This window comes from Serratia sp. NPDC087055, from assembly GCF_044900985.1.
In the GTDB taxonomy this organism is placed as follows: domain Bacteria; phylum Pseudomonadota; class Gammaproteobacteria; order Enterobacterales; family Enterobacteriaceae; genus Serratia.
Window position 1 is genome coordinate 57,672 of the sequence record NZ_JBJDOG010000007.1, and the last position, 115,343, is coordinate 173,014.

At 52.8% G+C, this 115,343-nt stretch carries 98 protein-coding genes, 4 tRNA genes and 2 pseudogenes; 39 read left to right on the forward strand and 65 right to left on the reverse strand.

From position 1 onward, the window contains the following. Positions 1-299: 299 nt before the first annotated feature. A complete protein-coding gene (locus tag ACI2J2_RS22230; RefSeq protein ID WP_209639831.1) occupies positions 300-524 on the reverse strand; it encodes a YgdI/YgdR family lipoprotein in 225 nt (74 codons plus the stop codon). A 196-nt stretch (positions 525-720) separates the two neighbouring features. Between ACI2J2_RS22230 and csdA the strand changes: the two genes are divergently transcribed. Then, positions 721-1,926 carry a cysteine desulfurase CsdA gene (gene csdA, locus ACI2J2_RS22235; RefSeq protein WP_404760915.1) on the forward strand — a complete coding sequence of 402 codons (1,206 nt, stop codon included), beginning with the start codon at positions 721-723 and terminating at the stop codon, positions 1,924-1,926. Between the two features lie 18 nt (positions 1,927-1,944). Then, positions 1,945-2,379, forward strand: coding sequence for a cysteine desulfurase sulfur acceptor subunit CsdE (gene csdE, locus ACI2J2_RS22240; protein ID WP_404760866.1), 435 nt, complete (start codon positions 1,945-1,947; stop codon positions 2,377-2,379). Here csdE and tcdA read toward each other — a convergent pair. After that, complete coding sequence (gene tcdA, locus ACI2J2_RS22245) at positions 2,370-3,176, reverse strand: tRNA cyclic N6-threonylcarbamoyladenosine(37) synthase TcdA (RefSeq protein ID WP_012146512.1); 807 nt, start codon at positions 3,174-3,176, stop codon at positions 2,370-2,372. The genes csdE and tcdA overlap by 10 nt on opposite strands. 88 nt (positions 3,177-3,264) lie before the next feature. After that, positions 3,265-4,407 carry a murein transglycosylase A gene (mltA, locus tag ACI2J2_RS22250; RefSeq protein ID WP_404760916.1) on the reverse strand — a complete coding sequence of 381 codons (1,143 nt, stop codon included), beginning with the start codon at positions 4,405-4,407 and terminating at the stop codon, positions 3,265-3,267. A 213-nt stretch (positions 4,408-4,620) separates the two neighbouring features. Here mltA and ACI2J2_RS22255 point away from each other — a divergent pair. The 3 genes from ACI2J2_RS22255 to ACI2J2_RS22265 all read left to right on the forward strand — a co-directional run bounded on the left by ACI2J2_RS22255 (position 4,621) and on the right by ACI2J2_RS22265 (position 4,976). Beyond that, a tRNA-Met gene (locus tag ACI2J2_RS22255) sits at positions 4,621-4,697 on the forward strand. A gap of 61 nt (positions 4,698-4,758) precedes the next feature. Beyond that, positions 4,759-4,835, forward strand: a tRNA-Met gene (locus tag ACI2J2_RS22260). A gap of 64 nt (positions 4,836-4,899) precedes the next feature. Next, positions 4,900-4,976: transfer RNA gene (locus tag ACI2J2_RS22265), tRNA-Met, on the forward strand. Positions 4,977-5,076: 100 nt separating this feature from the next. Here ACI2J2_RS22265 and amiC read toward each other — a convergent pair. Further along, the gene (amiC, locus tag ACI2J2_RS22270; RefSeq protein WP_209639822.1) at positions 5,077-6,330 is read right to left on the reverse strand and encodes an N-acetylmuramoyl-L-alanine amidase AmiC; all 1,254 of its coding nucleotides are present in this window, start codon (positions 6,328-6,330) and stop codon (positions 5,077-5,079) included. Positions 6,331-6,570: 240 nt separating this feature from the next. Here amiC and argA point away from each other — a divergent pair, with 240 nt between their 5' ends. Beyond that, the gene (gene argA, locus ACI2J2_RS22275; protein ID WP_209639819.1) at positions 6,571-7,896 is read left to right on the forward strand and encodes an amino-acid N-acetyltransferase; all 1,326 of its coding nucleotides are present in this window, start codon (positions 6,571-6,573) and stop codon (positions 7,894-7,896) included. Between the two features lie 31 nt (positions 7,897-7,927). Here the strand turns inward: argA and recD are convergent, their stop codons facing one another. From recD to rppH, 12 genes are all read right to left on the reverse strand, one after another. Beyond that, entirely contained in the window at positions 7,928-9,778 is a 1,851-nt protein-coding gene (recD, locus tag ACI2J2_RS22280; RefSeq protein ID WP_404760867.1) for an exodeoxyribonuclease V subunit alpha, read from the reverse strand. Continuing rightward, a complete protein-coding gene (gene recB, locus ACI2J2_RS22285; RefSeq protein ID WP_404760868.1) occupies positions 9,775-13,335 on the reverse strand; it encodes an exodeoxyribonuclease V subunit beta in 3,561 nt (1,186 codons plus the stop codon). The genes recD and recB overlap by 4 nt, the downstream gene beginning before the upstream one ends. Continuing rightward, positions 13,332-16,220, reverse strand: a complete 2,889-nt coding sequence (gene ptrA / locus ACI2J2_RS22290) for a pitrilysin (RefSeq protein ID WP_404760917.1) — start codon at positions 16,218-16,220, stop codon at positions 13,332-13,334. Before ptrA ends, recB begins: the two co-directional genes overlap by 4 nt. Positions 16,221-16,465: 245 nt before the next feature. After that, entirely contained in the window at positions 16,466-19,837 is a 3,372-nt protein-coding gene (recC, locus tag ACI2J2_RS22295) for an exodeoxyribonuclease V subunit gamma (protein ID WP_404760869.1), read from the reverse strand. A gap of 33 nt (positions 19,838-19,870) precedes the next feature. Then, entirely contained in the window at positions 19,871-20,212 is a 342-nt protein-coding gene (locus tag ACI2J2_RS22300; RefSeq protein ID WP_209639807.1) for a prepilin-type N-terminal cleavage/methylation domain-containing protein, read from the reverse strand. Beyond that, positions 20,202-20,648 carry a YgdB family protein gene (locus ACI2J2_RS22305; protein ID WP_404760870.1) on the reverse strand — a complete coding sequence of 149 codons (447 nt, stop codon included), beginning with the start codon at positions 20,646-20,648 and terminating at the stop codon, positions 20,202-20,204. Before ACI2J2_RS22305 ends, ACI2J2_RS22300 begins: the two co-directional genes overlap by 11 nt. After that, complete coding sequence (locus ACI2J2_RS22310; RefSeq protein ID WP_404760871.1) at positions 20,645-21,223, reverse strand: prepilin peptidase-dependent protein; 579 nt, start codon at positions 21,221-21,223, stop codon at positions 20,645-20,647. Before ACI2J2_RS22310 ends, ACI2J2_RS22305 begins: the two co-directional genes overlap by 4 nt. Then, positions 21,211-21,717, reverse strand: coding sequence for a prepilin peptidase-dependent protein (locus ACI2J2_RS22315; protein WP_404760872.1), 507 nt, complete (start codon positions 21,715-21,717; stop codon positions 21,211-21,213). Before ACI2J2_RS22315 ends, ACI2J2_RS22310 begins: the two co-directional genes overlap by 13 nt. A gap of 238 nt (positions 21,718-21,955) precedes the next feature. Then, positions 21,956-22,750, reverse strand: coding sequence for a thymidylate synthase (thyA, locus tag ACI2J2_RS22320; protein WP_209639795.1), 795 nt, complete (start codon positions 22,748-22,750; stop codon positions 21,956-21,958). A gap of 7 nt (positions 22,751-22,757) precedes the next feature. Further along, positions 22,758-23,630: a prolipoprotein diacylglyceryl transferase gene (lgt, locus tag ACI2J2_RS22325; protein WP_209639792.1), complete on the reverse strand. Its 873-nt coding sequence runs from the start codon at positions 23,628-23,630 to the stop codon at positions 22,758-22,760. 193 nt (positions 23,631-23,823) lie between these two features. Next, positions 23,824-26,070, reverse strand: coding sequence for a phosphoenolpyruvate--protein phosphotransferase (ptsP, locus tag ACI2J2_RS22330; protein WP_209639789.1), 2,247 nt, complete (start codon positions 26,068-26,070; stop codon positions 23,824-23,826). Between the two features lie 12 nt (positions 26,071-26,082). Continuing rightward, on the reverse strand, positions 26,083-26,610 hold the full coding sequence (rppH, locus tag ACI2J2_RS22335) for an RNA pyrophosphohydrolase (RefSeq protein WP_209639786.1): 528 nt from the start codon (positions 26,608-26,610) through the stop codon (positions 26,083-26,085). Between the two features lie 696 nt (positions 26,611-27,306). Between rppH and mutH the strand changes: the two genes are divergently transcribed. The 4 genes from mutH (at position 27,307) to ACI2J2_RS22355 (ending at position 30,574) form a co-directional block, all read left to right on the forward strand. After that, a complete protein-coding gene (mutH, locus tag ACI2J2_RS22340; protein WP_404760873.1) occupies positions 27,307-27,993 on the forward strand; it encodes a DNA mismatch repair endonuclease MutH in 687 nt (228 codons plus the stop codon). A gap of 94 nt (positions 27,994-28,087) precedes the next feature. Next, entirely contained in the window at positions 28,088-28,804 is a 717-nt protein-coding gene (locus tag ACI2J2_RS22345) for a TerC family protein (RefSeq protein ID WP_209639780.1), read from the forward strand. Positions 28,805-28,978: 174 nt separating this feature from the next. Then, positions 28,979-29,197, forward strand: a complete 219-nt coding sequence (locus ACI2J2_RS22350) for a YgdI/YgdR family lipoprotein (RefSeq protein ID WP_135317776.1) — start codon at positions 28,979-28,981, stop codon at positions 29,195-29,197. Between the two features lie 336 nt (positions 29,198-29,533). Continuing rightward, positions 29,534-30,574 carry an NADP(H)-dependent aldo-keto reductase gene (locus tag ACI2J2_RS22355; protein WP_130381893.1) on the forward strand — a complete coding sequence of 347 codons (1,041 nt, stop codon included), beginning with the start codon at positions 29,534-29,536 and terminating at the stop codon, positions 30,572-30,574. 37 nt (positions 30,575-30,611) lie between these two features. Here ACI2J2_RS22355 and lplT read toward each other — a convergent pair whose 3' ends face one another. The 3 genes from lplT to ACI2J2_RS22370 all read right to left on the reverse strand — a co-directional run bounded on the left by lplT (position 30,612) and on the right by ACI2J2_RS22370 (position 36,852). After that, positions 30,612-31,808, reverse strand: a complete 1,197-nt coding sequence (gene lplT / locus ACI2J2_RS22360) for a lysophospholipid transporter LplT (protein WP_209639774.1) — start codon at positions 31,806-31,808, stop codon at positions 30,612-30,614. After that, positions 31,808-33,961, reverse strand: a complete 2,154-nt coding sequence (gene aas, locus ACI2J2_RS22365; RefSeq protein WP_209639771.1) for a bifunctional acyl-ACP--phospholipid O-acyltransferase/long-chain-fatty-acid--ACP ligase — start codon at positions 33,959-33,961, stop codon at positions 31,808-31,810. The genes lplT and aas overlap by 1 nt, the downstream gene beginning before the upstream one ends. Positions 33,962-34,593: 632 nt before the next feature. Continuing rightward, complete coding sequence (locus ACI2J2_RS22370) at positions 34,594-36,852, reverse strand: molybdopterin guanine dinucleotide-containing S/N-oxide reductase (protein WP_404760874.1); 2,259 nt, start codon at positions 36,850-36,852, stop codon at positions 34,594-34,596. A 219-nt stretch (positions 36,853-37,071) separates the two neighbouring features. Here ACI2J2_RS22370 and galR point away from each other — a divergent pair, with 219 nt between their 5' ends. After that, on the forward strand, positions 37,072-38,091 hold the full coding sequence (gene galR / locus ACI2J2_RS22375) for an HTH-type transcriptional regulator GalR (RefSeq protein WP_265556487.1): 1,020 nt from the start codon (positions 37,072-37,074) through the stop codon (positions 38,089-38,091). Here the strand turns inward: galR and ACI2J2_RS22380 are convergent. After that, positions 38,088-38,543 (reverse strand): GNAT family N-acetyltransferase, encoded by a 456-nt coding sequence (locus tag ACI2J2_RS22380; protein ID WP_209639763.1) that lies wholly within the window; start codon positions 38,541-38,543, stop codon positions 38,088-38,090. The genes galR and ACI2J2_RS22380 overlap by 4 nt on opposite strands. 152 nt (positions 38,544-38,695) lie before the next feature. Here ACI2J2_RS22380 and ACI2J2_RS22385 point away from each other — a divergent pair, with 152 nt between their 5' ends. The 3 genes from ACI2J2_RS22385 (at position 38,696) to ACI2J2_RS22395 (ending at position 40,498) form a co-directional block, all read left to right on the forward strand. Then, the gene (locus ACI2J2_RS22385) at positions 38,696-39,706 is read left to right on the forward strand and encodes a LacI family DNA-binding transcriptional regulator (protein ID WP_404760875.1); all 1,011 of its coding nucleotides are present in this window, start codon (positions 38,696-38,698) and stop codon (positions 39,704-39,706) included. A 139-nt stretch (positions 39,707-39,845) separates the two neighbouring features. Continuing rightward, the gene (locus ACI2J2_RS22390) at positions 39,846-40,190 is read left to right on the forward strand and encodes a type II toxin-antitoxin system RelE/ParE family toxin (RefSeq protein WP_209639757.1); all 345 of its coding nucleotides are present in this window, start codon (positions 39,846-39,848) and stop codon (positions 40,188-40,190) included. 5 nt (positions 40,191-40,195) lie between these two features. Then, complete coding sequence (locus ACI2J2_RS22395) at positions 40,196-40,498, forward strand: helix-turn-helix domain-containing protein (RefSeq protein WP_404760876.1); 303 nt, start codon at positions 40,196-40,198, stop codon at positions 40,496-40,498. Between the two features lie 30 nt (positions 40,499-40,528). On the opposite strand, the gene lysA is transcribed toward ACI2J2_RS22395, so the two are convergent. Next, positions 40,529-41,791, reverse strand: a complete 1,263-nt coding sequence (gene lysA / locus ACI2J2_RS22400) for a diaminopimelate decarboxylase (protein WP_209639751.1) — start codon at positions 41,789-41,791, stop codon at positions 40,529-40,531. A 189-nt stretch (positions 41,792-41,980) separates the two neighbouring features. Here lysA and ACI2J2_RS22405 point away from each other — a divergent pair, with 189 nt between their 5' ends. Further along, positions 41,981-42,904: a LysR family transcriptional regulator gene (locus ACI2J2_RS22405; protein ID WP_209639748.1), complete on the forward strand. Its 924-nt coding sequence runs from the start codon at positions 41,981-41,983 to the stop codon at positions 42,902-42,904. On the opposite strand, the gene ACI2J2_RS22410 is transcribed toward ACI2J2_RS22405, so the two are convergent. Continuing rightward, the gene (locus ACI2J2_RS22410) at positions 42,894-44,048 is read right to left on the reverse strand and encodes an MFS transporter (protein WP_209639745.1); all 1,155 of its coding nucleotides are present in this window, start codon (positions 44,046-44,048) and stop codon (positions 42,894-42,896) included. The two genes, ACI2J2_RS22405 and ACI2J2_RS22410, sit on opposite strands and share 11 nt — an antisense overlap. A gap of 314 nt (positions 44,049-44,362) precedes the next feature. Further along, positions 44,363-45,271 carry a LysR family transcriptional regulator gene (locus ACI2J2_RS22415; protein WP_209639743.1) on the reverse strand — a complete coding sequence of 303 codons (909 nt, stop codon included), beginning with the start codon at positions 45,269-45,271 and terminating at the stop codon, positions 44,363-44,365. A 108-nt stretch (positions 45,272-45,379) separates the two neighbouring features. On the opposite strand from ACI2J2_RS22415, the gene ACI2J2_RS22420 reads away from it, so the two are divergent. Then, positions 45,380-46,264, forward strand: coding sequence for an MBL fold metallo-hydrolase (locus ACI2J2_RS22420; RefSeq protein ID WP_404760877.1), 885 nt, complete (start codon positions 45,380-45,382; stop codon positions 46,262-46,264). A gap of 112 nt (positions 46,265-46,376) precedes the next feature. After that, complete coding sequence (locus tag ACI2J2_RS22425; protein ID WP_265556499.1) at positions 46,377-47,027, forward strand: DsbA family protein; 651 nt, start codon at positions 46,377-46,379, stop codon at positions 47,025-47,027. A gap of 47 nt (positions 47,028-47,074) precedes the next feature. Here the strand turns inward: ACI2J2_RS22425 and ACI2J2_RS22430 are convergent, their stop codons facing one another. After that, positions 47,075-47,782, reverse strand: a complete 708-nt coding sequence (locus ACI2J2_RS22430; RefSeq protein ID WP_209639734.1) for a tetratricopeptide repeat protein — start codon at positions 47,780-47,782, stop codon at positions 47,075-47,077. Positions 47,783-47,973: 191 nt separating this feature from the next. Here ACI2J2_RS22430 and ACI2J2_RS22435 point away from each other — a divergent pair, with 191 nt between their 5' ends. After that, entirely contained in the window at positions 47,974-49,710 is a 1,737-nt protein-coding gene (locus ACI2J2_RS22435; protein ID WP_404760878.1) for an ABC transporter ATP-binding protein/permease, read from the forward strand. Between the two features lie 44 nt (positions 49,711-49,754). Here ACI2J2_RS22435 and agaF read toward each other — a convergent pair whose 3' ends face one another. Genes agaF through agaR form a run of 6 tightly spaced genes read right to left on the reverse strand, consistent with a single transcriptional unit; the run spans position 49,755 to position 54,435 of the window. Beyond that, a complete protein-coding gene (agaF, locus tag ACI2J2_RS22440) occupies positions 49,755-50,189 on the reverse strand; it encodes a PTS galactosamine/N-acetylgalactosamine transporter subunit IIA (protein WP_209639728.1) in 435 nt (144 codons plus the stop codon). Between the two features lie 10 nt (positions 50,190-50,199). Continuing rightward, the gene (locus ACI2J2_RS22445; RefSeq protein ID WP_265556504.1) at positions 50,200-51,093 is read right to left on the reverse strand and encodes a PTS system mannose/fructose/sorbose family transporter subunit IID; all 894 of its coding nucleotides are present in this window, start codon (positions 51,091-51,093) and stop codon (positions 50,200-50,202) included. Next, positions 51,083-51,862, reverse strand: coding sequence for a PTS N-acetylgalactosamine transporter subunit IIC (gene agaW / locus ACI2J2_RS22450; RefSeq protein WP_209639722.1), 780 nt, complete (start codon positions 51,860-51,862; stop codon positions 51,083-51,085). The genes ACI2J2_RS22445 and agaW overlap by 11 nt, the downstream gene beginning before the upstream one ends. 14 nt (positions 51,863-51,876) lie before the next feature. Beyond that, a complete protein-coding gene (agaV, locus tag ACI2J2_RS22455) occupies positions 51,877-52,353 on the reverse strand; it encodes a PTS N-acetylgalactosamine transporter subunit IIB (protein WP_037418370.1) in 477 nt (158 codons plus the stop codon). A 1-nt stretch (position 52,354) separates the two neighbouring features. Continuing rightward, on the reverse strand, positions 52,355-53,638 hold the full coding sequence (locus ACI2J2_RS22460) for a D-tagatose-bisphosphate aldolase, class II, non-catalytic subunit (RefSeq protein ID WP_209639719.1): 1,284 nt from the start codon (positions 53,636-53,638) through the stop codon (positions 52,355-52,357). A gap of 23 nt (positions 53,639-53,661) precedes the next feature. After that, positions 53,662-54,435 (reverse strand): transcriptional repressor AgaR, encoded by a 774-nt coding sequence (agaR, locus tag ACI2J2_RS22465; protein ID WP_037418365.1) that lies wholly within the window; start codon positions 54,433-54,435, stop codon positions 53,662-53,664. A 515-nt stretch (positions 54,436-54,950) separates the two neighbouring features. On the opposite strand from agaR, the gene ACI2J2_RS22470 reads away from it, so the two are divergent. Beyond that, positions 54,951-56,171 (forward strand): MFS transporter, encoded by a 1,221-nt coding sequence (locus ACI2J2_RS22470; RefSeq protein ID WP_265556510.1) that lies wholly within the window; start codon positions 54,951-54,953, stop codon positions 56,169-56,171. Here the strand turns inward: ACI2J2_RS22470 and ACI2J2_RS22475 are convergent. The 3 genes from ACI2J2_RS22475 to ACI2J2_RS22485 all read right to left on the reverse strand — a co-directional run bounded on the left by ACI2J2_RS22475 (position 56,161) and on the right by ACI2J2_RS22485 (position 58,510). Next, on the reverse strand, positions 56,161-56,334 hold the full coding sequence (locus ACI2J2_RS22475; protein WP_209639713.1) for a hypothetical protein: 174 nt from the start codon (positions 56,332-56,334) through the stop codon (positions 56,161-56,163). The two genes, ACI2J2_RS22470 and ACI2J2_RS22475, sit on opposite strands and share 11 nt — an antisense overlap. An 11-nt stretch (positions 56,335-56,345) precedes the next feature. After that, positions 56,346-56,459 carry a YmiA family putative membrane protein gene (locus tag ACI2J2_RS22480; protein WP_209639711.1) on the reverse strand — a complete coding sequence of 38 codons (114 nt, stop codon included), beginning with the start codon at positions 56,457-56,459 and terminating at the stop codon, positions 56,346-56,348. A gap of 398 nt (positions 56,460-56,857) precedes the next feature. Continuing rightward, positions 56,858-58,510: a multidrug ABC transporter permease/ATP-binding protein gene (locus ACI2J2_RS22485; RefSeq protein WP_404760879.1), complete on the reverse strand. Its 1,653-nt coding sequence runs from the start codon at positions 58,508-58,510 to the stop codon at positions 56,858-56,860. A gap of 250 nt (positions 58,511-58,760) precedes the next feature. Between ACI2J2_RS22485 and ACI2J2_RS22490 the strand changes: the two genes are divergently transcribed. The 3 genes from ACI2J2_RS22490 (at position 58,761) to lldD (ending at position 62,770) form a co-directional block, all read left to right on the forward strand. Further along, positions 58,761-59,681, forward strand: coding sequence for a LysR family transcriptional regulator (locus ACI2J2_RS22490; RefSeq protein WP_130381915.1), 921 nt, complete (start codon positions 58,761-58,763; stop codon positions 59,679-59,681). A gap of 334 nt (positions 59,682-60,015) precedes the next feature. Next, positions 60,016-61,596: an L-lactate permease gene (locus ACI2J2_RS22495; RefSeq protein WP_209639703.1), complete on the forward strand. Its 1,581-nt coding sequence runs from the start codon at positions 60,016-60,018 to the stop codon at positions 61,594-61,596. A 34-nt stretch (positions 61,597-61,630) separates the two neighbouring features. Then, positions 61,631-62,770 (forward strand): FMN-dependent L-lactate dehydrogenase LldD, encoded by a 1,140-nt coding sequence (gene lldD / locus ACI2J2_RS22500; protein ID WP_209639701.1) that lies wholly within the window; start codon positions 61,631-61,633, stop codon positions 62,768-62,770. Here the strand turns inward: lldD and ACI2J2_RS22505 are convergent, their stop codons facing one another. The 3 genes from ACI2J2_RS22505 to ACI2J2_RS22515 form a co-directional block, all read right to left on the reverse strand. Next, a complete protein-coding gene (locus ACI2J2_RS22505; RefSeq protein ID WP_404760880.1) occupies positions 62,771-63,580 on the reverse strand; it encodes a MoaF C-terminal domain-containing protein in 810 nt (269 codons plus the stop codon). A gap of 37 nt (positions 63,581-63,617) precedes the next feature. Beyond that, on the reverse strand, positions 63,618-64,883 hold the full coding sequence (locus tag ACI2J2_RS22510; protein WP_404760881.1) for an MFS transporter: 1,266 nt from the start codon (positions 64,881-64,883) through the stop codon (positions 63,618-63,620). A 569-nt stretch (positions 64,884-65,452) separates the two neighbouring features. After that, positions 65,453-66,397, reverse strand: a complete 945-nt coding sequence (locus ACI2J2_RS22515) for a LysR family transcriptional regulator (RefSeq protein WP_404760882.1) — start codon at positions 66,395-66,397, stop codon at positions 65,453-65,455. Positions 66,398-66,544: 147 nt separating this feature from the next. On the opposite strand from ACI2J2_RS22515, the gene ACI2J2_RS22520 reads away from it, so the two are divergent. After that, on the forward strand, positions 66,545-66,934 hold the full coding sequence (locus tag ACI2J2_RS22520) for a tautomerase family protein (protein WP_209639689.1): 390 nt from the start codon (positions 66,545-66,547) through the stop codon (positions 66,932-66,934). A gap of 43 nt (positions 66,935-66,977) precedes the next feature. Here the strand turns inward: ACI2J2_RS22520 and ACI2J2_RS22525 are convergent, their stop codons facing one another. Next, on the reverse strand, positions 66,978-68,744 hold the full coding sequence (locus ACI2J2_RS22525; protein WP_314592620.1) for an ABC transporter ATP-binding protein/permease: 1,767 nt from the start codon (positions 68,742-68,744) through the stop codon (positions 66,978-66,980). Between the two features lie 213 nt (positions 68,745-68,957). Between ACI2J2_RS22525 and ACI2J2_RS22530 the strand changes: the two genes are divergently transcribed. From ACI2J2_RS22530 to cbpM, 3 genes are all read left to right on the forward strand, one after another. After that, complete coding sequence (locus ACI2J2_RS22530) at positions 68,958-69,527, forward strand: HdeD family acid-resistance protein (RefSeq protein ID WP_404760883.1); 570 nt, start codon at positions 68,958-68,960, stop codon at positions 69,525-69,527. 165 nt (positions 69,528-69,692) lie between these two features. Then, positions 69,693-70,628 carry a curved DNA-binding protein gene (gene cbpA, locus ACI2J2_RS22535; protein ID WP_209639680.1) on the forward strand — a complete coding sequence of 312 codons (936 nt, stop codon included), beginning with the start codon at positions 69,693-69,695 and terminating at the stop codon, positions 70,626-70,628. Continuing rightward, positions 70,621-70,926, forward strand: a complete 306-nt coding sequence (cbpM, locus tag ACI2J2_RS22540; protein ID WP_404760884.1) for a chaperone modulator CbpM — start codon at positions 70,621-70,623, stop codon at positions 70,924-70,926. Before cbpA ends, cbpM begins: the two co-directional genes overlap by 8 nt. Positions 70,927-71,900: 974 nt before the next feature. On the opposite strand, the gene ACI2J2_RS22545 is transcribed toward cbpM, so the two are convergent. After that, positions 71,901-73,241 carry an anaerobic C4-dicarboxylate transporter gene (locus tag ACI2J2_RS22545; RefSeq protein WP_265556519.1) on the reverse strand — a complete coding sequence of 447 codons (1,341 nt, stop codon included), beginning with the start codon at positions 73,239-73,241 and terminating at the stop codon, positions 71,901-71,903. Between the two features lie 791 nt (positions 73,242-74,032). Continuing rightward, positions 74,033-74,974 (reverse strand): AraC family transcriptional regulator, encoded by a 942-nt coding sequence (locus ACI2J2_RS22550; RefSeq protein WP_245210081.1) that lies wholly within the window; start codon positions 74,972-74,974, stop codon positions 74,033-74,035. Between the two features lie 161 nt (positions 74,975-75,135). Here ACI2J2_RS22550 and ACI2J2_RS22555 point away from each other — a divergent pair, with 161 nt between their 5' ends. Next, positions 75,136-75,969 (forward strand): oxidoreductase, encoded by an 834-nt coding sequence (locus ACI2J2_RS22555; RefSeq protein WP_265556520.1) that lies wholly within the window; start codon positions 75,136-75,138, stop codon positions 75,967-75,969. A 142-nt stretch (positions 75,970-76,111) separates the two neighbouring features. On the opposite strand, the gene ACI2J2_RS22560 is transcribed toward ACI2J2_RS22555, so the two are convergent. Continuing rightward, positions 76,112-76,561, reverse strand: coding sequence for a GNAT family N-acetyltransferase (locus tag ACI2J2_RS22560; RefSeq protein WP_404760885.1), 450 nt, complete (start codon positions 76,559-76,561; stop codon positions 76,112-76,114). Positions 76,562-76,843: 282 nt separating this feature from the next. Between ACI2J2_RS22560 and ACI2J2_RS22565 the strand changes: the two genes are divergently transcribed. Both ACI2J2_RS22565 and ACI2J2_RS22570 read left to right on the forward strand, forming a co-directional pair. Continuing rightward, complete coding sequence (locus tag ACI2J2_RS22565; protein ID WP_209639944.1) at positions 76,844-77,422, forward strand: 2OG-Fe dioxygenase family protein; 579 nt, start codon at positions 76,844-76,846, stop codon at positions 77,420-77,422. After that, positions 77,419-78,648, forward strand: coding sequence for a cysteine desulfurase-like protein (locus tag ACI2J2_RS22570; RefSeq protein WP_404760886.1), 1,230 nt, complete (start codon positions 77,419-77,421; stop codon positions 78,646-78,648). The genes ACI2J2_RS22565 and ACI2J2_RS22570 overlap by 4 nt, the downstream gene beginning before the upstream one ends. Positions 78,649-78,848: 200 nt before the next feature. Here the strand turns inward: ACI2J2_RS22570 and ACI2J2_RS22575 are convergent, their stop codons facing one another. From ACI2J2_RS22575 to ACI2J2_RS22590, 4 genes are all read right to left on the reverse strand, one after another. After that, complete coding sequence (locus tag ACI2J2_RS22575) at positions 78,849-79,670, reverse strand: inositol monophosphatase family protein (RefSeq protein WP_404760887.1); 822 nt, start codon at positions 79,668-79,670, stop codon at positions 78,849-78,851. Positions 79,671-79,934: 264 nt separating this feature from the next. Further along, positions 79,935-80,477: an NUDIX hydrolase gene (locus ACI2J2_RS22580; RefSeq protein WP_209639658.1), complete on the reverse strand. Its 543-nt coding sequence runs from the start codon at positions 80,475-80,477 to the stop codon at positions 79,935-79,937. Positions 80,478-80,626: 149 nt separating this feature from the next. After that, positions 80,627-81,850 (reverse strand): aminotransferase class III-fold pyridoxal phosphate-dependent enzyme, encoded by a 1,224-nt coding sequence (locus ACI2J2_RS22585; protein ID WP_209639655.1) that lies wholly within the window; start codon positions 81,848-81,850, stop codon positions 80,627-80,629. A gap of 17 nt (positions 81,851-81,867) precedes the next feature. Further along, complete coding sequence (locus ACI2J2_RS22590) at positions 81,868-82,881, reverse strand: TauD/TfdA family dioxygenase (protein ID WP_265556527.1); 1,014 nt, start codon at positions 82,879-82,881, stop codon at positions 81,868-81,870. 732 nt (positions 82,882-83,613) lie between these two features. Between ACI2J2_RS22590 and ACI2J2_RS22595 the strand changes: the two genes are divergently transcribed. The 4 genes and pseudogenes from ACI2J2_RS22595 (at position 83,614) to ACI2J2_RS22610 (ending at position 87,759) form a co-directional block, all read left to right on the forward strand. Then, complete coding sequence (locus tag ACI2J2_RS22595; protein ID WP_209639649.1) at positions 83,614-84,783, forward strand: MFS transporter; 1,170 nt, start codon at positions 83,614-83,616, stop codon at positions 84,781-84,783. 722 nt (positions 84,784-85,505) lie between these two features. Further along, positions 85,506-86,637 (forward strand): annotated as a pseudogene (locus tag ACI2J2_RS22600) (IS3 family transposase). Positions 86,638-86,800: 163 nt separating this feature from the next. Then, positions 86,801-87,322 (forward strand): hypothetical protein, encoded by a 522-nt coding sequence (locus ACI2J2_RS22605; protein ID WP_404760888.1) that lies wholly within the window; start codon positions 86,801-86,803, stop codon positions 87,320-87,322. 125 nt (positions 87,323-87,447) lie between these two features. Continuing rightward, complete coding sequence (locus ACI2J2_RS22610) at positions 87,448-87,759, forward strand: hypothetical protein (RefSeq protein WP_404760889.1); 312 nt, start codon at positions 87,448-87,450, stop codon at positions 87,757-87,759. Between the two features lie 46 nt (positions 87,760-87,805). Here ACI2J2_RS22610 and ACI2J2_RS22615 read toward each other — a convergent pair whose 3' ends face one another. The 9 genes and pseudogenes from ACI2J2_RS22615 to xerD form a co-directional block, all read right to left on the reverse strand. After that, positions 87,806-88,906: a GTP pyrophosphokinase gene (locus ACI2J2_RS22615; RefSeq protein WP_404760890.1), complete on the reverse strand. Its 1,101-nt coding sequence runs from the start codon at positions 88,904-88,906 to the stop codon at positions 87,806-87,808. 302 nt (positions 88,907-89,208) lie between these two features. Further along, positions 89,209-90,321 (reverse strand): annotated as a pseudogene (locus tag ACI2J2_RS22620) (IS3 family transposase). A 660-nt stretch (positions 90,322-90,981) separates the two neighbouring features. Further along, the gene (locus tag ACI2J2_RS22625) at positions 90,982-91,308 is read right to left on the reverse strand and encodes a hypothetical protein (RefSeq protein ID WP_404760891.1); all 327 of its coding nucleotides are present in this window, start codon (positions 91,306-91,308) and stop codon (positions 90,982-90,984) included. 478 nt (positions 91,309-91,786) lie between these two features. Then, positions 91,787-91,860, reverse strand: a tRNA-Gly gene (locus ACI2J2_RS22630). Between the two features lie 231 nt (positions 91,861-92,091). Continuing rightward, entirely contained in the window at positions 92,092-93,609 is a 1,518-nt protein-coding gene (gene lysS / locus ACI2J2_RS22635; RefSeq protein WP_209639646.1) for a lysine--tRNA ligase, read from the reverse strand. A gap of 9 nt (positions 93,610-93,618) precedes the next feature. Continuing rightward, a protein-coding gene (gene prfB, locus ACI2J2_RS22640; RefSeq protein ID WP_115185178.1) for a peptide chain release factor 2 occupies positions 93,619-94,717 on the reverse strand; the annotation gives its coding sequence in 2 pieces (ribosomal slippage) (positions 93,619-94,641 and positions 94,643-94,717; 1,098 coding nt in all). Between the two features lie 167 nt (positions 94,718-94,884). Then, complete coding sequence (gene recJ / locus ACI2J2_RS22645) at positions 94,885-96,618, reverse strand: single-stranded-DNA-specific exonuclease RecJ (RefSeq protein WP_265557020.1); 1,734 nt, start codon at positions 96,616-96,618, stop codon at positions 94,885-94,887. A gap of 6 nt (positions 96,619-96,624) precedes the next feature. After that, a complete protein-coding gene (dsbC, locus tag ACI2J2_RS22650) occupies positions 96,625-97,341 on the reverse strand; it encodes a bifunctional protein-disulfide isomerase/oxidoreductase DsbC (protein WP_209639641.1) in 717 nt (238 codons plus the stop codon). A 27-nt stretch (positions 97,342-97,368) separates the two neighbouring features. Then, the gene (gene xerD, locus ACI2J2_RS22655; RefSeq protein ID WP_209639639.1) at positions 97,369-98,268 is read right to left on the reverse strand and encodes a site-specific tyrosine recombinase XerD; all 900 of its coding nucleotides are present in this window, start codon (positions 98,266-98,268) and stop codon (positions 97,369-97,371) included. Between the two features lie 106 nt (positions 98,269-98,374). Between xerD and fldB the strand changes: the two genes are divergently transcribed. After that, a complete protein-coding gene (fldB, locus tag ACI2J2_RS22660; protein WP_265557021.1) occupies positions 98,375-98,893 on the forward strand; it encodes a flavodoxin FldB in 519 nt (172 codons plus the stop codon). 35 nt (positions 98,894-98,928) lie between these two features. On the opposite strand, the gene creD is transcribed toward fldB, so the two are convergent. From creD to sdhE, 5 genes are all read right to left on the reverse strand, one after another. After that, a complete protein-coding gene (creD, locus tag ACI2J2_RS22665) occupies positions 98,929-100,293 on the reverse strand; it encodes a cell envelope integrity protein CreD (protein ID WP_209639634.1) in 1,365 nt (454 codons plus the stop codon). Between the two features lie 84 nt (positions 100,294-100,377). Then, positions 100,378-101,796: a two-component system sensor histidine kinase CreC gene (gene creC, locus ACI2J2_RS22670; RefSeq protein ID WP_404760892.1), complete on the reverse strand. Its 1,419-nt coding sequence runs from the start codon at positions 101,794-101,796 to the stop codon at positions 100,378-100,380. Next, positions 101,793-102,488: a two-component system response regulator CreB gene (creB, locus tag ACI2J2_RS22675; RefSeq protein WP_265557023.1), complete on the reverse strand. Its 696-nt coding sequence runs from the start codon at positions 102,486-102,488 to the stop codon at positions 101,793-101,795. Before creB ends, creC begins: the two co-directional genes overlap by 4 nt. Then, positions 102,488-102,910 (reverse strand): protein YgfX, encoded by a 423-nt coding sequence (locus ACI2J2_RS22680; RefSeq protein WP_209639625.1) that lies wholly within the window; start codon positions 102,908-102,910, stop codon positions 102,488-102,490. Before ACI2J2_RS22680 ends, creB begins: the two co-directional genes overlap by 1 nt. After that, positions 102,891-103,157, reverse strand: coding sequence for an FAD assembly factor SdhE (gene sdhE / locus ACI2J2_RS22685; RefSeq protein ID WP_209639622.1), 267 nt, complete (start codon positions 103,155-103,157; stop codon positions 102,891-102,893). The genes ACI2J2_RS22680 and sdhE overlap by 20 nt, the downstream gene beginning before the upstream one ends. 322 nt (positions 103,158-103,479) lie before the next feature. Between sdhE and ygfZ the strand changes: the two genes are divergently transcribed. Continuing rightward, the gene (gene ygfZ, locus ACI2J2_RS22690; protein WP_404760893.1) at positions 103,480-104,472 is read left to right on the forward strand and encodes a tRNA-modifying protein YgfZ; all 993 of its coding nucleotides are present in this window, start codon (positions 103,480-103,482) and stop codon (positions 104,470-104,472) included. A 37-nt stretch (positions 104,473-104,509) separates the two neighbouring features. Here ygfZ and ACI2J2_RS22695 read toward each other — a convergent pair whose 3' ends face one another. Together ACI2J2_RS22695 and ACI2J2_RS22700 are read right to left on the reverse strand one after the other, a co-directional pair. Then, complete coding sequence (locus tag ACI2J2_RS22695; protein ID WP_209639616.1) at positions 104,510-105,007, reverse strand: DUF2165 family protein; 498 nt, start codon at positions 105,005-105,007, stop codon at positions 104,510-104,512. Positions 105,008-105,170: 163 nt separating this feature from the next. Beyond that, the gene (locus ACI2J2_RS22700; protein ID WP_265557026.1) at positions 105,171-105,845 is read right to left on the reverse strand and encodes a hemolysin III family protein; all 675 of its coding nucleotides are present in this window, start codon (positions 105,843-105,845) and stop codon (positions 105,171-105,173) included. A 183-nt stretch (positions 105,846-106,028) separates the two neighbouring features. Between ACI2J2_RS22700 and ACI2J2_RS22705 the strand changes: the two genes are divergently transcribed. Further along, positions 106,029-106,637: an HD family hydrolase gene (locus tag ACI2J2_RS22705; RefSeq protein ID WP_404760894.1), complete on the forward strand. Its 609-nt coding sequence runs from the start codon at positions 106,029-106,031 to the stop codon at positions 106,635-106,637. A 93-nt stretch (positions 106,638-106,730) separates the two neighbouring features. On the opposite strand, the gene ACI2J2_RS22710 is transcribed toward ACI2J2_RS22705, so the two are convergent. From ACI2J2_RS22710 to ACI2J2_RS22720, 3 genes are read right to left on the reverse strand one after another with little or no spacing between them, the layout of a single operon-like run. After that, on the reverse strand, positions 106,731-107,477 hold the full coding sequence (locus ACI2J2_RS22710) for an SDR family oxidoreductase (RefSeq protein ID WP_404760895.1): 747 nt from the start codon (positions 107,475-107,477) through the stop codon (positions 106,731-106,733). Between the two features lie 24 nt (positions 107,478-107,501). Beyond that, positions 107,502-108,311, reverse strand: a complete 810-nt coding sequence (locus tag ACI2J2_RS22715) for a MipA/OmpV family protein (RefSeq protein ID WP_265557028.1) — start codon at positions 108,309-108,311, stop codon at positions 107,502-107,504. Between the two features lie 26 nt (positions 108,312-108,337). Beyond that, positions 108,338-108,571 (reverse strand): hypothetical protein, encoded by a 234-nt coding sequence (locus ACI2J2_RS22720; RefSeq protein ID WP_265557029.1) that lies wholly within the window; start codon positions 108,569-108,571, stop codon positions 108,338-108,340. 189 nt (positions 108,572-108,760) lie between these two features. Here ACI2J2_RS22720 and ACI2J2_RS22725 point away from each other — a divergent pair, with 189 nt between their 5' ends. Genes ACI2J2_RS22725 through ACI2J2_RS22735 form a run of 3 tightly spaced genes read left to right on the forward strand, consistent with a single transcriptional unit; the run spans position 108,761 to position 111,372 of the window. Continuing rightward, entirely contained in the window at positions 108,761-109,429 is a 669-nt protein-coding gene (locus ACI2J2_RS22725; RefSeq protein ID WP_209639601.1) for a response regulator, read from the forward strand. Continuing rightward, entirely contained in the window at positions 109,426-110,832 is a 1,407-nt protein-coding gene (locus tag ACI2J2_RS22730; protein ID WP_404760896.1) for an ATP-binding protein, read from the forward strand. Before ACI2J2_RS22725 ends, ACI2J2_RS22730 begins: the two co-directional genes overlap by 4 nt. 6 nt (positions 110,833-110,838) lie before the next feature. Next, positions 110,839-111,372, forward strand: coding sequence for a GNAT family N-acetyltransferase (locus ACI2J2_RS22735; RefSeq protein WP_404760897.1), 534 nt, complete (start codon positions 110,839-110,841; stop codon positions 111,370-111,372). 8 nt (positions 111,373-111,380) lie between these two features. Here ACI2J2_RS22735 and ACI2J2_RS22740 read toward each other — a convergent pair whose 3' ends face one another. After that, complete coding sequence (locus ACI2J2_RS22740) at positions 111,381-112,346, reverse strand: zinc-binding alcohol dehydrogenase family protein (RefSeq protein WP_404760898.1); 966 nt, start codon at positions 112,344-112,346, stop codon at positions 111,381-111,383. A gap of 97 nt (positions 112,347-112,443) precedes the next feature. Next, positions 112,444-115,323, reverse strand: a complete 2,880-nt coding sequence (gcvP, locus tag ACI2J2_RS22745) for an aminomethyl-transferring glycine dehydrogenase (RefSeq protein ID WP_404760899.1) — start codon at positions 115,321-115,323, stop codon at positions 112,444-112,446. Positions 115,324-115,343: the final 20 nt, after the last annotated feature.

Genomic DNA, 115,343 nt, shown 5'->3' on the forward strand with positions numbered 1-115,343 from the left:
GCGCTACCATTAGTTTTTTTAATCCGAGCCATTATAAATTGTCCGTTGAGCATGCGCCAGCAAATACCTATAGTGGCGGCACTTCCCGGGCCGGAACGAAAAGGAATTGGGTGTCGAGGACATCGATGAACTTTTGGCTTGTGGTTGTGATGTTGTGTTTGCAAATTGTCTGGCAATCCAGACGTGGTAGCTAAGCTACTGTTTTTTCACTTCCTGTACATTTACCCTGTCTGTCCATAGTGATTTTATGCAGCACCGCAATCTTTGCGGTGCTTTTTTTTACCCGCTTTTGACCGACGTTACTGGTCGCTTTCAACCATTTCCTTCACGTCTGAACGGTTGATCTGCTGCTCAACGCCATTGGCGTCTTTATAGCGGATCATGCCTGTATCATTATCCAACGCGGGCTTTCCTTTAGCGACAATGGTACGTCCATCATTGGTCTGCATCACGTAGTTGCTGGAACAGGCTGCCAGGGTAAACGTTAGCATCAGGGCAGAGATAACTGCGGCTGTTTTCTTCATTGTGGACTCCTTTGTAGTTTTAAATGCTGTAAAAAACCTTTTATATTATTTAACGTCATGACTTAGTGCGCACCTAACAGCATAACAAACTTACCCATAATTTCCAGCCGATGAATCCTAATATGCGGGATAGCTTGTCTCTGGCGATAAAATAAGACAGGATCAACCATTGACTCAAGCCAGTGACAATCAGGGTATGACACCTTTTAACCCCATCGCTTTTCGTAATCAGTTTCCTGCTTTGCAACAAGCGGGGATTTATCTTGATAGCGCCGCCACCGCGTTGAAACCCTTGGCGGTCATCAACGCTACGCAGCAGTTCTACCGTGACGACGCTGCCACCGTGCACCGCAGCCAACATCGCGCGGCGCAAGATCTGACCCTGCGTTTCGAACAGGCTCGTCAGCAAGTCGCTAAGCTTGTGAATGCTCCGTCAGCCGATGACATTATTTGGACCCGGGGTACGACTGAAGCCATCAATTTGGTGGCGCAAAGTTATGCGCGCCCGCGCTTGCAGCCGGGTGACGAAATCCTGGTAAGCGAGGCCGAACACCACGCCAACCTGATTCCCTGGCTCATGGTGGCTGAACAAACCGGCGCACGCGTGGTGAAATTGCCGCTTGGCGCAGACTCGTTACCCGATCTTGCACAATTACCGAGCCTGCTCAGCGATAAAACCCGCCTGCTGGCTCTGGGACAGATGTCCAACGTCACTGGCGGTTGCCCGGATTTGGCACACGCCATAGATTTGGCCCACAGCGTCGGCGCACGCGTGATGATCGACGGTGCACAAGGTATCGTGCACTGCCCGGCCGACGTTCAGCAACTTAACATAGATTTTTACGCCTTCTCTGGGCATAAGCTCTATGGCCCGACCGGCATTGGCGCACTGTACGGTAAAAGTGAATTATTGGCGCAGATGGCCCCCTGGCAAGGGGGCGGCAAGATGTTAACGCTGGCGTCATTCGACGGTTTCACGCCGCAAAAACCCCCACACTGTTTTGAAGCCGGTACGCCAAATATCGCGGGTGTGTTAGGGCTGGCCGCAGCGCTGGAATGGCTGGGCAATCAGGATATGGCGGCAGCTGAGCACTACAGCCGCGAACTGGCCGATCTGGCAGAGAAACAGTTGGCGCAACTGCCGGGGTTCCGCAGCTTCCGTTGTTCTGGCTCCAGCCTGTTGGCGTTTGATATTGCCGGTATCCATCACAGCGATATCGTCACCTTACTGGCAGAACAAGGCATCGCGGTGCGTGCAGGTCAGCACTGCGCTCAGCCGCTCATGGCGGCATTGGGGGTCAGCGGGACGCTACGTGCCTCTTTTGCGCCTTACAACACCCAGGAAGACGTCGATGCCCTGGTGGCCGCACTGCAGAGCGCCATCGACCTGCTGGCCGACTAAATGACTCCCGGAGAGACTATGCTTGCCCCCCATCCCTTTGGTCATGAAATAACCGCCGAGGCATTAACCGAGAAGTTTACCGCGCTGAAACAGTGGGAAGATCGCTATCGCCAACTGATCATGCTGGCGAAGCAATTACCGCCGCTGCCAGAAGCATTACGTGCAGCGGAAATGGAATTGAGTGGCTGTGAGAACCGGGTCTGGCTGGGGCATCAGCTATTGGCGGACGGCACCATGCACTTTTATGGTGACAGCGAAGGCCGCATCGTACGCGGCCTGCTGGCGGTGCTGTTGACGGCGGTCGAAGGAAAAACGCCACAGCAAATCGTGGCAATGGATCCCTTGGCGCTGTTTGAGCAGCTTGCACTGCGTTCCCAGCTCAGCGCCACCCGCGCCAGCGGGTTGGAGGCTCTGGCTGGCGCCGTGAAGACGATGGCCGCTCGCTACGCCTGACGCGCGGCTTTTGCTACCATCTTCTTCAGGGCATGGGAAACAGCGACAAAGCCAAAGGTGGCGGTCACCATCGTTGCCGCACCAAACCCTGCACTGCAATCCATTCTTTTTGGCCCTTCCGCGGTACTCCGCGACGCGCAAACGCTGCCATCCGGCTGCGGGTAAACCAGTGGCTCACTCGAAAACACGCAGTCAATACCCAGCTTACCCTTGCTGTTCTTCACCACGTTGAAGTCATTTTTCAGCCGTTCACGCAATTTGGCGGCTAACGGATCCTGAATGGTTTTCGCCAAGTCGACTACCGCAATCTGGGTAGGATCTATCTGGCCACCAGCACCACCGGTAGTGACCACGGGGATCTTGTAACGGCGACAATAGGCCAGCAGTGCCGCCTTCGGCCGCACGCTGTCAATCGCATCGATGACATAGCTAAAATTGTTATTCAGCAACTCTGCGACATTGTCGGCAGTAATAAAGTCGTCAATGCACGTCACCCGACACTCTGGGTTGATCGCCAAAATACGTTCCGCCATCACTTCCGTTTTTGACTGACCGACATGCTGGCGTAGCGCATGAATCTGGCGGTTAGTGTTGGTGACGCAGACATCATCCATATCAATCAGTGTAATGGCACCGATTCCGGTGCGCGCCAGTGCTTCTGCCGCCCAAGAGCCCACGCCGCCGATGCCAATCACGCAAATGTGTGCCTGGGCAAACAGTGCCAATGCCTGCTGACCGTACAAACGTGCCGTGCCGCCAAAACGCTGCAGGTAGGCTTCAGAATAGGCTGTGCTCATAACGCTTCAATACCTTAACATTGCAAATGATAAGGGCCGGAATGTCCGGCCCTTGCGGGTCAATCTATTTCTGTATCACCCAGAGCCGTTAGCGGGTGACTAACAGCGAGCCACCGGACGTGGAACCGCTCTGGCTGGTAAACAACGGCGCGTTAACATTGGCGCCTTTCAACACCCAAACGCGGCCATAGTGGTTGTAAAAACCTGCCGAGTGACCGGCATCTGGCCCGATGCCCTGGTACATGTCAAAGTGCTGGCCTTTAATCGCCCCACCCACATCCAGAGCCACCATCAGGCGCATCTCATATTTTCCCGTGAATTTACCCTTGTTGTCCAGCAGCGGCACTTCTGCCAGCAGCGTGGTGCCCGCAGGGATCAACGAACGGTCGGACGCCACCGAGGCTTTGGCAATCAGTGGCACAGCACTGGCGCCCCTAACCGGCGCAAAGGCCTCCGGACGGAAGAAGACAAAGGAAGGGTTTTGCTCCAGCAACTCACGCACTTCTGCTGCGCTGTGGGTATCCGCCCACTGACGAATCGCCTGCATCGACATATCCGCCTTCGCCACTTCGCCGCGGTCAATCAGCACTTTACCAATGCTGCGGTAAGCATGGCCGTTCTTGCCACCATAGCCGAAGAACACCAACGGCTGACCATTGCCATAATCCACATAGCCACTGCCCTGGACTTCCATCATAAAGTTGTCCATCAGTGAGTTGGTGTACGCCACAATATAGCGGTCATCCAGCGCACCTGAATAAATGCCTGCGCGATCGGGCAAGCGGCCTTTTCCTTTTGGCGGCATGCGGTACAGCGGGTAGCGGAACTCGCCCTGTTGGGTATAGCGCGCCTGCAATACCGGGGTGTAGTAACCGGTAAACTGCACATTACCGTAGTTGTCCACGCCCTCCATTTGGTAGGCGCTGAGGCCGTATTGGTTCAGGCTGCGCGTGTCAGCGCCAGAGGCCATCCAACGTTGTACGGCCTGAAACGTCGTGTTGTTGCGATTGAAAAGTGAAGGAGAGGCGTTTTTAATCTCCATCAGTTGATCTGCGTAATCCCTGGCATTCACCGGTACGCCCTTGGCGTTAGGTTGGTTCACCAGCTCCAGAGACTGATCCAGACGGCCATCTTTATATTGCTGTCCCCGGTCAGTCGGCTTAGACGAACAGCCTGCCAGTACCGCTACCACTAACCCGCCCAGCAGGTATTTGCCCCAACGTCCTTTCATCACGCACACTCTCAACTGATATGATCTACCGGCGAACGATAACAAACGCCCATAGATAAAGGAATCGCTGCAAATAAAAAAAGCCACACGGCGGATAACGATGAAAAAGACCGCAAATTGCGGACTAATCCACCAGAAAGGCCGTTTTAGTTCAATTAAATGCAAAAAGGGTTGCAACAAAATGCACGGAGAGTATAGTGCGCTTCCATCGGACGCGGGGTGGAGCAGCCTGGTAGCTCGTCGGGCTCATAACCCGAAGGTCGTCGGTTCAAATCCGGCCTCCGCAACCAACCGATACTGCAAGAGCAGTATCAATTAAGTGTTGGATTCGATGAAAAAGTATTATACGGACGCGGGGTGGAGCAGCCTGGTAGCTCGTCGGGCTCATAACCCGAAGGTCGTCGGTTCAAATCCGGCCCCCGCAACCAACAGATACTGTACCAGCGGTATCTTATGAAATGTTGGTTTCGATAATACAAGCATTAAGACGGACGCGGGGTGGAGCAGCCTGGTAGCTCGTCGGGCTCATAACCCGAAGGTCGTCGGTTCAAATCCGGCCTCCGCAACCAATCTTAATGACTACAGATAAGCACCTTAACGGGTGTTTTTTTGTATCTAAAATCCGCTAAAAACCGACCGGGCATCAGCCCAGCCGTTTCTGCTTTTAGGTTATCCTCTGCGCGCTACCGCCCCACCGTTGGCAAAATAGGCCTTGATGCCCGCAAGAATAGATTCCGCCACCTGCTGCTGGAAATGGGTGGTACGCAGCTTACGCTCTTCTTCTATGTTACTGATAAACGCGGTCTCAACCAGGATCGATGGGATATCCGGTGCCTTTAATACGGCAAAACCGGCCTGATCGACACGATTCTTATGCAAACGGTTAATTTTCCCCATCCGGTTCAGCACTTCCTTGCCGAATTTCAAACTGTCATTGATGGTCGCGGTTTGGATTAGATCAAACATGGTGTGATCCAGGTAGCGGTCACCACTTTTACTTACCCCACCGATTTGGTCCGATTCATTCTGGGTTTGTGCCAGGAACTTCGCCGCCGAGCTGGTTGCCCCCTTGGTCGACAGAGCAAAGACCGACGAGCCGCGTGCGGCGCGGCTGGTAAAAGCATCTGCGTGGATTGACACAAACAGGTCAGCACGCTGCTTACGCGCCTTAGCCACCCTCACCTTCAGCGGAATAAAGACATCTTCATTGCGCGTCATAAAGACTTTCATATTCGGCTCGCGTTTGATTAACGTGCTCAGTCGCCGCGCAATCTGCAACACGATGTCTTTTTCACGCGTCTTGAATTTGCCAATGGCACCGGGATCTTCCCCCCCGTGTCCAGGATCCAGCATAATGACAATAGGCCGGTCACGCCCTGCCTTACCGGCCTGTGGTGCCTCCGCCGGCAAAGTACGCTCAAGATCGCCCTTGTTGTAATCTTCCAGTAACGCCAGCAGTGGATCATAGTCTTCACCGCTACCGCCCTTACTCGGATACAAATCCATTACCAGACGATTGCGATATTCCGGTACCGGTGCCAGCGTAAACATATGAGGGCTAACGCTCTGTTTTAGCTCCAGCACCAAGCGGACGGTATTTTGATCGAACTGCCCAACACGCGCCTGCTTCAGGTAGGGATCGTCGTCACGCACTTGACCGACAATACCCTTCAACACGCTGTTGAGTTGCACGCCTTCAATATCCACCACCACGCGATCGGGATTGGTCAGCGCAAACTGTTTGTATTTCAATTCAACGTTAGATTCGAGCGTCACCCGGGTATAGGTGGAGGAAGGCCAGACGCGTACGGCAATGACGTGCGATGAAGCAGCGATACCTACGCGACTCACACTCAGCAACCAGCTTGCGGCAACCCCCTGTAATAAACGACGGCGGCCCAGATTGTGATTTGAGTTTGGCATGCGACTCCAGCAGTGATAACAGATTAAAACAGATGAAAAAAACACCAGTAAAACGGGAATGCCGAAAACTTTAACCAATCATTCCGGCGCTGTCATCAGAAAATCTTTTTATGGTTTTTCAATTTATTAACGATTCAGCGCCCTTAGCAAAGAAAGAGAGACAATTTCGTACTTGCCATCAGGACCAGAAAAGAATAAAAATACAAAAATATCGTATAAATATGCAAATGAGGTTTGGCCGTGAAGGAACGTAGTACAGAGCTGGTCCAAGGATTCCGTCACTCAGTTCCCTATATCAACGCCCACCGCGGCAAGACGTTTGTCGTCATGCTTGGCGGGGAAGCCATAGAACATGAGAACTTTTCCAATATCGTCAACGATATCGGGCTGCTGCATAGCCTTGGTATTCGTTTGGTGGTGGTTTATGGTGCACGACCGCAGATCGATGCCAACCTCGCGCAGCATAATCTAGAACCGATTTATCACAAGCATACCCGCGTCACCGACGCTCACACGCTTGAATTGGTGAAACAGGCTGCAGGCCTGTTGCAGCTGGACATCACCGCCCGGTTGTCGATGAGCCTTAACAACACGCCGCTCCAGGGTGCGCATATTAACGTGGTTAGCGGTAATTTTATCATTGCCCAACCACTGGGGATTGATGACGGCGTAGACTACTGCCACAGCGGTCGTATCCGCCGTATTGATGAAGAGGCCATTCACCGTCAGCTCGACAGCAACGCTATCGTGCTGATTGGCCCGGTCGCCGTTTCCGTCACCGGCGAAAGCTTTAATCTGACGTCAGAAGAAGTGGCAACCCAGTTAGCCATCAAACTGAAGGCCGAGAAAATGATCGGCTTCTGCTCTTCTCAAGGGGTCACCGATCAACAAGGCAATATCTTGTCCGAACTGTTCCCCAATGATGCGCAGAAACGCATCGAAGAACTTGAAGAGACTGGTGACTACCATTCCGGCACCGTGCGCTTCCTGCGTGGCGCAGTAAAAGCCTGCCGCAGCGGCGTGCGTCGCAGCCACCTGATCAGTTATCAGGAAGACGGTGCACTGGTGCAAGAGCTGTTCTCGCGCGACGGTATCGGTACCCAGATCGTCATGGAGAGTGCTGAACAGGTACGCCGGGCGACAATTAACGATATCGGCGGCATCCTCGAGCTCATCCGCCCGCTTGAACAGCAAGGTATTTTGGTTCGTCGCTCACGTGAGCAATTAGAGATGGAGATCGACAAGTTCACTATTATCGAACGCGATAACCTGACCATCGCCTGCGCTGCGCTATACCCATTCCCAGAAGAGAAGATTGGTGAAATGGCCTGCGTTGCGGTTCACCCCGATTATCGCAGCTCATCGCGCGGTGAAATGTTACTACAGCGAGTGGAAAGCCAGGCACGACAGATGGGCTTACATAAACTGTTTGTGCTAACCACGCGCAGCATTCACTGGTTCCAGGAGAGAGGCTTCACGCCGGCAGACGTCGACGTGCTGCCCGTCGAGAAACAGGCACTATACAACTACCAGCGCCGCTCCAAGATCCTACTGGCGGATCTGTAATCCTTTGTGGGCGCAGCATGCTGCGCCCCATTTACACCCTGATCTGCAACCGTTCAGCCAACCCACTGCGGCGCTGTGTTGGCGTGCGGATCGCCCGTGTCAGAACCGCATCGGTGGCATATAACGAAAGTTGCCTGCGTGCGCGGGTTATCGCGGTATAGACCAATTCACGCGTCAATACCGGCATAAAGTGATTAGGCAGCACCAGCACTGTGTGGTCAAATTCCGAGCCCTGGGACTTATGTACCGTCATCGCATAGGCGGTTTCATGTGCCGGTAAACGGCTCGGTTGTACCGACTTAATGCTGCCATCTGGCAGTTGGAAGTGAACGCGAAGTTCGCCGTTAACATCCCGTAAGGCAATACCAATATCACCGTTAAACAGCCCTAACGCACTGTCATTGCGGCCAATCATCACCGGACGCCCCGGATACCAGCGCCCCGCAGCACCGGGTTTACGGCGAATCAGACCGGCGCGTTGCAATCCTGTCTCAATACGTTCGTTCAATCCGGTAATACCAAATGGCCCTTCTCGCAGCGCGCACAACACCTGAAAACGGCCAAAAGCTGCAAGCACTGCCACGGCATCTGCGCCTTCGGTGACCTGCCGCAGGTAATCACGGTAACCTGCTACGCAGGCATCCAGTAACAGCGGGTAGTCTTGTGTTTCCGCCAACGGATACCCGATAACGTCGCTGAAACTGCCGCCGAGCGTAGCCAACGCACGTTTACCGTCACCCGAGTTCACCGCAAACGCCAATTGGCCAATACCCGAGTTGGCATCAAAGCGGTAGCTTTTGCGCAGCAGGCACAAGCTGTCGCGCACTGCCGCCTCAGCTTGAGCACTTTGCCCCTGTAATAAACAGCCGGTCAGGCGCGAAAGTTGTTCGGCTCGCGGAACGCTGTAACCTTGTTCGGCAAAACGACAAATATCCCCCAGAACCGCCCCGGCCTCTACCGAGGCGAGCTGGTCACGGTCACCCAAAAAAATCACCTGTGCCTGGGCAGGTAAAGCGGCTATCAAACGTGCCATCATGGGCAAATCGACCATTGAGGCCTCATCGACGACCAGCACATCCAAATGCAGGGGGTTACCACGATGATAACGCATGCGCTGACTGTTGGGCTGAGCGCCTAACAGGCGATGAAGCGTAGAGGCTTCTGTGGGGAACAGGGCACGCTGCTCTGGGGTTAGCATTAATTGCCTGCTGGCACTGCCGAGCGACTCAGTAAGACGAGCCGCCGCTTTACCGGTGGGCGCCGCCAGCTGGATACGCAAACGACGCCCCTCGGCGAGTTGCACCAGTGCCGCCAGTAGTTTGGCGACCGTGGTGGTCTTACCGGTGCCCGGCCCGCCGGATATGACCGCGATGCGCCGTGTTGCCGCCACGGCAGCAGCAATTTTCTGCCAGTCCGGTTCATCTGTCGCCTCGCCGAACAGGCGGTCAAGAATGGTGCGCAGCTCTGCTTCTTCAACGGGCTGATGGAGGCTATCGCTGCTGATAAACGCAGCAACCTCACCTTCGTTCTGCCACATCCGCTGAAGGTACAAGCGCTGCTGCTGCAACACCATCGGCATTGCAGTAGTGCCATCACCCACGGCGCCACAGGCAGAGAGGCGCCGTTGCCAACCGACAATATCCAACTGACCTGCCGCCAGCCACACGGCCTGTGCCAATTCAGGCTGCCGCCCGTCAAAAAGATTTTCCGGCAGCAGTTGCTCCAGCATCAGACAAACATGCCCAGACCCGGCCTCTGCACTGAGGCAGGCGGCAGCCAGCAGAATATCCGGCTCATCGTCCCCTGCCACCACTCGGGCAAACTGCAGGTCAAGCGGGCGCAACACGCCAAGCGCCTGCGCCTGCTCCAATAACGTGATCATGATGCATCCTCCGCCGCAATGGTTTCGCCGCGGAATAACAGGTCCATACCTTCCACCAATTTCGCCTCCGGGCGGCAGGCGAAAATCCCATTGCCTGGATGCTGCGCATCTACACCGCGAAGGAATAAATAAATCACCCCGCCGAAATGACGCTGATAGTCATAATCCGGCAATCGATGGCGCAGATAGCGATGCAGCGCCAGCGTGTATAGCTGGTACTGCAAGTCGTAACGATGTTCCGCCATCGCCTGCGCCATTGCTGGCTGGGTATAGGCACTGCTGTCTTCACCCAGCCAGTTGGATTTATAGTCCAGCAGGTAATATCTCCCCTGCCAGCAGAATACCAGGTCGATAAACCCTTTCAGCATCCCCTGCACCTGTTGAAAGTCCAACTCAGGACAGCGGGCAGAAAGCGGGTCATAACTTTTCACCAGCTTATCCAACTCACGCGCCTGCAACAGCTGCTCGATCGGCAGATAAAACTGCAGTTCTGCCTGTTTATACTGAGGTGCCAGCGCCGACAGTGCGACACCGGCATCATTAAGTGGGGTGTTCAACAACACTTGCATCCACGCCAGCAGTATCGGCTGCCAATGTTCGGCAAAGCCCTGCTGTTGCAGTTGTTCAAGCAACCACTGTTCATCAAGCGGTTGGGTGAAATCGAGGGTTTCGAACAGGCTGTGCAGGAAAGTCCCGGGGGTAGCACCACGTGGGAAGGTGTGCGGTGTGAGCGCTGGCTCACCGCTTTGCGCTTGCTCTCCTGCGGCATCGACATCCAACCGTGGCAATAAATCCTGCATCAGGCCCGCGCCATGTTGCTGTAAACCGGTATAACTGGTTACCCGCCAGAAATCCTGTACCTGACGTGAGAAATCCTTAGCCGCCAGTTCGCTCAAGGCCACCGTTTGCGGCTGCCAGGGCTGTTCATCCAAGGTACCGACCAACGACAACGCGACACCGTCCCCGGCAAGCCGTTGCAAACATTGCTGTAAATAGTCCGCATCACCGGCCTGACCGGCTTGTACCAGATAACCCAGCGCACTGCGGTGTAAATCGGTATCGCCCTGTTTCTTACGCGTGCCCTGAATCAAAGGCGCAATGCCGATGCTGCAGTGGTACACCGAACGGGTCAGCGCTACGTATAGCAAGCGTAAATCTTCCGCCAGCCGCTCTTCCTCTGCCCATTCGATACTCTCTTCATTGGCATCAAGGTCAAGCAAAGCCTGGAAGCTTTGGCGATCGTGGTACAACACCTGCTGCTGCTGGCGAAAATTACCGACAAACGGCAACCACACCAGATCAAACTCCAGCCCTTTGGATTTATGGATGGTGATCACCTGCACCAGATGCCGGTCGCTTTCCAACCGCAACTGCTGGTTGTCAGATTGGCGATTGGGTTGAGCAATCTGCTGCGCCAACCAACGCACCAGCGCATGTTCGCTGTCGAGCTGTGCGGAGGCCTCTTGCAACAGTTCGCCCAAATGCATAACGTCGGTCAAACGGCGCTCACCACCGAGACTGGCCAGCAAGTTCTCTGCCAAATGACGCCGTTTCATCACCTCACGCAGCATCGGCAACACGCCCCGGCGTAGCCAGAGCGAGCGGTATTCGTCAAACTCATCAACCAATTTATCCCAGGCGCGTTCGTCGTGGTTCAAACCGTCCAGCGCCGGAGCATCCAGCCCCATCAGCCCAGTCGCCATGGCGCTGCGCAGCGTGCGCTCCTGTTCAGGAGCCAACACCGCTTGCAATAGCCACAGCAAGTCTTTGGCCTCTGGTGTATCAAACACGCTGTCGCGGTTGGACAGATACACCGAGGGAATCGCCAGTGCGCTGAGCGCATCGCGAACTAACGCCGCCTCATTGCGGCTACGCACCAGCACGGTAATATCCGATGCCTGCACCGTACGCCGTTTATCGCCCTTCACCAACCAGGCCTGTTCGTTTTGCCCGGCACTGAGCCAGTCACGGATTTGCGTCGCGCACAGGCGCGCCATTAGTTGTTGGTACTCACTAACGCCAACACCTTCCCCCTGTTGCAGCCAGAACTGCATCGCCGGCTGAACCTGGTTTTGTAGCTCAAATGCCAACCCCCGATTTTTCTCAGCGGCGGCAACCTCGATAAAGGGAATTTGGCCAAACAGGAAAGGTTTTTCCACCTGAGTAAACAGATGGTTAACGCTGTTCACCATCGCCGGTGACGAACGCCAGTTGGTTTCAAGGGTGTAGTGGGCACTTACCTCTGAACGAGCACGCATATAGGTAAAAATGTCGGCACCGCGGAAGGCATAAATCGCCTGCTTCGGGTCACCGATCAGCAACAGGCCGCATTCCGGCCTGCCAACATAGAGTTTTTGGAAGATGCGGTATTGCTGTGGGTCGGTATCCTGGAACTCATCGATCATCGCTACCGGGTAACGCTGGCGGATTGCTTGCGCTAGCCGATCGCCGCCTTCGCTGCACAATGCGCTATCCAGGCGGCTTAGCAAGTCGTCGAACCCCAGCTCGGCACGCTGGCGTTTTTCTTGCTGGATAGACTGACGTATCTCACTGAGCGCCCGCGCCATGATCAAATCACGCAGCGTCAGGGGTTCATCGAACAGTTCGTCGATCGCCACGAACAAGGCATGGCGCGGCGGCTCGCCTTTTTTGGTTTTCTCCAGCAGTACCGACTGACGGAATTTATCCAGCTCTTTCGGCAGTTGATAGTCCTGGGTTTCCAGCACGACCCATTCACCGACTTTGTGCAACCAGTTGGGCAGATGCTTGCTGCTATAACTGCGCTTATCAACACCGGACTGGCTGATCAACGCCTCAAGATCGCCCGCTGCCGCCAGCCACTGCGCTTTGATGGCATCAATGCGTGCCACAATCTGCTCATGGCGCATCAGCACCGTTTCTTCATCCTTCGGCGGTCGGCGCAGCATTGGCGCTTCACCGTGCAGATAGCCGGAAAGATCGGCCAGCAAGGCTTCCGGCCCACTCCACTCCTGGCTCACCGCACGCGCGACGCCCAGCGGTAACGGATAACAGTGGCGACGCCAAAAGTCCGCACAGGCCTGGCGGCGCAGCGGCAGCTCATCCTGCACCAGAGTTTGCTCAAACAGAATGCCGGACTCGAAAGCATTGTGGGCCAGCATACGCTGACAAAAACCGTGGATGGTGTAGATCGCTGCTTCGTCCATCTGACGTTCGGCAGCCAGCAATTGCGCGGCGGCATCCGGAAGATTTTCAATTTCTTCCATCAATGAGACAAACAATGGGTTGTCACATTTAGCGCCTTTACCGCGCACACAGGCTATGCGCAGCCCATGGATGTTATTGCGAATACGTCCGCGTAATTCTTCGGTAGCCGCCTCGGTAAAGGTCACCACCAGGATTTCTTCAACCGTCAATGGGCGCGGATAGGCCGCTGCCTGGCCCAGGCCAAGCAGCAGGCGCAGATACAGCGCACCAATGGTAAAGGTCTTGCCGGTCCCCGCCGACGCTTCTATCAGTCGCTCGCCAAACAGCGGCAACGTGAGTGGGTCAAGCCGCTGCGGGGCCGTCTCAGTCATGGTGTCGCCACCTTACGCGGTAAGGTTTTCTGCAATGCAGACGCATTGGGATAAGTTACCCAATCCGGCTGGACCGCGTAATCCGCTTTTTCTTGACCGCTGCCGCTGACCTGCGACAGCACAGCCAAGCCTTGCGGCTGGATCACCGCCTGATGGAAGTAGTCTGCCAGTTTAGTCGGCGTCAATTGTTTGATCTGCTCAATCAGCTTATGGCGGGTATCAAACGCAAAGTTGCCGCGGTCAAAATCATTGGCAAAACGGCCAGCCTCTTCGCTCAGCGTTTGCGGGCGCTGTTTAAGCTCGTTGATCATCGCCTGCTTGTACTGTTCGAAGTCGGCTTCTTTCATCTCACGCAGGCGTTTCTCAGTTTTCGGATAGAAATCCTGATAGCGCTGGTAAAGGTATGCTGGCTGCTTGCTATTGCTTTGCAGCAGGAAACCGATCCCCCATTGCCGGCCCACTGACGTTGGGAAGGCAAAGACGGCATAACCCAGTTGTTCCTGAGTGCGCAGTTGGCTGTAGAACCAGGGCTGTATAATTTGGCCTAACAGTGAACTGTATGCCATACCTGTCACTTCATCGTAGCCGGTCGGTACATACACCGCTGCCAGCGCTGAGTCAGTGCTGCTGCCCGCACGTTGCAGATTGGCCAACTGTTTTTTTGCCACTTCAACGTCTTCGCCATGCCACCATTCAACGCCGGTACACCCCAAGCGATGCTTCAGCGTTGAGGCCAGGGTATCCACCTGTTGCTTACTCATATTCCCCACCACCAGCAGTTCTGGCGTTGCATCCGCCAACAGGCTGTCGCGGTAAGCCAATACGTCCTTCAGCGTCAGGGTTTTCAGCACCTCACGGCGCTCGCTGCGTTCGGAGTAAGGAACACGAGAGACCATCTGCACCGGTTGAATGGCCAGTTCAAAGGCTTTGCCCTTCTCCGCCGAATCCAACTGCTCCAGATACCAGGATTTGGCTTGCGTCAGTTGGTCTTCCGTCGGCGTGAAGCTTGAATACCCTTCGATCAGCGAAGTCAGCAACTGTGGCAAGCGCTGGGTAAAACCGTTGGCGTTAAACATCAGCCCGTTGTTTGGCGAAGTCGAGAAACTCAGCCCGCCAACCGAAGCCTGATAACTCAGCTGATCCAGCGAAATCCCCGCCAGATAGTCGGTCAAAGAGAACAGCACCTGATTGCGTGCTGAATCCATGGTTTTCGCATTGCGGAACGCCACCGTGACGTCGGCCTTTGGCTCGTCGGCAAAGTAGCGGCTTGGCATATACAACACCCGCAGCCCCGGTTGGTTGACCACCATCTCCGGTTTTTTAAACTCGTGCGAAGGCTTGTTCAGGCTGAAATCATCCGGAATATACGGGTTCAAAGCAGGTAACGACAGGCTGATCCCTTTACCCAATTGCTGCCACTGCTCAAAACGCTGCGGGGTAATTTTATCCACCTGATAAGGCGCATTGACGAAGTAAGCCATTTTGTTATGTGGCTCATTCGGGCTGACAAACCAGATACGCGCATTTTGCGGCGTCATGGCGTCCAGGCGCTCGGCAATTGCCTTGGCGTCATAGCGGTCGGCCAGGTAAGGGGCATCGAGCGTATGCTCTACCGGTACCCGCACCATGGTATCCACCAGCCATTCGATGTAATCCATATCACGGGTGATCGACGGATAGCGGAAATCCAGATTCAGTACGTGGGAGATCTCATCAAAATAGCTTTGCTTGATGCCTTCTGTACGCAGCATTTTCAAGTAGTTGAAAATCGCGGCAACGACTTCGTCACGCTTGGCCAAGCCTTTATCCGTCAGCGATACACTGATCGAGAATACGCCGCCATTGCGATCCACCATCGGATCAGCACCGGCATTAATGGCATCCGCCAACCCTTGCTTTTGCAGCCAGTCAGACAAGGTATTTTGACTACGGTTACCAATCAGGTAGCCGATATAGGTGTCGGTCTTACTGCGGAATTCAGCGCTGTTATTGTCAATGCGGAACTCTACTTTCAACTGCTTACGCGGTTGAGCCGGCACATAGTGAATAATGATGCCCTGCTGTTCAGGGGTCACTGCCGGGACATCTATCGGCGGCACAGTGGCGTTACGGTTAGGCACGCGGCCAAAGGTTTTGGCCGCCAGTTCAGCCAACTCAGGCAATGGTTGGTTGCTGTAAAGCACCCCCATCATCAAATTAGCGGAATAATAACGTTGGTAGAATGCCGTCAGCTCGTCGTGCAATTTGCTGCCTGGCTTATCTTTCAGGGTATCGAGGTTGCCACCGGAGAAACGCGCGCTCGGGTGAGCCGGGTTCAGCGTCTCTGCCCCGACCTGCGCCATCCGCATACCGTCGCGTGAACGTGCCATGGTCAACTCGGCATTGACTGCATTACGCTCACGGTCGGCATTACCCGGATCCAGCAGCGGTTCGGCGATGGCGTCCGCCATGCGGTCTACCGCCGGGGCCAAGGCGTCGTTTTCCACTTCCAGATAGAATGCGGTGCGATAAGACGCCGTGCTGGCGTTATGGCTACCGCCATGCTTCTTCAGGAACTCCGAGAGGTTTTCTGGCTGCGGGTAGCGCTTTGACCCCATGAGAACCATGTGTTCCAGGTAGTGCGCTAACCCAAGCTGGCTATTTGGATCCTCCAACGACCCCACCGGCAGCGCCAACGCCGCCAGCGATTTAGGTGCCTGAGGATCTGAAACCAGCAGCACGGTCATACCGTTCGCCAACTTGATCGCCTGATATTGACGGGGATCGTGATCGCTTTTGTTGATCTTCTCCGCCAGCGGTTGCCATCCCTGTGCAGCCCAACTCAACGGTGCCCAAAACATAACCAATAATACTAACCCGGTGATGCGGGCCAACTGTCTGCGTATATCCAAAATGAACCCCTATTCTGACGCCGTCACGGCAAATCCCTGACGTTGACGACGTACATCAAAACAACACACTCAAAGTCTGTACCCTTTGAATTTCAAGCTGCAGTTAACAACGGCTGCAGTTTGAAAAGCGGCGAGTCTATATGCTTGTACGTTATGTACGACCAGAGCTAACCCCGATAGTTGAATATAACCCTGATTATTTTTACCACCACAAGGCAATCAGTACCACTGGGGGATTGTTACCCAAGGTTATGCCTTGCCACCGGCAGAAGATAACGCTCTGTTTCGGCCAGAATTTGCGCTAAATAAATATTATCCAATTGGCGGAACACCCGCTGTACATAGGGATCTTCACCCTCGCCAGGAATACGCTGATCGCCCTGCCAGGCTTGCAGCAGTTTCGCCCGAGCCTTGGTTTGTACTTCGTCATCCCAATCAATCTGCTGCGTTTCAGGCTGGTAGCACTGGCTCAGCCACGCCCAACCACTTTTGTTCAGCAAGAGTAACGGTTGACACAGGCCGCGCTGGTAACCCGCTACCAGCTCAGCCAAGTGCTCGTGTGCCTCTTGTGCGCTTAACGCGGCAAAACGCCAGGCTGCCCCCTTACGCCCGTAAATACGGCTTTCTCCCGTGCCACCGACGCAGCAATACACCAGATGTTCCAGCCACAACAATATCCCATCAACCGCCGACAACGTTGACGGCCGCCAGCGCAGCAGCCCATCGTCTTGAACCTGATGCAACCACCCACTGATATTCACCCCGGCAATATCGATATTCAGTTCCAGGCTATGTCCCTCTCGTCGTTCAGCACGCACCTGTTCGGCAAGTTCGGTCATCTCTTCCTGCTGCTTCTGCCAATAAATTTCGCCGAAGGGGCCAAAAGGCAAACCGCCAGCGGCACGTACCCGCTGAAACAGGCGCGTAGCGTCCTCGCCATCAATCAAGGTGTTCAGCAATTGGCTGTTGAACTGATAGCGGCTGAGGTTATCCAGGGTAAAGGGTTCTTCATCCGGTAATTCGGTTTCTTCCAGAATGAAACTGACGCCCAACCTCAGTTGGAAGAACGCACGGACAGGGTGACGGTAGAACCGCAGCAGATCATCCAACGAGATCTGCGTTTGCGGCTCTGGCAATAACGGCTGATTAAACGGCGGATGTGCCGCACCGCGCCTATCGGCGGCAGGTAACCACTCTGCCGCATAGCTTTGATCTTCGCTGCCGGGCAGAAAGTTCTCTGCGGCAAACGGCATGCGTGAATGCCAGTTGAGCAAATGTTGACCCACGCGCCGAGCGCTGCCATCGGCGTCCAGCTTTTCATCGCCCGGCAAGCAATAGCTTTGCTCCAGGTACTCTAACAATTCAGTCACCAATACCGAGGGGTAACGCTCGCTGTTATCCTGGATAGAACGGCCAATAAAGCTGATATAGAGCCGTTTCTGTGCCGACAGAATCGCTTCCAGGAAAAGATAACGGTCATCATCACGGCGACTACGGTCGCCACGCTTCATCTGTTGCGCCATCAAGTCAAAACCCAGCGGTGGCAGAGTGCGCGGGTAAACCCCGTCGTTCATGCCCAGCAGGCAAACCACGTCGAACGGAATGGAACGCATCGGCATCAGGGTGCAAAAATTGATTTGCCCGGCGAGGAAGCGTTGACTGATGCGTTCTTGATCAAGGCGCGCGGCCAACTCGTCACGCAATATAGACAGCGGCACGTCATCGGGATAGCGCGCCGCCAACCCGAACTCGAACACTTTGTTCCACTCCCGCTCTATCAGTGCCAACACCACTTCGGTTTCGTCATCCTGCTCGAAGAAGGTCTCAAGCAGTTGTCGACACAGCGGTTGCCATTCGGTCAGGGAGCGTGCCTGCCCCAATCGTTGCCGCCAGCGGCTCAATGCAGCCAGCAGTTCCGCCAGTTGGCCAGCCAGTTCAGCAACTAACCCGCTCGATTCGTCGTAAGGTAATACGCCCTGCCAATCACCGGCGTTGCTGTCCATGGCGTAACCCAGCAGCATACGGGTAATCCCGAATTGCCAGGTGTGCTGACCGGTCGCGGGCAAGTCCAACTCGCGTACGTTGTCGTCATCCAGGCCCCAGCGCACGCCAGACTCGCCGACCCAGTGGCGCAGCAGGCGCAGCCCTTCCTCACGAATGGAGAAACGCGCAGCCAGCGCCGGGACTTCCAACAGAGCCAGCACCTGTTCTGACGTAAAGCGACTCTGGGGTAGATCCAACAGAGAAATAAATGCCTGCAACGCAGGATGCGCCTGGCTGGCCTTTCGGTCAGAAATGGCAAACGGCAAATAACGTTCAGGTGAGGCGTTGCCGAACACCGCCTGAATATAAGGCGTGTAGCTGTCGATATCCGCCACCATCACAATGATATCGCGAGGCGTCAGCGTGGGATCGTCCGCCAGCATACTCAACAGCTGGTCGTGCAATATTTCAACTTCACGTTGTGGGCTGTGGCAGGCATGCAGACTAATGGAGCGATCGTCGGGATCAAGCTGGCGTTTAGTGGCGCTACTTTCCAATGTTTCCGGTGTGGTGCCGATCACTGCGCTGTTCTTCAACTCCAGCATATCGTGTTGAATGGCATGCAGCAGATTGTCCGCAGGGACATCAACGAAAGCAAAAACCTCTTGTGAGGATTCAATCTGCGAAAGTAAAAAGTGATGATCCCGCCCCAGCTTGCCCCATGAGGCCAGTAACGGGTTCGGCAAGTCTTGTTCACCCTCTTCATTGAACAGCGAAGCGGCATTATCCGGATCCCTGAACAATGCATATTCCGTTTTATCACGATAGTGCTGCCGTTTACGGCTCTGTAACTTCGCCAGGAATGACGGGCTCTGGATATCGCCCCAATAGTAACGGCACGGATTGGTGAACATCAGGTGAATATCAATGTGCTTTCCCAATGCCTGCAGCGCTTCCAGGTATACCGGCGGTAATGCGGAAATGCCGCAGATAAATACCCGTGGAGGCAATCCCACCGGCGGCTGATCCGCACTTTCCAGTGCCTTGATAAAGCGACGGTACAAATTGGCCCGGTGCCATTCCGGTTGCCCCAACGCCTGAGTGTATTCGACCAGCCGCGCCCACAGCGGAGCCTGCCATTGCTGTGCTTCCGCCAATCCGTCTATGCGTTCGCCTTTCTGCCAACTTTCCAGCCATTGCGGGCGGTACACCAAATATTGGTCGAACAGGTCTGCCACCCGGCCAGCAAGCTGGTGAATTTTACGTTTGTCGCCGTCGTCGGTGAGGTAATGCTGCAACGGGGCAAATTCAGGTTGGGTGAGCAGATCGGGCAGCAGCCACATCAGCTTCCAGGTCATGGCGTCTTTGCTAAAGGCACTCTCTTTCGGAATACCCGGCAAAACTCGCGTAAACATCTCCCAGATGAAGGTTGCAGGCAGTGGGAAAGCGATATTGGCGGCGATGCCAAACTGTTCGGCCAGTTGCATCTGTAGCCACTGCGCCATACCGGGGCTCTGCACCAATACCACTTCCTGTTGAAAAGGATCGGCCAATGGCTCTCTGGCTATCAACGCGCTGGTCAACGTTTTCAGCAAATCCAACTGATTGGAATGATAAACCCTAAACATTGGGAGCTCCCTTAAAACAAAATGACTGCCGGATTACTGGCGTTTGCAGTACCAACGGCTGAGTTTCGCCCACTGTCGTTGGGGCGTTTGTATTTTTACCGTCAGCCTTTGGCAGAACGCCTGCGGAGTGCTCAGCTCAGTATCAAGCAGCCACCCCGGCGCAGGTAGCGGCAGTCCGGCATCCACACGCCCAGTTGCGGCGAAAACGTCTAATTGCTGGTGCGCTAACGACCAAGCTTGCCGATACTGCCACTGACGCTGGAACGACTGCAACAGCACCTGATGATACTGTAACAATCCCAGTAGCGACACCGCGAACAGCAACGCAGCAATCATCACCTCTGGCAGACTGAAACCTTGCTGCTTACTCCGCACAGTCCACCTGTTTTTTTTCCGGGCAAAAATCCAGCCAGCCCCCCGCCTCTGCAACCAGCACGATCGAACTTTCCGCCCCGTCAGGCTTCGTCCGTTGATATATCCGCAGCGGCTCTCCATGATTCATGTCGGCTTCACCTCGCACCAGCACAATACCCGTCTGAGCGGACAATTTTGCGCAGGCACGCAATGCAGCGGTTTTCTGGCACCACCACCCATTAGTGACAAGGCGGTTGCGCGGCCAGGATTGTGCCACGCCCCAACTGAGTGCCGAAATAGCCTGGTTATAAGCCTGTAAGTAGCGCTGCTCGTCGGCCGCCACCAGTAAGGCACTGTCCAGTTGGCGATGCTGAGCATTCAGTAACATCAGCCCCATCACCAACAGCATCATCACCGCCGCCAGGGTACTGCCCCCTCGTTGCTTGCACGCATTCATGGCAGCGAGGCCATATTAACTGCCCAATGCAAACTGCGCCGTATACCGCTATTGGCTTTCGAGCGACCGGTCAATGCCAGCGAAACCCAGGTTTTGCCCCCATCCCCCGCGTTGGCTTTGACGTCAAAAGTTTCAATGCGCACTTCGTCGCTATCGAGTAGGCGTTCCCATCCCGTGCCATTGCAGTGTCTCACACCACGCTGCCCTTCCAGCATGCCCTGTCGAAGACGATAACCAAAGTAATCAGCATCAGTGCCGGTGTCTGCCCACTGACCGTTGCGAGAGACGTCGTAGGCCACAATCACGCAGCTGCCCGCCGCCTCACCGCTGGCATGGCTAATCAGCAGAGGCTTTCCGCGGCACTGACCCGCACAGAAACCGGCACGGCGTAGATCTTTCTCTATACCAAAAGCCAACTGCCGCAGCACCGACTCCAACCGATAATAGCGGCCGACATCAACACTGTGCTGATGCAGCACCGGGTAGGTCTTAGCGGCAGCAAGCGCAATCAGGCTGCCGAATGTGAGTGCCAGCATCACCTCCGGCAAAGTAAAACCACGCTCTAAGACTGACATAATGGAATCCCCCGTATGCTTTGGCCTTCACTGCATAGCCGGAGCCGCCCCTTGCCGGACAACACGAGTCGAAGGCTACCAGCCCCATTGCTCAATACAATATGCCCGGCTTGTGCATTGTTACGCAGGCCATAGAAGCCCATCTCTTTTTGGGTATAACCCGCCAGTTGCACATCCGTGTAGTGCGGGGTGAACACGTCATCGCCGAGCGCGTTGCAATCCGCAGGGGCTTGCCCGTTGCTGATGCACCAGGGGGCGCCGGTTTTAAAACCCAGCAATACCGTGCGATTGCGCCAGTTAGCGTCCGCTTGCATCCGTGTGAGAAAGGCCAGCAACTGTTGGGCGGTATGCTCCAACCGCAAAGCCTGCTGGTAATCACGCCAATGGCTGATCCCCTTGCCGGTTAGCACACCGGCAAGGGTCATAACCACCAACAGTTCAATGAGTGTCATGCCACGTTGGCCTGTAAAGTTAAACGTCGTCTCATCATTCATAGCGGCCAGTGTAAGCCAGTATGCCGCGGGATAAAGCGCCCGTTAGCCGACATGAATTACGCCACGCAACCTTTTGATGTAACGAGTGGAAAAGCCTAAAAAAATGCGAAGCAGAACGCAGAGGTAAATGAGGCAGAGGCAGAGGCAGAGGCAGAGGCAGAGGCAGAGGCAGAGGCAGAGGCAGAAAAAAGTAAGGGCGCAACCCGTGCGCCCTTAGCAATAATTTATGGCAAGAAAATCAAATGGCAACCGGTGCCTTGATGGCAGGGTGCGGATCGTAACCTTCGATTTCAAAATCGTCGAAACGGTAATCGAACAGCGATGCCGGTTTGCGTTTGATCAGAAGTTTTGGCAATGCACGCGGTTCGCGGGTCAACTGAAGCTGGGTTTGTTCCATATGGTTGCTGTACAGATGCGTGTCGCCACCTGTCCAGACGAAATCACCCACTTCCAGATCGCATTGCTGCGCCATCATATGCACCAGCAACGCATAGCTGGCAATGTTGAACGGCAGGCCCAGGAACACATCACAAGAACGCTGATACAGCTGGCAAGACAATTTCCCGTCTGCCACATAGAACTGGAAGAACGCGTGGCACGGTGCCAATGCCATCTGATCCAGCTCACCCACGTTCCAGGCAGAAACGATGATACGGCGCGAATCCGGATCCTGTTTCAATTGGTTCAGCACGGTGGTCAATTGGTCGATCTGACGACCGTCCGCTGCCCCCCAGGCTCGCCATTGCTTGCCGTACACCGGGCCAAGATCGCCGTTTTCGTCAGCCCATTCATCCCAAATGCTGACGTTGTTTTCCCGTAAGTAAGCCACGTTGGTGTCACCGTTCAGGAACCACAGCAGTTCATGAATAATTGAACGCAGATGACATTTTTTGGTGGTGACCAGGGGAAACCCTTCCTGCAAATTGAAACGCATCTGGTGGCCGAAAATCGACAACGTGCCAGTGCCGGTACGGTCGGCTTTAGGGGTGCCCTCGGCGAGCACTTTGTTCATCAAATCCAGATACTGTTTCATTTGTTCCTCACGACAGTTGTTGCTGCGGGCGGCGGCGATACGCCCAAATCATCATAATAATACCGGCCACCACCATAGGAATGGACAGGATCTGCCCCATGCTGATTACGCCGTCGAACAGGCCGAGCTGGGCATCCGGCTGACGGAAAGCTTCGACAATAATACGGAATGCACCATAACCAATCAGGAACAGGCCGGAGACGGCGCCCATTGGCCGCGGTTTGCGGATAAACAGGTTCAGAATGATAAACAGCACCACGCCTTCCAGCAGCAGTTCATACAGCTGAGATGGATGGCGCGGCAACACTCCGTATTGGTTCAGGATCGGCAACAGCTGCGGGTCGGCGGCGGCAAGCGCCACGTCTTCGCTGCGCGAACTTGGGAACAGCATCGCCCATGGGGTATCGGTCGTCACACGGCCCCAGAGTTCGCCGTTGATAAAGTTGCCCAAGCGGCCGGCACCCAAACCGAATGGGATCAGCGGGGCAATAAAATCGGAAACCTGGAAGAAGGTGCGTTTGGTGCGACGAGCGAACCAAAACATCACCAGGATCACCCCCATCAAACCGCCGTGGAACGACATGCCGCCATCCCAGACTTTAAACAGATAGAGCGGGTTATCCAGGAACAGCGGCAGGTTGTAGAACAGCACATAGCCAACGCGGCCACCGACGAACACACCGAGGAAACCGGCATACAGCAGGTTCTCTACTTCATCCTTGGTCCAACCGCTGCCTGGCTTGTTGGCACGGCGCACCGCCAGCCACATGGCAAAAACGAAGCCAACCAGGTACATCAGACCGTACCAATGCAGAGAAACCGGGCCGATAGAGAAAATCACCGGATCAAATTTAGGAAACGCCAGATAGCTATTGGTCATCTATCACCACAACATGTCTATTATTCTTCCCCATCCGGGGGCGGCAGGTGCCAAACGCGGTGAAACACAGCAGGAACACTCTTTTTCCGTTGCTTTCAACGCAGTTGAGGAGGCGGATAATAGCATAAGCTTAACCCCCTCCGGTCTGGCCTGCTGGGAAAAGTTCTGTAAAAAAATCAGTCAGCCCGTGACCTTACTTACCGCCGCGGATCAAACCGCCCATGCCACGCCGCTCCATAAACGCCGCAACCTGATGGCGTACTTCGGTGGTCATTTGTGCGTTCAGTACCCGCTGCGTCAACACTTCGGCGTCGGATAGTTCGATATGTCGCAACAGATATTTGATGCGCGCCACGCTGCGGCCGTTCATGCTCAGATTGCGATACCCCATGCCCACCAGCAACAGCGCGCCCATTGCGTCGCCAGCCAATTCACCGCACAAGCTGACCTGTAACCCGACGGCCTTGGCTTGAACGGCGATCAACTTCAACACCTGCAACATGGAAGGATGCAGGCTGTCATACAGCGACGCTACCCGGGTATTATTGCGATCTACCGCCAGCAGATATTGCGTCAGGTCGTTGGTGCCCACCGAAATAAACTCAACGCGCCCGGCCAGATGCGGGATCATGAAGATCATCGACGGCACTTCCAGCATGATGCCCAGCTTCGGTTTCGGGATTTCATACCCGAGAACCTCTTCCACTTCTCGCCCTGCGCGGTCGATCAAACGCCGAGCCTCGTCGATCTCTTCCAGGCTGGTGATCATCGGCAGCAGAATACCCAGATTGCCCGTGCCCGCATTGGCACGGAGCATGGCCCGTACCTGAATCAAGAATATTTCCGGTTGATCCAGCGTGATACGGATACCGCGCCAGCCCAAGCAGGGGTTTTCTTCGCTGATCGGCATATACGGCAGTTGCTTATCGGCACCGATATCCAGCGTACGCAGCGTCACTGGCTTGTTCGGATACAGCTGGAGCATGCCTTGATACTGCGCGACTTGTTCTTCTTCAGAAGGAAAACCGCTTTGCAGCATGAAGGGGATTTCAGTACGGTACAGGCCAACGCCGTCGACCCGCCCACCCAGCAATTGTTCGTGTTCCGGGCTAAGGCCAGCATTGAGCATGACCTGAACACGCTCGCCACTTTTGAGTTGGGCCGGCTGCTCAACGTCGTCCTCAGCCAGTTTGCTTAATTCTTGTTCTTCGCTGATCAGCCGTTGGTATTCCTGAACCAGTACCGGCTCAGGATCCACCAGCAGTTCACCGCGATAACCATCGACAATCAACAGCCGCTGACTGAGCAGCGCAGGCTGAATATCTGCCCCCATCACCGTCGGCACGCCCATCGCACGCACCAATATCGCCGCATGGGAGTTGGCAGCACCGTCACGCACAACAACACCGACCAGCCTGTCCTGCGGCATTTCGGCCAGCAGTGTGGCAGTCAGCTCATCGGCCACCAGTACAAAACGCGCTGGCCACTGAGTCGCACCTTGGGTGGTGTCGTCGAGGTGGAACAAAAGGCGTTGGCCAAGCGCACGCAGATCGCTTGCACGCTCGCGCATGTAGGTGTCTTGCAGGCTGGCGAACTGCGCGGCAAAGACTTCAATCACCTGTTTAACCGCCCATTCAGCCACAGAACCGGCATCAATCTCGGCAAACAATTCGCGTTTAAGACGGGCGTCGTTCAACAGGTGAGAGTAGAGATCGAAGATCGCCGCGCTCTCTTTTTGCGAGCTGGCGGCAAAGCGCTTGCTGAAGCGACGGAATTCCGCCCCGGCTTCTTCAAGCGCCTGAGTCAGGCGTTCCCGCTCGCTCGCGGTATCGAGCGTCGAGGCCTTATAAACTTGATCGAGTGAAGGCTGGCTGCTGTCCTGCCAGCCCTCCGCCACCGCAACGCCCGGTGAGGCTGCCAGTGCGCGAATACGCGTCTGTCGGTATTGGCCGAAAATGGCGTTAAGCTGTGACTGCGAGAGGATCCCGGCCATCTGCGTGGCAAGCGTCACCATGAAGGATTCTTCGCTTTCGTCAAACTGACGTAGCTCACGCTGCTGCACCACCAACACGCCCAGCAATTGGCGGCGATGAATGATCGGCACGCCGAGGAAGGATCGGAAACGATCCTCCTTCACCTGAGGAATGTATTTGAAGCTGGGGTGACTTTGCGCATCCGCCAGGTTAATAGGCTCCGCACGGCGCCCGACCAACCCGACGACACCTTCATCAAATGCCAACGCGATGACACGCCCACGCGGTTTTTTTAACCCGCGTGTCGCCATCAGGTAGTAGCAGCGGCGGTCGTTGTCCGCCAGATAGATGGAACAGACCTCCGTATCCATTGCCAGACAGGTTTCATTAACCAAAAGATCCAGCGCATCTGTCAGACTGGCCGCCGCGGCCACCTTCTCAACAATTTCTCGCAAGCGCGTGAGCATAGTCGGCTTAACTTAACCTCTCTTCCGGCGATAAGCGGGGATCTGCCGCTGTGCTGCCTGCTCCTGCATTGGCATCACGGTCACGGCGAATTCTTTCATCACCCGGCGGTATACGTCACGTTTGAACGACACCACCTGGCGCACCGGATACCAAAAACTCACCCAGCGCCAACCGTCAAACTCCGGCGTGCTGCTGCGTTGCATATTGATATCAGCGTCATTGCACATTAACTGCAACAGAAACCATTTCTGCTTTTGGCCGATACAAACCGGCTTTGTGTCCCAACGCACCAAACGTTTTGGCAATTTATAGCGCAACCAGTTGCGGGTTGAGGCCAGGATACGCACATCCTTTTTACTCAGCCCCACTTCTTCGAACAGCTCACGGTACATTGCCTGTTCTGCGGTTTCACCAGGGTTAATCCCACCTTGGGGAAACTGCCAGGAGTGTTGACCGTAACGGCGAGCCCACAGGACTTGCCCCTGACGATTACAGATTACGATACCAACATTCGGGCGGTAGCCATCATCATCGATCACCGGACTACCTCGATAAGCTTAAATTCGCATAGATACCCTGATTGTTTCACACAAGCTACAGGCGGTAAACCACTGCTTTGCGGCCCTGCAAACCGGATAACATTGGGATAACTCACAGATAATGGCAAAGTTATAAACATGCAGGGCAATTTCACCGCGGTTTTATTCACTTTTTCTGTGGATAGGTGTGTGAAGAACTCAAGGGATAAGCCGGTAAAACTCTGACAAGCTCAAAAACCCATAAAAAACGAAAACCAAATTAATACTTTTAAAATAACAATTTATGGGTTTATCAACAGACATGTACAGAGCAAAAATGTGATCTATGTCCGCTAAGGATCCTGGACTGGTGAAAGATCCACCAACGTCGTTTTTATCCACAGATTATTCGCGCAAGTTACGCACAAAACGGACAATTTCGCAAAAAGGTGCCCACGTCAAGGCTGTAAATCGAACCAGTGATCGGTAAAAATTTGGGTTATCCCATAAATCTGTGGATAAATAGGTGTAAGATCCTGTTTATTGTCGGTGGCTTCTGGTGCACAAGCGTCGTCAGGAATTTTCTCCCCGCCATGTGTCAGAAAAAAAGTCATGAAAAATCATGCTACTATTATTCTTTTCCCCAGCCACTTCCGGCAAAAGTTATCTGTGTACAAATGCAGTACGTTTTTCAACCAAATCTAACAGGCTTGTATTATGGCGTTTTTATCTCCTCTGCCCGCTCCTCCCAAAAACGAGCAACAGCTGTTTGAACGGGCGCAACAGCTTGCCGGTTGCAGCCTGGGTGAACTGGCCGAACGCGCACAGTTGGCTATCCCTAAGGACCTGAAGCGCGATAAAGGCTGGGTTGGCATGCTGTTGGAACAATATCTTGGCGCCATGGCAGGCAGCAAACCGGAGCAGGATTTCCCCGAATTGGGTATAGAGTTAAAAACGATTCCGATAGACGCCGCCGGTAAACCACTGGAAACCACCTTCGTCTGCGTTGCCCCCTTAACCGGCAATAGCGGTGTAACCTGGGCCAGCAGCCACGTGCGCTATAAACTGGCGCGTGTATTGTGGATCCCGGTTGAAGGTGAACGGCAAATCCCGCTGGCGCAACGTCGCATCGGTTCTCCGTTGTTATGGAGCCCTAACGCGATTGAAGAAGAAATGCTGCGCCGCGACTGGGAAGAATTGATGGATTTGATCGTGCTCGGCCACGTCGAACAGATCACGGCTCGACACGGTGAAGTACTGCAACTTCGGCCCAAGGCCGCCAACAGTAAAGCGCTAACGGAAGCCATCGGTGAACAGGGGCAGCCGATCCTCACCTTGCCGCGCGGCTTTTATCTGAAGAAAAGTTTTACCGGCGCGCTATTGGCAAGACATTTTCTCATCTGATCGCGTTTGTTTAGGTCACGTTTAGCTAACGGTGTCGCCGTATCAATAAACGGGTATAATTCAGCCTTGGCTTTTTATTAAGGTGTGCTGGGCAATGTTCGAGTGGATTGTGGATCCCAATGCCTGGTTAGCGTTAGGTACGCTGACCATTCTTGAGATCGTTCTGGGTATTGATAACATTATTTTCCTTTCCCTGGTGGTGTCCAAACTGCCGAAAGCGCAACAGAATAAAGCGCGCCGTCTCGGGTTGGCGGGTGCAATGTTAATGCGCCTGGGGCTGTTGGCCTCTATCGCCTGGGTGATCCGTCTGACCCACCCGCTGTTTACCGTGATGGAACACAGCATTTCCGCACGCGATCTGATCCTGCTTCTGGGCGGGTTGTTCCTGATTTGGAAAGCCAGCAAAGAGATTCATGAAACCATCGAAGGCTCAGAGGAAGAACACAACACGAAAGTGCACAGTTTCTTTGGCGCCATCGTACAAATTATGCTGCTGGATATCATTTTCAGCCTGGACTCGGTGATCACCGCAGTAGGTCTGTCTGACCACCTGTTTATCATGATGGCCGCTGTGGTCATTGCCGTTGGCGTCATGATGTTTGCCGCCCGCCCGATTGGCGAGTTTGTTAACCGCCACCCTTCGGTGAAAATGCTGGCGCTGGCATTCCTGATCCTGGTCGGCTTCACGCTGATGTTGGAAAGCTTCCAGGTACATGTACCAAAAGGCTACATTTACTTTGCGATGTTCTTCTCAATGTCGGTTGAAGCGCTCAACTTGATGCGCAGCAAGAAAAAGCAGGTCTCTGAGTAATGCCTCTGCGGGAGTGTGCAAAAGCCGCTCCCGCAATATTGTCCGCCGTTCCCAACGCTACTCGGCCCTACTTTCTCTTACAGAGATAAGGACTTATCCGAAACACGGCGCATCTAGAGTTTGCTAATCTAAGAAGAGACTTCTTTTCTGCATACATAAACGAGGATCGGCAGGATGAAAAAGTGGGTAATGGCAGTTTCGGCACTGGTTATCGCCGCCGGGTTGGCGGGATGTTCCAGCGATTACGTTATGGCGACTAAAGACGGCAATATGATCCTGACCCAGGGCAAACCGGAAATCGACAAAGATACCGGCCTGATCAGCTATAAAGATGAAAAAGGTAACAGTCGCCAAATCAACGGTGATCAGGTTTCACAGGTTATCGAGCGTTAAACACCCTGACTATACCCTATAGCTTTCACGTTGCAGCCAGGCCCCCAGCTCGTTTGTACCCAAATATTGTAGGGACGAGGTTATTCGTCCCTACAGTCGCTGAAGTCAGTGACAAATCTGCCGGGAACCTATTTGATCGCCGCAGCTTGAAAGACCGCCTCTGTGATACACGATAGCCGCCTCTCGCACTGAATCCTCTTCCCCCATCTTCTCCGCTTGGTTATAGTCGAGAAAGGCGATATACCGCCTTGCAGGCTGTTTGCCGCAGCCTGCCCTTTGGCTCCTGTTTCACCGGGCGGTACAGCCCGTAGCGCTAACATGAAAGGAAGGCCGTTAATGCAATACCACCGTATTCCCCACAGTTCTTTAGAAGTGAGCGTGCTGGGACTGGGCACCATGACCTTTGGCGAACAGAACAGTGAAGCCGATGCCCACGCGCAACTCGACTATGCATTAGCCGCTGGCGTCAACCTGATCGACACCGCAGAGATGTATCCGGTACCGCCCCGTCCAGAAACCCAGGGGTTGACTGAGCAATACATCGGCAGTTGGATCAAGGCACGCGGCAATCGTGAGAAGATCGTGCTGGCCAGCAAGATCGCCGGGCCGGTGCGTGGCACCGATAGCAGCATCCGCCCGCAGCAGGCATTAGACCGCAAAAATATCCGCGCAGCACTGGATGCCAGCCTGAAGCGACTAAACACCGATTATCTCGATCTCTACCAGCTGCACTGGCCGCAGCGAGCGACCAATTTCTTCGGCAAGCTCAATTATCAATACACCGACGATAAAGCCACCGTCACCCTGCTGGAAACGCTGGAAGCCCTGACCGAACAGGTACGTGCCGGTAAAATCCGCTATATCGGGGTGTCTAATGAAACGCCATGGGGCGTGATGCGTTATCTGCAATTGGCTGAAAAGCACGAGTTACCGCGCATCGTCTCTATTCAGAACCCCTACAGCCTGCTGAACCGCAGTTTTGAAATAGCCCTGGCCGAGATCAGCCAGCATGAGGGCGTCGAACTGCTGGCCTATTCCAGCCTGGCGTTCGGTACGCTCAGTGGCAAATACCTGAACGGTGCCAAGCCTGCCGGAGCGCGTAATACGCTATTTAGCCGCTTTAACCGCTACTCTGCGCCGCAAACGCAGCTGGCCATTGCAGAATATGTCGCATTAGCCAAAAAACACGGGCTGGATCCGTCACAAATGGCGCTGGCCTTTGTACGTCAGCAACCTTTCGTTGCCAGTACCCTGCTGGGCGCCACCACGTTAGAGCAACTGAAAACCAACATCGACAGTTTCGACGTGGTGTTGAATGAAGACGTTCTTCAAGGGCTGGAAGAAATCCATACCCGCTTTACTATTCCTGCACCATAAATCATGTGGGGCGCGTAAATGAACCGCGCCCCATCTGTTATTTTGCCCGCCGCTGCGACAACCACAGTGCGCTTATCGCCAGCGCAAACACCACGCCAAAACCAATTCCTACGCCAACCACCGGCACGCTGACTTTCACCGCCAGAGAATACAGCCCGAGCATCAGCAACATTGCGGTGTTCTCTCCCAGGTTTTGCACCGCGATCGCATTGCCTGCCCCCACCGAGTTTTTGCCCCGTTCCTGTAATAAGGCATTCAGCGGTACCACAAAGAAGCCGCCCAACACGCCGATAATCAACAACACCACATAGGCGTTAAACAGGGTCGTTTGCAGTGCAAATACCGCCACAGCGACACCGATCAAAATCCCGGCAGGCATGCAGCGTTTCACCGTCTCCAATGTGACAAAGCGCGCGGCGGCACCGGCCCCCACCACAATCCCAACCGCCACCATCGCATTGAGTAGCGTTGGCGTGGCGTTATCCGTGATACCGAGCGCCACGGGTACCCACAGCACCAGCAGAAAACGCAGTGTGACCCCTGCGCCCCAGAACAGGCTGGTACCAATCAATGAAAAACGTGTCTGACCATCGCGCCACAGCACCACGCAAGCGTTGAAGAAAGCGCGAGTCATGGCACGCGGCGTCCAGGAAACCGCCGGATGCGCCGCCGGCAAGCGCGGAATATACAGGTTGGCGATCACCGCAGCCGCATAGACCAATGCACACACCGCCAGCGCCGCCACGATATGCCAATCGGCCAATATACCACCGGCCACAGAGCCAATCAGGATCGCAGCAATAGTGGAAGCCTCCATCAGGCCGTTGGCCTTGACCAACTTTTCACCGCCGGTGATCTCCCCCAGAATGCCGTATTTTGCCGGCGAATAGGCTGCGGCGCCGACACCCACCAGGCTATAACCAAGGAACGGATTGAGCCCAAAACAGATGACCAGTGCGCCAGCAAGCTTCAATCCATTGGCCACCATCATCACTCGCCCCTTGGCGAAACTGTCGGCGACCTGACCGACAAAGGGAGCCAGAACGATGTAGGTCGCGACAAAAGCCATTTGCAAAATCGGCTGACTCCAGTCCGGGTAGAGTTGTTGTTTGATCAGCGCCAGCGTGGCGAACAGCAACGCATTATCGCCAAAAGCGGACAGGAACTGCGCACAGATCACGGCGATCATACTGCGTGAAAGCAGAGGTGAATCAGTATTCAACGTCGAGCTCATCAGACTGTCTCCGGCTGTTCAGCCATGTTACGCAGGGTCACAAAGTCCGGCTTACCGCTGCCAAGCACCGGCAAGGTTTTCAAAATGCGAATATCACGCGGCACTGTCAGCTCGGGGCTGCCCAACTCACGAGCGACCCGTAGCAACGCTTCACGGCTCATGCCTGCTGCCGTGGTAAACAGCACCAGCGCTTCGCCCTTGCTGCTATCGCTTTTCACCGTAGCAGCGTGCTGCCCTTCTGGCGCTGCACGTTGTGCCAACAGCTCAACACTCTCTAGCGAAACCATTTCACCCGCCAGTTTGGCAAAGCGCTTCACTCGACCACGGATCACACAGTATCCCTGTTCGTCTAATGTGACGATATCGCCGGTATCATACCAGCCCGGTTGCAGGTTACCCTGTGCATCCTCTGCCGCCGGTGGTTCCAACTCGCCCGGACGCTCCACCCGCAAATAGCCCTTCATGATATTCGGCCCTTTCAACTGCAGACGCCCGCCGTTATCAATGCCTGGTACCGCGATCAGCCGCGCCTCCATCTTCGGCATAATGCGCCCCACCGTACCGACCTTAGCCGCCAGCGGTACGTTGATCGACACCACAGGTGCACATTCTGTTACGCCATAGCCTTCGAGGATGCGAATGCCGTATTTGTCCTGATAAATTTGTTTGGTGCTGTCTGCCAGCTTTTCCGCGCCAGCCACGACATAGCGTAAACGGGCAAAATCATACGGATGGGCAAAGCGTGCATAGTTATTAAGGAAGGTGGCAGTACCAAACAACACGGTGCAGTTGCGGTCATACACCAGCTCCGGTACCACGCGGTAATGGAGCGGACTGGGATAGAGGAAAATACGGCTACCGGTCATCAGCGGCGTCAACAACCCGACCGTCAGGCCAAATGAGTGGAACAAGGGTAGCGATGACATAAAGCGATCACGTGGCGTGAAATCAGCAATGGTACGGATCTGCTCAACATTGGCCAATAAACTGGCGTGAGAATGCACCACGCCTTTTGGATTGCCTTCCGAGCCCGAGGTAAACAGGATCAACGCAGCATCGTCCGGCTGCTGTGGCAGCATTGCCCGCACAGGTTGCAACAAATGGCGAAGGATCCACAATTTGTCCGTCAAAGTAACGGTATCTTTCAAATCCTCCAGATAGACCCAGTTAGCTTCAGGTACCTGCTGCGGTAAATGCGTCAATTTGCCCTTCTCCAGAAACTGGCGCGAAGTGACAATGGTTTTGATATTGGCGGCGGTCATGGCGCTTTTCAGGCCATTGGATCCGGCGGTGTAATTGAGCATCGCCGGAATACGGTTACGCAGCGAAGCGCCAAAAATCACTGCGACAGTGATAGTGGCATTCGGCAATAGCATGCCGACATGCTCACCCTCGGCAGTAAAGCGTTGCAGGATACGGCTGACACCCAGAGCCTTTTTGATCAACGTCTGGTAGCTGTCTTCCTTAAAGTTAATATCCTCGATGCACGGCTTACGGCTGCCGTAACGGTGCTGTGCTGCCAGCAGGGCTTGAAACAAGGTCTGTGGTTCGCGGGTATCCATACGTGCCTGCATCATGATCTGATGCAAACGGTCCCCGGCAAGCGCACGGCGATCGCGGGCACGGGGGGCAATCGGCATCGGCAGTGACGTTGGGGGTAAGATCCGGATGCTGATCTGTGGAAACCAGCGGATCTTGAACACCCCAGCCATACGGCCAAAGGGGCTGAATTCAGCACCATCGAGCCGAATGGGCACCAGGGTCGCCCCCGATTTGGCGGCAATAAATGCAGCGCCATCGTAAACCTTCATCAAGGATCCGGTAACGGTAATCCGCCCTTCAGGAAAAACCACAATCGGTCGTCCCTGTTCCACCCTGCGCACCAGCTGCTTGATGGCCATCGGTTTTGTTGGGTCGAGTGAGACAAAATCGATATAGGGCCGCAGCCAACGCATAAACCAACGATCGCCAATGCTGGCATAAACGGCAAACACCGGTTTGATCGGTAAGAACAGCGCCAACAAAATGCCATCAAGGAAGGAGATATGATTGGGTGTAATCAGCAGCTTTGGCTGATCAAAATGCCGGGCGTCACCTTCGACACGTACCCGGTACAACAGGCGGAACAACACCCGCAGCATAGAAAAGATCATGCCCTTCTCCCTTTGGCCCAAAATGAGTGTATCCCCAATAGATCTCAAGGAGCGGGATGGCCGCAAGCATACGGGCCCCCAAGCGCTTACAGAAGTAAGTCATTGGGGCGCAGCCAACACACCAGCGCCTTGAAAGGTAAAGGGGATAAATGGTTGTTGGGAAAAGAATACTATATGGCAGATGGCAGGCAAAAAAAAACCTACGCATCCGCGTAGGTTGGTGCAATTGAAAATGGCTTCAACATACAGAGTATGTTGATTTCTCACCAATCAATACCTCTGGGATCACCTACTCTAGAGAGGAGTGGATTAAGAAACTACCGATCAATCGCAAGAGTTTTGCTCTAAATGCAACCAGCTGTAAATTTCCCACGCTTGGCGGAAATAACTCAATGAAAGCTAAACAATCCTGGGCAAGATAAATACAAAATGTGATTTTGTGCAGGCGGGTTAGCTGGGCTTCAGGAAAAAAACCTACGCATCTGCGTAGGTTGGTGCAAATTAATATGGGTCAACAAACACGTTGTTGAAACTCACCAATCAATACCTCTGGGACGTTAAACTTACCCCGTGCTGCCAAATACCAGCCAGCAGGCTATCGCAACATTAGGGCGCAAAGTGTAACCAGCTATTTATCGGGTGCTCACCTCTACCAGACAGCTCATGGCGTTCGGCCCCTGGGTTAGCGGCGAGGTGCCGATATCCAGCGTTAATACATTGGGGTTGCCGGACTGCTCTACCGGTAACTGTTGGTCACCCACCCCCGGATCAAACCAGGCACCGGTCGCCATCAGTACCACACCACGTGTGACCCCATCGGTAATAGCAACGCCCGCCAGGCAGTGACCACGCGCATTGCTAACCTGCACTTCGGCGCCATTGGCAATACCCCGTTTTTCTGCATCCTCAGGGTGCATATACAGAGTCTCACGACCCGCGGTTTTATTGCCTTGCGCCAGTGGTGCAGGATCCATCTGGCTATGCAAACGGTCGCTCGGCTGAATAGAAATCAGGTGCAGCGGCCACGTTTTTGCCTGTGGAGCCCCCAGCCACTCAACCGGCGGCTGCCACTGCGGATGGGGTGCAAAATCAGGATAGCGATAACGGGCGATTTTCTCGCTGAACAGCTCAATTTTGCCACTCGGCGTTTGCAGCGGGTTAGCCTTTGGATTGGCACGAAAGTCGTCAAAGAACACAAATTCCTTCGCCGGTGCCGGCAACTCGACGTAGCCTTTACGCCAGAAATCGTCAAATTCGGGCCATTCCACCCCTGTGCCCGCCTGCGCCTGCCCACACTGTTGGTAAATAGATTCGATCCAGGCCCGTTCATTACGGTTTTCGGTAAATTGCTCGCGATAACCCAATCGCTCCGCCAAGTCGGCAAAAATATCAAAATCGTTGCGCGCTTGATGCTGTGGTGCAATGGCCTGATGCATCGCCAACACGTAGCGATCGCGTGATGAACCGCCAATGTCGTTACGTTCCAGCGAGGTCGTGACTGGCAGAACGATATCTGCCATCTTTGCCGCCGGCGTCCACCAGATATCCTGCACAATCACCGTATCCGGCTTCTGCCAGCCCTCCACCAGTCGATTTAACTGCTGATGGTGATGGAACGGGTTGCCACCGGCCCAATGCACCAGATGGATATCCGGATAGTGCAAGGTTTCACCGCGGAACTGATAGGGTTCGCCGGGGTGCAGCAACATGTCGCAGATACGCGCCACGGGAATAGCCAACCCGCATGGGTTCTCCCCCACCGACATCATTGGCCCTGGCGTGTCCACGCGCGGATTGCCAACGCCATTCATCGAACCATGGCCAAACGAGAAACCGCCGCCGGGTAGCCCAACCTGACCAAGCATCGCCGACAGCGCTATCATCATCCAGTAGGGCTGTTCGCCGCGGTGGGCGCGCTGAACTGAATAGGAACAGGTGAGAAAACTGCGTACACCAATCAGTTGCTGCGCCAACAACGCAATGCGCGCCGCCGGAATGCCGGTAATTGCGCTGGCCCATTCAGGCGTTTTCGCCACGCCGTCATCCACGCCACGCAGATAATTCGCCAGTTGGTCGTAACCGGTACAATGGCTATAAAGGAAGGCTTCGTCCTGCGCCCCTTGGCGTTGAATTTCGTACGCTAACGCTAACATCAACGCCACGTCGGTGTTCGGACGGATCGGGATCCATTCGGCATTAACAAATGCCGGGCAGTCATCGCGCATCGGGCTGATGTTGATAACCGGGGTGCCTTTCTGAACCAGTTTTTGCAACCAGGGCTTGAGTGAATGTTCAGCAGCCCCGCCAGAAGACACTTGGGCATTCTTCAACGCCAGCCCACCGAAGGCCACAAACAGCTCACAGTGCGCGATCACACTGGGCCAACTGGTGACACGTCCGGTCAATGGGGTGAAGGTGCCGATCACATACGGCAGGAAAAACTGCGCTGCCCCCCAGCTGTAGTTACCCAACTGATCAACGCCGCCACCGCCACTGAAGTAAAAACGCCGCACTAACGAACGCGCATGATGCAAACGGCCGGCGGACGACCAGCCGTAGGAACCGGTAAACAGGCCTGAAGGACCGTAACGATCGCGCACGCGCCGGTTTTCTTCCGCCACCAGATCAAGTGCAAGCTCCCAGTCAACCTCAACAAAATCCTCACGACCACGCAGCGTGCGGTCACTGCCTTCACGTTTTTGCAGCCAGGAACGACGCACCGCCGGCTTGCGGATACGCTTATCGGAATAGGCCATTGGCGCAATGGAGTCGAGCAATGGAGAAGGATCCGGATCATCGGCAAAAGGCTCACAACGGATAAGCCTGCCGTCTTCAACCACGGCGGTATAAGCCCCCCAATGCGCGAGTTGCGGATAACGTTTAATCGACATGCGGTTCTCGAACAAGAAAAGATGCACAAAAGTAACATCAGCCAGTGCCCGGAACCAAAGCACAAATTGCGCTATTAATGCGTCCGGTAAGTCTAAGCGCACGATAAATCGCACATATCTGCAACAGCCACCACAAGTTGCGATCGCCAGCGCTTGCAGCACCGGACTTTTTCCGCAAAACTGAGGAATGTAAGCGATTACCCAGGATGTATGACAGATATGGCTACCATAAAGGATGTTGCCAGGCTGGCGGGTGTTTCCGTGGCCACGGTATCCCGTGTAATAAATAACTCCCCAAAAGCCAGCGAAGGCTCACGCACCGCCGTGCAAGCCGCGATGGAACAATTGCAATATCACCCCAACGCTAACGCCCGCGCGCTGGCGCAGCAATCGACCGAAACGCTCGGATTGATTGTCTCTGACGTGTCCGATCCTTTCTTTGGCGCCATGGTCAAAGCGGTGGAACAGGTGTCCTACGCGACCCACAATTTTCTGCTGATCGGCAACGGGTACCACGATGCGGAAAAAGAACGTCAGGCGATCGAACAACTGGTGCGCCATCGCTGTGCTGCGCTGGTGGTGCATGCCAAAAAACTGACCGATCGTGAATTAAGCGGCTGGATGCAGCAAATCCCTGGCATGGTGCTGATTAACCGTACGCTCCCAGGTTTTGAATCTCGCTGCGTCGCACTTGACGACCGTTACGGTGCCTGGCTGGCAACCCGCCATTTGATCCAGCAAGGGCATCAGCGTATTGCCATTATTTGTTCCACCCACCAGATTTCTGACGCAGCAGACCGTCTGCAAGGCTATCTCGATGCATTGCAGGAACATGGCATCCCGGTGGATGAAAAGCTGATTGCCTACGGCGAACCCGACGAAATTGGGGGTGAGCACGCCATGACCGAGTTGCTTGGCCGGGGAAAAAACTTTACCGCAGTGACCTGCTACAACGATTCTATGGCTGCGGGCGCGTTATCGGTACTCAGCGATAACAGCGTCGACGTGCCGGGACAGATGTCGTTGATTGGCTTTGATGACGTGCTGATTTCACGCTACCTGCGACCACGCCTGACAACCATTCGCTATCCTGTCGTGGCCATGGCGACCCAGGCGGCTGAATTGGCACTGGCGCTGGCCAATAACCTGCCGCGGCCCGAAATTACCAACATGTTTAGCCCGACGCTGGTGCGCCGCCATTCGGTGTCCAGCATCAATAACGTGTACGAGCAGAACTAGCCTAACGCCCGGTGATACAGCCGCACCGGGCGGTCAGGATAATCCAGCGCGTCACCGATATAGTGCCAGCCATGGCGTTCGTAATAACCGCTGAAGTCAGCGTAAAGATACAGCTCGCTGAAACCAAGCTGCCGGCTGTAATCCTGCACATGCTGCTGCAACTGCAGGCCCAGGCCAGTGCCACGCTGGCTTTCGTCGATGTACAACGCCGCCAGCCAAGGCGTCAAATCTTGGCGGCTAATCAGATCACAGCGCCATAAGCCGACAGTGCCAACCAGTTTATCCCCCAGCAGAGCGATAAAGGTGACGGGCAAATCCGCCCCACGCAGGCCGCTGTCTACCACACTGGCGAAAAATGCCCGGCTGCTCTCGCTGCCGAACGCCCGCCATTGCCAGTCAATCACCTGCTCACGGTACTGAGGAAAGTCAGCCAACAACACAATACTTGTCATTCTACCGCCCTTTTTTCATTGCTTGATTCTCATCTACACGCGTTTGCCCGCGACACCGCCACCACGATAAAAAGCCGCACAGCCAACAGCTAACCCTATGCTAGACTGAGCATTATTTGCCACCAGCGGATGTTGAAAGGGGTAAGCCACTGATGATCACCATGTTGGATGTTTCCATTCGCGCGGGGGTATCTAAAGCCACAGTTTCACGCGTGTTAAATGGCACCGGCCAGGTGAAAAAGAGTACCCGAGAAGCCGTGTTCAAAGCGATGGACGAATTGGGTTACCGCCCGAATTTCCTTGCCCAATCGTTGGCGAACAAAAGCTCCAACAGCATCGGGTTGGTCGTGTCCAATTTCGACGGCCCCTACTTCGGGCGACTGCTCCGCCGTGCAGCTAAGCTGATTGAAGCCAGCGGCAAGCACTTGATTGTCACCGACGGCCACGACACACCGGAAGATGAGCTCCAGGCAGTGCAGCTGTTGGCCGATCGGCGCTGTGATGCCATTATTCTCTATACTCGCTTCATGTCCGAATCTGCACTGATGGATTTGCTGGACAGCCTGCCGGTACCGATTATGGTGATCAACCGCGATTTGCCGCAAGCGCGAGCACGCTGCGTGTTCTTCGAACAACAAAAGGCTGCCTTCCATGCGGTTGATTATCTGATTCAACAAGGGCACCGCGAGATCGCCTGCATTACCGGCCCCATCAAGACGCCTACCGCTCAGGCGCGGCTGGCAGGTTACCAACAGGCGCTTGAGCACCATCAGATTGCCTTCGATGCCTCCCGAGTGGCCTATGGCGACAGCAGCGTACAAAGTGGTTATCAGGGAGTACAGCGTTTACTGGACGAAAATAGCAATTTCAGCGCACTGTTCGCCTGCAACGACGATATGGCGGTGGGCGCGATGAAGGCGCTGCACGATGCCGGCAAACGCCTGCCACAGGATGTCTCACTGTTCGGCTTTGACGACGAACCCAGCGCCGCCTATTTACAACCCGCGCTCTCCACGGTTTATCTGCCGATCGATGTCATGATCGAAGCCGCCATCAGCCAGGCTTTCCGCTTGATCAACCGAGAAGACATCCAGCCGCTCCCGCCTTTTACCGGTGAATTACGGCTACGTGAATCAGTGATTCCAGGGCCATACGCTGATTGATTCCCACTGGCGTTGTCGTCGGTTGCGCACCGCGCCGCATTTCTTCCACTGCAATTTCCCTTACCTGCAACTTGGCAGCATATTGTCACCACGATAGCCTTTACACTATATAGCTCTGAAGCTATATTCGGAGCGTGACATGTGGCAGGTTGTGACCGTCGAACGATTCGACAGCTGGTTTTTATCATTAAACGGGGATGAACAAGAAAGCCTCTTAGTGGGCATTTTTAAACTGCAGGAGTTTGGCCCTTTGCTGGCACGTCCGCATGCCGACACGCTGCATCACCATGGCAAAATACAGCATTTGAAAGAACTGCGTATTCAGCACCGTGGGCGCCCATTTCGGGTTTTCTTCGCCTTCGACCCACAACGGCAGGCCGTCCTGCTATGTGGTGGCGATGAAACCGGCAATAAACGCTTCTATCAGCAAATGTTGCCCATCGCCGTGAGAGAATTTTCATATTATCTGGCAACCCTGAGGTAACGTATATGGCCAAGCCATTATCAAATCTGATCGATAAACTCGACCCAAACGTCGTTGAAGCGGCACGACAAAAAGCGGACAACGAGATTTTTGAATTACGGCTGGCAATGCTGCGAGAAGAACTGGCCGTGTCCCAGGCAGAACTGGCCAAGCGGCTGGGTATCAGCCAGCCTTCGGTTGCCAATCTGGAGAAACGCGGCAGCGAAATCAAACTCTCTTCGCTGAAGCGCTACATTGAAGCAATGGGAGGCACGCTGGCGCTGGACGTCCAACTCCCCAACGGCCAACATCGACGCATGACGCTGTGAAACGGGCGCAGCAGGCTGCGCCCAAAACAATCAGAGCAATTCCAGCGCTATCAACTCTTCAATCGTCTGTCGACGACGGATCAAGCGCGGTTCACCGTTCTCAAACAGCACCTCCGGCAGCAGCGGACGGCTGTTGTAGTTCGATGACATTGAGGCGCCATACGCCCCGGTATCATGGAATACCAGATAATCGCCAACCTGCACTGGCGGCAGTTCGCGGGTTTCAATACCGCCACCGGCCTGCTGGGTAAAGACATCACCCGATTCGCACAGCGGCCCGGCGATCACGGTATCGCGCAATGGCTGGTTGGCAGTATCGCGGCCATCGGCCGGTAACAAAGAAATATGGTGGTAGCTGCCGTACATCGCCGGACGCATCAAATCGTTAAAACCGGCATCCACCAGCACAAAGTGGCGGCTACCCATATCTTTCACCGCGCGCACCTCAGCGACCAGCACCCCGGCTTCCGCCATCAGGAAACGGCCAGGTTCAATCTCCAGGCTTATCGGGTGGCCCAAATGGGCGGCAATACGCTCACGGGCGCGGTTCCACAGGCCAAAATAGTGTTCGGTATCAATCGCCTCTTCACCGTATTGATACGGGATAGACAGGCCGCCGCCGGCTGAGATGGCGCTGATATCCTGACCGAGGTCAATGACCTGCTGCACCATGGCGTCACACACGCGCTCCAGGTGTTGGTAATCAACACCCGAGCCGATATGCATATGCACGCCGATCAGCTTCAGGCCATATTGTTGAATTTTTTCTACTGCCTGCGGCAAATCGGCATACCAAATGCCGTGCTTGCTGTTCTCGCCGCCGGTATTGGTTTTCTGACTGTGGCCATGCCCAAAGCCTGGGTTGATACGCAGCCACACGGGATGCTCTGCAGACACCTGACCCAGTTGCTCCAACATGTCGATCGACCCGACATTGACCGGGATTTTCAGCTCACTGACGCGTGCCAGCGTTGCATGGTCCAGCACGTCGGCAGTAAACACGATTTCACTTGGCTCGCCGCCCGGCTGAAACCCTGCTTGCAATGCACGTTCGATCTCACCGAGCGACACTGAATCCACTTTAACGCCCTGCTCACGCATCAGGCGCAAAATATGGATATTCGAACACGCCTTCTGGGCGAAGCGGATCACATCAAAATGACGCAGTTGGCTAATGCGCTCACTGATGATAGCAGCATCATAAGCCCATACAGGGCAACCAAAACGCTGCGGCAAAGCCAGCAGGTTAGCGGCATTAAGAGCCGTCGAAGTGTCGTGCAAAGCGCGTGGCATGGTGATGTCCCCGGTTCGAAAGTGGTCTGGCCGTCGTATTTCACATCGCGGCGCTGTTAACTGCGATTGGAAATCCCTAGGGCTGGTTAATGACCTTAATATTGCCGCACTCTTTCTCGGGTGGAAAATATCTATTTAGCCAGAGTCTATTCATTTATGATATGGCTTTGCTCGTTAAGGACCCTGTCGATGCACGCGATAACCCTGCGCCAGATTGAAATCTTCTATGCGGTGATGACGACCGGCAATCTGACCGAGGCCGCTGCACTGCTGCAAACCTCTCAGCCCACCGTCAGCCGTGAGCTGGCACGCTTTGAGAAACTGATTCAATTGCAATTATTCGAGCGGGTGCGGGGCCGTTTGTCCCCAACGGTTCAAGGCTTGAGGCTGTTGGAGGAGGTTCAACGCTCTTATTATGGCCTGGATCGCATCGTTAACGCCGCCGCGGGCATCCGCCAGTTTCAGCAAGCACAGCTTTCGATCGCTTGCCTGCCTGTGTTCTCGCAGTCGTTGTTACCTGCCGTGTGCAAACCCTTTATTGATCGCTATCCAGAAGTGAGCTTCAGCGTCATCCCGCAGGAGTCACCGTTGCTGGAAGAATGGTTGTCGGCACAGCGCCACGATTTGGGCCTGACGGAAAATACCCTGACACCGGCAGGCACCGAGCGCATGACGCTGATGACGTTGAACGAAGTGTGCGTGCTACCGGCAGGGCACCCACTGCTGGCAAAAACGGTGCTGACACCGCAGGACTTTGCTGATCAACACTTCGTCAGCCTGTCAAACACCGACAGTTACCGCCAACTGCTGGACTCGCTGTTCAGTGAGGAAGGGGTGAACCGCCGTCTGGTGATGGAAACCCACAGCGCCGCATCAGTCTGCGCAATGGTTAAAGCCGGGGTCGGGGTGTCGATCGTCAACCCGTTAACGGCGCTTGACTACGCCCACAGCGGCGTTCACATCCGCCCATTCAGCGTTGACGTCCCCTTCACCGTCAGTTTGATCCGGCCGTTGCATCGTCCGGCCTCGGCACTGGTCACCGCCTTTACCGAGCATTTGCAACAGCAGGCGGAGACGCTCCCCGCCCGCTTGGCCGCGGTAATTACGCGCTAGCCGGGCGCTTGGCACGGCTGAAGGTGATCAGGCACAGAACCAACCCCAGCAATGCGATCCCCGCAGCGGCCAGAGGTACGCTGGTCAATCCCAGTCCTTGTGCGATCACGACTCCACCTACCCAGGCACCAATAGCATTGCCGACATTAAACGCGGCAATGTTCAGCGTGGACACCAGATTGGGGGCTTTCTTACCGTAAGTCACCACGTTGATTTGCAGTGCGGGTACCGCAGCAAATGCCGCCGCCGCCCACAGGAACAGCGTGATTTCTGCCTGCACCATCGCATGGCTGGTCCAGCTAAATAGCGCAGCGAAGCAGGCAATCACCAGGAAAGTGCAGGTCAACGTCAGCGGCAAACGCCAGTCAGCCAGACGGCCGCCAAGGATATTGCCCAGCGTCAGGCCCACGCCCATCAGCAGCAGCGTCCAACTCACGCCGTGCGACGAAACGCCGGTCACTTCAGTCAACAAGGGGGCGATATAAGTAAACAGCGCGAACATCGATGCGGCAAAAGCCACCGTCATCAGTAGCGAAAGCCAGATACCGCCGCCGCGCAGCGCCGCCAACTCTTTTTTCAGATCGGTCGGTGTTTCATCCTTCACCGTTGGCAACTTGCTGTACAGCGCCATCAAGGATAATACGCCGATCACGGCCACCGCCCAGAACGTCGAGCGCCACCCCAATGCCTGCCCCAATGCGGTGCCGAGTGGCACACCCAACACGTTAGCCAGCGTCAGGCCGGTGAACATCAGCGCGACCGCAGAGGCACGACGATTAGGTGCCACCAGGTTAGCCGCCACAACCGCACCAATACCGAAAAACGCACCGTGGCACAGTGCAGTGATAATGCGCGCCAGCATCAGGAAATCGTAGCTGTAACCCAGGGCGCACATAATGTTGCCAAAGATAAAAATCACCATCAGCAGCAACAAGGTCTTTTTACGCGGCAGCCTGGCGGTCAGCAGCGCCATGATCGGCGCGCCGATAGCCACACCCAGCGCATAACCGCTGATCAACCAACCGGCGGAAGGAATAGAGACCTGCAGATCCCTGGCAACTTCAGGCAGCAACCCCATAATAACGAACTCGGTCGTGCCGATGGCAAATGCACTTAATGCCAGTGCGAGCAGAGAAACAGGCATGTGTAACGCTCCCAATCAACAAAGCCCCGGCGGCAGTCGCACGAGGCAGATAAAAACACAAAAAATCGCCGGGCAGCCTGACAGGTTGCCCGTGAAGAATCAGAAATGGTGTTCAAAGAGCCAGGGAATCTGCTTAACCCTATAATTATTAAGTCTTATTCACCCTTCTCACACGACAGGAATAACATGATGGTCAGTATGAGAACCAGTGACCGGGCCGTGACAGGGCACAAAAAGATCCCCTCAGCCGTCTAACCGCTTGAATGCGCTGATGATGAAAAATGTGTATAAATGTTACCGTGTTGTTAACGATATCAGCGCAGCGTCGCCCGCCAGTCGGCATCATTAGCAAACCACTCCACCAGAAAATCCAACATGGTGCGCAAAGTGGCTGGCATCTGCCGGCGTGAGGTGTAAATACCGTAAATCCCCATAGATTGGGGCTGGTAATCCGGCATCAGCTCAATCAGCTCGCCACTGGCCAACAACGGCGCTGCCGAATAATAAGGCTGCATGGAAATACCGGCCCCCTGTACGGTCCCCGCCATCAACACCACGGATTCATTGGCACTGAGATTACCGCTCACCGCGACCGCCGATTTCACCCCTTGGTGATCAAAATGCCACAGGCTTTTACCGAAGTAGGAATACGTCAGACAGTTGTGCAATGCCAGATCTTGTGGGTGACGTGGCGTACCCTGCGCCGCCAGATAAGCCGGAGACGCACAGACTACGGATGCACAGGATGACAATGGCCGAGCGATTAAATTGGGATCCAGTTCATTCGTGATACGCAATGCCAAATCAATGCGCTCTTCCACCAAATTCACCGTGCGATTATTCATTTGCAGATCCACCGCAACCTGCGGGTGGCGCTTGAGGTATTGCGCAACCGCCCCCACCAGCACCGTCTGACCCAAGGACTGCGAACAGGTGATGCGCAGCAAGCCACGCAGTTCGTCGCTCTGTTCACTTTCAACCAGATCAATCTCACCTGCCAGTGCCAGCATCTGTCGGCAACGCTCCAATGTGCGCTCTCCGGCGTCAGTCAGACTAAGCTTACGGGTAGTACGGTGCAGTAAACGTGCGCCGGCCCATTGCTCCATCTGGGCGAGATAACGGGTCACCATCGCTCGCGACATTTCCAACGTTTCTGCGGCGGCAATCATGCTGCCACGGTCAACAATGGTGATAAAAACCTCAGCTGCGGTAATGCGATCCATGATTCGTCCGATTTACGCAATGAATAATTGCTTATTATCCGGTTTTTCTATCGCTTTATGCAACCTAACATCTGTACAACATTAATCGCGACTCAAGGATCTCTAACCATGTTTAACAAATCATTATTGACTCTGGCCTTCGCCGGCATCACGACCTTCAGTGCCTACGCCACTGCGGCCAATACCCTGACCATGGAAGTGTACAATCCAGGCGAGAAAAGCGTGTTCCCTGTGTCATCTGAAATCATCAGCGGCAAACACGAAGTGGCCTTGATCGATGCCCAGTTCCAGCGCAACGACGCGGAAGAACTGGTGAAAAAGATCAAAGCGACCGGTAAAAAACTGACCACCGTCTATATCAGCCATTCAGATCCTGATTTCTACTTCGGTCTGGACGTCATTAAGGCCGCTTTCCCACAGGCAAAAATCATCGCGTCACCCGGCACGATCAAAGAAATCAACGCAACCAAAGACGGCAAAGTCGCGTACTGGGGCCCGATCCTGAAAGATAACGCACCAAAAGCGGTCGTTGTACCTCAGGCGTTGCAGGGTGACAGTTTCACCGTTGACGGCCAGAAAGTGGAAGTGAAAGGCCTGACGGGCCCAACACCAGAGCGCACCTATGTGTGGATCCCCGCGCTGAAGGCTGTCGTGGGCGGTGTTCCCGTTGCCGGTGACAATATCCACCCGTGGGTCGCCGATAACCAAACGGTTGAATCACGTGCACACTGGCAACAAACGCTGGAAGGCATCAAAGCATTGAAGCCAAACGTCGTTGTTCCTGGTCACTTCCTGCCGGGTGCCGATCAGACGCTTAAGTCAGTCACCTTTACCCAGAATTACCTGACCACGCTGGAAGCTGAGCTGCCGAAGACCAAAAACTCTGCAGAACTGATTGCGGCGATGAAAAAGCATTACCCGAACCTGAAAGACGAATCGAGTCTGGAACTGAGCGCCAAGGTGCTGAAAGGCGAAATGAAGTGGCCTCAATAAGCGTGCAACAAAAAGCAGGCTAAGGCGTTATTGATTGCACAGATAGGTACCTGACCTCTTCCAGGTGGCAATGCTGCCGCCTGGAAGACAAGAGGTATAACGAGGAATAAAGATGACCGGCACGACTCTGCATTACATTTTCGATCCGCTGTGTGGCTGGTGCTATGGCGCTGCCCCACTGGTAAAAGCGGCCAAAACTATTCCAGGGCTGACCATCGCCCTGCACGCTGGCGGCATGATGACCGGCAACAATCGCCGTCAGATCACGGACGAATGGCGCAACTATGTCATTCCGCACGATAAACGTATTGCGGAGTTAACCGGGCAACCTTTCGGTGAGGCCTATTTCAACGGGCTACTGCGTGACACCACCGCAGTCATGGACTCTGAGCCGCCAATTACTGCAATACTGGCGGCCCAAGCGCTGGCAGGGCGTGGGCTGGATATGCTGCATCGCATTCAAGAGGCGCATTATAAGGAAGGCCGACGTATCGCCGACACGCCGGTGTTGGAAGCCTTGGCGAAGGAGTTAGGCTTAGCCTCTGCGCCGTTCATCGCCGAAATGCGTTTTAACGCCGGTGCGCCGACCGCCCAGCACATTGCGCAAAGCCGGGCGCTTTTGGCCAAAATTCACGGTCAAGGGTTCCCGACCTTTGCGTTGGAAGACAGCGAAGGTCGTTTGCGCCAACTCCCTGTGGGTAACTATCTGGGCAATGTCGAGGCCTGGAAAGAGTTGCTCAGTGGTGCCACCACCTGGGCTTAAAGCGGCCACAGCCCCGGGCGTTCATGCGATTGAATGCCCGGGGCTCACTATTCAACCCGCACAAAGCGCCCTTCAGCCCGCACGTTAAAGCCAAAACCGCAGTCGCCATGGGTGCGCATGTCCAGCGAATCAGCCCTGAACTGCATGGACACATCACAGGTCGTTGCGTCCTCCGGTTCCCGTTGATGGTACACCGCTTTGCCATGTTCAATCGGCAGCACTTCGGCGAACTCCCCCATATTCGGTCCGTAATACAGGCCCATCTGCGGCATGTAATAGCCGGAATAGCTTATCAGCCAGTGCCCATCCTGCGGTTTGATGTCCACTTCGCTCCATACGCCACGTCCGGCATATTGCCAGTAGACACCGCCGGGCCCGTCCAACGGTGGCTGCTTCGCTAACCGCTGCTGCAACAGCGTTAGATTATGCCGAGATTTACTGTCTTGCGGCGCCAGCTCTAAATAAGCCCGAGCCTTGAGCAATTCACCTGCATGCATCAGGGCCAACGCCACGTTATTGTAGGCCGTGGCTGTCGCCTGTTCGTCCAGACCACAAAACTCGCTCCAGGCAGCCTGATCGCGGAAAATATCGGCGGCATGCGAATAGTCGCCGCGCTTATAGGCACTGTTCCCCAGTTCAGCGTAGCTCGCCACTTTGTGACAATCGGCATTAATATCCGGCTCATCAATCTGTGCCATAGCCTGGTCGCTAACGAGCACGCCATAGGCCAACAGCAAGGGGACCAACGCCTTCATCACTTATCCTTTCCGCAATAAAAAAAACCAATTTCGGCGCCAGTATAACCGCCATCGGGCATGGCATCACCCCTGACGATTCAGTCGCAATATTTCAAACGGTTAGCTGCGTTAAAACTGCTTACAGTCCAGGTTTGTTTGTTACTTGCCCCCGGCCCATGCTGAAGAAAATGCATAATTTATGGGATCCCATGAACACAACCCCTACCTCCAAACATGCCGTCTGGCAATTGATAAAGCCATTCTGGGTTTCGGAAGAAAAATGGCGGGCCTGGTCGATGCTGATCGCCATCATCGTCCTGTCGCTCGGGTTGGTGTATATCAGCGTATTGATCAACCAATGGAACCAAGTGTTCTATGACGCGCTGCAAAACAAAAACTACCCGGTATTCAAGGCACAGCTGTGGCGCTTTACCTATTTGGCACTCATTTTCATCGTGCTGGCGGTGTATAAAATTTATCTGACACAAGGCCTGCAAATGCGTTGGCGGCGCTGGATGACAGAGAAATTCATGGGCAAATGGCTGGCACATCAGGCCTATTACCACACCGAGCAACAGCAGATCGTTGATAACCCGGACCAGCGTATCGCCGAAGATCTCAACGTCCTGACACAGTACACACTCTCTTTGTCGCTCGGGCTGCTCTCCAGTCTGGTGACACTGTTTTCTTTTATTACCATTCTTTGGCACGTCAGTGGGCCAATGACCTTTATCATTCACCAGCATGCCATCACCCTGCCTGGTTACATGGTGTGGTTCGCCCTCTTGTATGCGGTGCTGGGTTCGCTCTTGATCTGGTGGGTCGGCAAGCCATTGGTCCAGCTCGGCTTTAATCAGGAGCGCTATGAGGCAAACTTTCGTTTCGGCCTGATCCGCATCCGTGAAAACAACGACGCGATTGCCCTGTATCAGGGTGAACCGCGCGAAGCACAACAGTTGGGCGGCCGCTTTGACACCATCCGCGCCAACTGGTGGTCAATTATGCACATCACCCGACGGCTCAACATTGCCACTAACTTTTACAGCCAATTCGCCATTGTTTTCCCAATGCTGGTGGCTGCGCCGCGTTACTTCTCTGGCGCCATCGAGATGGGGGGACTCATGCAGATCTCTTCCGCCTTTGGTCAGGTCCAGGGCGCATTATCATGGTTTATCGACGCTTTCAGCGATTTGGCAACCTGGAAAGCCTGTGTAAACCGTCTGGCCGGTTTTAACGCCGCCGTGGATCAGGTACACCATCAGCAACGCGGCATTCAATTGCAGCAGGAAAACGGCCAACCGGTGATCCTCGATCGTCTCAGCCTGCAGTTACCAGACGGCCAGCCTTTGCTGGATCCCACGTCGATGACCCTGAAACGCGGCGAACGCGTGCTGATTGTCGGCCCATCGGGCTGCGGTAAATCCACGCTGCTACGCGCTATCGCCGGTATCTGGCCATATGGCTCTGGTGCGATTGGGCGCGACGCCGCCAGCAGTACCCTATTTTTGCCACAGCGCAGTTATATTCCGATCGGTACACTGCGGGAAGCGCTGAGCTATCCGCATCTTGCAGCCGAATACCCTGATGAGCAGTTGTTGAAGGTGTTGGAAAATTGCCGGCTGAAGCATCTGCAGCGCTGGCTGGATACCAGTGCCAACTGGAGTCAGCGCCTGTCGCCGGGTGAACAACAACGGCTGGCATTCGCCCGCGCCATTCTTACCCGCCCAGACATTTTGTTCCTCGACGAAGCCACCAGTGCGCTGGACGACGAGACAGAACAACTGATGTACTGTTTACTGGTGGATGAGTTACCGCAGGTGACCTTAGTCAGCGTGGCGCACCGCAACAGCGTAGCGAAATACCATCAAAGCTGCTGGCGTTTTAATCGTGTGGAAGAAAACCAACCGGCCCGCATGTCACTGAGCCCACTGCCTGTCGCGGGCTAACCGACCGACTGGGCGCCCCCTACCATGGCGGCGCCCGGTTCCTCTCAAATACCGTCGGTTTGCACGTCCTCGCATTTTACCCGGCGTCTTTCATGCCATAGGCTGGTGAGGCCACGCTTGCCGCATGCCAGTGCCACTTCGCGAAACTCGTCCAGACTCAACCCTTCCCGCTCCAGCATCATTTCTGCCGCCAACTGCATATTCACCCCCGTCAGCACCTCACAATCGCCATGCAAGTCCGCCAGTTCACTGGCGCAGCGAAACGGTGAACCACCGAGCATGTCAGTCAGGAACACCACACCGTCCGGTTGCGTCACCTCAGCCAACGCAGCACCCAGCGCCACATTTAACTGGGCGGTGCTCATCTGTTCGGGAAAATTGACCGCGACGCAGTTCTCTTGCGGCCCCACGACCTGCTCAACCGCCTGCAACAGCCCACTGGCGAAGCCACCATGGCCGGTAATCACAATGCCTGGCATAGCCCTTTCCTCACAATAAACCGATAAATTTGCCCACGACCCCAATCACCACTGTCACGCCAATCAATTTGACGGGTGAAAAACCCCGCTTCATCAGGAAGAAAATCAGCAGCGTAAAACACAGGGGCAACAGGTTGGGCATAAGCTTGTCCAGCACGTCGGTCTGTAACGCCACTCTGGCCTTGCCGGCATGCATCACCAGCGGGGTAGAAAGGTGAACGTATGAGGCCACCAATGCACCGATTACCGTCATGCCGACAATCGACGCGGCGTGGGATATTCGTCGGGTGTGCGTTTTCAGCAGCGCCAACGCACTGGTGCCGGCCTGGTAACCGTAGTGCGCCAGCCCGAAACGCAAACCGAAGTGGAAAACGTTAAACAGCAAGAGGAAGACGATCGGCCCGAACAGGCTGCCTTCCAGCGCCAGCGAGGCCCCAATCCCGGCACAAATCGGCAGCAGCGTCAGCCAAAACAACGCGTCGCCAATACCGCCCAATGGGCCCATCAGCGCCACTTTTACTGCGCGAATGGTGGAAATCTTCTCCTTGTTTTGCTCCATTGCCAACACCAGTCCGGAAAGGAAGGTGACGTCAAACGGGTGCACATTGATAAACTCCATGTGCATTTTCATCGAGTTGGCCAGGTCCTGTGGATTGCGGTGGATCTTGCGCAAACCCGGGATCAGTTGGTACAGCCAGCCACCGGCCTGCATTCGTTCATAGTTAAACGACGCCTGCAACAGCAACGAACGCCAGGCCATGCGGTTGATATCTCCACGGGTCAACGCCTCAGCGGGTTGACTATCGACGTAGTCGTCCTGCTCGACCTGGCTGGTGGCCAGCGCCTGTGCTAAACGCTGTTCCGCTTTTTGTGCCAGCAGGTCGTCGGAATCATTAAATGCCATCTTCAGCATCCTCCTGTTGTACAGGCTGTTTGAGCGAATCCGCACCGGCCCGTTGACTGTTAAAGAAATCGATCAGTGCGATCGCCAGCGCACCCAGCGCCACGGCCAGAATGGGCAATTTCAGGAAGGTGACGGAAATGAAACCGAGGATGAAATAGGCCACGTAGGTTTTTTTCATCATCACTTTCATCAGCAATGAGAAACCAATCGCCGGCATCATACCGCCCGCTACCGCCAGGCCATCCAGGAGCCAAACAGGTGCTTTTTGCACCATGGCGCTGGCCGCATCAGCACCGAAATAAATCGGCAGAAACGCCACCACAAAATAGAACGCAAACAGGATGGTAATACCGAGATAATTCACCCGTTCAATGCCGCGCCAGTTCAGCTCTTTCACCATGCGGTCGCAACGGTGCATCATCGGCGAAAACAGCGTAAACAGCAGCGTAATGCAGCCCTGTACTGCAATCGAAAACGGCACTGCAACGCCGATCGCAACCTTGGGGTCAGCCTTGGTCAGAATGGCGAATGCCGTGCCAATTACCCCGCCAATCACCACATTCGGGGGCTGGGCTCCCGCCAGCGGCACCATGCCCATCCACACCAGTTCCAATGTGCCCCCGACCAACAGGCCGGTGTAAACGTCCCCCAGAATCAGACCAACCAGCGGCCCCAGCACGACCGGACGATGAAAGTGGGTCAGACCGTCAAACAGATCGACCCCTGCCAATCCTGCCAATAGTGCAATCAATAACGCATCAGTCAACATGATTACCCCCGACCTCAAAACAACAGTTTGCCGATCGCCTCACCCGCTTCATCCGGCACCCGGCGTACCTCACACTCGACACCCAGCGCTGCCAACTCACGAAAAGCGGCAACGTCATCGTCATCCAGTGAGACCGTTTTATGCACCTGTCGCTTCCCCTCGGCGAAATGCATATTGCCGACGTTCACGAAACGGATCGGCACCCCGCCCTGCACCAGCTGCAACACATCCTGCGGCGTTTTACACACCAAAAAGATCTTCTGCCGATCTGCCGCCTTGTGGATCACGTCGATGGTTTTCTGCAGCGTGAAATAGCGCGTCTGTACCCCTTCCGCCACCACCATGTCCATCAGGTTCTGTTGCACCGGATCGGCGGCGGCCTCGTCGTTGGCGACCACCACCAGATTCGCCCCCAAAGTATTGGTCCAGGTCACACCGACTTGGCCATGCACCAGGCGGTTATCGATACGCGTCATCAGGATATTTGGCATTTCAATGCACCTCCGGGTAACAGGCGGCATGGTAATCATCGAGCACCTGCGTCACCTTGTGCATCACCCAATCCTGCGGATCCTGGCTCAATTCACCCGCATTCATTGCACGGGCCTGATCGGGCAGATATTGACTCAACAGCGCCAACGGGACCGGATGACGGCGCAAATTGTCGACCAGGTGTTCCACTGCCTGCTGAACCTGCGGCTGCGGCCAGTAGTAACGCACCCGATCGCTCAGGCTGTAGTGGCGATCGAGATATTGTTGATGCGGGTTGCCGTGATAATAACGACTCCACTGCTGCGGCTGTTCGCGCATTACCTGTTCCAGCGTGGCGCAAAGCTGCGCCGACTGATGCTCGCCCAGCCATTCGCGTTCGATATGGTCAAGGGCGAACAACGCCTCGCGCAGTGCAAAGGTCAACGCCGGGCCGACTTTCAGGATAGCGAAGTGATCGCCCACCAATTGCCGGTAAGCCTGGGGCGGTTGGTAATCCGTTGAGTGTGCCTCGTAGACCATGCCCGGCTGCTTTTCGATAAAGTGGCTCAGCGCTTGGGCTCGTTGCGGCTGGTAGTGTTCTACGCTGTGATGATCAAACTCGACACCCGGCTGCACCACCAGCGCAATGGTTCGCGTCCAGGCATCGACCAATTCAGCGCGTTGCCACGCCAGCCGGTGTACGTCCAGCGTTTGCTGTACGGCCTGCGGCGTAGTGACCTGCATGCCTTCCAGCGCTTCCTGAGCGCCACCGGGTACCGGCACTTCTGTACCGATGACATAGACCGGCGCCTCACCGCCGCTTTCCTGCCAGGCGCGTTCCGCGACGGCACACAATCGTGCAGCGCGGATGGCCACCGTTTCATCATTCAGAGGGAAGGGATCGCCAGCGCAAGACATGGAGCAATCAAGGTGGATTTTACGAAAGCCGGCACGGACATAATCGTCGATGAGCCTTTCTGCCAGCATCATCGCTTCTTCAGCCGGGCGATCCTGCCAGGCATTCGGGCCGAGATGATCGCCCCCTAACCAGAGACGATCCCGTGCCAGCCCCACGTCATCGGCCAGCAGCCACAGGGCATCGCGGAATTGTGCCGCGGTTTGGCCGGTGTAACCGCCAAACTGATTGACCTGATTCGATGTGGCTTCCACCAGCACGGGTGTACCACGCTCTTTGGCCTGCCGCAGGGCTGCTTTCAGCACCCAGGGGTGAGCGGAACAAACGGAAAATATCCCAACCGGTTTTCCGGCCTTGTGCTGCTCAATAAGCTGTAACAACTGCTGCATGAATCCCCCACGCAGGCGCCGTACTACCGATCGGCGATGACAACCTCCACGCCCAACTCGGTTAACGCCCGCTCGTAATCGTCCGGAAGAAGGCTGTCGGTAATCAGCCGATGAATTTGTCCAGCTTCACGAATCATGCAAAAGCTCTTGCGACCAAACTTGCTGGCATCCGCCACGGCGATGATCTCGCGCGCCACCTCACACATCACACGGTTGAGGTGTGCCTCACCGGGGTGAGGCGTGGTGATACCGGCAGCCAGATCGAAGCCGTCGACCCCCAAAAACAGTTTGTCGAAACGGTACTGGCGCAATTGCTGTTCGGCAGCCGGACCATAGAGCGAGTAGGAGTTGCGGCGCACGCTGCCCCCCAGCACCATCACTTCCACCCCATCGTTGCCTGAAAGCTCATAAGCAATGTTCAGCGCATTGGTCATCACCACCAAATCGCGTCGCCCTTTCAGGAACGGCACGATTTGAGTGGTGGTGGAACCGGAATCGAGAATCAACGCGTCACCATCACGCACATAGCTTGCCGCTACGCTCGCGATCTGCGACTTCACGTCGCGGTTTAACCGCCCCTTGTCATGTAACGGGCGATCGAAGGCAAATTGTTGATTGAGCATGGCGCCGCCGTAAGCCCGCAACGCACACCCTTTTCGTTCCAGAAAGCGCAGATCGTTGCGGATCGTTACCGTGGATACTGCAAATTGCTTGCTGAGCTGCTCCACGCGCACGCTACCGTGCTCGCATAACAGATCGATAATGTGTTCACGTCGTTTTGCGGTATTCACTGGCATGAGCTGCGGTCCTCAGTTTTCCGGCCGGGCCGGGGAGAAGATGGCTTTCGCTCTACTGCGCTGGCATTACAGCAAAGCGAAAGCAATGAAATTGTGATCGGGGTTACAGCGCTGTTTTAGCAGAAAAACTGGCTGAAAACCTTTCGAATCGAAATGAAGTGAAAATTTTATAAGCGCAGAAAAAAGCAAAGTGAAATATCAGAGCGGGCGTAGCTGCCGGGGTGAGGAGCCGGATGATAGGCAGAAAACGAAAGCGGCGGTGTAACCGCCTGGCAGGCTGACTTTTAATTCATCAGGTGATCGGGATCACATATTGGCAATTATGCTTCCCCAGCATGGCATCGCAAATGCCCGAATTGCGTCGCCGGCGTTCAAGTGACCTCTTGTCAGGCCGGGGGATCTTCCCCTACACTGCGCGCAGATATCGGCCAAGGGTCGGTACGTAAGCGTTAACGTCAATCAACGCATCATGCTGTGCAGCATTGATTGACTGCATGCCCTGGTGCGAGGAACTCATGCCCCATTCTGCCTTACCCCAAACGTCTGCCGCCATAAAACGCCGTCGGTTACGCCATCCATTATTGCTGATCAGCGGCATTATGTTAGTCGCGGCCAACCTGCGCGCCGCGCTGACCAGCGTAGGCCCATTGCTTGAACAAATCCAACAGCAGTTATCACTGTCCGCTACCGCTGCCGGCCTGCTTAACTCACTGCCACTGCTGCTGTTTGCCGTGCTATCGCCAGTGACTCCCGGCCTGGCCAAGCGTATGGGCATTGAACGCACTCTGGGTATGGCACTATTACTGTTGGTTATCGGCATTGTGCTGCGCTCCCTGCCGCAACACGGCATGCTGTGGCTGGGCAGCGTTTTAATTGGCGCCGCCATCGCATTTGCCAACGTGGTGTTGCCGACACTGGTCAAACGCGACTTTCCGCAGCGTGCCGCGGCGATGATTGCAGGCTATGCCGCCGTAATGTCGCTGGTCGCGGCGACGGCCTCCGGCTTGGCCGTGCCGCTGGCAGCGATGAACGATCTAGGCTGGCGTTTTTCTCTGCTGTGTTGGAGCCTTCCGGCCCTATTGGCATTGATTATCTGGCTGCCGCAGCTGCGACGCCCCGCCACTGCCGTGAGCAGTACCACACCCGGTGTTCAACCTATTCCCTCTCGCTCTCCCTGGGGCAGTGCACTCGGTTGGCAGGTCGCGCTGTTTATGGGCTTACAGTCCATCACCTTTTACACCATTATCGGCTGGTTCAGTGCCTTTGCCGCCAGCCACGGCACCTCGCCACAGCAAGCGGGTTTTGAGCTGTTTATTTATCAACTGGTGGCGATCGCCGCTAACTTCGTCATGGTATTTATTCTGCCGCGCGCGCGGGATCAGCGAACTATCGCACTGTGCAGTTCACTGCTGATTTTTACTGGGGTAGCCGGCCTGTTACTGAGGCCTGAAAATTCGCTGGTGTGGCTGATTTTTGCCGGGTTGGGGGCGGGAAGTTCTTTGGTGCTGGCATTGTCCTTCTTTGGCCTACGCAGTAGTCATCATCACCAGGCAACACAATTGTCGGGAATGGCGCAATCGGTAGGCTATCTTTTGGCGGCATTGGGGCCCACGTTATTCGGTTTGCTACACGATCTAACGCAAGGCTGGCAGTTGCCACTGGCCATTTTGCTGGGTTTGACGCTGCTGCAGGTGCTGTTCGGCATGTTGGCCGGGCGCAACCGGGTTATTCATTAACACCAGGCCGCGTGGGTTGCTCCGATGTAGGCTCTACAGCGTCGTCTTGCCATAGGTCGTTGATAAACTCACGTTGCTCACGAGTCAACTGCCAGGAAGGGGGGATCTTGGCCGGGCTATCATCCCGGGCGCCCCCCGTCTTCTTTACGCGTTTTTTGTCCATCGACACATTTCCTAAATAAACAGCCAATAAATCACGGCGGCGACGGCCAGCCAAAACATCCCGCAGCCGATAAATACGCATAGCCAAGCTTTACGTTTGATATTTGCATCATCCTTGCTTATCACAGCCACCCCGTATAATAGATTAAATCAATTAAAACGTGATTATTGATCTATTTAAACGATCGATAAAGTGTTTTATTGCCCTAGTAATTTTATAAACATCTGCTACACATCCACTTGAAGAGAGGCAGCGACGAGAAAGGGTCTGGATAATGCGTCATGGGCGACGAATGTGTGTTGCATTAGTGAACGATGGCGCAGTGTGACACAACACAACAGATCAAAATTAAACCACCGGTAAATAAAGCAATACTCAATTAATTGACTTTATGTAAGGGGAATTTGCGGCAGGTTAAACTGGGGCTGGCTGGAGAAGTGACGTTATATGCTGTGTTCATCGGATAGCGCCATACGCTGACCAACGGCGATTCGGACCGCCAATGCGGCCCGAACGATAAGCCTCAGTCAATCTGCGAAATCGAGTCCCGGCTGGCGCGTTCACGATCGTTGCCGGTCAGCTCGCTTAAATGCCCATCACGCATTTGCAGCAACCTATCGGCATGTTCAAAGTAATGGTCATCATGGCTGATGGCGAAAACCGTTTTTCCCAGTGCGCGTAACTGCGGAAGCAACTCACGGTAGAAGATACGGCGGAATTGCGGATCCTGATCCGCCGCCCATTCATCCAACAGCAGCACATCGCGCTTTTCCGCCACGGCCAGCAGTAACGCCAGACGTTTACGCTGGCCTTGTGATAGTTGCGGATTGGTCACCCGCAGACCATCGAATTGCAGCTTGTCTTTCATGTTCAATCGATTAAGCCAACGTTCTACCAATTCGGCATCCGGTTGCTCCCCCTCTGGCCCCTGCAGGTGGTGGAACGGGTGGAAATCGGTAAAAATAGCGGAGAACAAACGGCGATAATCATGCATATCTGCCGGGGTCTGTGGCACACCGTCCAGCATAATTTTCCCGCTAACCGGTTGATATAAGCCGGTTAACAGCATTGCCAGCGTCGATTTTCCACTGCCATTGCCGCCAATCAGGAATACCAGCTCACCGCGGCGCAGCGTCAGGTTGATAGGCCCGACGGCGAACCCGGCTTTTTGCTCCGTCGCGCCATAATGGAACATCACATCGCGCAGTTCCAGGGTCTGCCAGGCTTTGGGGCTCACCGCAGGAAATGCGGGTTGGTAATCTGCAAGCTGTAACGCTTTGACTTTACCGAAAGCCACCTCTGCGCCAATCAGCGTCGGGAATGCCCCCACCGCCTGCAACAACGGCGTACGCAGGAACAACAACGTCAGTGAATAGGTCGCCGCCACCGCAGTATCCGCCCAGCCCAGGCTATTTGCCATATAGAACACCAGGCCAATCGCGCCCAGCATCATGATATTCGACCAATTTACCGCGCTGAGATGGTAAGTATCCGCGCGGATAATATGGTGTCGATAATCTTCGGCATCGGGCTGGTAGGCTTGCTGGTACAACGCTTTTGCACGATCGCGGTTCAGCGTCAGCTCTTTACGGCCATCAATTGCAGATTGGTAATGTTCATAAAGGCGTTCTTCCGCTTCACGCACGTTGGTCAGGTGGCGATACACGCGAGACACTAAACAGCCGCTACCCAATACCGTTACAGCAACCCATATCGCGGTGACCACCAACATCTTCGGTGACAACCACCCCAGATAGGCCGCCGATCCCAACGTCAAGACCACCCCTTGCACCAGCTCCGGCAAGCGCACAAAAGCAATCGTGATATTACGAATATCACTGGACAGGCTTGCCAGTAGCGAAGCGCTGCCCAGCTGTTCTATCCGCTCAATACGCGTATCCAGGATGCGCTTAACCAGTTGGCCGCGCAGTCGGAACACGAAATGATGGCCGAGCGTGGTCAGCGCTAACTGTGAGCCCAGCGTTACCGCCATCAGCAATGCCAATAAACCGAGGAATTCGGGTAATACGGCCAGAGGGTTGCCCGCTACCGTCATCAGCCGCAAATTTATAAAGGCGATGATACCTATGCCCAACGCCGCGCTGGCCATGGTTAACGCCATTACCGCCAAAAACGGCCAGCGATACTGGTGGTACACCACCCGTAGCAACTCCATGAAGAACCCTTACCCTAAATCTTGAGATGGCAGGCATTGTAAGCGGCACAAAAGTGATATCAATAACAATTCTCATATTGTCTCTGGTGATGGCGCTCTGGCCGCAAAAATGCCCATCTCCGCGGAGGATGAGTTTCAGGCGCAGAGATAACGCGTCGATCGAGGCGCACAAACTTGCCAACAAAGATGCCGCTTGAAGTATGACGGGTATACACTGAGCGTTGCTCTGGGATGAGGAAAACACCAACTGATGCTGCCCACACATGAATATGCCAACGACCTGATCCTGTTTGCTCTGATAGTTGACTGCGGTTCTTTCAGCAAAGCCGCTGAAACGGCCGGCATCACCAGCTCGGTGGTCAGTAAACGTATCGGGCGACTGGAGAAATCCCTTGGCGCACGCCTGCTATACCGCACCACCCGCAGCCTGACGCTGACGGAAAACGGCCAAAGCCTATACCATCAGGCCAAAGAGATTGGCGCTCAAATTCAGCAAGCCCTGAACGTTGTCAGTGAAAAAAGCGACGAGTTGACCGGCGTGATCCGCATGTCGGTCCCGACGATTTCAGGGGAATTGCTGCTGAGTGAGAGCGTGGCAGAATTCTGCGCCCGCCATCCCAATCTGAAGGTTGAGATGCGGCTCGAGAATCGCTTCGTTGATCTGGTTAATGAAGGCATTGATTTGGCTATCCGTACCGGCACCCTGCCAGATTCAAGCCTGATTGCTCGCCCTATTCTGGATTCACGCTGGGTGATCGTCTGCTCACCAGGCTATTTGCAGCAGCATCCTGAGCCTCACTCGGCCGATGACCTACTCCAGCATAATTGCCTGACCTACACGTATCAGGAAAGCGGGACCGACAACTGGTTGATGAAACAGCCAGGCAGCAGCAAAATTTATGAGTTACAGGTTAATGGCAACCTGTCCGCCAATAATGCCAGAGCAATCCGCAAGGCCGTGATCGGTGGTTATGGTATTGCCATGGTGCCGCGCTGTATGGTGTATGAGGATTTACAGGATGGAAAACTGGTGGAAATTTTGTCTGGTCACTGCGGCAAAGTATTAGGCATTTACGCTGTCTATCCCTATACCCGTAATTTACCGCTAAAAACCCGACTTCTGATTGAACATATCATCGCGTCTTACCAAAGCATCAGCCACTATTTTTGAACCAGATCACATAATTATTCCAAGCGGGCCGATAGCGCCCGCCAGGGATTACGCCACTTTTGAATATAATCTATTGATGATTATTGTGTAATTAATGTGAGCCAGCACATTCATCATATAAAAAATAAACCTATCGCATTGATTTTCAATCAAATAAAAAAATCCTCACTACACACACCGCCAACAATAACGTGATGACGCCGCCCTTCTTTTCAATACCGGATAATTGCTGAATGGAACATCACCCAAGGTTGTGATTAGAATGAAAATGTTGCGGTAATTAACCTTTCGGCTACATACAGCCACAAATAACAATAATAACCCTGAGGCTTTTATGTCCCTGCTTTTCAGTATTGCGCCCATCGTCCTGCTGATCTGGATGATGACCAAAAAGAACGGTGTTCCCTCCTATTTTGCGCTACCGCTGACAGCGGCTGCCGTGTATGCCGTACAACTGTTTTGGTTCGATAGCCTGCCACTGCTGTTGCATGCCAATATCATTACCGCATTGGTTTCGGTTTTCACGCCAATTACCATCATTGCCGGCGCTATTTTGCTCAATAAGCTGATGCAGATCAGCGGGGCAGAAAACGTGGTGCGGAACTGGCTGGAAAATATCAGCCCCAACCCGGTCGCACAGTTGATGATCATCGGCTGGGCATTTGCCTTTATGATTGAGGGGGCCAGCGGTTTTGGTACCCCCGCCGCCATTGCAGCCCCGATCCTCGTCGGGTTAGGCTTTAACCCATTGCGCGTAGCCCTGCTAACGCTGGTCATGAACTCTGTCCCCGTGTCGTTCGGTGCCGTCGGGACACCCACCTGGTTCGGTTTCGCCAATTTGGGGCTTCCCGATGCCGACCTGTTGGACATTGGCCGCCAAACCGCATTAATCCACTTTGTCGCTGGGTTTGTTATCCCGTTGCTGGCACTGCGTTTTATCGTGTCCTGGCATGAGATTCGCCGCAACCTGCCCTTTATTTTGCTCAGCGTCTTGAGTTGCACTGTGCCTTACTTGCTGTTGGCACAGGTTAACTATGAATTTCCTGCACTGGTTGGCGGCGCGATTGGCTTGATGCTGTCAGTGCTATTGGCACGTGCCGGGGTTGGCCTGACACGCAGCGAAAGTAAAACATCCTCTCAACCTGTGCCATTCGTGCAGGTCATCAAAGCAATGACCCCAACGCTGCTGCTGATTGCTATTTTGATAGTCACGCGTATTCATCAGTTGGGAATTAAGGCACTGCTCAACAGCAATGCACCTTTATGGAATGGCAAACTCGGCGGCTTGGGCGAGCTGCGCATCAGTGATGCCCTGATCATTGAATTACAACAGGTATTAGGTACGTCTGCTGCCGCAAGCTACAAAACGCTGTATGTGCCTGCATTGATTCCTTTTTTACTGGTGGTTTTGCTGTGCATTCCCCTGTTTAAGCTAAACGGCAAACAGGTAAAACAGATGTTTACAGAAACCGGGGGGCGCATAGCCAAGCCCTTTATCGCCCTGTTTGGCGCTTTGGTAATGGTCAATCTGATGATGCAGGGTGGCGACAAGGCGCCTGTGATCCTCATTGGCAAAGCACTGGCCTCGCTCACGGGGGAAAGCTGGCTGCTGTTCTCTTCGTTCCTCGGTGCCTTGGGTTCGTTCTTTTCAGGTTCCAATACCGTGTCCAATCTAACATTTGGCGGTATTCAGCATTCCATCGCCATGAGCAGTGGGCTAAACGTCAATCTGACGCTGGCTCTGCAATCCGTTGGCGGCGCCATGGGCAACATGGTGTGCCTGAACAATATTATCGCCGTCTGCTCAATCCTTGGGATCAGCAATGCTGAAGGAAAAATTATAAGAAAGACCGTGTTGCCCTTGCTGGTGTACGGGGGGATCGCCGCCGTTATGGCGCAGATCCTGACTTTATGAATGTAAAAGCACGTTATCGAAATAAGGTAAAAATATGATCATCTCCGCATCAACCGATTACCGGGCCGCAGCACAGGCTAAGCTTCCGCCTTTTCTGTTCCATTACATTGACGGCGGAGCCTACGCGGAGCATACGCTACGACGCAATACCGAAGATCTTGCAGGTATTGCCCTGCGCCAGCGCATACTGAGAAATATGTCAGACCTCAGTCTGGAAACCAGCCTGTTTGGTGAAAAACTGGCAATGCCGGTGATCCTCGGCCCCGTCGGGCTGACGGGAATGTACGCCCGCCGCGGTGAAGTGCAGGCAGCCAAAGCCGCGGCGCAGAAAGGCATTCCCTTCACCCTGTCTACGGTTTCAGTCTGCCCCATTGAAGAAGTGGCACCGGCAATCGATCGACCGATGTGGTTCCAGCTGTATGTATTGAAAGATCGGGGTTTTATGCGCAATGCGCTGGAGCGCGCTAAAGCTGCAGGGGTAAAAACCCTGGTATTTACTGTCGATATGCCCGTGCCTGGCGCGCGTTATCGTGATGCACACTCAGGGATGAGTGGTCCCAATGCTGCCGTGCGACGCATACTGCAGGCCGTGACGCATCCACAATGGGCCTGGGATGTCGGGCTGTGCGGCAAGCCGCATGATTTGGGCAACGTCTCGGCATATCGCGGCAAACCGACCAACCTCGAAGATTATATCGGCTGGTTAGGCGCCAATTTCGATCCCTCTATCTCGTGGAAGGATTTGGATTGGATCCGTGAGTTCTGGCAAGGCCCAATGATCATCAAGGGTATTCTGGATCCCGAAGATGCCAAGGATGCAGTGCGATTCGGTGCCGATGGCATTGTGGTCTCCAACCACGGTGGCCGACAGCTCGACGGCGTGTTATCGACGGCCCACGCATTGCCAGCGATTGCCGACGCGGTGAAAGGCGATATTACACTCCTCGCCGACTCTGGTATTCGCAATGGGCTGGACGTGGTACGCATGATTGCACTGGGCGCAGACGGTGTATTGCTGGGGCGTGCCTTTGCCTATGCCCTCGCGGCAGCCGGGCAGGCGGGTGTCGCCAACCTGCTCGAACTGATCGATAAAGAAATGCGCGTCGCCATGACGTTGATCGGTGCGAAAACCATCGCGGACATTAACGCCGACTCTCTGGTGAGTAACCGCTGATTACAGCGGTTGTACCCCATCGGGGTAGCTGTTGTAACTCATCTTGTGAATGAAAGCGCCGGCGGGGGACACTAGCACCTTGCCGGCGGCATCCAGACCCAGAAATATCCCTGTGCAGCGGCCAAGGGTAAAGTCGAAAAAGAACACCGAGCAAACCGGGATAATCTTTTCTCGGAAGGTGAACAAATACTGCTCTTCCGCAAATTTATAATATGTGGCGTAATCCATATCACCGTGACCAAACTGCTCACCGCGCAGATTCTGCCAGGCATAGCGCTCAGTATTCACGTAGAAATGTTCGTAATAATGGTTGGGGCTGTAAATATTCAACGTACGGTAGCCAAGCAGCTCACGGGTCAGATGCGGCGCCAAGCCGCTCGGCGTAATATCCACCCGATGACCCACACTGAATGTTTGGCCCAACCGGGAACCATTCGTCACCTGTTGTTCAGGCAACAGCGTGCTACGCACCATCAACACCCGCCCGCTATCCGCGTTGAGCACCAATGTCAGGCATTCATTTCCCGGTTTCTGTAAAGGAATATTAAAGAAGTATTGTGATGGGCAAGTACGTACCTCCTCGTAAGCGTCTTCCCCTTGTTCTCCCTGCCAAGTCCAGTGCAGCCGTGGTTGATCGGCACTGAAATGCAACGTCATCTCTTCACCCTGTTCAAACACCATCTGCAACGTTTTGCCACGCCAGTCTTGGGTCGGTGGCAGGCGGTTGGTATCAATCCCCCTGGCGAAATCGTCATAGTTCTTCCACTCTGGCTCGGCGTTCTGGTTCAATACTGACGGATTTAAAGACATGCTCGTTCTCCTTGCGTATAGGGGGCAAAAGACTGTTTCAGACGTCGGCGACACCCTGACTTTTCAACGTTCTTCGGCTAACCACTGCGGGTGCCGTTTCATCGAGAAAACAACTTAAGACCACGGCGCAAGCAGCCCCAATGGCTGCCAGCCACATCACACTGACCAAGCCATAACGATCGGCGATAAAACCTGCGGTAAAAGGTGCCAGGCAGCCACCAATGACTTCACCAATGCCCATCACCAGTCCCAGCGCGGTGGCAATACGGGCTTTTGATACGGTTTCTGAAGGGATCGTCGCCATAAACAAGGTGAAGCAGCCCAAACCGGTATACGACAGAAACACCAACCCACCCAAAAGCCACAGGTTATCGACGTAACTCAGAAACAGTGGGCAGCAAATCGCCAGCAGTGAGAAGAAAATTAATGTCGGTTTACGGCCGATGCGGTCTGAAATTGCCGGCACCGCAACGCCCCAGAAAACCCAGGCCACGCCGATAGCGCTCATGATGCCGCCCATTGCCCCTTCGCTGAAGCCACGCGCGGTCACCAGGAAACTGGGCGTAAAAGTAATAATGACCATAAACCAGGTGACGAATACGCAAGAAATCAGGATGCACAACACCACGTTTTTAATTTTGAACAGCTCGGTGTAAGCGGCCTTTTCCAACCGATCTTTTGCCGCGGGTTCGTCAACAAAAGACGGATTCTTTTTGCCGTCGACATATTTATAAATTAACCAGGCCAGAATAATCCCCGGTAAGGCTGTCAGATGGAAAGCCATGCTCCAGCCCCACTTTTGAGCCAGATAAATAATGAGCGGCGGCGCGATAATGCCCCCCAATAACCCCGGTGCAGCCCCCTGGATCAATCCCATATTGAATCCACGCCGCTGCGGTTGTGATTTTTCTACCATCAATGACTGTGCAATCGGCAATACGGGCCCTTCAGCAATCCCCATCAACGCACGGAATATCAGCAACATGGCGAAACCGTTAACCCACCCCGACAAGGCAGAAAAGAGAGAAAACACCACAATAGAGGCAATGAGCATGGGCTTGCGGATATTAAAACGATCGGCAATCGCGCCTAATCCTGCTCCCGACAGTGCCCAGGTCAGCGCCAATACGGCAGACAACGTGCCAAGGTGCACATTACTCAGCTGCAAATCGGCAGCAATCATGGGGAATAAGAAAGATATGGTTAAACGATCAACAAAAACGCAGCCAAAAACGAAAAAGAGAATCACCAGTAATCTGTTTTCTTCATTGACTCCCGAACCATATCCCGTCGATTTCTTCATGATGTGCTCTGCCTGTTAGTAAGCTCATAAATGACGATTTGCTTGTTCGCAACCCCTGAGTGACAAACCAAAATAACGGGCCATTCTTTTTTCGAGGTTGTTGTTAATATGTTAACGATTTAAATTTATCGCAAGCGAGCGGGCTGTCAACTGGGCTATAGCGGCGGCCAGGAAATCTTGAAAGTGGGTACATTACAGGTGGGTTATTATTAACATTGTTTATTTTACTGCACTGTTATTTCTCTATTTACGTCTCTCAACCGGTACTCTTTACGCCATCAAATTGCGTTGGCTTGTCACTTTCATAAATATATTAACGTTTCACATGTTAGATTTGTTTATTATTTAATTTAACGCGTCGATATTTCGAATCATTTTTATCTATTGAATTTATGCCATTTACCCAGCATTAACGTTATTCATTAACTCCATTGGGTAAGCCACTCACCGGACATTACATTAACGTGACTGAATCGTAAAAATACCTGTAGCGTGACGTGAATCACAGCAATACTCCCGACCACAATACTTTGCAGGAGTGATTGGGACGATTTATCACGGCTGAATTATCAACGGATGAAAAATCCGTCGGCAAACGCGCCGCGCAAATAATGACTGAATTCCGTTACCACTCGCGACACCTGGGGCGCATAGGGCCGTACGACATAAAGGCTGTCTGCAAAGGCATTGACCGGCCGCCAATCAGGCAGTACCTCTATTAGCCTTCCGTCTGCCAGCGCCTGTTGTGCACTAAAGTCCGGCAGCAAAGCAATCCCCAAGCCTTCAGTGGCCGCATCCCGTATCGATTCGCTGTTATTGGTCGCAAACGGGCCACTGACGGGCACGTGAAGCTTTTCCACGTTGCCTTGCTGTGGGTGTTTGGTGACAAAACGCCAGCCGGGCTGTTCCCCTTTACGCGGGTAATAAAGACATTGATGCGCCTGCAGATCGTTCGGCGATAGCGGCATCCCCTGACGTTTCACATAGTCTGCCGACGCCACCGCCAGCGTTTCAGTCTGACAAAGGCGCCAGGCGACATGCGTTTCGGGCAAGTTATCACTGTGGCGAATGGCCAAATCAAACCCTTCGGTGGTTAATGACACCAGTCGATCAGAAACCTCAAGCTGGACCCGCACCTCAGGGTTGGCATGCAGAAAACCGGTAATTCGCGGTACCAATTGCTGGCGAGAAAACGCCACCGGCGCTGTCACCCGAACCGTGCCACGTAGTGGCCCGCCGGCATCACAAATACCAGAAAAACTCTGCTTTATTTGCGCAAAAGGCTGGCGTAGCTCTTCCACCAACCTCAATCCCGCCTCGGTCAGTCTGACACTGCGGGTGGTACGCTGTACCAATGGCACCCCGGCCAGCGTTTCGATCTCTTTAATTTTTTGGCTCATTGCCGCTTTGCTGACATCCAGCCGCTCTGCCGCCCGGGTAAAGCTACCCTGTTCAGCCAATACGGTGAGCCAGTGCAAATGGGTCCACAAGGTTTCTATTTTGGGGTTTTTCATCGTGACTGTTCATTTATATAAACAATGAATTCAAGTATAGCGCTTCTTCCCACAGGGGTGCATGGCTAAGATGGGCTCTCAAAGGCGATGATAAAACGCTGCCCTGCACCTCCATGAAATCATTAACTCACTGACAGGATTATGAAAATGCCATTACTTATCTTTGACGTTATCGAGGGCCGCAATGAAGCCGAACTGAAAACGCTGCTCGACGCCGCCCACCGTGCCGTACTCAGCGCCTTCGACGTGCCGCAGCGCGATCGCTACCAGATTGTTCATGAAAACAAAGCTCACCATTTGGTGATAGAAGACACGGGCCTTAATTTGACCCGCACTCGTAATCTGGTGGTCGTTCGGGTGATCACCAGCCCGCGGCCTGAAGAACAGAAACAGCGATTTTATGCTGAACTCAGCCGTGAACTGCGGGAAAGCTGCGGGATTGAAGGCAATGACTTGATGGTCTCAATTACCACTAACAGCAAGGGCGACTGGAGTTTCGGTAATGGCGTGGCACAGTACCTGACCGGCGATCTTTAACCCTTGTGATTCCCCAGGCTAAGCCGCCTGGGGATGTATATCGTCAGGGCTGCTGTTCGTCGTTATATTGGTTTTGCCACATGGCGGCATAGCGGCCATTGCTGGCCAGCAAGGCCTCATGCCGCCCACGTTCGACGATTTCCCCCGCCTCTAGCACGATGATTTCATCAGCATCAACGACCGTGGACAGGCGGTGCGCAATGACCAGCGTCGTATGATCGCGGCTCACCTCGCGCAAGTGCGCCTGAATCTCGCGTTCAGTCTGGGTATCCAGTGCACTGGTTGCCTCATCAAACACCAGAATCGCGGGGTTTTTCAGGATAGTGCGAGCAATCGCTACCCGCTGTTTTTCCCCACCGGAAAGCTTAAGCCCACGCTCACCCACTCGGGTTTCATACCCGTCGGGCAGACTGACGATAAAGTCATGAATATGCGCCAATTTGGCTGCCCGTTCGATCTCTGCCTGGCTTGAGCCCGTTTTACCGTAGCCGATGTTGTAGCCCAGCGTATCGTTGAATAACACGGTGTCCTGCGGCACGATGCCAATCGCCCCACGCAGACTGGCCTGCTTCAAACTGCGGATATCCTGGCCGTCAATCGAAATGGTGCCATTGTTCACATCATAGAAACGGAACAACAGCCGGGACAGCGTAGACTTGCCGGCACCCGAGGCCCCCACCACAGCCACCGTGTGGCCCGCTGGAATGGTAAAGCTGACATTTTTCAGGATGGGACGGCGCACATCATAGCCAAAACTGACCGAATCAAAGCACACTTCACCGGCTTTCAACCGCAGCGCCGCTGCATCTGGTTTATCGACAATCTCCTGCTCTTCCTGCAGCAAATCGAACATGTTTTCCATATCGATCAACGCCTGCCTGACTTCAGCATAAATAAAGCCGAAGAAGTTGAGCGGCTGATAGAGTTGCAATAGATAGGCATTCACCAACACAAAGTCGCCGACCGTCATCCGCCCCTGCACGATACCCTGTGCCGCCATCGCCATCATCACGATCAACCCGATAGAGATAATGGCGGTTTGCCCGAGGTTGAGGGCGGTAAAACTGAACTGGTTCTTAATCGCGGCGTATTCATACAAGCGGCGCGACATGTTGAAACGGTCTGCCTCAAAGTCTTCGTTACCGAAGTATTTGACCGTCTCATAATTGAGCAGGCTGTCGATAGATTTGGTATTGGCATCGGCATTGGCTTGGTTGAGTTCGCGTCTAAAACGCGTACGCCAACTGACCGCCATCACGGTGAACAGAATATAGCAGCCGACCGTCGCTAAAATTGCCAGAGCAAACCAGCCGTTTAGCAAATGCCACATAATCACCGACACCAGGGTGATTTCAAACAGGATGGGGAAAATGGAAAACAACAACCGCGAAAGCACTGTCGCTACGGCCTGAGTACCCCGTTCAATCGATAACGATAGTCCGCCAGTCTGGCGCTCCAGATGAAAGCGTAGGCTCAGCGCATGCAACTGCCTAAACACTCGCAGCCCTAACAACCGGGTAGCATTCTGACTGACGTGCACAAACATCACGTTGCGCAGCTCTTCAAATAACGCCGCGCCAACGCGCGCAACGCCATAAGCCAGGATCAAACCAATGGGTATGGCCAGCATTTTGGCCGTTTCGCCGCTCAAGGCGTCGATCATGGCTTTGTACGCCAGGGGGACTAACGTCGTGCTTACCTTAGATATCACCATGAAAACAAAGGCGATAACCAAGTAATAACGTAACTTCAGATTATCTTTGGGCCAGAGATAAGGCAGCAAAAATTTCAGTAAGCGGGAGCGGTCTATCATTGGGTATCTATTATCTCAGTCAATATAGCCGCATTGGCTTTTATCTATTCTGGCACGTCTGCCATGAAAAACCTTATGGAATCCACCCACACAGCTCTTTTGGATCCCAACAAAATAGATGCCGTTTCGAAGCATCATCCCCAAAGTGGCGTGTTCCACTATAATTGTCAGTGAAACTGTACAGGACATTCAAAACAAGGGAGTTCTATCATGCTAAACATGGGCCATCGTCATTCGTTGATTATCGATGAACAGAGTTTAAAGAAACAACGTACCCCGCTGTTAATCATCTCAATATTGTTGCTATTGGGCGGCCTTTTCTGCCTGTTCAGCCCCTTTGCCTCCGGCGCGGCGATCAGTGTGGTCGTGGGTATTTTCTTGTTGCTAAGCGGCTTTGCACTTATTTTCGGTATGATTGCCAACCGGCTGCAAAATACCTGGCCGATGATCGGCGGCATTCTGCTCGGGGTGGCTTATCTTATTATCGGCTACATATTTATCACCCACCCTGCAGTCGGTATTTTCGCCATGGCGGTTTACCTCGCCGTCTTGTTTGCATTGGGTGGGATTGTACGGTTGATCGCCGGATATAAACTGCGCGAGCTTCCGGGAAGCTGGCTGCAATTTGTGATTGGCATTTTGGATCTGGCCATTGCCTGGCTGTTGTTCAGCGCTGACCCAATGACATCAGTGGTACTGGTCACCACCATTGTGGGTATCGAAATGCTGTTCAGCTCGTTCAGCTTATTCCAGGTTGCCCGGCAGCTGAAACGCGCATGATCTCTCAGCGGAGCTACCCCGCTCCGCTTTCTCTGACATTTGGCTGCCCAGCCACACAATTAGGTTGGTACTTCGGCAGCCAACTGCCCTACTATAAGTAAAGTTTCACCCAATGCAGGCTCAACGATTTCCCCTGACGAAAAATTGAAGTGAGATGATAACGCTATGGAATTCAAGGACTACTATGCCATTTTAGGGGTTAAGCCGTCAGACGATCTTAAGGCAATCAAAACCGCCTATCGCCGGCTGGCGCGAAAATATCACCCCGACGTCAGTACCGAATCAAATGCCGAGGAACAATTCAAACTGGTCGCCGAAGCCTATGAAGTACTGAAAGACGACGAACGACGTGCTGAATACGATCAACTTCTGCAACACCGTAACGACCCCAACTTTGGCCGCCAGACACAGCATGGCCATGGCAATGCCCACAGCGCTGAAGACTTTTCCGATATCTTTTCCTCTATGTTCGGTGAACATGCGCGTGCTCAGCAACATCGCCAAAGGCGCCAAGGCATGCGCGGCCAAGATATTGAAATGGAAGTCGCTATCTTCCTGGAAGAAACACAGGCAGAGCAAACCCGCACTATTCGCTATAGCCTGCCGGTGTATAACGCGTTCGGCATGGTAGAGCAGGAAATTCCTAAAACCCTTAATGTGAAAATCCCTGCCGGCGTTGGTGATGGTGAGCGTATTCGCCTGAAAGGCCAGGGTGCACCAGGCACTGACGGCGGCGCTAACGGCGATCTCTACCTGATTATCCGCATAGCTCCTCATCCGCTGTTCGACATTGTCGGGCACAACCTTGAGATCGTCCTGCCGGTAACGCCTTGGGAAGCGGCCTTAGGTGCCAAGGTCCCCGTACCGACCCTAAAAGACAGTATTCTGTTGACCATCCCTGCCGGCAGCCAAACCGGGCAGCGTTTGCGCATCAAGGGAAAAGGCCTGGTCGGGAAAAAAGAAACCGGGGATTTATATGCAGTGATCAAAGTCATGATGCCACCAAAACCGGACGAGAAAAGCGCTGCACTGTGGCAACAGCTGGCAGAAGCTCAGAAGACCTTTGATCCACGTAAAGAGTGGAGTAAGCAAAATGGCTAACGTAAAAGTAACTTTCACCATAACCGAGTTTTGCCTGCACACCGGCGTAACACAAGATGAACTCACGGAAATCGTTGGGTTAGGCATGATTCAACCGCGTGATCTCACAACTGAAGAGTGGATCTTCGACGATCGCGCACTGATCACTTTTCATCGCGCCGAGCAATTGCATCGCGAGCTGGCACTCGACTGGCCCGGCATTGCGGTGACGCTGACGTTGCTGGATGAGATCGAGCATCTACGCAAAGAAAACTCTCAGTTACACCAAAGGCTGGCACGCTTTATCAGCAAGCCCTGATGTTGTGAAAACAGCCCGTTGCACCTGCAGTGGGCTGTGTCAGACGCCGACAGCGTTCATCGTCGAAATATCCCCCCCTCTGCCGCCCTCATTCTTCCTCACTGGCGGAACGGGAAAATCCCTCTGCTGCTGCCTCCTTCCACACGGAAAACCAACATAACCGATACCCTCTGAAGAGATCATGTTGATAAAAAATATGCACTCGGCGATGTTTAACTGATGATTAATATGAATACTGTTAATAAAGACATGTCATTAAAAACATGTTATTAAAAACAGTATTGACACCCCTATCAAAACAAGTAGATTAGTAATCATCAGCAGCGAAACAATAGCTTGCTGTTAATAGTGAAAGTATTAAAGTTAAGTTGATAAAGTTATTTTTGCGATAAAGGCCACGAAGTGATTTTTGTATGGGCCATTAATGTAGAGAAAACAACACTCTCATTATATGACGCTTTAAGGCCACGTAGTCAGTATCTACAATCGCAGGGTGTGAACCAAAACGCGATGATGTAAGGCCATGTTTTAATTGTTATTTGTTTGCGATCATTTTTCAAGACAGTGCAACAAGATCGCAACGGAAGTGAGGCCACGCATCAAAGAGTCTATATCGCAAGGGGAGATGTACCTGTTTAATATGCCAAATATTCGAGTATTGAGATTGGCCTAAAGTCTAAACTGGTAAATAGAGGGAGGATTGAGTTAACCCAATATTATCTGTGTTAAACCTGTACATTTAACGATAGAACCTTAGCAGTAAGAAATTAGTAAGTTCATTAATGTTAAATTTGAAGTCAATAGTACCTTAAAAGCCCTGGCAGACATTGTCAGGGCTTTTATCTTTTATATCCATACGCCAGTAATGTGGGATGAAAGCAGCACTCTGGGCAGAGAAGAGCCCCCGCTCCCACCCCACGATCTCATCGACCCTGAGGTTGCTCTCCGCATAACCAACCACTGCGACGGATCCGTTACAGGAACCCGTATGCGGCAGCCAAGACCCACCCCATCACGCACGACACAGAAACCCCGATCAGACCTACCATGATGAAACTGTGGTTAATCACAAACCGCCCGATATTTGTCGTTCCTGAACGGTCGAACTGAATGGCAGCCAGATCGCTTGGGTAGGTCGGTAGAATATAGTAACCATAACACGCCGGTGCAGAAGCAACGATGTAAGCAGGATCAACCCCGATGGCCAGTGCCACAGGAACAATCGCTGCAAGTGCAGCAGCCTGCGAATTAACAAACTTGGAAACGATAAGCAAAACGATGGCATAGGCCCAAGGATATTCTTTCACAATGGTGCCCAGCACTGACTCAATTTCTTTCAAATGAGCACCGAACATTGTCTCAGCCATCCAGGCAATACCGTAAACAGCCACTATGGCAATCATCCCTGAACGGAAAACCTCGTTTTTAGAGATAGACGCTGGGTTTGTTTTGGTAGCAATAATGATTACCGCACCAGAACACAACATGAACATCTGGATAACCAACACCATAGAGAGTGGTTTGCCATTAATGAGTGGACGCAGTTCAGAGAAAGCCCCTAATAGCGCGACAATAACGATGGTCGCCAAGAAAATCCACATCGCTACCCAATTGCTGGTTGGGAGCTTTTTATCCAATAAGGTTGCTGTATCACCGTATACGTATTTGTAGTTTTCCGGGTCTGAAATGAAACTCTGGAATTTCTCATCTTTATCCAGATCTTTACCCCGGAACCAACTGAAGATACCAATAGCAAGAATACCGCACAGGGTAGAGGGTATCGTAATCGCCAGCAGATCGAGAAACTCAAGATGTTTACCATTAAAGGTAAAATTGCCCAACATGGCGACCAGCGATACAACGGCCACGGATACCGGGCTGGCAATAATCCCCATCTGTGCACCAATAGAGCTGGCAGCCATCGGCCTTTCCGGGCGAATATTGTTCTTGATTGCCACGTCATAAATAATGGGCAATATCGTGTATACCACGTGCCCAGTACCACAGAGAATGGTCAAAATGCAGGTAACAAACGGCGCAACAATGGACACATACTTAGGGTTACGTCGCAGTAAACGCTCTGCAATTTGCAACATCACATCAAGTCCCCCTGATGCTTGTAGCGTCGCTGATGCTGCCACTACCGCGATGATAACCAGCATCACATCAACAGGGGGTTTCCCTGGCGGCAAGTGAAAAACGAAAACCAGTATAATTAACCCGATACCGCCAAGTAACCCCAGCGCAATACCACCCTTTCTGGCCCCGTAAAAAAGGCAGATCAGTATGACAATAAGTTGAATCGTAAATAACATGTGAACCTCATTTTTATTGTTAAGATGATTAATAATTCACTTCTTTTCATTTTCATTGAGGGATTAAGATCACAGATAGTTAGTTTTCATCATTAAAAAAGCCCAATAAAATCAGGCGGAAACCAGTTTGTTTTATTAAAGTTATCATTATGTTTTTCGTGTAAATGAATGGCTACCAAACCCATACATTCATGTAAAAGCACATCATTAAAAGACCTAATAAACGTCTTATACTGCGTAATGTGTGGAATAAAGGAAATAGCCACAATGACAGCAATAATATATTTTAGACACAATATTTTAAATAATAGTCAGCATTGATTTAACATTAGAAAAGGCTGACCATGAGCCAATATCGCGAACTAGGCTTTCTATCTCTTGAAACAGAAAACAGTACATTGGTAATCCAGCGGTAATTATCGCAGCCTTATGCCACCCTCATTCAGTGGCTGTTCTCGACACCTATCATTAGGATTTTTACCTAAAAAAGCAGATTCAATTCAATTGCGTTAAGAATCATCTTAAAATAAATGCGGCATATTTATGGATGCAGGATCCCAAGGAATAGGATGAACAATAAGGATCGTAAACCCGGCTATCAGGTTGAGTATGGTGAAGAGTGGAAACCGGAAAAAACCTCTAAATGGTTTTGGGTTGCAATAATAAGCATTATCGGTATTTTAATCGCAATATCGTGAGCGTTATACGCTCACGCGGCAAAGAGGCGCTCCGCCATAATCTCATCGATAAGATATTAGCGAAGATAAACACGACGTATCCGCACAAGCTAATCAGTGAGAAGAAATAAAATCAGAAGGCGTAACCGGTGCAGGCAATGAGAAGTTCTGTTTCATTCGAGCCACTTCACCGATCGGCGTTAACCCGAACAAACGCTTAAATTCACGGCTGAATTGCGAAACGCTTTCATACCCGACCCGTGCACTTGCCGCTGAAGCGGTGAGATTATTCCGCAACATCAGCAATCTGGCCTGATGCAATCGCGTGGACTTAAGGTATTGCATGGGGGATGTCTCAGTAATGGTTTTAAAATGGCTATGAAAAGTGGCAAGGCTCATACCCGCCTCTTTTGCCAGTGCATTCACATCAAGATACGAGTCATATTCCGCATGCAGCTTGCGCAACGCCTTAGCCACTTTCCCAAACTGCCCCTGCATGGTCAGTGCACTGCGGAGTGTTTGCCCCTGAGCGCCCGTCAGAACACGGTAATAGATCTCCCGCACCATCGCCTGCCCCAATATTTCGGCATCCAGTGGTGACGCCATCACCTGCAGGAAACGTAAAACTGAATGGCTCATGGCATCATCCATCGGACTCGACACCATACTCCGAGGCGGTGCGCTGACGCTCTGCCCACGATCGGCAAGGTGCAACAGCAGATCGGCCGCGACGGTGAAGTCCAATCGCATATAAATAGCCAGCATAGGCTCTGAAGCACTGGCATCCGTTTCCATCGTAAACGGCACAGGAATGGATACCATCAGGTAATGTTGTGCATCATATAAATAGACATCCTTTCCCAAGAAGCCGCGTTTTCTTCCCTGCACAACAATGACGATCCCCGGCTCATATAATACCGGCGTGCGCAGCAACGGACGGTTGGAACGCAAAAAACGTACGTCAGCCAAAGCCGTGAGGTTGTAGCCTTCGCGCGGTGTCAGCCTATCCAACAGCGCGATCATCTGGCCGGTAACCCCAGAAGAAGAAATTGCCATACACACCTGCAAAGCGACGTAGAAGGGAATGTAAGTTTGACACTCAATAACGGGGGCGTCCAGCGAGCTCAGAGGAATAGGCAAACATCAGAGAGGATCATGGCTACGGATTTTGCCCTACCCGCCCTATGCTGCTTGTCCCCCTTACCGAGGATAACGTCATGCATTCATCAAAATTATTTTTTATCACCGGCGTCAGCAGCGGCTTTGGCCGTGCACTGGCAGAAGCAGCACTGGAAGCAGGTCACCGCGTAGTAGGAACACTGCGCAACCAGCAAGCCAAAGATGAATTCGACGCTCTGGCACCTGGCCGCTGTTTCGGTCGGATCCTTGATGTCACGAATTTTACCGACGTCGGTCCGCTGGTTGCCGATGTAGAACAAGAGATTGGCGCCGTTGACGTGCTGGTAAATAATGCCGGCTATGGCCATGAAGGAATAATGGAGGAGTCCCCCATCAGTGACGCCATTCACCAATTTGAGGTCAACGTGTTTGGTGCAATAGCCGTTATTAAGGCTTTTCTGCCCTATTTCCGCACACGCCGCGCTGGCCATATTATCAATATTACCTCAATGGGTGGATTCATTACCTTACCGGGGATCAGCTACTATTGTGGCAGCAAATTCGCCTTGCAAGGTATCTCCGAAACCCTGACCAAAGAGCTTAAACCCTTTAATATTGCGGTCACCGCGATTCAACCAGGATCTTTCCGGACAGACTGGGCTGGGCGTTCAATGGTGCGCTCACCACGTAGCATCAGTGATTACGATCAGAGTTTTGGGCCGATTCGTGAGACACGTGAAAAACGCAGTGGCCATCAACCTGGCGATCCGTTTAAGGCCGCCAAAGCCATTCTGCAACTCCTCGATAGCCCTGCGCCACCGGCATCATTGCTGCTTGGCAGCGACGCCGTCATGTATGTCAGAGAAAAACTGCATCAGATGAACACTGATATCAATGCCTGGGAAGCCGTCAGTCGCTCAACCGATGGCTAATACCCCTCTCCCTACCTTATAAAGGACCAGCATTAGTCTTACTGCCGGTATTGCCGGCAGTAGGTGCTGACTGGGTGGGGCGATGCCGTTGCTGCCATCCGCGTGTCGAGCGAGCGTTGTGAGGGCACCAGATGACAGCGCACTAGATGTTCAGGCTGTAGTAATGTTCATCCTTGTCGACTTTGCCGGTAAAGGTGAACCCAAAAGAGAGATACATTTTTTGCGCAACCAGGTTGTGTTCATCAATCATCAGCGTTACATGCTTAACGCCGTTCTTTTTGAAGTAGCTCAGCATTGCCTCAAAGGAAGCGCGGCCCAGCCCCTGGCCGATAAATTTGTGGTCGAGCATATAGCGACAGATCTCAGCATCGGTCAGTTGATTCGCCCAGCGTTTGTACAGGAAAAAACCGATTAACTCCCCGTCACGGTACAGCGCTCTGGGGTGGCATTCAGGAAAATAAGCCGCCTCAGAAATGGAGATCGCATTGCAGCAAATAAACGCTTCAAATAATGTCCCGACACCATCTTTGTTCGACGTCAGTTCACAAACATCAAAAACATTTTCGCGATCTATCTCACGTATCTCAATCATATAACCGTCTCAAATTTATCATTTTGTGAAGCTGAGCTCGTCATTCGGCGTCCCTTGTTCTTTGATTATACCCATCTTGTGTTCACCGCGGTTTACAGCTGCAACAGCAGGGCCGCGATCGGCACCGACTAAAAATTGCGCTGGCTATAGTGTCGACTACAATTCAATCGAAATACCTCCCTACAAAAACAATATTTATTCATATTAGAGGTGATTATGTTGCAGAAACACGAAAACGTAATAAGTATGACTGTACTTAGCCATCAAGCCACCCGACAATTAATGCCCTCGTTTTCTTCATTGCCCCACACACAACACGCTGACGGCAAGTACCGCTTACGACGCTATTCGGTCGTCAAGCACGCCAATGGCCATGTGAGCGAGATTGGACCGCGCAATTTCGTTCAGTCTGATGAGATCAACCATTTTCAGGGCAACGTGGTACGCCGCTTCGAGCCGATTGACAGTGCCGTGCTGCAAAGCGCCGGGCTGGAGGAAATGTGTAATCTGTTTGCAGAAAGCAACGATCTGCCAGAAGGAGCCGAAATTGAAATTCACCAGATGCGCGTTGTCGCCATTCATAACGAAACGCAGGTAGCGCCGGAAGGTATTCATCAAGATGGTTTTGACCATATCGCGATGATCGCTATCCACAGGCAAAACATTGTCGGCGGCGAAATCATGCTATACGCCGATAGTCACCAGCCGCCGTTCTTTAAAAAAGCCCTGGCGGATGGCGAAGCCGTTTTACTGGCGGACAGTAAACTATGGCATAACGCTACGCCGATCAGCACCATCGTCCCGGAAGAAGAAGGATATCTTGATCTCTTTGTCCTGACAGCTCGGGGAGAAAAAGCATGACTTTTTCGCCCGAACTCGCCCGAGCCCAATTTAGTGCGCTATCCCAGCGTTATGATGATAAACCCGCGATCTTTTTCGATGGGCCAGGGGGATCTCAGGTTTCGCAAGCCGTGCTGGAAAAAATGACGGATTATCTGGGGAAATATAACGCCAATTTGGGCGGACACTATTTCTCCAGCCATAAGACGACCGAAGTCATGAACCAGGCACGGGAATCGGTACGTGCCTTTTTAAATGCGCCGTCGCCCGACAATGTCGTTTTTGGCATGAACATGACCTCGCTGACGTTCCACCTCAGCCGTATCATTAGCCGTAACTGGCAAGCCGGCGATGAGATTATCGTCACTGCGTTAGATCACTACGCCAACGTCTCCAGCTGGCAGCAGGCGGCAGCCGACAAACAGGTCAAGGTGCATCAAATACCGCTGGAGCGCGCGGATTGCTCGTTGAACGTGGCCCGGCTGTGTGAAAGCATCACCGCCAAGACCAGACTCGTGGCCGTCAGCTATGCGTCCAACGTTACCGGCAGCATCGCCGACATTAAAACCATTACCGACGCCGCCCACCGTGTCGGCGCACAGGTGTATGTCGACGCCGTGCACTACGCTCCGCATAACCTGATCGATGTGCAAGCGCTTGGCTGTGACTTTTTAGTCTGTTCCGCCTATAAATTCTTCGGGCCGCATATCGGCATGGCCTATATCGCACCCCAGTGGTTGCAGCGTCTGCAGCCGTATAAAGTCGAGCCGGCCACCGACATCGGGCCAGGGCGTTTTGAAACGGGGACACAGAGCTTCGAAGGGCTCGCCGGCGTGACGGCAGCCATCGACTACCTGGCACAATGGGGCACGCCAGGGGCCCCACTCAGGCAGCGCTTGCAAGAAAGCTTTGCCGGTTATCACCAACATGAAGAGAGCCTGTGCCGGTACTTTTTGCAGCGTTTGCAGCACATAGACAGTATCCAACTCTATGGATCACCTTCCGCGGATACCCAGCGCCGCACGCCGACCTTTGCGTTAACCTTCAAGGAACATACCCCGGAACAGGTTGCTCGCCGCTTAGGCCAACACAATATCTGCGTCGGCAGCGGGCACTTCTATGCGCTGGGTTTAATTCAACAGTTGGGGCTGCAGGACTGCGGCGGCGTGCTGCGCGTCGGGATGATGCATTACAATACCCAGCAAGAAATTGACATGCTGTTTGAAGTGCTCGCCAGCGAAAGGTAGCGGAGCATCATACGCAAAGAGACTTCTGGGTAATGGGCAGCAGAATCACCAAAATCCACATCACCCACGTAGTGTCAGTAAAAAGCCCCTGCGAGAACAGGGGCTTTTTACGATGAGATAGGCGCGAGCACAAACTCAAGGCCTTTACGGCACGGCACCTGCTGTATTCGTTGACCAACTATAAACCGAGTGGCTCATCATCAAGGCGTTAATAACTGAACCAGCGATTTGGCTAAATGCTCGCTTTTGGCGGTTAATAAGTTACCGCTTTTTAATATCCCGTGCTGATTGCCATTGAGATCCATGACGGTTAAGCCTGCCTCTCTGGCGCAAATGATGATAGCCGCGCTATCCCAGGGTTTCATTATGGTATCAATAGCCGCATCTGACGCCCCATTTAATACTGAGACGTGTTGGATACAATCCGCGGAAAATTTAAACAATTTTGCTCTCTCAAGAACAGAAATCAGATGCCATGGCGTATCGCCATTCTCAATCCATGTGGAAGTGCCATGCATCCCTGAGGAGGTTATGGTCGCTTGCTCTACACCTATTGGCGCGGTTTGAGCTGGCTCACTCAACAACTGCCTGGCACTGTTTTTTCCGGCGCTCATAAAGCACCCCAGATCTTTTCCTGCATATACCAACGTATTTATTGCGGGTAACCCAATAGAGCCGAGTATAGGTTCACCGTTTTGGATTAGCGCAATCAGGGAACCGTATACTGGCATGCCTAATTTGTACCATGTGGTGCCATCAATAGGGTCGATAAGCCAATATAATTGGCAGTCATCGGCAATGTCACAACCCAGTTCTTCACCATAAACAGGAATGTGCGGGGTCAGAGCCTGCAAGCTATCCCGGATATATTTTTCAGTTTCAATATCTGCTTCACTAACAATGCTCAAGTCTTTCTTTTCGAAAAATGTTACTTCATTTTTTCTGCTTTCAATAATGGAGAAGGAAGATAAAGCAATCTCTTTAACGTTTTGCAATAAGCCACTGAGTTCCATTTTGTTCATTGTTAATATCCACATCAATCATACTTAAAATTCAAGATAACGAACCCCACAATGGATTTTATAGCAGCGCCTCCATTGAGACATTTGGGGCCGTCACGTCAAGCCGTTAATATTAACACATGCCCCGACGGCATCCCCACAAGAGGTACATTGAACATGCCGCGAAAAACACCCCGCAAAGGTGTTAAAAAGCCCTCGGCTGCTTACATAACAGCTGTGCTTCCGCGACATGTCAAAGCCCCCTTCTTTCACTAACGATAACAATTAAAACAATTGCAGCGTTTTTTCTGCCATGCGGATAACAGCAAGATCGTCGGTGATATCTTTAACCTTATTAACCGGGATCCATTCCAATTTTTTTGATTCTTTGGACATACTGATTTCAGCATTCTGGCCTGCAACAAAACACAGGGTTATATCATAATGGAGATGCGCAGAGGCTTTAGGGTTTTCCGGTATTTTATGTATGTCAACATCAATGACGAAAGCGTCGTCTGCACTAATACTTTGGATACCACTTTCTTCTTGCGCTTCTCTCAAGCAAGCATCTAAAAACGACAAATCAGTCGGTTCGATGTGCCCACCTAACTGAAACCATCGATTTAGCTTGGCGTGAAGCGTCAAGAGCACTTTCGTTTTATCATGATTGAGCACCCATGCGGAGGCAGTGAAGTGCCCCTGCTTTGACTCTTCATAGAAGACATTATCTTGCTCACGAAGAATATTCAGCATATTGCATTTATGTTCTTCTTCTTTCGCATAGCTTGTTTTATAGCCTTCTAACAAACTGGATATTTCATTTTTCATGACGTTATACTCACTTTGCATTATAAAATAATGAAACCAATAAAATACTCATGCACATCACGTGGCAATATTTTAAATCCGTGAAAGGGTGAGGTGTGCAGCATCAAAAAACACCCGATACCACCCCAATGTGCTGTTTGCGCCATAGGCTACATCGCTGCTACCCAACTTTTCGCTGCTGCATAAGTTAAACTAAACAACTCGTCATGGTTTAGATCACAGTGTGCAAGGCTAACGAAGGAGTTATGCCCTTCCATAATCAATAAGCCATTCTTTAAAAGCTCAGCCTTGAAACGGCTTCTTAACGCATAATTGTTGACGATCTCTTGACTAAAGACCAAGTCAAACAAAGCATTGTCGAAAAGCGCCTTGGCGTTCACATAATTATCTGCACCCGCTTCTTTAAGTGCCAAGTTGAGCGTCGCGACGATAGCCTTGCCCGCTTGGGAAACCAGGTTATAACCGTCACACTCCCCCATAATCTCTGCTACAGCAATTGCGGCATGAGGGGAAAGTATTTCTTTGGTGTGAGTACCGCCAATACGGGCTTCACGGTAGACAGCAATGCTATCAGGCTTACCCATAAGGATTGCAAGGGGCAAACCGTTACCGATCGCCTTACCTAAAACCACGTAATCAGGATCGAAAGAGGCGTTATTCGCCAGATAGCCACCCGGGTTCGTTCTCCCCGCAGTCTTGGTCTCGTCTAATAACAACTTCACGCCATAGTTCTTGCACATGGCGATTGCCGCTTTAATCTTCTCTTCTGAGAAGAAAGCCAGCTGGTATACGTCCAATGCGAATATGGCAATATCATTTCCATGTTCTTGCAAGATGTGTTCTAGCTCAGTCAGGTCGCCATTAACCCAGTTGAAAACAGCCTCTTCACCGCTGACGCCGCGCATGCCATTCAAATAGCGTAAATCGTTTCTTTTCTCACTGCCCAATGCTTCATGCCAGCTCGGCGACATATAGAGTTGGGCATCATGCCATCCCAAAAAACCACATCGTACGATTTTTTTTCGCTCTGTTTGCATCATCGCACATCTAAATGCAGCCGTTACTGCCTCGGAGCTGGTTTTAAATAAAGAGACAACGTTATAGCCGACATAAACGTTTTCAAATACGTCTGATACCTGGCTATGTACCTCTCCAAATCCTGGGAACGACAACCCCAAGCTTAAGGCGTCAGTCAGCCTTCTGTTAAATTCTGGATGACTGTGACCAAGAATAACCGGCCCGATACCCAAAACAAAATCCAGGTACTGATTTCCGTTACTGTCCTCTATGCGATACCCTTTCCCCTTTCTAAACTGAATAGGTTGCCCATGTGAGTCTAAAAGTCTGTCGCTGCCAACTAATGGTGAAATCATGCCTATCATCCTTGTTTTCAAGCCGAAGCAATATGTTGTTTTTCTGGAAGGTGTTTTAGCTTTTTCCACGAGTTATGTGAAAAACCATACATTCTAATTAACCAGCGATCGTTGCCATCATAATTTGCAGAACTTGAAAGGTTATCTCTGCCATGCAAAGCAATCCTGTTATTTATGATAAGAACATCACCGGGCTGTAGGACAACTCTGTTGATGTATTTCGGATCGGACAGGTGTGTTTTTAGTTTTTCCAATGCTTCATTTGCTTCGTCATTGATCCCGACAAGCTTAGAATGGCTGTATCTTATGACCAGTCGACCATTGATATCCCCAATCACACTGATATTTTCTATTTTTGAATCAACATCAAAGCTGGACTGGCTACTGGCGATATATTCAGGCTTCATCAGCTGCTCTATCGTTGAATAACTTAAGTTATTCAAAATATCATCCAGTGACCAAACCGTTGTCGCTGCCTGAATCGGGTTTCTTAGGCAGGCCAAGGCAAAAACCTCGGGGGCAATCACTTGATTTCTTGTGTCATCAGGAAGCATTTCTGACCAATGGCCATTGACGACTTCTGTATGCGGGGAAAGGGACTTTGTAGAGCGAGACCACGATTTCTCATTATTCTTGGCGGGCATAACCATATGCGCCAATCTGCCTTGCATTTCATTAAGATAAGAGGACACGGTATGACCTGTGACACCTAACATAGCCATTAGCGTTGACGCTGGTTCAATCCATAAACTCGCATCGGGTGCTTCATCATTGCAAGGCGTCGGCGGTAATTTATCGGTTGAAAAACAATTCCTCATTAATAGATAGCCATATTTCTGCCGTTCTGAGAACCACGATAGCTCAGAGTAAACATCAACATCATTGGCTAACTGTTTGCGAATATTTTCCTCAGCGATACTTTTAACGATATATGGACTAATCTCTTGATTGTAAAGGGTGAATTTATTTTTAGTGATAATGTCTTTAAGATTAAAATCAGATAAATCAATTGATAGTCCCAGTGATGACAACTTAACATTCCGTGATAAATGCCTCACACATTATCTCCTTTGAGGTTAGTTAATAACAAAATAATTTCGTATATTACTATTACACTCAATATCAAAGTAATTTGATATACGCTGTAAAAACCCAGGACACGTCATATTTAATTTCAATTTTTCATGCGATGACAGATCATTACTGATAGGTGTATAAAAGCTGTATCTTGAAGTGCGCATGTCAAAAATTTAAAAACATGCATATGGTATGAAAAATGGATACATGGGGGAATAACACTCCCTATCAATTTATTACAGTCACTATCCGTGTTGTCATTACAAGTGCTTATTCAATAACGGACAATAAAAACCAAACAACCCATTACTTTATGTTACAAATTCCGAACAAAGTATACAAACGCGCAACTTAATGTAAAGTTATTTTTTTTATTTTAAATAGCAACTATAACAATAAACATTATTTGCTTGTTATATATATTCACGATCACTTAAAAAAACCTTGATCTATCTATGAATTGGAACCATGCTCAGCGTCATTAAGCGTTAATCTTCAAAGAAAAAGGCTATTATTAAGATAAAATAAGTAACTTATCTTATGTGATGCCTGACAAGCGCAGCGGCCATCGTAACGACTGATACATAAGGTATGTGCGACATTCTGTGCAAATACTTTTTGAGCATGTGTTTGTGTTGATTAGGCGTTTTTATCACTTTATGATCTGAAATCTGCAGGAAGTCAGTATGTTCAAATACCTCGCATGTTGCTTTATGTTAGTGCTAATTTACCCCCTGGGCGTGGACTTATACCTTGTTGGCTTACCCGACATTGCCAAAGACTTAAATGCCTCTGCCGTTGACCTTCATACTGCTTTTTCTATTTATTTGGCCGGCATGGCATCGACCATGATTATCGCAGGACTGGTATCCGACCGATTCGGCCGGAAACCCATCGCATTATTGGGTGCGTTGATTTTTGTCTGCGCGTCATACGGAGCCGCGTTGACGGTTTCTGCCGAACAATTTCTTTTTGCACGATTTTGGCAAGGCGTGGGTGCCGGCTTCTGCTATGTTGTCACCTTTGCCATTCTTAGAGATACCCTGGACGATGATAAACGCTCAAAAGTGTTGTCAGTAATTAATGGTATTACTTGCATCGTTCCTGTTATTGCACCGGTTCTGGGGTATTTACTGTTAATGAGCTTTGAATGGCCAAGCCTCTTCACCGGTATGGCCATCTTCGCTGGGATTTCATGTTTAGTCTGTATATTCTGGTTAGATGAAACCTACCATAATAATAAAGAGACGCAGCCGAACAGTAAAATAATCAGTGGCGAAAGTTTATTATCAACATTATTCATCAGCCGACTATTTATTACCTGTTTGTCTATCACTGCAATTTTGACCTATGTAAACACCTCGCCAATCATATTAATGGGGCAGATGGGGTTGTCTACAGGGCAGTATTCAATATCAATGACAGGGCTGGCTGGCTTTAGCATGGCCACTTCATTTTTAACGCCCTATCTCCTGTCAAAATTTGGGCAAAAAACGCTCCTGCTATTATCACAAGCGCTATTTTTAACCTGTGCTGTTATCTTTGCACTCACACAAGCCCTGGGCCTGAATGCTTATTTAAACCTCGTCGGGTTCGCCATGATCGGTGTCGGTTTTGCTATGGGCTTCGGGATATTGATGAGCCAAGCCTTGAATCCGTTTAAGCAAAATGCCGGTTTGGCAAGTTCCGTGCTGGCCATTTGCCAGATCGCGTTCTCGGCAGGTTATATCTGGATAATGGGGATGCTGGGCGTGAGCGCAGTGAATATGCTGATTTTCCTGTTACTGTTTTCCAGCATCGCTAACACCATCGTGCTGGTCTCTGTACCCAACCAGCGGGAATGTCTCCAGGAGTAAACGCTCCCGCCCTGCCAGGCATATCCCACCGTCGAGTCCCCTAAAACGCCTTCATAGCAATATGAAGGCGTAATAATACCAAACAGCGCTACCACAGAAGCTCTTCCCCGCAATACGGTTGTGGGCATACACACGTTCAAATACGTCATGACTTTTGGGTTGTTAGCGAAAGAGACTTAAGGAACAGATTGGATTGGAGCGGGTGAAGGGAATAGAACTCTCGTATACAGCTTGGGAAGCTGCCGTTACTCCATCTATACATTGTACTTTTCATGTAACTGATCCTGTGAGAATACAGGAACAGAATCATGGCGACCAAGGGCAATCAATACCTATACCAAAACAGGGACGGTATTTGGATCTTTCAAGTATTTGTCCCTACGTATATGCGAGCAATCTGCGAGGGGAAACGTGCGTTCAGGAAAAGCACGGGAACACGTGACTTACTGCAGGCGCGTGATTTTCGTGACCACATGATCATTGAGTTCAACAAAATCAGAATCATCTTAAGCCTAATACACCTGAAATCCGTGTTCAGCGAGGCATAGCCGCCCTTCATTATCTAACTGGAACACAGCTAAAAAGAACAGCGATTAGTTTACCTACGCCACTGATCAGTGCTGATAACCCGCAGCTTGGGCATGATCCTGTAGTGGCATAGTTAATTTGTCCACCTGAATAGAGGTGATATCACCGCCTCATAGTCAAAAACAGGTGACATTATGACTGAACGTAACAGACGCAATTTTAGCCCCGAGTTTCGTCTCGAAGCTGCCCAGCTTGTACTCGATCAGCATTACACCGTTGCCACCGCTGCCACCGCAATGAATGTCGGTAAATCCACGATGGATAAATGAGTCCGCCAGCTGAAAGAAGAGTGAGCGGGAAAATCACCCATAGCGTCACCCATGACACCTGAGCAGATTGAAATACACGAGCTGAAGAAAAGACATCAACGCGTTGAAATATAACGATATATATTAAAAAGGCTACCGCACTCTTGATGTCCGACTCCCTGAACAGTTCTCATTAGTTGAGAAACTCAGAGTGCGGTTTCTCGTTGCCGTTGTGTGCAATGTGTTTGGGGTTCATCACAGCAGCTATAAATACTGGTGGCAGCCAAAGAAGCCTGATGCGACACGCGTGGTATTACTCAGTCTTGTTCGTGAAAAGCTATCGCGGAAGCAATGGCTCCGCAGGTGCACGTAATATTGCCGCGATGGTCACAACTAAAGGCGTAAAACTGAGTCGCTGGCGGGCAACAAAGCTGATGAAAGAACTGAATCTCATCAGCTGTCAGCAGCCTAGACATCGATATAAGAAGGCGTCTAAGGAACACGTAGAAATCCCCAATTATCTTGAACGCCAGTTTGCAGTAACGAAGCCTAATCAGGTCTGGTGTGGCGATGTGACTTATATCTGGGCGGGTAAACGTTGGGCTTATTTAGCCGTTGTGCTTGATTTGTTTTCCCGTAAACCGGTTGGTTGGGCGATGTCATTTTTCCCTGACTCTGTACTGACAGCGAAAGCGCTGTCCATGGCCTGGGAAGCACGAGGAAAGCCCGCTAATTTACTGTATCACTCGGACCAGGGTAACCACTATACCAGCAGGAATTTCAGACAGTTACTGTGGCGATATCAGATGAAGCAAAGCCTGAGTCGCCGGGGGAATTGCTGGGATAACAGCCCGATGGAACGTTTTTTAGAAGTCTGAAAACAGAATGGGTGCCGGATAATGGATACACTAATTTTAGCGAAGCCAGCACAGCGATAGCGAATTACATAACTGGATATTACAGCCAGCTCAGACCTCATCAATATAATGGTGGTTTGACGCCGAATGAATCAGAATGATTGTTCTGGAGAAACTCTAAAACCGTGGCCAGTTTGTGTTGACCACTATAGGTGATAGTCATCAGAACAATGGCGTTCATGGCAAAATTCTAACAATGTCCATCCACTGATCACTTCCATTACGGTACAATAATTCACACTGCAATCCTCAACATGGTACTGTATGGATACTCAAGGATTTCTTAATGCTTTAGGGCCAATTGGTGGGGGCCTCATTGGGGCGGCTATCGCAGGTATCGTCGCTACCAGTGTAGCTTTCTATAACAACAGTGTCAGTAGAACAAAATCACAAAATGAGTGGCGTAGAGATAAGGTTTTGAGCCTAATCTTGGAGTTTCAAGATGAGATGCGCCTGATTGACGACGTACTTTTTAAATATGCCTATAATCTAATGTCTAGCGATATCGAGAGTAAAGAGGCTGCTCTACTTGCTATACATCTGGAATCGTATGACAAACAATGCTACAAACAAGTTCGGGTCATAGGACAGAAGCTAGAACTGTTGATTTTACCAAATTTCAGAAGTTCCTTTAATGAGCAACTCAATCAATTCATCAGCAATGATGCCGATTACTACGCAGAGATCATTATGGGGACGTTTACCGACCCTGACCTTGGTGAATCCTTGCCCGAAAGGCACAATTTCCAACCTTTGTTCCTAGAAATACTCGACAACTTACGGTAAAAATAGATTGTCGAGTTTCTGCTCATTTTATTTGGGTTATCATTTCATACAATGAATGACCTCATGGGCAGACTCTATATTTTACTTAGTTACTAAATATTTAAAAACGAATTAAGGATAAGAACATGATTACCTTTACTTACACAGAACATGGTACAGAAAAGACTTTAGAAATAATTGAACATCGCAACCAAGGTGAAGTTGGAGTTCTAATAAAAGATTTTTATGAAGGAATAACTAACCGGCCCGCTGTCATTGCCACCCCTAGAGGATTGGGAGGAAAAGCGTATGACCTTGTTTATTCTACATTATCAAAAGAGTTACTAAATAATGGCATCGGTGACGAGATAAGAATTAGTGATACTAGCACTAAGGACGGTACGTTAAATTATAAAATTAAGCTTAGCGACGTAATTGATAAATATAGCCAAAGATAACTCTGCGTCATATAAATATAGGTGAGCCTTTTGGGCTCATCTAAGATTATAATTTTATATGCCTTGTTAAAAATCGTGTAAATTGGGTAGTTGAACCGAAGTAGTTAGGATATGCATTTTTCAATGATCTTAGATTATCAGCTGCAAGTAATACCGCGATCAAAATATCAGGATTGGCATCATCCCTATTCAACGCGTCAAGCGCTTCTTCAGCCTGGCTAATTCGAAAAGGCTCTACAGAAACGGTGAATTTCCTTTTTTTTTCATCAACATACTGCATTGTAACGAGATAATGACCACGGTAATTTTTGGGTAATTGTTTCTTTAAACGTGCATCGGTAGTTATATTCAAGGCTGTTACATAGGTTCCAAGTTTTTTCCTAACCGATAAGATCTCCTCTAACGCCTTAAGTTCTTCTTCATAAGCAGTCACTTGTTCAGATGTTAATAGGCAAGCTTTCTCATCGTGCGCCACCAAGCATCCACAAATGTAGAAAAATCTACGCCATTCTTCATGTCCTTCGTTAGATGTTTTAAGTTTTATATTCTCTAATGTGTCAATAATCTCAAGACTAGTAGCCCATGCATGTTGTAGTTCGGTACGGAGTTGTATTTCAATTTTTGTTTTTCGCCAAGGGTATTTATCATCATTATCATCGAAACAACTATATACCAAATGCACTCCACCATAACCACTTTGTTTTGGGGTTAAGTAATCAGCTTCTCTTATAATCTTGTGAGTAGACCTGCTTTTTTTAAGCTTCTCATGTAAGGATTTTAATTGTTCTATATTCTTGACAATCGCTCGACACCCACCTATATCTTGCATTCTAGTTATTTTTATGGTGTTATCAGTTTTCCCATTATCTAGACTGGGTCTTTCAAGTTTATCTATTATGGTAGAGAGTCTTTTCAAACGTCTTGCAACCAGTATTTTCTTATCAACCCTTGCAGAAGTCCTTGCTAAATGATTTTTCATCAACATCAGAGGATATAAATGTAACTCTCTGAAATTTTGAATCATCGCAATCGCTATATCCTTATCCTCACCAACACATCCATGCCGTATACTTTGAGCGGCTTTATCTATTTGAGATTTAGAATGTTTCAGGATGCATTTTTGACTTTCATACACATCATTTCCCATGTCAACTCCTAGAGATATTCTTGCTTAATTAATATTGTTATTTTTATACAGCCCTTCCATATTAAAAGGCATTTAAATTATATATATCAACGACATTATCGTATGTTACAAGGGATCTTTCAATGAATACTTATCAGCAAAGTTATCAACCTTAGCTTGTGTGGTTCCGATGTAGTGCAACGTGGACGCTAGCGAATTGGCCCCAGTGCTTTAGAGATTACCGCGATATCCGCACCCTCTGAATATTCATCTGACAGAAATTTGAGGCATCCACTGGCAGTAACTATGTAAGCACACCTGTTTTAGTTCCACGCACTTTTTGAGATTTCCGGTTTTTCAGCCATCAACCGGTACTCTTCCGGCGTCAGGCTATTCAGGGATTCATGAGGCCGCTCGTTGTTATATTCCATCAGCCAGCGCTCGGTAATTTCCCGTGCTTCATTCAGTGTTCTGAACAGGTAAAAATCCAGGATTTCTGTCCAGTATGTCCGGTTGAATCGTTCGATAAAAGCATTTTGTGTAAGCTTACCCGGCTTGATAAATTCGAGCTGTACGCCATGTTCTTCGGCCCATTGTGCCAGCGCCAGCGAGACCAGTTCTGGCCCGTTGTCCATTCGCATTTTCAGCGGGTAGCCGCGGTTTGCCACGATCCTGTCCAGCACCCGGATGACTCGCTGAGCCGGGATATTCAGGTCGATTTCTATCGCCAGTGCTTCACGGTTAAAATCATCCACCACATAGAAGGTCCGGAAGCACCTGCCGCAGACCAGCGCGTCGTGCATAAAATCGATGGACCAGCTCTGGTTTAGCGCTTGCGGCGTCGCCAGTGGTGCTGGATTACGCACTGGCAGCCGCTGTTTTCCCTTGCGACGAGAATTCAGTTTCAGCAGGCAATAAATCCGGTGAACACGTTTATGGTTCCAGGTATTGCCCTGCCTGCGCAGCAGATGGAACAGCTTCTTAAAACCGTAGCGCGAATAGCGCCCTGCCAGTTCAGTCAGCGCATGGATCACCGGTTCATCACGCCGGGCATCAGGCTGATAAAAATACACTGTCCTGCTCAGCGATAACGTCCTGCAGGCCTAGGGTAAACTCATGGCAAATTGTGCCGTCAGATAGCTGACGAGTTCACGCTTTATCGCTGGTTTTAAAGCTTTTTTCGATGACGTCTTTAAGTGCGCGGCATTCAAGGCTGAGATCAGCAAACATCAGTTTAAGCCTCCGATTCTCGTCTTCCAGATCTTTGATTTTTTTAATATCGGCCGCTTCCATCCCGCCATACTTTGCCTTCCAGTTGTAATAGCTGGCTTCCGAAAAATAGCGGCCTCACGGCACACATCCTTAACGGTACGTCCGGCTTCGACGGACTTCAATACGGCGATGATCTGGTGTTCAATGAATCGGATCTTACGCATAGCGATCTCCTCAGGGGACATAATCAGTATGTCGGAAGATCTCTAAAAGTGAATGGGCCGTTTTACAGGGATACTTACAATAGGGATCGACTTGCTCACTTCCTTCAGAATTGATCCAATATTGTCTGCATCAACAGCGGCCGGAGTATCGTCTGGAAGGTTTCCCCTCAGCATCACTGTAAAATAATTGGACTCTAGAGAGACACATGCAAAGCATCCAGTCACAAATTCAAAACCTTGACTCATAGGGACACCTGTTATTTCTGATAGTCATGTAATCTTAATTCTACCGCCGCTTTGCTGCCAGACGAGAGAAGCTGTAAAACTATCGTTTAGACTAAAATGTGCCCATGTCCGATGGGCGGTAGGACTGAGAGCGCGGCAGCAATTAAAGATCCCACGGATTCTTTTTTCTTCAACATCTTATGCTTAACGCCACACACAATGAAGGTTAGATTTTCAGTGTCAATCACGCCCTCATGCTCCTTGGAGTCAAGTGGGAACTTTACTTTATCGTCTGTGATTTTATATAGGCCACCGGGTATATTTGGGCCATGTTCAACTTGCAAATAGTCCCCTTTGATGAGCCAACGACCTTCTACCTAGTATCCAATAGCAGCACCATTTTCGTCAAAATAAAAACTCATTAGCCTTGCCTCCTTATTCTTTGAACTCAATTTCCTGATCGTCAAATTCCCCATGCCGGGACATCTTGATTGAAAAGCGTTTGAATGTTTTGAAAAACTCTTCGAGAGTTATATCAATGTGCTCTTTACGTAAACCATACTCTTCGTCAGTAATAAATGCTGAAACGCTCAGGAAACGTCCCCCTGAGTAAAAGGAAATACCCTTAACAACCTCCCCTTCCTTGAGAATACCTTTAGCTCTCAGAAGGTCGCTAAAATCCTCCTGATCTGCGCCATCCGCTGCAACACTACCTTTCCAATCGTCATACTGTACTGAAGCTTTAAAGCGTATTTTTTCCATTTTATTTACTCCTAACTATATGCATGGGCAAGGTATAACCTTAGCCTAAGCCTTTCAAAAAACAATAGAAGCCATAAAGCCCCGTTGGTGGTATCACGCAAAGCAGAGCGTTAGCGACAGCATCAGTGATCTACTCAGAGCGAGGTCTTATCAGGATAACCGTGTATCCCCTGAGGGAAGCGTGGCTGAAACGCTGGCAGAGCCTGCATATCGTGTACAGGGACGAAAACTGACATCGGGCTTAAATGCGCCTTGCTGTGAGCTTTAGAGAGGTTTTAAGCCGTGATTGGCGGCATCGTCTATCAAGTTGGATTATCGCAGTTTGAGACGTGGAACTACGGCCAGCAAGAGGGTATGATCTCTAACCAATCAACACACCGTGTCGCGACAGGTTAGCGTGTAGTTCAATGGTAGCTATCAGAGAGGCAACGCCTCTGTAGAGGGCTATTTTAGCTGGATAGTGTAGCTAAAAGAGACATGGAGCGGGTGAAGGGAATCGAACCCTCGTATGCAGCTTGGGAAGCTGCCGTTCTACCATTGAACTACACCCGCATCGGTGTGCGGCTGCCATTATAACCGGTTATCCCCGCTGGGCAAGCGGAGATAGCATGTAACTGCTGATGTTTTAGGCAGTTAGCGTAGCTTTCCTCTCTCCTCCCCCATCAGGCGAAAAAAAACCGGCACAGTGACCTGTACCGGCTGATATTAATACCCTTTGTCTTTCAATCCGCAGGGGTGTTGGCTATACCTTCCTGCGGTTTGAAATCTCTTCGGTATATGGCCTTATTTCTGTGGGCGCATTGCCGGGAACAGGATCACATCACGAATGGTGTGGCTGTTGGTGAACAGCATGACCATACGGTCGATACCGATACCCAGACCCGCGGTCGGCGGCAGGCCGTGCTCCAGCGCAGTCACGTAGTCTTCGTCGTAGAACATCGCTTCGTCATCGCCAGCGTCTTTCGCATTAGCCTGGTCAGCAAAACGCTGCGCCTGGTCTTCCGCATCATTCAGCTCGGAGAAGCCGTTACCGATTTCGCGGCCACCGATGAAGAACTCGAAGCGGTCAGTGATTTCTGGGTTAACGTCATTACGGCGCGCCAGCGGTGAAACCTCTGCCGGATATTCCGTGATGAAGGTCGGCTGAATCAGATGGCTTTCCGCCACTTCTTCGAAGATCTCGGTCACTACACGGCCCAGGCCCCAGCTCTTCTCAACCTTGATACCGATGGATTCGGCAATCGCAACCGCTTTACCCATATCGGCCAGATCGGCCAGATCGGTCTCAGGACGATACTTTTTGATCGCCTCGGTCATGGTCAGCTTCGCAAACGGCTTGCCGAAGTCGAACACTTCATCACCGTACTGCACCTGAGTATTGCCCAGCACGTTCTGGGTCAGGGTGCGGAACAGTGACTCGGTCAGTTCAATCAGGTCTTTGTAATCCGCGTAAGCCATATAGAGTTCCATCATGGTGAACTCTGGGTTATGACGCGGAGACACGCCTTCGTTACGGAAGTTACGGTTGATTTCGAATACGCGCTCGAAGCCACCAACAACCAGACGCTTCAGGTACAGCTCTGGTGCAATACGCAGGTACATATCAATGTCCAGCGCATTGTGGTGAGTAACGAATGGACGCGCAGAAGCCCCACCCGGGATCACCTGCATCATAGGCGTTTCGACTTCCATGAAGCCGCGTTCTACCATGAAGTTACGCATTGCCGCCATGATCTGAGAACGCACCTTGAACGTCTTGCGCGACTCTTCATTAGCGATCAAATCCAGGTAACGCTGGCGATAGCGGGTTTCCTGATCCGCCAGACCGTGGAACTTGTCCGGCAACGGGCGCAGGGCTTTGGTCAGCAGACGCAGTTCGGTACAGTGGATAGACAATTCGCCGGTCTTGGTTTTGAACAGCTTGCCGCGCGCACCCAGGATGTCACCCAGATCCCACTTCTTGAATTCTTCGTTATAAACGCCTTCCGCCAGATCGTCGCGCGCGACGTACAGCTGGATACGGCCACCAACGTCCTGCAGCGTAACGAATGACGCTTTACCCATGATACGGCGGGTCATCATACGGCCGGCAACGGTGACTTCTACACCCAGCGCTTCCAGCTCTTCATTGTCTTTATCGCCGTATGCAGCGTGCAGCTTGTCGGACGTGGTGTCACGACGGAAATCATTCGGGAACGCAATGCCGTTCTCGCGCAGCGCGGCCAATTTCTCACGGCGTGACTGCAACTCGTTATTGAGATCCAGCGCCTGATCGGCGCCTTGTGGTTGTTGCTCAGACATTTCTGTTCCTTATAACCCGGCTTTCAAACTTGCCTCAATGAATTTATCCAGGTCGCCATCTAATACGGCCTGCGTGTTGCGCGTTTCAACGTTAGTGCGCAAATCCTTGATACGGGAGTCATCCAACACGTAAGAACGGATTTGGCTACCCCAACCGATATCGGACTTGTTGTCTTCCATCATCTGTTTATCAGCATTTTTCTTTTGCATCTCAAACTCGTACAGCTTGGCTCGCAGCTGTTTAAACGCTTGATCCTTGTTCTTATGCTGAGAACGGTCGTTCTGACACTGCACTACGATGTTGGTCGGTAAGTGGGTAATACGCACCGCCGACTCAGTTTTGTTCACGTGCTGACCACCCGCCCCCGAGGCGCGGTAAACGTCGATACGCAGGTCCGCCGGGTTGATGTCGATATCAATATCATCGTCCACTTCCGGGTAGATAAACACCGAACTGAACGAAGTATGACGACGGCCGCCGGAATCGAACGGGCTCTTGCGCACCAGGCGATGTACGCCGGTTTCAGTACGCAACCAGCCGAACGCGTAGTCGCCGATGATCTTGATGGTGGCGGATTTCAGCCCTGCCACGTCGCCGTCGGACTCTTCAATCACTTCGGTCTTGAAGCCTTTGGCTTCAGCCCAGCGCAGGTACATGCGCAGCAACATGCTGGCCCAGTCCTGAGCCTCTGTACCGCCGGAGCCAGCCTGAATATCCAGGTAGCAATCAGCACTGTCGTATTCACCAGAGAACATACGACGAAATTCTAATTGCTCGAGCTTGGCAGACAGTTGATCAAGCTCAACGACCGCTTCGTTAAAGGTTTCTTCATCGTCGGCTTCGATCGCCAATTCCAACAGACCAGTGACGTCTTCGCCGCCCTGTACCAGTTGATCGATGGTTTCAACAATGGCTTCGAGCGCAGCGCGCTCTTTACCCAGCGCCTGTGCGCGCTCAGGTTCGTTCCAAACGTCAGGCTGTTCCAGCTCGGCGTTAACTTCTTCTAGGCGTTCTTTCTTGGCATCATAGTCAAAGATACCCCCTAAGAACGGCAGTCCGCGCGGACAGGTCCTGAATTCGGTTTTTTACCGGGTTAATTTCAAACATGTTTTTAGCGTTCTTTTTCGTTGATGGCGTCGATGGCGAAATGCCATTAGAACCGGTAATTCTAGCGGATCCAGCCGTCAGTTTATAGCGAGTTGGCTAGTTTTTGTGGGGGGAAGAAAACATGCCGGGGTTTGGCAGAGCAAACCCCGGATTAAGGCCGCCGTAAATTAACGTGGCCAGAGGTGTTGGATCAGTAACTGCACGTTGCGGTTACCGCGGAACTCGTTAACGTCCAGTTTGTATGCCAGTTCCACTTCACGCACGCTGCTGTCCGGCCACAGGGTGGTATCTACATTGAAAGCGATACCGTCGAGCAGCGGGCCGCCGCCGATCGGTTCAACCATCAGCTTCAAGTGTTTCTCACCCACTAACCGCTGCTGCAAAATGCGGAATGTCCCGTCAAACGTCGGCTCAGGGAATGCTTGCCCCCAAGGCCCGCCTTCACGTAGCAGTTCAGCCGTTTCCAGTGAGAGTTCCTGCATCGCCAATTCGCCGTCAGACCAGATCACACCTTCCAGCATTGCCGGATCGAGCCATTCGCCGACCAGCTCACCAAAGCGCTGGCGAAACTCGTCGAACTTGGCCTCTTCAAGCGACAGGCCAGCGGCCATCGCATGGCCACCGAACTTCATCATCAGCCCAGGATTCAGCGTATCCAACCGTTCCAGTGCATCCCGCATGTGCAAACCGGCTATCGAACGCCCAGAACCTTTCAGTATGCCATCACCCGCTGGCGCAAACGCGATCACCGGGCGGTGAAAACGTTCTTTAATACGCGATGCCAGAATGCCCACCACGCCCTGATGCCACTCAGGGTGATACATCGCCAGCCCATACGGCAACGTGGTGCTGCTGCGTTCAAGCTCGTCACACAGTTGCAGAGCTTCAACCTGCATGCCCTGTTCAATCTCACGTCGTGTCAGGTTGAGTGCATCGAGGTCATTGGCCAACATACGAGCCTGCGCGATGTCGTCACTCAGCAACAACGCCACACCGATCGACATATCGTCCAGACGCCCGGCAGCATTGAGGCGCGGCCCCAACGCAAAACCGAGATCGCTCGCCGCCAATTGACGCGCGTCGCGGTTAGCCACTTCCAACAGTGCCCGGATACCTGGCCGGCACTTGCCGGCACGAATACGGTTCAGGCCCTGATACACCAAAATGCGGTTGTTGGCGTCGAGCGGTACCACATCGGCAACCGTGCCGAGCGCTACCAGATCCAACAGCTCTGCCAGATTCGGCATCGCCAGTGCGCGTTGTTCAAACCAACCGCTGTCACGCAGCCGTGCACGCAATGCCAGCATCAAATAGAAAGCCACCCCCACCCCCGCCAAAGACTTGGACGGGAACGCGCAGCCGCGCAGGTTTGGGTTGACGATCGCTTCCGCCGCCGGCAGGGTTTCCCCCGGCAGGTGGTGATCGGTCACCAGCACCTGCATGCCCTTGGCGTGTGCCACTTCGACGCCCGCATGGGAAGAAATGCCGTTATCCACGGTCAAGATCAATTCCGCACCACGTGCATCTGCCTGTTCCACGACTTCGGGACTCAGGCCGTAGCCGTCTTCGAAGCGGTTCGGTACCAGGTAATCGACCGCACTGCCCCCCATGCTGCGTAGCGCCAGCACTGTCAGCGCGGTACTGGTGGCACCATCAGCATCGAAATCGCCCACCACCATAATGCGACGATGATCGGCCAACGCCTGTTGCAGAATGCCAACAGCGGCGTCAATGCCGTCCAACTGCTGCCAAGGCAGCATACCTTTGACGCTGCGTTCCAACTCCTGCTCAGCCTGAACGCCGCGCAACGCGTATAAACGGCGCAGCAGCGGATGCAGGCTGGCAGGTAAATGGCTCTCGCCCGTCTCCGCACGGCGGCGTAGTTGTGTTTTGATGCTCACCGGCGATTAACCACCGGTTTTGGTTGCAGTCTGGTGCGCGTCCAGCATAGCGGCCATCTCTTTCGGCCCCTGATAGCCAGGGATCATCATGCCGTTTTCCAGGATGATGGCCGGGGTACCCTGAATACCGAACTGCACGCCAAGCGCATAGTGTTTGCTGATGTCGGTTTTACAGGTGGCAGGTGAAACTGCGTCGCCTTTCATTGCCAGGTCAAAAGCCTTGGCTTTGTCGGCGGTACACCAGATTGATTGCATGTCTTTCTCGGCCTGGGAATTCAGCCCCTGACGCGGGAAGGCCAAATAACGCACGGTAATGCCCAGATCGTTATACTCTTTCATCTGTTGATGCAGCTTGTGGCAATAGCCGCAAGTGATGTCGGTAAACACCGTGATCACGTGTTTTTGCTTCGGCGCTTTGTAAACGATCATTTGATCTTTCAACGCTTCCAGCTTGGTGGTCAGCAGCTGGTTAGTGACGTTCACGGGCTCTTTGCCACTCACGTCGTACAATGGGCCTTGCAGAATGTGTTTGCCGTCTTCAGTCACGTACAGAACGCCGCTATCGGTCAGCACGGTTTTCAACCCATTAACCGGTGAAGGCTGTACGTCTGCCTGCTGAATACCCAGGCTGCCGAGTGCTTTTTGGATTGCCGCATCGTCGGCATGGGCCGCGCCAGTCACAGACGCCACCAGCAGGGAGAGCAGCATTAAACCTTTCTTCATTCTTCCAATCCTTTTGAACCCGGCGTGTCAGGCACGCGGGTGGTGCTGTTGATGTAGCTGTTTGAGTCTTTCTGTCGCTACATGCGTATAAATTTGTGTTGTTGAGAGGTCGCTATGCCCCAATAACATCTGTACGACACGGAGATCGGCACCATGGTTCAGCAAATGGGTGGCAAATGCATGACGTAACACGTGTGGCGACAGCCGCTCACTGTCAATGCCCGCTAGGATCGCATAGTGTTTGATGCGATGCCAGAACGTCTGTCGAGTCATTTGCTGACAACGGTTGCTCGGGAACAAAACATCCAGTGCCTGGCCGTTCACCATCCACGGACGCCCATGCTCCAGGTAATTTTCTATCCAGTACACCGCCTCTTCGCCCAGCGGTACCAGTCGTTCCTTGTTACCTTTACCGATCACGCGCACCACGCCTTGGCGCAGGCTGACGTCGCTGATGGTCAACCCAACTAGTTCAGAAACACGAAGACCGGTGGCATACAGCACTTCCAGCATCGCTTTGTCACGCAGTTCCAGCGGTTGGTCCACGCAGGGCGCCTGCAGTAACGCATCGACCTGCGCTTCGCTCAGATCTTTCGGCAACCGTTGCGGCAACTTCGGCGAGGCAAGCAGCGCTGTGGGATCGTCGGTGCGCATGTTTTCGCGGTACAGGTATTGGAACAGGCGACGCATGGCGCTCAACAAACGCGCAGAACTGGTGGCCTTGTAGCCCCCTTCGACCCGTTCCGCGAGAAAGGCCTGCAGATCCAACGCTTGCGCCTGTAACAGGGGAGTATTTTGTTGGTTCAGCCAGGCGACCAGCGCTTGCAGATCCAGCCGATAAGAGGCCAGCGTATTTTCTGCCAGATTGCGTTCGAGCCACAGCGCATCCAGGAATTGCTCAATCAATGCATGATCTTGCTGTTGCACGCGGTCCTCCCTTTGTTGCGTTTATGCCACAGGCATTATGCCTTAAACCGGTACAAATCGGGTATACTCGACGCAATTCTACCTACGGCAATATAACGGTTTACACATGAAGATTGGTCTGTTTTACGGCTCCAGCACCTGCTACACCGAGATGGCGGCAGAAAAAATCCGTGAGATTCTGGGTGAAGACCTGGTCGACCTGCATAACCTGAAAGACGTCTCCCCCACACTGATGGAAGCGTATTCCATCCTGATCCTCGGGATACCAACCTGGGACTTCGGTGAACTGCAGGAAGATTGGGAAGCGATCTGGCCACAGCTGACCACGCTGGATTTGCAGGGGAAAATTGTCGCCATGTATGGCATGGGCGATCAACTCGGTTATGGCGAATGGTTCCTCGATGCGCTCGGTATGCTACACGATCACATTGCCCCACTCGGCGTACAGTTTATCGGCTTCTGGCCGATTGACGGCTTCGAATTTACCAGCCCGAAACCGCTAAGCGCTGACGGCAAACACTTCGTCGGCCTGGCGCTGGATGATGTGAACCAATACGACATGAGTGACGAGCGTCTGCAACAATGGTGTGAACAAATCCTGTTGGAAATGGAACCGCTGCTGTAATGCCAATGGGCGCGGTAACCGCGCCCACGCCATCTTTACTTCCATAAACGGAAACGGCTCTCCCCTTCATCAACCGGTGTTTCACCGCTCAACCGTGCCGGATCGGCCACCTGATACCAGTCTAATTTACGCGTCAGCAGCATAATTCCCGCCAAAATTGCGAACAACAATCCGGCCCCGAGTACCAATGCGTTATCTTCTGATTGCAGCAGCAGATACAACACGCCGTATAACATCAACAAACTGACGGCGAATAGCCCCCCGCGTAGCCTGCCGCGCAGCACCGCACTGAGGTAAAAGGCAATGAGCCCGCTGCAGGCAATGCTGGCCAACAGATAGGCTTTGCCGAAACCGAAATGCTCGGAAAAGGCCAACAAGATCAGATAGAAAAGCACTAATGCTGCCCCCACCAACAGATACTGGATTGGGTGTACTCGCAGACCGGTCAAGGTTTCGAATAAGAAGAACGCCATAAACGTCAGGCCGATAAACAACACCGCATATTTCACTGCGCGCTCGGTCAGTTGGTAGTGATCCACCGGTTCAATCAGGCTGGTGCTGAAGGTCGGCAATTTTTCTTCGCCGAGAATTTCGTCGTCGTAATGGAAAGCGCTGTTGATGTTGTTGGCAAACCAGGTGCTGCGCCAGCGAGCACTGAAGCCTTTTTCCGTCACTTTACGTTCATCCGGCAAAAAGTTGCCAAGGAAATTCGGATGCGGCCAATTACTCTGCAGTGTCAATTCACTGCTGCGTCCAAGCGGTACCAATGACAAACTGCTGGTACCCGCCAGCGTGAGGGTAAACTCAGCGTCCAGCCCCGTTTTCTGCAATTCGCTCAGCGTCAGCGGTGCGTGAACCCCTTGATGCAGCACACTGACCTGAGTACCCGGCTCAAAGGTTGTCTGCGTCTGTGCGCCGATAAGCGGTGAGATACTTTTGATACCGCGTGAATCGCTCAGTGATACCAGCAAGAACGGCTGGCCAAGAATCACATTACTGCGCTGCAAATCGGCCAGATCGGGCTGGCCAAACTTCACCTTAAAATTCAACGGCCCTTGATACACTTGCGTCTGGTAGATGCCCAACTTACGCACGTCGACATTCGGTTTGCCGCTGACCTGCAGCGTCTCCGGCAGGAGGTAACGGTGGTGGCGGACCATTTGCACCACTTTCTGCCCCTTGTCATCCGTCTTCTCTTCGCGTTCGCTATAAGGAATGACAATCAGCGGCCCCAAGATGCGCTGTGCCCGGCTGGTGCTTTCGCTGACCTGCCCCACTACGCTCTGGCGGTAACCGCTGCGTTCCTCAATCACGTTCATTAACTGTGTCACCGGAATGATCATTAAGATCATCAATCCCAGCAGAGTGGTTATCTTCCAAAACAATACCGATTTCATCATCGCCGCGCGCTCCTTGTAGGTTATTGCGCCACGATAGAGGCCTCTGGTGAATACAGGATGTGGTTATGTGAAGGGACGGTGAAGTCAGAGAGATAAGGTGAAAATAGCGGCCACGCCCTGCGGCTGGCGGTTATGCAAGCGAATACCACCACGGTGTAACCGCGCAACTTCCTGTACGAAACTCAGCCCCAGGCCACTGCTTTTCGGCTTGTCGGCCCGGGCCAGTGAATAGAAACGTTCGAACACCTTGTCCAGCGCATAATCGGGAATGCCCGTGCCGTCGTCACTGATGGTGATGCAATAGTGGTTGTCCTGCCGTTTGCCGCACACGCTGATGGCACCGCCCGGTGGGGTGAAGTCCAAGGCATTGTCGAGCAAGTTGGTCAGCGCCTGGCTGATCAGCAGCCCATCACCGGTCAAGGTCATTTCCTCAACCTCATCAATCTGGAGCAAAACGCTACGCTGCGCTGCCTGCGCCTCTTTACCTGCCACGGCCTGACGTACCAGCACAGCCATCGCCAAAGGTGCCAATTCCAGACCGGGCCGGCTTTCCAGCCGCGCCTGCACCAGCAGTTTATCCACCAATTGTTGAATGCGTGCACTCTGCTGTTCGATATTGGTCAGAAAACGCTGAGCCGTGGCCGGCGGCGGCAGTTCCTGAAGCAGCTCGGCTGCACCGCGGATCGCCGCCAGTGGGCTTTTCAGCTCATGGGTCAGGGTATGCACATACTGTTCGATGTAAGCCTTACCTTCCAGCTTCACGCGCATGCTTTCCAACGATTGTGCCAATTGCTTCAGCTCATGGCCGCCCATTTTCGGCAGCGGTATGCTTTCGCCCTGCGCCACGCCGTCAGCGTAGCGCACCAACCGACCAATCGAGCGGTTTATCCACCAAACAAAACCCAAACCGATCAGCAGTGCAATCCCCAATAACAGCGCACCAGCCCATAGAATGCGTCGCTCGCTGCGTTTGATTACCGGTGCCATGGTGCTGTTGGGTTTACCGACGCTGAGCACACCGATGATTTTGCCTTGCTCCAACACCGGTGCGGCGACGTACATGACTGAACTGTTTTCATCCTGTGGATTGCTGCGGGTGCTGCGCGCACCGTATTGGCCACGTAACGTCAAATAGACGTCATTCCAGCGTGAGTAATCCTGCCCGAGCGCCTGTCCGCTGGAATCAAAAATGACGTTGCCTTGATGATCGGTGAGGTAGACGTGATATTCGCTGCGATCCTTGCGGATACCGGCAATATTGGCGCCGATGGGCCGTTGATTGAGTTGGGCAAACGCCTGCGCCAGTTGCCCGTGTGCCACGTCGTCACGCTGCATATCGAGACGGGCGATCTGCGCCAGCAGATTGGCTGTATCCACCAATGTGCCTTCGGTCGCCCGCCGCACACCGGGTTTCACTTCCTGCACAAAAATGCTCAACACGAAATAGCCCGCGACAGCCACAATCAGGAAATATCCCAGCAGCAGGCGCAAACCTATTCTCATGGCTGACGGCTCACGCTATAGCCCAGGCCTCGATGGGTGTGGATCGGCGGTTCACCGGGATCGATCGCGCGCAACTTGGCACGCAACGTTTTGATATGCGTATCGACGGTACGATCCAGGCTTTCCTCGGCCTGAGACCAGACACTGTCCATTAACTGCTGACGTGAAAATACCCGTCCGGGCGCCAGCAACAGGGTTTTCAGCAACAAAAATTCGTAGCGGGTCAATGGCAGTGGCTGCTGATGGTAATAGATGGCCGCGGCCTGCTCATCCATCCCAAAAGGACCAAAGCTGTACAACGCAGGCTGTTGCAAACGTTGCTGTTTTTGCAGGCGACGTAAAATGGTGCGCACACGGGCACTGACTTCTCGTGGGGAAAAAGGCTTGGCAACGTAATCGTCGGCACCAATCTCTAACCCAATCAGGCGGTCAACTTCATCGCTGCGGGCTGTGAGAAACAAAATGGGTAAATCCGCCGACTGCGATAACAGCCGGCGGCACAGTTCAAAACCGTTGATATCTGGCAGGCCGACATCGAGGATAGCCAGCGCTGGCGCACCCTGCGCCAACGCCTGCAATGCCGGCTCGCCACGCTCGAACCAGCGCACCTGAAAGCCTTCGCTTTCCAGGGTATAAATCAGCGTGTCAGCAATGCTAGGCTCATCTTCCACCAGCCAGAGCGTCGGCTTCATCAGGGTTCCTCGCCATCACTGGTGGGCGGATACAGCAGCGACTGACGCAAATGCCGCCAATCGGCTTTAGCCATAGAATCGGAAGCCAGCCACAACCGACGACGTTTTTTCCCTTGGGCCAGCTGCAACGTCAACAAAATGCCGTAACGCGGCATCCAGGGCTGTTTTACCAGTTGCCATTCCTGCCCGTGCCAGCCCACGCGTTGATTCGCCAGCAGGTGTAGTTCACCCTGCCGCGACGCAATGCGCTTCTGGCTACGAATACATTCAAACACCACCAGCGTCAGCAGGACCAGCCAGATTGGGCCGTAACCCTCCGGCCAGGGTGAAATCAGAATCAGTAGGATCAGTGCGCCGTGTGTCAGCAGCGAAAGTAACTGGGTGCGCCAGGAAATACGGACATCACATCGCCACTGGGCCACGGTCTTTATTTCGCGTCTGGATCAGTGTCACCATTCTCTGCAGTTCACTGTCCTGCGGAGCGCCATGATTCATCAGCCAATTGAAGAGATCGGGATCATCAGATTCAAGCAGACGGACAAATAGCGCTTTGTCTGTGTCATTGAGCCGATCATATTCGTACTCGAAGAACGGCATGATTGAGATGTCCAGCTCGCGCATACCACGGCGACACGCCCAGTGGATACGTGCTTTGTTATTAATATCCATGTTGTTATGACTAACCTCTTTTCAGCGTGGCAACGCCATCGCAGGGTTCAACTGACACACTGTATGGCAACACCGGCGCGATATAATTCCATCAGCCAAAGATCTGTCTGCAAGGGGTACCCTTGGCCGCAAGCCTATAGAGTAACAATTTGACATACTCGCCGGGAAGAAGGTTCTCTGCGTAAAACGCAATAAAGCGCTAAATGTCAAAAAAAGCGCTGCCGGGGAGGCAAGCGTGAATAACAGTTTGCAAAGGCCGCCGCCTCTTTTACCATGGGGCCAACACACCTTCAGGTAAGTTAACGTTAAGCAGGGTCTTACTATGGCGTATAAAATTCCATTTCCACCCCGTCAACCTTCCGCTTCTTCCCATCTGCCCCTGACCTTAATCTCGCTGGAAGATTGGGCATTGGTGACGTTGAACGGGCCGGACACAGTGAAATACCTTCAAGGCCAGGTGACTGCAGATATCGACGCGCTGCCAGCCGATCGGCACGTGTTATGCGGCCACTGTGATGCCAAAGGAAAAATGTGGAGCAACCTGCGTCTGTTCCACCGCGGTGAAGGCTTTGCCTATCTGGAACGCCGCAGCGTGCTGGACAGCCAATTGGCTGAAATCAAAAAATACGCGGTATTTTCCAAACTCACCATCACCGCTGATAACGACGCGGTGTTGCTCGGCGTCGCCGGTTTTCAGGCCCGCGCAGCGCTGGCTGACGTGTTCAACACCCTGCCGGATGCTGAGCATCAGGTCGTGCAAGACGGCGAAACCACCCTGCTGCATTTCGCGCTGCCGGCTGAACGCTTTTTATTGGTCACCACAACCGCCGTTGCCGAGAAATTGGTCGACAAGCTGCACGAGCAGGCAGAACTGAACGACAGCCAACAGTGGCTAACGCTGGATATTGAAGCCGGTTACCCGGTCATTGACAGCGCCAACAGCGCGCAGCTCATCCCACAGGCCACCAACCTACAGGCCCTGGAAGGCATTAGCTTCAGCAAAGGCTGCTATACCGGCCAGGAAATGGTCGCCCGGGCCAAGTTCCGCGGGGCCAACAAGCGCGCACTGTACTGGCTGGAAGGCAACGCCGGGCGAGTGCCGGAGGCCGCTGAGGACGTTGAATTGCAACTGGGTGAAAACTGGCGCCGTACCGGCACCGTACTGAGCGCAGCCAAGCTGGCCGACGGTACGCTGTGGGTACAGGTTGTCCTGAACAACGATCTGGACGCCGACAGCACTTTACGGGTGCGCGATGACGCAACCAGCCAGTTGGCCATCAAACCCTTGCCGTACTCACTGGTGGAAGATAAATAATACTCAGGCAGCAGGCTCACGCCTGCTGCCTGATGCTTTACTCGTCCAGTTCGCCGTCCCGCTGCACCAGATAGATCAGCACCAGAATGATGGTGACAAAGAAACGAAATGCGCTGGGCACCCCATTCCATTGCTGCGACATCCACATACCGAACCATTCCCCGCCTACCGACATAAATCCGACCTGCCAGGTCAGAAAACCGATCGTCAGGCCAGCAACCGCCATTTTTTTCTTTCTGTTAAAGGCCACGGCTGGCAGCTTCAGGCCGCACAGCAAGCGCAAACCGCCCACCCAACACAATAATGCCGTCAGGCTTTCTAGCGTAATGATGCCAATGTAGCCAGCGTGATGCAGCCAAGGGGATTGAATGGCGCGGTAGGTGATGGTGGCGTCTGGGAAAATAGTGTCCATCATAAATACATGACGCACAAAGGCGAAGTTGGAACCGTAATCCGTGATATTGCCAAAAGCCACCAACGTGGCAAACAGGGCAATCGCACACACCAACAGCGCTTTGGATAAGCGAACGATCATCGTGATGAGTCCTGAAAAAGTTAACGAATACACCAAAGGTGTAATGGCGGGCTCAGGAACGAAAAAACATTGGCTTGTTGGATACCCGAAAGAAACAAGCGTTTCTTTTCTAACCTAAAAGAAACGCGGGATCAACATGGCATTAACGCAGACCGGACAGCGATCAAACGTACAGATAAATCGCCATAAAATGGCACAGGCTGCCACCGAGTACGAAACCATGCCAGATAGCATGGCCAAAGCGGAAACGCTTAGAGGCATAGAAAATCACCCCCAGGGTATAAACTACACCGCCAACCGCCAATAACGTCACGCCGCCAATAGCCAGCCGGGTCGCCAACTGATAAATCACGATCAGCGACAGCCAGCCCATCGTCAGATAAGTCACCAACGACAAGGCTTCAAAACGGTGGGCAAACGCCAGTTTGAACAGCACGCCCAACAGTGCCAATCCCCAAATTACGGCCATCAGCCCCTTGGCAAGCGGTGAGTCTAGCCCCACGAGCAGGAATGGCGTGTAGGTACCAGCAATCAAAAGGTAAATGGCGCAGTGGTCAAACTTCTTCAGCCAGTGCTTGGCCTTTTGATGGGGAATAGCATGGTAGAGCGTGGAAGCAAGAAACAGCAGAATCATGCTGCCGCCATAAAGACTGTAACTGGCGATGGCCGTCGCACCGGCGCCGCTATCAACCGCCTGAACCAACAGCAATACCAAGCCGACGATGCCGAAAACCAAACCGATGCCGTGGCTGATACTGTTAGCGATCTCTTCCGCCCACGGATAGGCCGCAACGGTAACGTCTTCGGTACCGGCTTTCACTACGCCCGTTTTTCCCATAAAGCACAACCCCTCAAAACACCCAACATTGTTCGAAATTACCGCAAGGCAGCTTAACTGAGAATAATTTCAGTGTACACGTGTACGCCAAAATAAAACTGTGTACGCGTGTAACCATCGAAATCCCTCTCCCACTGGTCTACAATCGTTCGGCTTCAACCCATCTACCTTGAGGTTTACACCATGTCATCCGCTGTACCCGCGTTAGATTTCGGCTCCATGACCCAGGTCATCCAGTTCCTGATGGAAATCGATAAGTTGAAAAGCGTGCAACGCCGCACCAAAGTGCTGGGGACCCAACGCCAGGAAAACTCCGCCGAACATAGCTGGCATTTTGCTATTGCTGCCCTGAGCCTGGCCCCTTATGCCAGCGAAGGCGTAGATATCCAGCGGGTGATTCAGATGGCGCTGCTGCATGACATCGTTGAGATCGACGCCGGTGACGTACTGGTCTACGATCTGGCGGCACGTGCAGCAATCCATGATGTAGAAGTGGCCGCGGCGCGCAGGCTTTTCGGCATGCTGCCGGACACTCAGCGCGAGTATTTCACCGCTTTATGGCAGGAATATGAAGATGGCGAAACTACCGACGCGCGCTTTGCGCTGGTGCTGGATCGCACCATGCCGATGCTGATGAACCTGCACAATGGCGGCCAAAGCTGGGTCGAGAACGGCATCAGTCTGGAGCAAGTATTGGCGCGTAACACGACCATCGCTGATGTCCAACCGGAGTTGTGGAAATACCTGCTGCAACATCTGCAGGACGCACAGCGCAAAGGCTGGCTGAAGTAACCCTTTTGCTGCCGTAGTTAGCCGGGTGGTTCCCTCACCCGGCACGCCAACTCGTCGCGGTTTATTAACGTCACTGCATCATACGACGGACCTTCAGCGGCCGCCGGACGCCTCGATAAAGCTGCCGGTGACGTAAGAAGCGGCATCGGATAGCAGCCAGATAACGGCTTCCGCGACCTCTTCCGGGGTACCGCCACGTTGCATCGGCAAGTTGCCCTTAACCCTATCAACACGCCCCGGTTCACCGCCGCTGGCGTGCATTTCAGTGTAAATACACCCCGGCCGCACAGCGTTGACACGAATGCCCTGGCCCGCCACCTCCAGCGCCAGTCCGGTGGTCAGTGTGTCTACCGCCCCCTTGGATGCGGCATAATCGATATACTCCCAGGGAGCCCCCAAACGGGCTGCGGCAGAAGAGACGTTGACGATGGCACCGCCCTGCCCACCATGACGGTGCGCCATGCGTTTCACCGCCTCACGACAGCAAAGGAAATAACCGGTGACGTTGGTGCTCAGCACCTTATTGATGCGCTCTGCCGTGAGTTGTTCAATGCTTGTCTGTTGAAACAAAATGCCGGCATTGTTGACCAGCGCAGCGATTGGGCCAAGGGTCGCATCCAGTTCGGTAAACATCGCCACCACCTGGCTTTCCTCGGCAATATCCGCCTGCAGCGCCAACGCCTGGCCGCCCTGGGATTCAATCTCTGTCACAACGTGTTGTGCGGCGACCTCATCTTTCAAATAGTTAACGCCCACCGCATAGCCCTTCTGGGCCAAAAGCAGCGCGGTGGCGCGGCCAATACCCCGGCTAGCGCCGGTGACCAGTGCAACTTTCGTCATGCTATTCCTTCTCTGGTTGGGGAATCAGAAACTGTAGCTGGCGCTCAGGAAACCCACCCCTGCGGCCTTTTTCTCGACGATCGGGCTGTTCGCCGCATCACCCAACAGAGTATAGATACCGACACCGCCCTGGAAGGCAATTTCCCGCGTCAATTGATAATTCAGCGCGGTGTTGAGTATCACCTGCTTCATGCCGCTGCCTGGGCGATAGGCATCAAAAGCGCTATGCTCCGCTTGTTGCTGGGTGACACCGAAATAACCACGCTGATAGCCACTGTTGGCCCACGTGGCGGTCAAATCGGCAGAGAGACTGAGCGCATCGCTTAACGGGTAAAGCGCTGCCACACCCACATCAACATAGGCAGTATGCCCCAGGTCTTCACCGCCGTAGCGACGCGCCTTGGTGGCCTGCATCCCTCTGACATACGTACGAAAGGGTTCGAATTTATAGCTCAGCTCAATACCTGCTTCAAACGCGCCCCCCAAATCCCCCATGCCTTTGAGCCGATTTTTTCGCCCTCCCAACGTTTTAATGTCTTCGTCTCGCCCACCGTCATAACCCGCCAATAAGGCAATGCCGAATGGCCCCGACAACGGCAACTGCCAGCTGGCACCGCCCAGCCCCAGGCTAAAATCTCCCCATGTTGGATTGCCATAACCGGCCTGAACATCGTACAGCGGCACCGCGCTATAAATAGACGCCCCTTGATACAACGGCGCCACCGCGATACCCCCGCTCAGCGTCAACGACGCCTTTGCTTCATCCTGTGCGGATCCTTGTAAGGGAAATGCCATCAACAACGCCACCGCAGAATAACCCAGGGTATTTTTCACCGTATTTGCCTTATATTTAATGAGGTTTATAGCGCCACCAGGCGGCGCAATTGTTTTTTTATTCGTGGTTTAAAACGACTACAGGCATCTGAAACCACCGTCTGCAATTGGGGCCGCAAGGTTGATGAATGTGGCATTGGGCTATTTACGCCCTGAGCGTCAGCGTGAAAATGCACCGTGAACAGCACGACAAATAAGATCGCGCACAAGCGAATAAATCCGCCGGTGATAGCTAAATGTGACGCATTGCCGGTATGCATGGTGCTTACTCTGCGGTAATGATTGTGCTGAGAAGCCTACCCGAATCACAAGAACGTTCCCTTAACGTGAAATTAACGCCAGATTAAGGTTTGCTTAAGAAGGTATGGGCGAAAAGCCGTGCGGCGTTGTCTTCCCCCGACAGTTGTAGTTATATAGCCGCCAGCGTAGTGATATAAACCGGATACCACGTGAACATATTGTTAGTGGAAGACGATCTGCAATTGGGCAAAGCCCTGTGCCGTGCATTGGAGCTGGCTGGATTTGAGCTGTGCTGGGTGCGATTGGTCCATGATGCACAACATAAATTAACCCAAGGCAGCTTCGATTTAATGCTGTTGGATCTCACCCTGCCCGACGGTGACGGATTAAAAAAGCTGATCGAATGGCGCGCCGCCGGACAGAACATTCCGATCATTATTCTGACGGCCCGAGATCGCATCGAAAGCCTGGTCAATAGCCTGGACTCTGGCGCAGACGACTTCCTGGCCAAGCCTTTTGCACTGCCGGAATTAATTTCGCGCGTGAAGGCGGTGAACCGTCGCATGGCGGGGTTCGCCTCCCAAACCTGGAGCCTGGGCAACCTGTATCTGGATCCGATTAACCACCAGGTCACGCTGGATGGCGAACTGCTGTTGCTATCAAAAAAAGAATACCGATTACTGCATGAGCTTATGCGTTGTGCCGGCACCGTGGTACGTAAGGCCGCATTAGAACAGAGCTTATTTGGGAATGGCGACAGCGTGGAAAGCAACTCCCTCGAGGTGCATATGCATAATTTGAGACGCAAAATCGGTAAGGAAAGAATTATTACCGTGCGTGGTATTGGCTATTTATTAAAAAAAGAGGGCCAGGGATGATCAGTTTTAAATCCTTTTTTATGCGCACCATCATTTTTCAGGTATTGGCGATATTATTACTTTGGGGTGTTTTGATTGGCTGGGCAAAATATCTCTATTTCCCTGACGCAGAAAAATATTTTGATAATCAGCAGCGCCTTGTTGCACGTGGCATTGCCAATATTCTTGATAAAACAGACGTTACCGACCTCAATTATATTAATATTATTAAAGATATCGAAGTCATGTATATCGACTCCATTAAAAACGGTATGCAGGATGAAATAGACTATCGCCCATTACTTGTGGTTTACGATCGCAATAATAAGATTATTTACACCTCCCCACCTCAAAAGGAACCGTTGATTCTGCCACCTTCGGTGCTGTCCGGCACCATCAGCTATGGCAACGTGAAGTGGCATATCGCCGGCAGTTGGAGCGATAAGCAGCAATTTAGGGTGATCGTCGGTGAATCCTTTGACAACCGCACCACCATTTTCGGCAATCCGGCAGAAAGCACGGCCATCCCACTGCTGGTCACGCTGGCTGCAATTATTGTCGCCCTCTTGGTTACGGCCTATTTCAGCCTGCGACCACTGCGGCAAATCGCCAGAATGATCTCTGACCGTAAACCGGGTAACTTGTCGCCGATAAATGTGCGCGCGCAATATCAGGAGATTCGCCCCATCGTTTTAGAAATTAATAAGTTGATGGGGCGTATCGACGCCGCCAACCAGCGTGAAAAACGCTTTATGGCCGATGCGGCGCACGAGCTACGTACCCCCATCGCCGCCGTGCTGGCCCAGTTGCACCTGCTGACCCAGGTAGCTGATAAAACCGAACGCCAGGAGATCATTGAAGACATGCAACACGGGCTGGATCGCGCCGCATCGCTGTCACGCCAACTGATTGACTTGGCCAAACTGGAATCGGAAGACTTCCCACTGAAGATTGAAACGGTGAACATCCACGCAGAAATCAGCAAATGCATTGCCCAGCATGTCCCTTATGCGCTGGAGAAGAACGTCGAACTCTCTCTGGATGGGAGTGAAAATGTGATGATTGAGACCGATCGCCATTCGCTGATTACGATATTCACCAATCTGCTGGAGAACGCCATTAAATATGCGCCAAACGGTGCACGAATCGAAGCTAGCATCCGATCGCTGTCGCCGCTGGGCTGCTATATTACATTGCGTGATAATGGCCCAGGTATCCGTCAGGAGTACCACAAACGGCTGTTCGAGCGCTTTTATCGTGTACCCGGCACGCAGCAGAACGGCAGCGGTCTCGGGCTCGCCATTGCGAAAAACCTGGCTGATAAAATTGGCGCGCAATTGCGGATAACCGAAGGGCTTGATGAGCGCGGCATCGGTTTTATCATTGATCTGCCGGAAAACTACCTTGCACCACGAGAGAATTAACGGACGATGACCCACCCCATTTTGCTGCAACAACATCAACTTGATTTGCTCTGGCAGATCGATCGTAGTGAAGTGATCAATACGCTCTACCGCCTGCAGGATGGCAAGTTACAGCCTTATGCCGCCCATTATGATCTGCAAGGTTGGGATCCGCACGATCGGGAAACCTATGACCCGATCCACGAACACTGCTTTGCGCACGGTGGGCACTTTTTCGCCCTGTTCGAAGAAGAGAAGATCCTTGCAGCGGCCGTGCTGGATACCCTGCCGCGCGGTCCGCGGCAGGACTTACGCCAGCTGCTGTTTTTCTACGTCAGCGCCAGCCTGCGGGGTAAAGGACTGGGCAAACGTCTGTTCAGCCATTGCCTGCACCAGGCCAAACAAGACGGCGCTCACGGGCTGTATGTCTCTTCTATTCCAAGTAAAAACACCGTGGATTTTTACCTGTCGCAGGGTTGCCAGTTAATGACTCAAACCGATGCAGAACTGTTCGCCCGCGAACCGGAAGATATTCACCTGGCCTGCTATAGCAGCCCGTAGCAGGCTGTTTATCTGGCAATGCGGATCACCGAACGCACGTCGCTTTTCTTATTAAGATCCCAGACGTCGGCGATCTCGGATAAATCGTGTTCCTGAGTCTCAACCGAGATCTCCCCCGCAGATGCCAACGCCAGGATCTCACTGGCATATCTCTGCATTTCAGCCACCGGTGGGAAATTACCGGTACCGCTGCCCATGATCTGTAATTGATTACTGCGCAGTACCGCCGCAGGCAACCGAATGTCCGGCCCCGCCATCGAACCAACGTTGACCAAACGGATGCCGCGTCCGCCCGCGTAAGAAGACAAATCGTGGTTATTGAGCGTCGCAAGCAATGCTTCTGTGGCGGGGCCCCAGATGTAATCGACAATAACCTGATAGCCATTGGGTCCCGCGGCGGCAGCAAAAGCCTGCACCAACTCCGCCCCTTCCAGTGAAAGATCGACCGTGGCATCCACACCCAATGCATCCAGCACGCTCTGGCGACGGCCGGCGGCGACAATACGGCCCGCGCCAGCCTGACGTGCAGCCGCCACCGCCAGTTTGCCTGAAGTGCCAGTCGCGCCAATAATCAGCACCGTTTCGCCCGCCTGAACCTCAGCGCGCCAGTGCAGTGGCAGCCAGGCAGCGAACGCCGGATTAATCAATGCGGCTGCGGTAGCATCATCCACGCCCTTTGGCACAGGTACGGTCCAGGAAGCCACGGTACGTTCGGCTAACGCGCCATGCGGCTGGCGGAAAGAGGCAAAGTACACCCGCTGGCCGTCGGGTGTATAACCCACACCATCGGTACCCGGCACGATCGGCAGGTGCTTCGGGCTGGAATAATGAGTACCTGCCACCATGGCACGATCGAGCTGTTTAATGCCGGCGACACTCACCGTGATCAGCGTTTCGCCTTCGCGTGCGGTCGGTTCATCCACATTACCGGCCACCGGTGCCTGGCCCAGGACGTTTACAATAGCTGCTTTCATCATTGCTCCTTATTCCGTTCGAGTTACCCTGCGACGACAATAAAAAAAGGACACTGCATCATGCAGTGTCCCTTGAATGTCCGCTTTGCCGAACGTGTTATTCGTATTCGCTCATCGGTACGCAAGAACAGAACAGGTTACGGTCGCCGTACACGTCATCCAGACGCTTCACGCTCGGCCAGTATTTGTTCTCACGCACACCCGAGATAGGGAACACGGCCAGTTCGCGGCTGTAGGCATGCTGCCAATCGCTGACTAGCTCAGCCTGAATGTGTGGCGCGTTCACCAGCGGGTTGTCTTCCAGTGGCCATTCACCTTTGGCTACCCGATCAATCTCGCTACGGATAGCCAGCATCGCGTCGATAAAGCGATCCAGCTCCACTTTGCTTTCTGACTCGGTTGGCTCAACCATCAACGTACCCGCCACCGGGAACGACATGGTCGGTGCATGGAAACCGTAGTCAATCAGACGTTTGGCAATATCCATTTCGCTGATGCCGGTCTCTTCCTTCAGTGGGCGAATGTCGAGAATACATTCATGTGCCACGCGGTGATCACGGCCGGTATACAGCACTGGATAAGCCTCTTTCAGGCGAGTCGCTATATAGTTGGCATTCAGAATCGCGACCTGGCTCGCTTGCTTCAACCCTTCCGCGCCCATCATACGGATATACATCCAGCTGATTGGCAGAATCGAGGCGCTGCCGAACGGTGCTGCAGAAACTGCGCCCTGTTGGGTTGTCACACCGTCAATTTGCACCACGCTGTGGCCCGGTACAAAAGGTGCCAGGTGTGCTTTCACGCCAATTGGCCCCATGCCTGGGCCGCCGCCGCCGTGCGGAATACAGAAGGTTTTATGCAGGTTAAGGTGTGAAACATCCGCACCGATATACCCTGGGGTGGTGATACCCACCTGGGCATTCATGTTGGCACCGTCAAGGTAAACCTGGCCGCCGAACTGATGGACGATCTGGCACACTTCACGAATGGTTTCTTCATACACGCCGTGGGTCGACGGGTACGTCACCATGATACAAGACAGCTCTTCACCTGCTTGTTCTGCCTTGATGCGCAGATCGTGCAGATCAATGTTGCCATTCTTGTCGCAAGCCACCACGACCACACTCATGCCTGCCATTTGAGCAGAAGCCGGGTTGGTACCGTGGGCAGAGCTTGGGATCAGGCAGATATGACGGCCCGCTTCGTTACGGCTTTCATGGTAACGGCGGATTGCCAGCAGACCGGCGTATTCACCCTGCGCACCTGAGTTCGGTTGCATGCACACCGCATCGTAACCGGTTAATTGCACCAACCATTGTGACAGCTGGCCGATCATCTGCTGATAACCTGCCGCCTGCTCTGGTGGGCAGAACGGATGGAGTTCGGAGAATTCAGGCCAGGTAATCGGAATCATTTCCGCAGCGGCGTTCAGTTTCATGGTGCATGAACCCAGTGGGATCATCGCCTGATTGAGCGCCAAGTCTTTACGTTCGAGACGATGCATATAACGCATCATCTCGGTTTCGCTGTGGTAGCGGTTGAAGACAGGGTGAGTCAGGATTGGCTCCTGGCGCAGCATACCGGCCGGGATCGACTGGCTACTTTTGCTCACTGCCGCATCCAGCGCGTCAATGTCCAGGCCGTGGTTGTCGCCGGCCAGCAAGGCGAACAGGGTCTGCACGTCTTCACGTGAGGTGGCTTCATCCAGTGTGATACCTACTGCGCCGTGAATATCGGTGCGTAAGTTGATACCGAAGCTCAACGCGCGCTCCAGGACCGCAGCCTTGTCTTTCACTTCCACGGTCAGGGTGTCGAACCAGGTTTTGTGGCGCAGTTGCAGGCCGGCCTTTTGCAGCCCAGCAGCCAAAATGTCGGTCAGGCGATGAATGCGCCCGGCGATACGTTGCAGGCCCTGTGGGCCGTGGTACACCGCATACAGGCTGGCGATGTTGGCCAGCAGAACCTGCGATGTACAGATATTCGAGTTGGCTTTCTCGCGACGAATGTGTTGCTCACGGGTTTGCATCGCCATACGCAGCGCTGTATTACCGGCAGCATCGCGTGAAACCCCAATGATACGGCCCGGCATCGAGCGTTTGAACTCATCCCGACAAGAGAAGAAAGCAGCATGTGGCCCACCGTAGCCCATAGGGACACCAAAGCGCTGCGCGGAACCGAATACCACGTCTGCGCCCTGCTTGCCCGGTGCAGTCAGCAACACCAACGCCATAATGTCAGCGGCCACGCTGGTGACAATCTTGCGGTTTTTCAGTTCGGCCAGCAGTGCGCTGTAATCGTGCAGTTCACCGGTGGTGCCAACCTGTTGCAGCAGTACGCCAAACACACCCTGCAACTCCAGTACTTTTTCAGCTTTATCGACGATAACTTCAAAGCCAAAGGTTTCAGCACGGGTGCGTACAACGTCCAGCGTCTGAGGATGTACGTCATCAGCGACGAAGAAACGGTTAGCGTCTTTTAGCTTGCTGGCGCGCTTGGCCAACGCCATCGCTTCGGCAGCGGCGGTGGCTTCGTCCAGCAATGAAGCGGATGCCAGATCCAGACCGGTCAGATCAAGGGTCACGGTTTGGAAGTTCAACAGCGCCTCAAGACGGCCCTGTGACACTTCCGGCTGATAAGGGGTATAAGCGGTGTACCAGCCTGGGTTTTCCAGCATGTTACGCAGGATCACCGGTGGCGTCAGCACCGCGCTGTAACCCATACCGATATAGGATTTGTAGCGCTGATTCTGAGAGGCAATCGCCTTCAGTTCTGCCAACGCCTGATGTTCAGTAGCCGCATCGCCCACCGGCGGCGGCGCAGGCAGTTGAATGTCTGCCGGCACAATCTGTTGGATCAGCGCGTTGAGCGAGCGTGCGCCCACCGCTTCCAGCAACTGCTGCTGTTGTTCTGCAGAAGAGCCGATATGGCGTTCGATGAACGCTTCGCTGTGTTCAAGTTGGCTGAGTGTCTGAGTCATTGCTACAAATTCCTGAATTC

What these genes read in the sequence shown, in the direction of transcription:
- ACI2J2_RS22565 (WP_209639944.1), top strand. Translation starts at nt 76,844, where the DNA reads ATGCCCTCGTTTTCTTCATTGCCCCACACACAACACGCTGACGGCAAG.
- ACI2J2_RS22495 (WP_209639703.1), top strand. Translation starts at nt 60,016, where the DNA reads ATGTCCCTGCTTTTCAGTATTGCGCCCATCGTCCTGCTGATCTGGATG.
- ACI2J2_RS22610 (WP_404760889.1), top strand. Translation starts at nt 87,448, where the DNA reads ATGATTACCTTTACTTACACAGAACATGGTACAGAAAAGACTTTAGAA.
- ACI2J2_RS22405 (WP_209639748.1), top strand. Translation starts at nt 41,981, where the DNA reads ATGCACGCGATAACCCTGCGCCAGATTGAAATCTTCTATGCGGTGATG.
- mutH (WP_404760873.1), top strand. Translation starts at nt 27,307, where the DNA reads ATGGCGTTTTTATCTCCTCTGCCCGCTCCTCCCAAAAACGAGCAACAG.
- ACI2J2_RS22490 (WP_130381915.1), top strand. Translation starts at nt 58,761, where the DNA reads ATGCTGCCCACACATGAATATGCCAACGACCTGATCCTGTTTGCTCTG.
- ACI2J2_RS22740 (WP_404760898.1), bottom strand. Translation starts at nt 112,346, where the DNA reads ATGAAAGCAGCTATTGTAAACGTCCTGGGCCAGGCACCGGTGGCCGGT.
- agaV (WP_037418370.1), bottom strand. Translation starts at nt 52,353, where the DNA reads ATGCCAAATATCCTGATGACGCGTATCGATAACCGCCTGGTGCATGGC.
- ACI2J2_RS22475 (WP_209639713.1), bottom strand. Translation starts at nt 56,334, where the DNA reads ATGGACAAAAAACGCGTAAAGAAGACGGGGGGCGCCCGGGATGATAGC.
- ACI2J2_RS22580 (WP_209639658.1), bottom strand. Translation starts at nt 80,477, where the DNA reads ATGAAAAATGAAATATCCAGTTTGTTAGAAGGCTATAAAACAAGCTAT.
- lgt (WP_209639792.1), bottom strand. Translation starts at nt 23,630, where the DNA reads ATGACCAATAGCTATCTGGCGTTTCCTAAATTTGATCCGGTGATTTTC.
- tcdA (WP_012146512.1), bottom strand. Translation starts at nt 3,176, where the DNA reads ATGAGCACAGCCTATTCTGAAGCCTACCTGCAGCGTTTTGGCGGCACG.
- ACI2J2_RS22445 (WP_265556504.1), bottom strand. Translation starts at nt 51,093, where the DNA reads ATGGCATTTAATGATTCCGACGACCTGCTGGCACAAAAAGCGGAACAG.
- gcvP (WP_404760899.1), bottom strand. Translation starts at nt 115,323, where the DNA reads ATGACTCAGACACTCAGCCAACTTGAACACAGCGAAGCGTTCATCGAA.
- recB (WP_404760868.1), bottom strand. Translation starts at nt 13,335, where the DNA reads ATGACTGAGACGGCCCCGCAGCGGCTTGACCCACTCACGTTGCCGCTG.
- ACI2J2_RS22510 (WP_404760881.1), bottom strand. Translation starts at nt 64,883, where the DNA reads ATGAAGAAATCGACGGGATATGGTTCGGGAGTCAATGAAGAAAACAGA.
- ACI2J2_RS22345 (WP_209639780.1), top strand. Translation starts at nt 28,088, where the DNA reads ATGTTCGAGTGGATTGTGGATCCCAATGCCTGGTTAGCGTTAGGTACG.
- ACI2J2_RS22605 (WP_404760888.1), top strand. Translation starts at nt 86,801, where the DNA reads ATGGATACTCAAGGATTTCTTAATGCTTTAGGGCCAATTGGTGGGGGC.
- ACI2J2_RS22370 (WP_404760874.1), bottom strand. Translation starts at nt 36,852, where the DNA reads ATGTCGATTAAACGTTATCCGCAACTCGCGCATTGGGGGGCTTATACC.
- ACI2J2_RS22485 (WP_404760879.1), bottom strand. Translation starts at nt 58,510, where the DNA reads ATGGAGTTGCTACGGGTGGTGTACCACCAGTATCGCTGGCCGTTTTTG.
- recD (WP_404760867.1), bottom strand. Translation starts at nt 9,778, where the DNA reads ATGATCACGTTATTGGAGCAGGCGCAGGCGCTTGGCGTGTTGCGCCCG.
- ACI2J2_RS22700 (WP_265557026.1), bottom strand. Translation starts at nt 105,845, where the DNA reads ATGGGAAAAACGGGCGTAGTGAAAGCCGGTACCGAAGACGTTACCGTT.
- ACI2J2_RS22555 (WP_265556520.1), top strand. Translation starts at nt 75,136, where the DNA reads ATGCATTCATCAAAATTATTTTTTATCACCGGCGTCAGCAGCGGCTTT.
- mltA (WP_404760916.1), bottom strand. Translation starts at nt 4,407, where the DNA reads ATGAAAGGACGTTGGGGCAAATACCTGCTGGGCGGGTTAGTGGTAGCG.
- ACI2J2_RS22705 (WP_404760894.1), top strand. Translation starts at nt 106,029, where the DNA reads ATGTCATCCGCTGTACCCGCGTTAGATTTCGGCTCCATGACCCAGGTC.
- ACI2J2_RS22410 (WP_209639745.1), bottom strand. Translation starts at nt 44,048, where the DNA reads ATGCCTGTTTCTCTGCTCGCACTGGCATTAAGTGCATTTGCCATCGGC.
- amiC (WP_209639822.1), bottom strand. Translation starts at nt 6,330, where the DNA reads ATGCCAAACTCAAATCACAATCTGGGCCGCCGTCGTTTATTACAGGGG.
- ACI2J2_RS22520 (WP_209639689.1), top strand. Translation starts at nt 66,545, where the DNA reads ATGCCATTACTTATCTTTGACGTTATCGAGGGCCGCAATGAAGCCGAA.
- lysA (WP_209639751.1), bottom strand. Translation starts at nt 41,791, where the DNA reads ATGCCACGCGCTTTGCACGACACTTCGACGGCTCTTAATGCCGCTAAC.
- recC (WP_404760869.1), bottom strand. Translation starts at nt 19,837, where the DNA reads ATGTTTAGGGTTTATCATTCCAATCAGTTGGATTTGCTGAAAACGTTG.
- ACI2J2_RS22710 (WP_404760895.1), bottom strand. Translation starts at nt 107,477, where the DNA reads ATGACGAAAGTTGCACTGGTCACCGGCGCTAGCCGGGGTATTGGCCGC.
- lysS (WP_209639646.1), bottom strand. Translation starts at nt 93,609, where the DNA reads ATGTCTGAGCAACAACCACAAGGCGCCGATCAGGCGCTGGATCTCAAT.
- ACI2J2_RS22625 (WP_404760891.1), bottom strand. Translation starts at nt 91,308, where the DNA reads ATGGAAAAAATACGCTTTAAAGCTTCAGTACAGTATGACGATTGGAAA.
- ACI2J2_RS22315 (WP_404760872.1), bottom strand. Translation starts at nt 21,717, where the DNA reads ATGAATGATGAGACGACGTTTAACTTTACAGGCCAACGTGGCATGACA.
- ACI2J2_RS22350 (WP_135317776.1), top strand. Translation starts at nt 28,979, where the DNA reads ATGAAAAAGTGGGTAATGGCAGTTTCGGCACTGGTTATCGCCGCCGGG.
- creB (WP_265557023.1), bottom strand. Translation starts at nt 102,488, where the DNA reads ATGAAGCCGACGCTCTGGCTGGTGGAAGATGAGCCTAGCATTGCTGAC.
- ptsP (WP_209639789.1), bottom strand. Translation starts at nt 26,070, where the DNA reads ATGCTCACGCGCTTGCGAGAAATTGTTGAGAAGGTGGCCGCGGCGGCC.
- ACI2J2_RS22470 (WP_265556510.1), top strand. Translation starts at nt 54,951, where the DNA reads ATGCCCCATTCTGCCTTACCCCAAACGTCTGCCGCCATAAAACGCCGT.
- ACI2J2_RS22505 (WP_404760880.1), bottom strand. Translation starts at nt 63,580, where the DNA reads ATGTCTTTAAATCCGTCAGTATTGAACCAGAACGCCGAGCCAGAGTGG.
- ACI2J2_RS22615 (WP_404760890.1), bottom strand. Translation starts at nt 88,906, where the DNA reads ATGGGAAATGATGTGTATGAAAGTCAAAAATGCATCCTGAAACATTCT.
- ACI2J2_RS22530 (WP_404760883.1), top strand. Translation starts at nt 68,958, where the DNA reads ATGCTAAACATGGGCCATCGTCATTCGTTGATTATCGATGAACAGAGT.
- ACI2J2_RS22570 (WP_404760886.1), top strand. Translation starts at nt 77,419, where the DNA reads ATGACTTTTTCGCCCGAACTCGCCCGAGCCCAATTTAGTGCGCTATCC.
- ACI2J2_RS22550 (WP_245210081.1), bottom strand. Translation starts at nt 74,974, where the DNA reads ATGGCAATTTCTTCTTCTGGGGTTACCGGCCAGATGATCGCGCTGTTG.
- ACI2J2_RS22430 (WP_209639734.1), bottom strand. Translation starts at nt 47,782, where the DNA reads ATGAAGGCGTTGGTCCCCTTGCTGTTGGCCTATGGCGTGCTCGTTAGC.
- creC (WP_404760892.1), bottom strand. Translation starts at nt 101,796, where the DNA reads ATGAGAATAGGTTTGCGCCTGCTGCTGGGATATTTCCTGATTGTGGCT.
- fldB (WP_265557021.1), top strand. Translation starts at nt 98,375, where the DNA reads ATGAAGATTGGTCTGTTTTACGGCTCCAGCACCTGCTACACCGAGATG.
- ACI2J2_RS22420 (WP_404760877.1), top strand. Translation starts at nt 45,380, where the DNA reads ATGTTTAACAAATCATTATTGACTCTGGCCTTCGCCGGCATCACGACC.
- ACI2J2_RS22695 (WP_209639616.1), bottom strand. Translation starts at nt 105,007, where the DNA reads ATGATCGTTCGCTTATCCAAAGCGCTGTTGGTGTGTGCGATTGCCCTG.
- ygfZ (WP_404760893.1), top strand. Translation starts at nt 103,480, where the DNA reads ATGGCGTATAAAATTCCATTTCCACCCCGTCAACCTTCCGCTTCTTCC.
- ACI2J2_RS22720 (WP_265557029.1), bottom strand. Translation starts at nt 108,571, where the DNA reads ATGCATACCGGCAATGCGTCACATTTAGCTATCACCGGCGGATTTATT.
- agaF (WP_209639728.1), bottom strand. Translation starts at nt 50,189, where the DNA reads ATGCCAGGCATTGTGATTACCGGCCATGGTGGCTTCGCCAGTGGGCTG.
- ACI2J2_RS22545 (WP_265556519.1), bottom strand. Translation starts at nt 73,241, where the DNA reads ATGTTATTTACGATTCAACTTATTGTCATACTGATCTGCCTTTTTTAC.
- ACI2J2_RS22415 (WP_209639743.1), bottom strand. Translation starts at nt 45,271, where the DNA reads ATGGATCGCATTACCGCAGCTGAGGTTTTTATCACCATTGTTGACCGT.
- ACI2J2_RS22515 (WP_404760882.1), bottom strand. Translation starts at nt 66,397, where the DNA reads ATGAAAAACCCCAAAATAGAAACCTTGTGGACCCATTTGCACTGGCTC.
- sdhE (WP_209639622.1), bottom strand. Translation starts at nt 103,157, where the DNA reads ATGGATATTAATAACAAAGCACGTATCCACTGGGCGTGTCGCCGTGGT.
- ACI2J2_RS22595 (WP_209639649.1), top strand. Translation starts at nt 83,614, where the DNA reads ATGTTCAAATACCTCGCATGTTGCTTTATGTTAGTGCTAATTTACCCC.
- ACI2J2_RS22575 (WP_404760887.1), bottom strand. Translation starts at nt 79,670, where the DNA reads ATGAACAAAATGGAACTCAGTGGCTTATTGCAAAACGTTAAAGAGATT.
- ACI2J2_RS22435 (WP_404760878.1), top strand. Translation starts at nt 47,974, where the DNA reads ATGAACACAACCCCTACCTCCAAACATGCCGTCTGGCAATTGATAAAG.
- ACI2J2_RS22230 (WP_209639831.1), bottom strand. Translation starts at nt 524, where the DNA reads ATGAAGAAAACAGCCGCAGTTATCTCTGCCCTGATGCTAACGTTTACC.
- creD (WP_209639634.1), bottom strand. Translation starts at nt 100,293, where the DNA reads ATGATGAAATCGGTATTGTTTTGGAAGATAACCACTCTGCTGGGATTG.
- ACI2J2_RS22730 (WP_404760896.1), top strand. Translation starts at nt 109,426, where the DNA reads ATGATCAGTTTTAAATCCTTTTTTATGCGCACCATCATTTTTCAGGTA.
- ACI2J2_RS22305 (WP_404760870.1), bottom strand. Translation starts at nt 20,648, where the DNA reads ATGAATGCGTGCAAGCAACGAGGGGGCAGTACCCTGGCGGCGGTGATG.
- ACI2J2_RS22390 (WP_209639757.1), top strand. Translation starts at nt 39,846, where the DNA reads ATGTGGCAGGTTGTGACCGTCGAACGATTCGACAGCTGGTTTTTATCA.
- cbpA (WP_209639680.1), top strand. Translation starts at nt 69,693, where the DNA reads ATGGAATTCAAGGACTACTATGCCATTTTAGGGGTTAAGCCGTCAGAC.
- thyA (WP_209639795.1), bottom strand. Translation starts at nt 22,750, where the DNA reads ATGAAACAGTATCTGGATTTGATGAACAAAGTGCTCGCCGAGGGCACC.
- ACI2J2_RS22425 (WP_265556499.1), top strand. Translation starts at nt 46,377, where the DNA reads ATGACCGGCACGACTCTGCATTACATTTTCGATCCGCTGTGTGGCTGG.
- galR (WP_265556487.1), top strand. Translation starts at nt 37,072, where the DNA reads ATGGCTACCATAAAGGATGTTGCCAGGCTGGCGGGTGTTTCCGTGGCC.
- ACI2J2_RS22380 (WP_209639763.1), bottom strand. Translation starts at nt 38,543, where the DNA reads ATGACAAGTATTGTGTTGTTGGCTGACTTTCCTCAGTACCGTGAGCAG.
- lldD (WP_209639701.1), top strand. Translation starts at nt 61,631, where the DNA reads ATGATCATCTCCGCATCAACCGATTACCGGGCCGCAGCACAGGCTAAG.
- lplT (WP_209639774.1), bottom strand. Translation starts at nt 31,808, where the DNA reads ATGAGCTCGACGTTGAATACTGATTCACCTCTGCTTTCACGCAGTATG.
- ACI2J2_RS22395 (WP_404760876.1), top strand. Translation starts at nt 40,196, where the DNA reads ATGGCCAAGCCATTATCAAATCTGATCGATAAACTCGACCCAAACGTC.
- ACI2J2_RS22560 (WP_404760885.1), bottom strand. Translation starts at nt 76,561, where the DNA reads ATGATTGAGATACGTGAGATAGATCGCGAAAATGTTTTTGATGTTTGT.
- agaR (WP_037418365.1), bottom strand. Translation starts at nt 54,435, where the DNA reads ATGCCAGTGAATACCGCAAAACGACGTGAACACATTATCGATCTGTTA.
- cbpM (WP_404760884.1), top strand. Translation starts at nt 70,621, where the DNA reads ATGGCTAACGTAAAAGTAACTTTCACCATAACCGAGTTTTGCCTGCAC.
- ACI2J2_RS22735 (WP_404760897.1), top strand. Translation starts at nt 110,839, where the DNA reads ATGACCCACCCCATTTTGCTGCAACAACATCAACTTGATTTGCTCTGG.
- csdE (WP_404760866.1), top strand. Translation starts at nt 1,945, where the DNA reads ATGCTTGCCCCCCATCCCTTTGGTCATGAAATAACCGCCGAGGCATTA.
- agaW (WP_209639722.1), bottom strand. Translation starts at nt 51,862, where the DNA reads ATGTTGACTGATGCGTTATTGATTGCACTATTGGCAGGATTGGCAGGG.
- ACI2J2_RS22310 (WP_404760871.1), bottom strand. Translation starts at nt 21,223, where the DNA reads ATGTCAGTCTTAGAGCGTGGTTTTACTTTGCCGGAGGTGATGCTGGCA.
- ACI2J2_RS22585 (WP_209639655.1), bottom strand. Translation starts at nt 81,850, where the DNA reads ATGATTTCACCATTAGTTGGCAGCGACAGACTTTTAGACTCACATGGG.
- csdA (WP_404760915.1), top strand. Translation starts at nt 721, where the DNA reads ATGACACCTTTTAACCCCATCGCTTTTCGTAATCAGTTTCCTGCTTTG.
- ACI2J2_RS22355 (WP_130381893.1), top strand. Translation starts at nt 29,534, where the DNA reads ATGCAATACCACCGTATTCCCCACAGTTCTTTAGAAGTGAGCGTGCTG.
- ACI2J2_RS22385 (WP_404760875.1), top strand. Translation starts at nt 38,696, where the DNA reads ATGATCACCATGTTGGATGTTTCCATTCGCGCGGGGGTATCTAAAGCC.
- dsbC (WP_209639641.1), bottom strand. Translation starts at nt 97,341, where the DNA reads ATGAAGAAAGGTTTAATGCTGCTCTCCCTGCTGGTGGCGTCTGTGACT.
- ACI2J2_RS22460 (WP_209639719.1), bottom strand. Translation starts at nt 53,638, where the DNA reads ATGCAGCAGTTGTTACAGCTTATTGAGCAGCACAAGGCCGGAAAACCG.
- aas (WP_209639771.1), bottom strand. Translation starts at nt 33,961, where the DNA reads ATGATCTTTTCTATGCTGCGGGTGTTGTTCCGCCTGTTGTACCGGGTA.